This is a genomic window from Flavobacterium flavipigmentatum, from assembly GCF_020911905.1.
GTDB lineage: Bacteria > Bacteroidota > Bacteroidia > Flavobacteriales > Flavobacteriaceae > Flavobacterium > Flavobacterium flavipigmentatum.
Genome location: NZ_CP087133.1, coordinates 173,015 through 288,357, shown reverse-complemented (window position 1 = coordinate 288,357; position 115,343 = coordinate 173,015). Strand labels below are relative to the sequence as shown.

119 protein-coding genes and 2 tRNA genes (2 of these 121 running past the window's edge) are annotated in these 115,343 nt (G+C 34.6%); 59 read left to right on the top strand and 62 right to left on the bottom strand.

The features are described from left to right. The 4 genes from LNP22_RS01420 to recF all read right to left on the bottom strand — a co-directional run. Positions 1-169, bottom strand: partial view of an aldo/keto reductase gene (locus tag LNP22_RS01420; protein WP_229974979.1) — the beginning only. Its footprint begins 872 nt before the window's first position; only the first 169 of its 1,041 coding nucleotides appear in the window; the start codon lies at positions 167-169; its stop codon lies off the left edge, out of view. A gap of 177 nt (positions 170-346) precedes the next feature. Then, complete coding sequence (locus LNP22_RS01415; RefSeq protein WP_229976343.1) at positions 347-1,396, bottom strand: glycosyltransferase; 1,050 nt, start codon at positions 1,394-1,396, stop codon at positions 347-349. 91 nt (positions 1,397-1,487) lie between these two features. Continuing rightward, positions 1,488-2,165: a DUF2461 domain-containing protein gene (locus LNP22_RS01410; RefSeq protein ID WP_229974978.1), complete on the bottom strand. Its 678-nt coding sequence runs from the start codon at positions 2,163-2,165 to the stop codon at positions 1,488-1,490. 72 nt (positions 2,166-2,237) lie between these two features. Further along, a complete protein-coding gene (recF, locus tag LNP22_RS01405) occupies positions 2,238-3,317 on the bottom strand; it encodes a DNA replication/repair protein RecF (RefSeq protein WP_229974977.1) in 1,080 nt (359 codons plus the stop codon). A 243-nt stretch (positions 3,318-3,560) separates the two neighbouring features. On the opposite strand from recF, the gene LNP22_RS01400 reads away from it, so the two are divergent. The 6 genes from LNP22_RS01400 to LNP22_RS01375 all read left to right on the top strand — a co-directional run bounded on the left by LNP22_RS01400 (position 3,561) and on the right by LNP22_RS01375 (position 10,165). After that, positions 3,561-4,343, top strand: a complete 783-nt coding sequence (locus LNP22_RS01400; protein ID WP_210667338.1) for a tetratricopeptide repeat protein — start codon at positions 3,561-3,563, stop codon at positions 4,341-4,343. Between the two features lie 77 nt (positions 4,344-4,420). Beyond that, positions 4,421-4,993, top strand: coding sequence for a 6,7-dimethyl-8-ribityllumazine synthase (gene ribH, locus LNP22_RS01395; protein WP_229974976.1), 573 nt, complete (start codon positions 4,421-4,423; stop codon positions 4,991-4,993). 562 nt (positions 4,994-5,555) lie between these two features. Next, on the top strand, positions 5,556-7,448 hold the full coding sequence (gene mutL / locus LNP22_RS01390) for a DNA mismatch repair endonuclease MutL (RefSeq protein ID WP_229974975.1): 1,893 nt from the start codon (positions 5,556-5,558) through the stop codon (positions 7,446-7,448). Next, the gene (locus LNP22_RS01385) at positions 7,445-8,194 is read left to right on the top strand and encodes a rhomboid family intramembrane serine protease (RefSeq protein ID WP_229974974.1); all 750 of its coding nucleotides are present in this window, start codon (positions 7,445-7,447) and stop codon (positions 8,192-8,194) included. The genes mutL and LNP22_RS01385 overlap by 4 nt, the downstream gene beginning before the upstream one ends. A 43-nt stretch (positions 8,195-8,237) precedes the next feature. Further along, positions 8,238-9,101: a rhomboid family intramembrane serine protease gene (locus LNP22_RS01380; protein ID WP_229974973.1), complete on the top strand. Its 864-nt coding sequence runs from the start codon at positions 8,238-8,240 to the stop codon at positions 9,099-9,101. 17 nt (positions 9,102-9,118) lie between these two features. Continuing rightward, positions 9,119-10,165 (top strand): endonuclease/exonuclease/phosphatase family protein, encoded by a 1,047-nt coding sequence (locus LNP22_RS01375; RefSeq protein ID WP_210667333.1) that lies wholly within the window; start codon positions 9,119-9,121, stop codon positions 10,163-10,165. An 86-nt stretch (positions 10,166-10,251) separates the two neighbouring features. Here the strand turns inward: LNP22_RS01375 and LNP22_RS01370 are convergent, their stop codons facing one another. The 7 genes from LNP22_RS01370 to LNP22_RS01340 form a co-directional block, all read right to left on the bottom strand. After that, the gene (locus LNP22_RS01370; protein ID WP_229974972.1) at positions 10,252-10,872 is read right to left on the bottom strand and encodes a WbqC family protein; all 621 of its coding nucleotides are present in this window, start codon (positions 10,870-10,872) and stop codon (positions 10,252-10,254) included. Positions 10,873-10,958: 86 nt separating this feature from the next. After that, a complete protein-coding gene (gene lepB / locus LNP22_RS01365) occupies positions 10,959-12,536 on the bottom strand; it encodes a signal peptidase I (protein WP_229974971.1) in 1,578 nt (525 codons plus the stop codon). A gap of 74 nt (positions 12,537-12,610) precedes the next feature. Continuing rightward, positions 12,611-13,312 carry a 4-hydroxy-tetrahydrodipicolinate reductase gene (gene dapB / locus LNP22_RS01360; RefSeq protein WP_229974970.1) on the bottom strand — a complete coding sequence of 234 codons (702 nt, stop codon included), beginning with the start codon at positions 13,310-13,312 and terminating at the stop codon, positions 12,611-12,613. A gap of 37 nt (positions 13,313-13,349) precedes the next feature. After that, positions 13,350-13,919 carry a DUF5683 domain-containing protein gene (locus LNP22_RS01355; protein WP_210667329.1) on the bottom strand — a complete coding sequence of 190 codons (570 nt, stop codon included), beginning with the start codon at positions 13,917-13,919 and terminating at the stop codon, positions 13,350-13,352. Beyond that, the gene (locus tag LNP22_RS01350; protein WP_210667328.1) at positions 13,919-14,821 is read right to left on the bottom strand and encodes a ParB/RepB/Spo0J family partition protein; all 903 of its coding nucleotides are present in this window, start codon (positions 14,819-14,821) and stop codon (positions 13,919-13,921) included. The genes LNP22_RS01355 and LNP22_RS01350 overlap by 1 nt, the downstream gene beginning before the upstream one ends. A 5-nt stretch (positions 14,822-14,826) precedes the next feature. Continuing rightward, positions 14,827-15,594, bottom strand: coding sequence for a ParA family protein (locus LNP22_RS01345; protein WP_210667327.1), 768 nt, complete (start codon positions 15,592-15,594; stop codon positions 14,827-14,829). 289 nt (positions 15,595-15,883) lie between these two features. Then, positions 15,884-15,958: transfer RNA gene (locus LNP22_RS01340), tRNA-Pro, on the bottom strand. Between the two features lie 160 nt (positions 15,959-16,118). Here LNP22_RS01340 and trxB (LNP22_RS01335) point away from each other — a divergent pair. Beyond that, positions 16,119-17,066, top strand: a complete 948-nt coding sequence (trxB, locus tag LNP22_RS01335; RefSeq protein WP_210667326.1) for a thioredoxin-disulfide reductase — start codon at positions 16,119-16,121, stop codon at positions 17,064-17,066. Between the two features lie 117 nt (positions 17,067-17,183). On the opposite strand, the gene LNP22_RS01330 is transcribed toward trxB (LNP22_RS01335), so the two are convergent. The 5 genes from LNP22_RS01330 to LNP22_RS01310 all read right to left on the bottom strand — a co-directional run bounded on the left by LNP22_RS01330 (position 17,184) and on the right by LNP22_RS01310 (position 21,574). Further along, positions 17,184-18,020, bottom strand: coding sequence for a GIN domain-containing protein (locus LNP22_RS01330; protein ID WP_229974969.1), 837 nt, complete (start codon positions 18,018-18,020; stop codon positions 17,184-17,186). 86 nt (positions 18,021-18,106) lie between these two features. Next, positions 18,107-18,838 carry a head GIN domain-containing protein gene (locus LNP22_RS01325; protein WP_229974968.1) on the bottom strand — a complete coding sequence of 244 codons (732 nt, stop codon included), beginning with the start codon at positions 18,836-18,838 and terminating at the stop codon, positions 18,107-18,109. 3 nt (positions 18,839-18,841) lie between these two features. Beyond that, entirely contained in the window at positions 18,842-20,563 is a 1,722-nt protein-coding gene (locus LNP22_RS01320) for a PspC domain-containing protein (protein WP_210667323.1), read from the bottom strand. 2 nt (positions 20,564-20,565) lie between these two features. Further along, positions 20,566-20,901, bottom strand: a complete 336-nt coding sequence (locus tag LNP22_RS01315) for a PadR family transcriptional regulator (RefSeq protein ID WP_133507917.1) — start codon at positions 20,899-20,901, stop codon at positions 20,566-20,568. Positions 20,902-21,094: 193 nt separating this feature from the next. Continuing rightward, the gene (locus tag LNP22_RS01310) at positions 21,095-21,574 is read right to left on the bottom strand and encodes a DUF4870 domain-containing protein (protein WP_229974967.1); all 480 of its coding nucleotides are present in this window, start codon (positions 21,572-21,574) and stop codon (positions 21,095-21,097) included. 230 nt (positions 21,575-21,804) lie between these two features. Between LNP22_RS01310 and LNP22_RS01305 the strand changes: the two genes are divergently transcribed. Beyond that, the gene (locus LNP22_RS01305; protein ID WP_229974966.1) at positions 21,805-22,257 is read left to right on the top strand and encodes a DUF4442 domain-containing protein; all 453 of its coding nucleotides are present in this window, start codon (positions 21,805-21,807) and stop codon (positions 22,255-22,257) included. 107 nt (positions 22,258-22,364) lie between these two features. Here the strand turns inward: LNP22_RS01305 and LNP22_RS01300 are convergent, their stop codons facing one another. The 6 genes from LNP22_RS01300 to LNP22_RS01275 form a co-directional block, all read right to left on the bottom strand. Next, positions 22,365-24,197: a family 10 glycosylhydrolase gene (locus LNP22_RS01300; protein WP_229974965.1), complete on the bottom strand. Its 1,833-nt coding sequence runs from the start codon at positions 24,195-24,197 to the stop codon at positions 22,365-22,367. A gap of 303 nt (positions 24,198-24,500) precedes the next feature. After that, complete coding sequence (locus tag LNP22_RS01295) at positions 24,501-26,747, bottom strand: multicopper oxidase family protein (protein ID WP_229974964.1); 2,247 nt, start codon at positions 26,745-26,747, stop codon at positions 24,501-24,503. Between the two features lie 9 nt (positions 26,748-26,756). Beyond that, positions 26,757-29,297 carry a heavy metal translocating P-type ATPase gene (locus LNP22_RS01290; protein WP_229974963.1) on the bottom strand — a complete coding sequence of 847 codons (2,541 nt, stop codon included), beginning with the start codon at positions 29,295-29,297 and terminating at the stop codon, positions 26,757-26,759. Between the two features lie 180 nt (positions 29,298-29,477). Further along, on the bottom strand, positions 29,478-30,038 hold the full coding sequence (locus LNP22_RS01285; RefSeq protein ID WP_229974962.1) for a helix-turn-helix domain-containing protein: 561 nt from the start codon (positions 30,036-30,038) through the stop codon (positions 29,478-29,480). 4 nt (positions 30,039-30,042) lie between these two features. Continuing rightward, on the bottom strand, positions 30,043-30,570 hold the full coding sequence (locus tag LNP22_RS01280; protein WP_229974961.1) for a DUF3347 domain-containing protein: 528 nt from the start codon (positions 30,568-30,570) through the stop codon (positions 30,043-30,045). A 165-nt stretch (positions 30,571-30,735) separates the two neighbouring features. After that, complete coding sequence (locus LNP22_RS01275) at positions 30,736-31,122, bottom strand: hypothetical protein (RefSeq protein WP_229974960.1); 387 nt, start codon at positions 31,120-31,122, stop codon at positions 30,736-30,738. A 710-nt stretch (positions 31,123-31,832) separates the two neighbouring features. Here LNP22_RS01275 and LNP22_RS01270 point away from each other — a divergent pair. The 3 genes from LNP22_RS01270 to LNP22_RS01260 are packed head-to-tail and all read left to right on the top strand — an operon-like array spanning position 31,833 to position 38,464. Then, complete coding sequence (locus LNP22_RS01270; protein WP_229974959.1) at positions 31,833-35,051, top strand: SusC/RagA family TonB-linked outer membrane protein; 3,219 nt, start codon at positions 31,833-31,835, stop codon at positions 35,049-35,051. Between the two features lie 19 nt (positions 35,052-35,070). Further along, entirely contained in the window at positions 35,071-36,852 is a 1,782-nt protein-coding gene (locus LNP22_RS01265) for a RagB/SusD family nutrient uptake outer membrane protein (RefSeq protein ID WP_229974958.1), read from the top strand. Positions 36,853-36,892: 40 nt separating this feature from the next. Continuing rightward, positions 36,893-38,464 carry a DUF4957 domain-containing protein gene (locus tag LNP22_RS01260; RefSeq protein ID WP_229974957.1) on the top strand — a complete coding sequence of 524 codons (1,572 nt, stop codon included), beginning with the start codon at positions 36,893-36,895 and terminating at the stop codon, positions 38,462-38,464. 68 nt (positions 38,465-38,532) lie between these two features. Here LNP22_RS01260 and LNP22_RS01255 read toward each other — a convergent pair whose 3' ends face one another. The 5 genes from LNP22_RS01255 to LNP22_RS01235 form a co-directional block, all read right to left on the bottom strand. Then, positions 38,533-39,096, bottom strand: a complete 564-nt coding sequence (locus LNP22_RS01255) for a DUF6642 family protein (protein ID WP_229974956.1) — start codon at positions 39,094-39,096, stop codon at positions 38,533-38,535. Between the two features lie 239 nt (positions 39,097-39,335). Beyond that, complete coding sequence (locus LNP22_RS01250; RefSeq protein ID WP_229974955.1) at positions 39,336-39,725, bottom strand: hypothetical protein; 390 nt, start codon at positions 39,723-39,725, stop codon at positions 39,336-39,338. 316 nt (positions 39,726-40,041) lie between these two features. Continuing rightward, complete coding sequence (locus tag LNP22_RS01245; RefSeq protein WP_229974954.1) at positions 40,042-40,506, bottom strand: hypothetical protein; 465 nt, start codon at positions 40,504-40,506, stop codon at positions 40,042-40,044. 187 nt (positions 40,507-40,693) lie between these two features. Beyond that, the gene (locus tag LNP22_RS01240; protein WP_229974953.1) at positions 40,694-41,071 is read right to left on the bottom strand and encodes a hypothetical protein; all 378 of its coding nucleotides are present in this window, start codon (positions 41,069-41,071) and stop codon (positions 40,694-40,696) included. A 370-nt stretch (positions 41,072-41,441) separates the two neighbouring features. Then, positions 41,442-41,515: transfer RNA gene (locus LNP22_RS01235), tRNA-Met, on the bottom strand. 153 nt (positions 41,516-41,668) lie between these two features. Here LNP22_RS01235 and LNP22_RS01230 point away from each other — a divergent pair. Together LNP22_RS01230 and LNP22_RS01225 are read left to right on the top strand one after the other, a co-directional pair. After that, the gene (locus LNP22_RS01230; RefSeq protein WP_229974952.1) at positions 41,669-42,061 is read left to right on the top strand and encodes an START-like domain-containing protein; all 393 of its coding nucleotides are present in this window, start codon (positions 41,669-41,671) and stop codon (positions 42,059-42,061) included. Positions 42,062-42,115: 54 nt separating this feature from the next. Then, positions 42,116-42,955, top strand: a complete 840-nt coding sequence (locus tag LNP22_RS01225; RefSeq protein ID WP_229974951.1) for an aminotransferase class IV — start codon at positions 42,116-42,118, stop codon at positions 42,953-42,955. Here LNP22_RS01225 and LNP22_RS01220 read toward each other — a convergent pair. The 5 genes from LNP22_RS01220 to LNP22_RS01200 all read right to left on the bottom strand — a co-directional run bounded on the left by LNP22_RS01220 (position 42,952) and on the right by LNP22_RS01200 (position 47,537). Further along, on the bottom strand, positions 42,952-43,512 hold the full coding sequence (locus LNP22_RS01220) for a YqgE/AlgH family protein (protein ID WP_210667554.1): 561 nt from the start codon (positions 43,510-43,512) through the stop codon (positions 42,952-42,954). The two genes, LNP22_RS01225 and LNP22_RS01220, sit on opposite strands and share 4 nt — an antisense overlap. Before the next feature lie 128 nt (positions 43,513-43,640). Further along, positions 43,641-43,913, bottom strand: a complete 273-nt coding sequence (locus LNP22_RS01215; protein WP_031456994.1) for an HU family DNA-binding protein — start codon at positions 43,911-43,913, stop codon at positions 43,641-43,643. A 181-nt stretch (positions 43,914-44,094) separates the two neighbouring features. Further along, complete coding sequence (gene fmt, locus LNP22_RS01210) at positions 44,095-45,042, bottom strand: methionyl-tRNA formyltransferase (protein ID WP_229974950.1); 948 nt, start codon at positions 45,040-45,042, stop codon at positions 44,095-44,097. Beyond that, entirely contained in the window at positions 45,042-46,937 is a 1,896-nt protein-coding gene (locus LNP22_RS01205; protein ID WP_229974949.1) for a RecQ family ATP-dependent DNA helicase, read from the bottom strand. The genes fmt and LNP22_RS01205 overlap by 1 nt, the downstream gene beginning before the upstream one ends. 66 nt (positions 46,938-47,003) lie before the next feature. Next, positions 47,004-47,537, bottom strand: a complete 534-nt coding sequence (locus LNP22_RS01200; protein WP_229976342.1) for an AAA family ATPase — start codon at positions 47,535-47,537, stop codon at positions 47,004-47,006. A gap of 430 nt (positions 47,538-47,967) precedes the next feature. Here LNP22_RS01200 and LNP22_RS01195 point away from each other — a divergent pair, with 430 nt between their 5' ends. The 15 genes from LNP22_RS01195 to LNP22_RS01125 all read left to right on the top strand — a co-directional run bounded on the left by LNP22_RS01195 (position 47,968) and on the right by LNP22_RS01125 (position 62,580). After that, positions 47,968-48,264, top strand: a complete 297-nt coding sequence (locus LNP22_RS01195) for a DUF493 family protein (RefSeq protein WP_210667558.1) — start codon at positions 47,968-47,970, stop codon at positions 48,262-48,264. 3 nt (positions 48,265-48,267) lie between these two features. After that, positions 48,268-48,990 (top strand): DUF4290 domain-containing protein, encoded by a 723-nt coding sequence (locus LNP22_RS01190; protein ID WP_210667559.1) that lies wholly within the window; start codon positions 48,268-48,270, stop codon positions 48,988-48,990. Positions 48,991-49,098: 108 nt separating this feature from the next. Next, on the top strand, positions 49,099-50,412 hold the full coding sequence (gene murA / locus LNP22_RS01185) for a UDP-N-acetylglucosamine 1-carboxyvinyltransferase (RefSeq protein WP_229974948.1): 1,314 nt from the start codon (positions 49,099-49,101) through the stop codon (positions 50,410-50,412). A gap of 100 nt (positions 50,413-50,512) precedes the next feature. Beyond that, complete coding sequence (locus LNP22_RS01180; protein ID WP_210667561.1) at positions 50,513-51,388, top strand: cation diffusion facilitator family transporter; 876 nt, start codon at positions 50,513-50,515, stop codon at positions 51,386-51,388. Between the two features lie 405 nt (positions 51,389-51,793). Continuing rightward, positions 51,794-53,104 (top strand): site-specific integrase, encoded by a 1,311-nt coding sequence (locus tag LNP22_RS01175; RefSeq protein ID WP_229974947.1) that lies wholly within the window; start codon positions 51,794-51,796, stop codon positions 53,102-53,104. Positions 53,105-53,785: 681 nt separating this feature from the next. Beyond that, complete coding sequence (locus LNP22_RS01170; RefSeq protein WP_229974946.1) at positions 53,786-54,163, top strand: single-stranded DNA-binding protein; 378 nt, start codon at positions 53,786-53,788, stop codon at positions 54,161-54,163. Between the two features lie 41 nt (positions 54,164-54,204). After that, the gene (locus tag LNP22_RS01165; protein ID WP_229974945.1) at positions 54,205-55,278 is read left to right on the top strand and encodes a DUF932 domain-containing protein; all 1,074 of its coding nucleotides are present in this window, start codon (positions 54,205-54,207) and stop codon (positions 55,276-55,278) included. Positions 55,279-55,334: 56 nt separating this feature from the next. Beyond that, entirely contained in the window at positions 55,335-55,517 is a 183-nt protein-coding gene (locus LNP22_RS01160) for a hypothetical protein (RefSeq protein ID WP_229974944.1), read from the top strand. 24 nt (positions 55,518-55,541) lie between these two features. Continuing rightward, positions 55,542-56,150 (top strand): PRTRC system protein E, encoded by a 609-nt coding sequence (locus LNP22_RS01155; RefSeq protein WP_229974943.1) that lies wholly within the window; start codon positions 55,542-55,544, stop codon positions 56,148-56,150. A gap of 21 nt (positions 56,151-56,171) precedes the next feature. After that, the gene (locus LNP22_RS01150; RefSeq protein ID WP_229974942.1) at positions 56,172-56,390 is read left to right on the top strand and encodes a PRTRC system protein C; all 219 of its coding nucleotides are present in this window, start codon (positions 56,172-56,174) and stop codon (positions 56,388-56,390) included. Between the two features lie 16 nt (positions 56,391-56,406). Continuing rightward, positions 56,407-57,561: a hypothetical protein gene (locus LNP22_RS01145; RefSeq protein ID WP_229974941.1), complete on the top strand. Its 1,155-nt coding sequence runs from the start codon at positions 56,407-56,409 to the stop codon at positions 57,559-57,561. Positions 57,562-57,571: 10 nt separating this feature from the next. Then, positions 57,572-58,297 carry a PRTRC system protein B gene (locus LNP22_RS01140; RefSeq protein WP_229974940.1) on the top strand — a complete coding sequence of 242 codons (726 nt, stop codon included), beginning with the start codon at positions 57,572-57,574 and terminating at the stop codon, positions 58,295-58,297. Then, positions 58,297-59,103: a PRTRC system ThiF family protein gene (locus tag LNP22_RS01135; protein ID WP_229974939.1), complete on the top strand. Its 807-nt coding sequence runs from the start codon at positions 58,297-58,299 to the stop codon at positions 59,101-59,103. The genes LNP22_RS01140 and LNP22_RS01135 overlap by 1 nt, the downstream gene beginning before the upstream one ends. A 341-nt stretch (positions 59,104-59,444) precedes the next feature. After that, positions 59,445-60,437 carry a hypothetical protein gene (locus tag LNP22_RS01130; RefSeq protein ID WP_229974938.1) on the top strand — a complete coding sequence of 331 codons (993 nt, stop codon included), beginning with the start codon at positions 59,445-59,447 and terminating at the stop codon, positions 60,435-60,437. A gap of 148 nt (positions 60,438-60,585) precedes the next feature. Further along, complete coding sequence (locus tag LNP22_RS01125) at positions 60,586-62,580, top strand: ATP-binding protein (RefSeq protein WP_319616429.1); 1,995 nt, start codon at positions 60,586-60,588, stop codon at positions 62,578-62,580. A gap of 30 nt (positions 62,581-62,610) precedes the next feature. On the opposite strand, the gene LNP22_RS01120 is transcribed toward LNP22_RS01125, so the two are convergent. The 15 genes from LNP22_RS01120 to LNP22_RS01050 form a co-directional block, all read right to left on the bottom strand. Beyond that, positions 62,611-63,003: a DNA-binding response regulator gene (locus LNP22_RS01120; RefSeq protein ID WP_229974937.1), complete on the bottom strand. Its 393-nt coding sequence runs from the start codon at positions 63,001-63,003 to the stop codon at positions 62,611-62,613. Between the two features lie 272 nt (positions 63,004-63,275). Further along, complete coding sequence (locus LNP22_RS01115) at positions 63,276-63,470, bottom strand: helix-turn-helix domain-containing protein (protein ID WP_487320580.1); 195 nt, start codon at positions 63,468-63,470, stop codon at positions 63,276-63,278. Positions 63,471-63,555: 85 nt separating this feature from the next. Further along, positions 63,556-63,867 (bottom strand): helix-turn-helix domain-containing protein, encoded by a 312-nt coding sequence (locus tag LNP22_RS01110; RefSeq protein WP_229974935.1) that lies wholly within the window; start codon positions 63,865-63,867, stop codon positions 63,556-63,558. Between the two features lie 192 nt (positions 63,868-64,059). Then, entirely contained in the window at positions 64,060-64,323 is a 264-nt protein-coding gene (locus tag LNP22_RS01105) for a molybdenum ABC transporter permease (RefSeq protein WP_229974934.1), read from the bottom strand. A gap of 76 nt (positions 64,324-64,399) precedes the next feature. Further along, positions 64,400-64,849, bottom strand: a complete 450-nt coding sequence (locus tag LNP22_RS01100; protein WP_229974933.1) for a DUF3872 domain-containing protein — start codon at positions 64,847-64,849, stop codon at positions 64,400-64,402. Positions 64,850-64,859: 10 nt separating this feature from the next. Continuing rightward, entirely contained in the window at positions 64,860-65,420 is a 561-nt protein-coding gene (locus LNP22_RS01095) for a conjugal transfer protein TraO (protein ID WP_319616430.1), read from the bottom strand. Positions 65,421-65,445: 25 nt separating this feature from the next. Continuing rightward, entirely contained in the window at positions 65,446-66,339 is an 894-nt protein-coding gene (gene traN, locus LNP22_RS01090; protein ID WP_229974931.1) for a conjugative transposon protein TraN, read from the bottom strand. Positions 66,340-66,364: 25 nt separating this feature from the next. Continuing rightward, complete coding sequence (gene traM / locus LNP22_RS01085) at positions 66,365-67,699, bottom strand: conjugative transposon protein TraM (protein WP_229974930.1); 1,335 nt, start codon at positions 67,697-67,699, stop codon at positions 66,365-66,367. Then, positions 67,686-67,973 (bottom strand): nitrogen regulatory IIA protein, encoded by a 288-nt coding sequence (locus LNP22_RS01080; protein ID WP_229974929.1) that lies wholly within the window; start codon positions 67,971-67,973, stop codon positions 67,686-67,688. The genes traM and LNP22_RS01080 overlap by 14 nt, the downstream gene beginning before the upstream one ends. 10 nt (positions 67,974-67,983) lie before the next feature. Beyond that, entirely contained in the window at positions 67,984-68,607 is a 624-nt protein-coding gene (gene traK, locus LNP22_RS01075; protein ID WP_229974928.1) for a conjugative transposon protein TraK, read from the bottom strand. 20 nt (positions 68,608-68,627) lie between these two features. Continuing rightward, complete coding sequence (gene traJ, locus LNP22_RS01070) at positions 68,628-69,623, bottom strand: conjugative transposon protein TraJ (protein ID WP_229974927.1); 996 nt, start codon at positions 69,621-69,623, stop codon at positions 68,628-68,630. A gap of 3 nt (positions 69,624-69,626) precedes the next feature. Next, positions 69,627-70,259, bottom strand: coding sequence for a DUF4141 domain-containing protein (locus LNP22_RS01065; protein WP_229974926.1), 633 nt, complete (start codon positions 70,257-70,259; stop codon positions 69,627-69,629). A 28-nt stretch (positions 70,260-70,287) separates the two neighbouring features. Further along, the gene (locus LNP22_RS01060) at positions 70,288-72,792 is read right to left on the bottom strand and encodes a TraG family conjugative transposon ATPase (RefSeq protein WP_229974925.1); all 2,505 of its coding nucleotides are present in this window, start codon (positions 72,790-72,792) and stop codon (positions 70,288-70,290) included. Beyond that, the gene (locus tag LNP22_RS01055; RefSeq protein WP_229974924.1) at positions 72,789-73,118 is read right to left on the bottom strand and encodes a DUF4133 domain-containing protein; all 330 of its coding nucleotides are present in this window, start codon (positions 73,116-73,118) and stop codon (positions 72,789-72,791) included. The genes LNP22_RS01060 and LNP22_RS01055 overlap by 4 nt, the downstream gene beginning before the upstream one ends. A gap of 11 nt (positions 73,119-73,129) precedes the next feature. Then, positions 73,130-73,435, bottom strand: coding sequence for a DUF4134 domain-containing protein (locus tag LNP22_RS01050; protein WP_229974923.1), 306 nt, complete (start codon positions 73,433-73,435; stop codon positions 73,130-73,132). A 188-nt stretch (positions 73,436-73,623) separates the two neighbouring features. On the opposite strand from LNP22_RS01050, the gene LNP22_RS01045 reads away from it, so the two are divergent. From LNP22_RS01045 to LNP22_RS01035, 3 genes are read left to right on the top strand one after another with little or no spacing between them, the layout of a single operon-like run. Next, positions 73,624-75,762, top strand: coding sequence for an ATP-dependent nuclease (locus LNP22_RS01045; RefSeq protein ID WP_229974922.1), 2,139 nt, complete (start codon positions 73,624-73,626; stop codon positions 75,760-75,762). Positions 75,763-75,764: 2 nt separating this feature from the next. Further along, a complete protein-coding gene (locus tag LNP22_RS01040) occupies positions 75,765-77,585 on the top strand; it encodes a UvrD-helicase domain-containing protein (protein WP_229974921.1) in 1,821 nt (606 codons plus the stop codon). A 21-nt stretch (positions 77,586-77,606) separates the two neighbouring features. Beyond that, the gene (locus LNP22_RS01035) at positions 77,607-78,260 is read left to right on the top strand and encodes a DUF5710 domain-containing protein (protein ID WP_229974920.1); all 654 of its coding nucleotides are present in this window, start codon (positions 77,607-77,609) and stop codon (positions 78,258-78,260) included. Positions 78,261-78,490: 230 nt separating this feature from the next. Here the strand turns inward: LNP22_RS01035 and qatD are convergent, their stop codons facing one another. The 9 genes from qatD to LNP22_RS00990 all read right to left on the bottom strand — a co-directional run bounded on the left by qatD (position 78,491) and on the right by LNP22_RS00990 (position 86,039). Further along, complete coding sequence (qatD, locus tag LNP22_RS01030) at positions 78,491-79,219, bottom strand: Qat anti-phage system TatD family nuclease QatD (protein WP_229974919.1); 729 nt, start codon at positions 79,217-79,219, stop codon at positions 78,491-78,493. Further along, positions 79,220-80,542, bottom strand: a complete 1,323-nt coding sequence (qatC, locus tag LNP22_RS01025) for a Qat anti-phage system QueC-like protein QatC (RefSeq protein WP_229974918.1) — start codon at positions 80,540-80,542, stop codon at positions 79,220-79,222. Further along, the gene (locus LNP22_RS01020) at positions 80,529-81,401 is read right to left on the bottom strand and encodes a hypothetical protein (protein WP_229974917.1); all 873 of its coding nucleotides are present in this window, start codon (positions 81,399-81,401) and stop codon (positions 80,529-80,531) included. The genes qatC and LNP22_RS01020 overlap by 14 nt, the downstream gene beginning before the upstream one ends. After that, on the bottom strand, positions 81,401-83,281 hold the full coding sequence (locus LNP22_RS01015) for a KAP family P-loop NTPase fold protein (protein ID WP_229974916.1): 1,881 nt from the start codon (positions 83,279-83,281) through the stop codon (positions 81,401-81,403). The genes LNP22_RS01020 and LNP22_RS01015 overlap by 1 nt, the downstream gene beginning before the upstream one ends. A gap of 297 nt (positions 83,282-83,578) precedes the next feature. Continuing rightward, the gene (locus LNP22_RS01010; protein WP_229974915.1) at positions 83,579-84,214 is read right to left on the bottom strand and encodes a conjugal transfer protein TraD; all 636 of its coding nucleotides are present in this window, start codon (positions 84,212-84,214) and stop codon (positions 83,579-83,581) included. Between the two features lie 2 nt (positions 84,215-84,216). Then, positions 84,217-84,489: a DUF3408 domain-containing protein gene (locus LNP22_RS01005; protein WP_229974914.1), complete on the bottom strand. Its 273-nt coding sequence runs from the start codon at positions 84,487-84,489 to the stop codon at positions 84,217-84,219. Between the two features lie 11 nt (positions 84,490-84,500). Further along, a complete protein-coding gene (locus LNP22_RS01000) occupies positions 84,501-84,938 on the bottom strand; it encodes a DUF3408 domain-containing protein (RefSeq protein ID WP_229974913.1) in 438 nt (145 codons plus the stop codon). Positions 84,939-84,942: 4 nt separating this feature from the next. Continuing rightward, positions 84,943-85,710 carry a ParA family protein gene (locus LNP22_RS00995; protein WP_229974912.1) on the bottom strand — a complete coding sequence of 256 codons (768 nt, stop codon included), beginning with the start codon at positions 85,708-85,710 and terminating at the stop codon, positions 84,943-84,945. A 173-nt stretch (positions 85,711-85,883) separates the two neighbouring features. Beyond that, positions 85,884-86,039: a hypothetical protein gene (locus LNP22_RS00990; RefSeq protein ID WP_229974911.1), complete on the bottom strand. Its 156-nt coding sequence runs from the start codon at positions 86,037-86,039 to the stop codon at positions 85,884-85,886. 419 nt (positions 86,040-86,458) lie between these two features. Here LNP22_RS00990 and mobA point away from each other — a divergent pair, with 419 nt between their 5' ends. Further along, positions 86,459-86,896 (top strand): conjugal transfer protein MobA, encoded by a 438-nt coding sequence (gene mobA / locus LNP22_RS00985; protein WP_229974910.1) that lies wholly within the window; start codon positions 86,459-86,461, stop codon positions 86,894-86,896. Between the two features lie 2 nt (positions 86,897-86,898). Then, entirely contained in the window at positions 86,899-88,185 is a 1,287-nt protein-coding gene (gene mobB, locus LNP22_RS00980; protein ID WP_229974909.1) for a conjugal transfer protein MobB, read from the top strand. A gap of 76 nt (positions 88,186-88,261) precedes the next feature. On the opposite strand, the gene LNP22_RS00975 is transcribed toward mobB, so the two are convergent. Beyond that, complete coding sequence (locus LNP22_RS00975) at positions 88,262-88,546, bottom strand: hypothetical protein (protein WP_229974908.1); 285 nt, start codon at positions 88,544-88,546, stop codon at positions 88,262-88,264. Positions 88,547-88,729: 183 nt separating this feature from the next. On the opposite strand from LNP22_RS00975, the gene mobC reads away from it, so the two are divergent. Beyond that, a complete protein-coding gene (gene mobC / locus LNP22_RS00970) occupies positions 88,730-90,727 on the top strand; it encodes a conjugal transfer protein MobC (RefSeq protein ID WP_229974907.1) in 1,998 nt (665 codons plus the stop codon). 554 nt (positions 90,728-91,281) lie between these two features. Here mobC and hmpA read toward each other — a convergent pair. The 3 genes from hmpA to LNP22_RS00955 all read right to left on the bottom strand — a co-directional run bounded on the left by hmpA (position 91,282) and on the right by LNP22_RS00955 (position 93,519). Beyond that, positions 91,282-92,490 carry an NO-inducible flavohemoprotein gene (hmpA, locus tag LNP22_RS00965; RefSeq protein ID WP_229974906.1) on the bottom strand — a complete coding sequence of 403 codons (1,209 nt, stop codon included), beginning with the start codon at positions 92,488-92,490 and terminating at the stop codon, positions 91,282-91,284. A gap of 33 nt (positions 92,491-92,523) precedes the next feature. Further along, positions 92,524-92,811, bottom strand: a complete 288-nt coding sequence (locus LNP22_RS00960) for a hypothetical protein (RefSeq protein WP_229974905.1) — start codon at positions 92,809-92,811, stop codon at positions 92,524-92,526. Between the two features lie 111 nt (positions 92,812-92,922). Next, positions 92,923-93,519 (bottom strand): Crp/Fnr family transcriptional regulator, encoded by a 597-nt coding sequence (locus LNP22_RS00955; protein WP_229974904.1) that lies wholly within the window; start codon positions 93,517-93,519, stop codon positions 92,923-92,925. Positions 93,520-93,876: 357 nt separating this feature from the next. On the opposite strand from LNP22_RS00955, the gene LNP22_RS00950 reads away from it, so the two are divergent. The 16 genes from LNP22_RS00950 (at position 93,877) to LNP22_RS00875 (ending at position 103,530) form a co-directional block, all read left to right on the top strand. Beyond that, positions 93,877-94,110, top strand: a complete 234-nt coding sequence (locus LNP22_RS00950) for a thioredoxin family protein (protein ID WP_229974903.1) — start codon at positions 93,877-93,879, stop codon at positions 94,108-94,110. A gap of 47 nt (positions 94,111-94,157) precedes the next feature. Next, a complete protein-coding gene (locus LNP22_RS00945) occupies positions 94,158-94,892 on the top strand; it encodes a hypothetical protein (protein ID WP_229974902.1) in 735 nt (244 codons plus the stop codon). 68 nt (positions 94,893-94,960) lie between these two features. Further along, entirely contained in the window at positions 94,961-95,656 is a 696-nt protein-coding gene (locus LNP22_RS00940; protein WP_319616431.1) for a hypothetical protein, read from the top strand. 19 nt (positions 95,657-95,675) lie between these two features. Beyond that, the gene (locus LNP22_RS00935) at positions 95,676-95,909 is read left to right on the top strand and encodes a thioredoxin family protein (RefSeq protein WP_229974901.1); all 234 of its coding nucleotides are present in this window, start codon (positions 95,676-95,678) and stop codon (positions 95,907-95,909) included. A 49-nt stretch (positions 95,910-95,958) separates the two neighbouring features. Beyond that, entirely contained in the window at positions 95,959-96,192 is a 234-nt protein-coding gene (locus tag LNP22_RS00930; RefSeq protein ID WP_229974900.1) for a thioredoxin family protein, read from the top strand. 68 nt (positions 96,193-96,260) lie between these two features. Continuing rightward, positions 96,261-96,908, top strand: coding sequence for a protoglobin domain-containing protein (locus LNP22_RS00925; protein WP_229974899.1), 648 nt, complete (start codon positions 96,261-96,263; stop codon positions 96,906-96,908). A gap of 10 nt (positions 96,909-96,918) precedes the next feature. Further along, positions 96,919-97,182: a DUF2024 family protein gene (locus LNP22_RS00920; RefSeq protein WP_229974898.1), complete on the top strand. Its 264-nt coding sequence runs from the start codon at positions 96,919-96,921 to the stop codon at positions 97,180-97,182. Between the two features lie 69 nt (positions 97,183-97,251). Continuing rightward, a complete protein-coding gene (locus LNP22_RS00915) occupies positions 97,252-97,845 on the top strand; it encodes a MarR family winged helix-turn-helix transcriptional regulator (RefSeq protein ID WP_229974897.1) in 594 nt (197 codons plus the stop codon). 11 nt (positions 97,846-97,856) lie between these two features. Next, positions 97,857-98,882: a uroporphyrinogen decarboxylase gene (hemE, locus tag LNP22_RS00910; RefSeq protein ID WP_229974896.1), complete on the top strand. Its 1,026-nt coding sequence runs from the start codon at positions 97,857-97,859 to the stop codon at positions 98,880-98,882. Positions 98,883-98,890: 8 nt separating this feature from the next. Continuing rightward, positions 98,891-99,733, top strand: coding sequence for an isocitrate lyase/PEP mutase family protein (locus LNP22_RS00905; RefSeq protein ID WP_229974895.1), 843 nt, complete (start codon positions 98,891-98,893; stop codon positions 99,731-99,733). Continuing rightward, positions 99,730-100,161, top strand: a complete 432-nt coding sequence (locus LNP22_RS00900) for a carboxymuconolactone decarboxylase family protein (RefSeq protein ID WP_229974894.1) — start codon at positions 99,730-99,732, stop codon at positions 100,159-100,161. The genes LNP22_RS00905 and LNP22_RS00900 overlap by 4 nt, the downstream gene beginning before the upstream one ends. Positions 100,162-100,197: 36 nt before the next feature. After that, positions 100,198-100,434 (top strand): thioredoxin family protein, encoded by a 237-nt coding sequence (locus LNP22_RS00895; protein ID WP_229974893.1) that lies wholly within the window; start codon positions 100,198-100,200, stop codon positions 100,432-100,434. A gap of 148 nt (positions 100,435-100,582) precedes the next feature. Next, complete coding sequence (locus tag LNP22_RS00890; RefSeq protein WP_229974892.1) at positions 100,583-101,074, top strand: hypothetical protein; 492 nt, start codon at positions 100,583-100,585, stop codon at positions 101,072-101,074. A gap of 195 nt (positions 101,075-101,269) precedes the next feature. Then, on the top strand, positions 101,270-102,175 hold the full coding sequence (locus LNP22_RS00885) for an alpha/beta fold hydrolase (RefSeq protein ID WP_229974891.1): 906 nt from the start codon (positions 101,270-101,272) through the stop codon (positions 102,173-102,175). Between the two features lie 45 nt (positions 102,176-102,220). Continuing rightward, positions 102,221-102,658, top strand: coding sequence for a nuclear transport factor 2-like protein (locus LNP22_RS00880; RefSeq protein WP_229974890.1), 438 nt, complete (start codon positions 102,221-102,223; stop codon positions 102,656-102,658). Beyond that, the gene (locus LNP22_RS00875) at positions 102,658-103,530 is read left to right on the top strand and encodes an NmrA family NAD(P)-binding protein (RefSeq protein ID WP_229974889.1); all 873 of its coding nucleotides are present in this window, start codon (positions 102,658-102,660) and stop codon (positions 103,528-103,530) included. The genes LNP22_RS00880 and LNP22_RS00875 overlap by 1 nt, the downstream gene beginning before the upstream one ends. Before the next feature lie 1,020 nt (positions 103,531-104,550). On the opposite strand, the gene LNP22_RS00870 is transcribed toward LNP22_RS00875, so the two are convergent. After that, a complete protein-coding gene (locus LNP22_RS00870) occupies positions 104,551-105,648 on the bottom strand; it encodes an alkene reductase (RefSeq protein ID WP_229974888.1) in 1,098 nt (365 codons plus the stop codon). 125 nt (positions 105,649-105,773) lie between these two features. On the opposite strand from LNP22_RS00870, the gene LNP22_RS00865 reads away from it, so the two are divergent. Continuing rightward, positions 105,774-106,154, top strand: a complete 381-nt coding sequence (locus LNP22_RS00865; protein ID WP_229974887.1) for a winged helix-turn-helix transcriptional regulator — start codon at positions 105,774-105,776, stop codon at positions 106,152-106,154. A 68-nt stretch (positions 106,155-106,222) separates the two neighbouring features. On the opposite strand, the gene pdxR is transcribed toward LNP22_RS00865, so the two are convergent. Beyond that, positions 106,223-107,635 carry a MocR-like pyridoxine biosynthesis transcription factor PdxR gene (gene pdxR, locus LNP22_RS00860; protein ID WP_229974886.1) on the bottom strand — a complete coding sequence of 471 codons (1,413 nt, stop codon included), beginning with the start codon at positions 107,633-107,635 and terminating at the stop codon, positions 106,223-106,225. Positions 107,636-107,731: 96 nt separating this feature from the next. Between pdxR and LNP22_RS00855 the strand changes: the two genes are divergently transcribed. The 8 genes from LNP22_RS00855 to LNP22_RS00820 all read left to right on the top strand — a co-directional run. Beyond that, a complete protein-coding gene (locus LNP22_RS00855; protein ID WP_229974885.1) occupies positions 107,732-108,193 on the top strand; it encodes a cupin domain-containing protein in 462 nt (153 codons plus the stop codon). Positions 108,194-108,208: 15 nt separating this feature from the next. Beyond that, complete coding sequence (locus tag LNP22_RS00850; protein ID WP_229974884.1) at positions 108,209-109,093, top strand: dihydrodipicolinate synthase family protein; 885 nt, start codon at positions 108,209-108,211, stop codon at positions 109,091-109,093. A 99-nt stretch (positions 109,094-109,192) separates the two neighbouring features. Then, positions 109,193-110,647, top strand: coding sequence for a catalase (locus LNP22_RS00845; protein ID WP_229974883.1), 1,455 nt, complete (start codon positions 109,193-109,195; stop codon positions 110,645-110,647). A gap of 210 nt (positions 110,648-110,857) precedes the next feature. Beyond that, entirely contained in the window at positions 110,858-112,438 is a 1,581-nt protein-coding gene (locus tag LNP22_RS00840; protein WP_229974882.1) for an NADP-dependent glyceraldehyde-3-phosphate dehydrogenase, read from the top strand. A gap of 82 nt (positions 112,439-112,520) precedes the next feature. After that, positions 112,521-113,084: a GNAT family N-acetyltransferase gene (locus LNP22_RS00835; protein WP_229974881.1), complete on the top strand. Its 564-nt coding sequence runs from the start codon at positions 112,521-112,523 to the stop codon at positions 113,082-113,084. After that, a complete protein-coding gene (locus LNP22_RS00830; RefSeq protein WP_229974880.1) occupies positions 113,081-113,773 on the top strand; it encodes a type 1 glutamine amidotransferase in 693 nt (230 codons plus the stop codon). Before LNP22_RS00835 ends, LNP22_RS00830 begins: the two co-directional genes overlap by 4 nt. Positions 113,774-113,846: 73 nt before the next feature. After that, on the top strand, positions 113,847-114,791 hold the full coding sequence (gene trxB / locus LNP22_RS00825) for a thioredoxin-disulfide reductase (RefSeq protein ID WP_229974879.1): 945 nt from the start codon (positions 113,847-113,849) through the stop codon (positions 114,789-114,791). A gap of 313 nt (positions 114,792-115,104) precedes the next feature. Then, a protein-coding gene (locus LNP22_RS00820) for a hydrogen peroxide-inducible genes activator (RefSeq protein WP_229974878.1) crosses the window boundary here: on the top strand, positions 115,105-115,343 show its start. The gene runs 733 nt beyond the window's last position; the window shows 239 of its 972 coding nt (coding positions 1-239); it begins with the start codon at positions 115,105-115,107; its stop codon lies off the right edge, out of view.

Here is a 115,343-nt window from a genome sequence, read left to right as displayed (position 1 = left end):
TGTCAATAAAGTTTACGCCAGCTTCTGTTACGGTTTTAATTTGTTCATCAACTGCTTTCTGATCAAGATTGCCCATGTAGCCAAAGAAGCCTTTTCCTCCGTAATTCATTGTGCCCAAACAAAGTGTTGAAACTTTCAATCCTGTATTTCCTAAAATTTTGTACTTCATCTTTTTTACTTTAATTGTGAAGTACAAAAGTCAGCAGTTTATCTAGCCTACAAGTGTTCAAAATGAAGTTGTTTGTGTTCAAAATGAAGTTTGAACACTTGTGCTTTTTATGGATGTTATTATTATTGAAGTTTAAACATGTAAATTAATTTCATCAAATATTGTTTTCAGATGCTATTATTTTTGCAAATCCAACAATGCGTGATATTGCTCAGAAATGATTTTCATGTTAAGATCGTAATTAGCGTTTTCTTCAACAAACTTTCGGTTTTGTAGAATGGCCTGATTTCGGGAAGCGGAATTTTCAAAAGTAAGTACCAATGCTTCTGCCAGTTTTTCGATATTATCAATTTCAATCAATTGTCCGTTTTGGCCGTGTGTAATCCAACTTTGATTTCCAGGAATGTCTGAAACGATGGGGTAGGTACAACACGCCATTGCCTCAAATAAAGAAGCCGAAACCCCTTCTGTAGTGGGCATGCTGATATAAATATTCGATTCTTGTAATAACTTAGGAAGCGTTGTATTGGGGATTCTTCCAGTAAAAATCACCTTGTTGTCAATTTGTAATGCTGTGGCCAAATCTTTCATAAATTGTAAACGACTTCCATCTCCCACAATGGTCAGCGAAAAATCAATTTGTTTCTGATGTAAAATTCCGAAAGCTCTCAAGATAATGTCATGGCGGTATTCGGGCTGTAAAGAGCGGGTGACAATGGCTTCAATTTTGTTTGAAGTATTGATCGAAGGTGTAAAAAGCGACAAGTTAATTCCTTTTGGAAGCACCAAAACTTTACGCATATCAACACCAATGGCTTTCATAGAAATGGTCATGACGGGACCCCAAGCGTGAATTAAATGTGCTTTTTTGAAGGCATGTTTTTGTATTAATTTCTTGAAAGGATATAAAAAAGAACCTTCCGGCCATAAATCGGTGCGGCCTTGTTGGGCAATAGCAATGGTTTTCATACCAGAAATAGCAGCGAGAAAGCCGTAACTGGTGGTGCGCTCGGCAATGATCATGTCTGGTTGTTCTTTTCGGATGGTTTTTCGAATTGAAATAGGTGCAAAGAGGTATTCCAGAATTCGTTTGAATTTTTTGCTGTTTGGAGTTTGCAGTTCCCAGGTGCAAATTTCAAAATCGCCAAATTCTTTCAGACCCTTCATCCAAGTAATGGCGTCTGCTCGGTAAGATTCTCCAAGAAAAAGTATTTTCCTTTTGTTCATCAAGTGATTTGTTTTTTGCCACAGATTAAAAGATTTAAAAGATTTTTTAATCTGTGCGAATCCTTCAAATCAGTGGCGACCTTTTTAAAATTTAAAATTCTTCTGTTTCTAAAGCGCGATTGATGAATTCGTTCAGAGGTTTTAAAGCGATTAATTTCTGACTCATTTTGGTCACAAAATCTTTTTGAGTGACTTCTGAAATATCAAATTTTTGAGCAGCAGTGAAACTTTTTAGTTTTAAGAACTCAATTGCAGGATGGTCTTTTTCGTAACCTCTTGGCGGATTTTTAAGTGCATTACTTTCGTTAATATCCAAACTGCCAAACTCTTTTTTGAAGTTTTTATCGTTCAGAATAGCTTCTAAATCATCGTAAAAAAAAGCAATTTCTTTGCGTACTTTTTTTAGTTCTTCCGCTTCAGGCGAATAAAATCCTCCAGCGATAAAACTCGCCCCTTTTTCTATATGAACGTAATAACCAGAACGATTTTGACCTTTTGCGCCAGACGAGAGCCAAACGCCCAAATGTGCTTTATAAGGTGATTTGTCTTTAGAAAACCGAATGTCACGATTGATTCTGAATGTGCAATTTTTAACTTCTAATAATTCTAAAGAAGGATCTAGCGGTTTCATCGCATCCAGAAAGTCTTGCACCAATTGGTGATAGTCTTTCTTGAAAATCTCGTATCGTTTTTTTTGGTCCTGAAACCAATCTCTATTATTGTTCTTTTTTAAATCGTCTAAAAATTGCAATGATTCTTTCGTTAGCATATTGAGTATTTATTGCAGTTGTTTTTTAAAATTTTGCTTTCGCTAAAGTAATGATTTTTAAAATTTACTAAATCACAAATTGAATATTTTGTAACTCTGATGCGTCGATTTTACAATGGCTTCGGTTCTTTCGGGATGTGTGTCTGAAATGAATAACTGGCCAAAAGTTTCGCTGTTGACCATTTCGACAATTTTAGCAACGCGGCTTTCGTCTAATTTGTCAAAAATATCATCAAAGAGCAAGATCGGTTTTACACCACTTTGTTTTTTCAAAAATTCAAATTGCGCTAATTTTAAAGCAATCAAAAATGACTTTTGCTGACCTTGTGAGCCGAATTTTTTTATGGGATGCGAATCAATTTCAAAAGACAAATCGTCTTTGTGAATGCCTACGCTTGTATAATGCAATGCTCTGTCTTTGTTGATGTTTTCTTGTAAAAGTGTCAGTAAGTCTTTTTCATACAAATGACTTTCGTAAACCAATTGCACCGATTCTTCGGCTCCTGTTATTGCTTGGTGGTGTGCCTTAAATATTGGTATAAATTGTGCGAGGAATTCTTTTCTTTTTTCGAAAATAGATTGTCCGATGCCGTTTAGTTGTTCATTATATATAGATAAGGTATCGTTGTCAAAAGTATGATTGAGCGCAAAATATTTGAGTAAAGCGTTGCGCTGCACAATTATTTTTTGGTATTGAATGAGCTGATGCAAATAAGTCGCATCGAGTTGCGAGATCACGCTGTCCATAAATTTACGTCGCGTTTCGCTTCCTTCTACAATTAAATCACGATCGGCTGGCGAAATAATTACCAGAGGAATAAAACCAATGTGGTCTGAGAATTTATCGTAGGCTTTTCCGTTTCTTTTTAAGATTTTTTTTTGCCCTTTTTTTAAACTGCATACAATTTGCTCGGTTCTTTCATTTTTTTCGAGTTCGGCATCAATTACAAAAAACTCTTCACCGTGTTTGATGTTTTGCACCGCCAACGGATTAAAATAGCTTTTTCCGTATGCCAAATGATAAATTGCATCGAGCACATTTGTCTTTCCGATTCCGTTTTTTCCAACAAAACAATTGATTTTGTGGTCGAATTCGAAACTGGCTTCGGAGAAATTTTTATAATTGAATAAAGAAATTTTGTTTAAATGCATTTTTAAGGGACTGAAATGGTAATGTTTGGCGTTTTAGAGCCGTAGTAATTTGAGGGTGCAAATTATTGAAAATTATCGATATAATGGGCTTTTAGGCTTTTTGAAGATGAATTATTTTACTGTCTAAATGAAACAACTTCTTGATATTCGAATTATTTTTTATAAAATTAGCTATAAAGTTGATTTTTTATACTTCAGTTTCAATAAAAATTTTATTTTTGCCGTTCACTAAATTAATTTTAAATGGCTACTTACAATAAAAGAGGATATAAAACACCAAAAGAAAAGGAAGTTAAAGAAGTTGTTACCGAAGATCAACAAGTAATCATTGATGAGAAAGATAGTACAACTGCCGGTGTTTTTTCAAAATTAGATGAAACAGCTTCTAAAACAGAAGACTGGGTTGCTAAAAATCAAAAAATTATTATTGGATTAGTTGCTGGTATTGCTGTTGCAACTATCGGATATTTGGCTTATCAAAAATTTATTGAAGCTCCTAAACAAGATGAAGCTGCTAACGAAATGTTTGTTGCACAACAAAACTTTCAGAAAGCAACAGAAGGTGTAGCAAGCGATTCATTATACAAATTGGCATTGAATGGTTCTGAAGGAAAATTTGGATTTGTAAAAATTGCTGACGAATATTCTGGTACAGATGCTGGAAATTTGGCTAATTATTATGCGGGTATGGCATACCTAAATACAGGTAAATTTGACGAAGCTATTAAATATTTAGGTGATTTTAAATCGGAAGATTTAATTTTAAGTGCTCTGGCCAAAGGCGGAATTGGAGATGCATATTCTCAAAAAAACAAGCAAAAAGAAGCTTTAGACTATTATGTAAAAGCAGCAGAATCTAACAAAAATGATTTTACAACGCCTCGTTTTTTATTAAAAGCAGGGAAAACGGCTTTGGCTTTAGGTCAGAAAGAAGATGCTTTGAAATATTTTACAGATATTAAAGACAATTATGATGCAACACCAGAAGCAGCTTCTGTAGATGCTTTAATTGGATTAGCGCAATAATATAATTTATGGAGTTCAGATTTTAGATTTTAGATTTGTATTTTTGCAATCTGAAATCTTAATTCTAAAATATACAGATGGCTACCGAAAATAAAAATTTATCAGAATACGATAAAAACACAATCCCAAATGCGAAAGATTTTCGATTTGGGATTGTTGTTTCTGAATGGAACGAAACCATAACCGAAGGACTTTACACAGGCGCTTTTGAAGCATTAATCGATTGTGAAGTTCCTGCTCAGCAAATTATTCGTTGGAATGTTCCAGGGAGTTTTGAACTGATTTACGGCGCAAAAAAAATGTTGCAGACACAAAATGTAGATGCCGTTATTGTTATTGGATGTGTAATTCAGGGGCAGACAAAGCATTTTGATTTTGTTTGCGAAGGTGTTACGCAAGGAATTAAGGACTTGAATGTTCAAACCGATATTCCGGTTATTTTTTGTGTTTTGACAGACAATACTATGCAACAGTCTATTGACAGAAGTGGAGGAATTCACGGAAACAAAGGAACTGAAGCAGCGATTGCGGCTATCAAAATGGCTTACATTCGTCAACAGGCTTCTATGTCACATCCTTTTAATCAGCCGTTGCTATCATCGGGGGCTCTTCAAATCGAAGAAACTCCTATGAAAATAGAAAAAGAATAAAAAAAGATTATGGATGAGTTTTTCTGTAAAACTAGGGTGTTTTGGGCAATTTCTAGAATTTTACTAACAATTTGTGTTTTCTGGAATTCCTTTAATATGTTGGAACATTATCCAGAATCAGCTGACTCTCTGATAAATATGTTTATTTGGGTTTATGCAGTATGTATGTCAGTTGTTGCTATTAATGAATTTAGAGAAACAGATTCAAATTCAGTTTTCTATTTATAGTCGGTATAGGTTCATTTGCATTTGCTCTTTTCCTTGTTTATATGACTCTTGGTCAATTAAAACCTGGATATGCAATATTGCTTTTTGCAATTTTTGTCTGGTTGGTTTTAGTGGCTTTGAAAGATATATTAGGAAATCACTTTTATATTAGGGAATAAATACATTTGCTATGAAAATACTAAGAACCTGTACTTTGTAAAATAGTACAGGTTTTTTGTTTTTTTTATGACAAGACTTATTCTGAAAGCCCATAGAAATTCATTAAATTTGTACACCTTGGTTTAGATTTTAAATCAAAAATCAAAAATCTTTAATCGACAATCAAAAATTTTCAATGTCTAGTATTATTCAATTACTTCCTGATCACGTTGCTAATCAAATTGCCGCTGGAGAAGTGGTTCAAAGACCCGCTTCAGTTGTAAAAGAATTGCTGGAAAATGCTGTTGATGCAAAAGCAACCGACATTAAATTAATCATTAAAGATGCCGGAAAATCACTGGTTCAGGTTATTGATAATGGTATGGGAATGAGTGTTACCGATGCTCGTTTGTGTTTTGAACGTCATGCCACCTCAAAAATTCGTCAGGCCGAAGATTTATTTTCACTACATACAAAAGGGTTTCGAGGTGAGGCATTGGCTTCTATTGCGGCAATTGCCCACATGGAAATGAAAACCAAACAGGATCAGGAAGAGTTAGGAACACATATTGTAATAGAAGGCAGTAAATTTGTGTCGCAAGAAGTTGCCGTTTTGCCAAAAGGAACGTCGTTTGCCGTCAAAAATTTGTTTTTTAATATTCCTGCCAGACGAAATTTCTTAAAGTCTGATACGGTAGAGTTTCGTCACGTTATGGACGAGTTTCAGCGTGTAGCTTTGGCACATCCTAATATTCATTTTACTTTTTATCATAATGGAAGTGAAATGTACAATCTGCCTGCAGCAGGATACCGTCAGCGAATTGTCGGAATCATGTCGGGTAAAACCAATGAAAAATTGGTTCCAGTTAATGAAGATACCGAAATTATAAATGTGCAGGGATTCGTTTGTAAACCTGAATTTGCCAAGAAAAACAGGGGAGAGCAATTCTTTTTTGTTAACGATCGTTTTATTAAAAGTGGTTATTTGCATCATGCTGTGATGGCTGCTTATGACGGATTGCTTAAAGACGGCTCGCAACCTAGCTATTTTTTGTATTTGCAGGTGCCGCCCAACACCATCGATATTAACATTCATCCCACCAAAACAGAGATTAAGTTTGATGATGAGCAGGCTTTGTATGCGATTTTAAGAGCTTCGATAAAGCATAGTTTAGGTCAGTTTAATGTAGCGCCAGTTTTAGATTTTGATCGTGACGCCAATTTAGATACACCTTATCACTATAAAGATGTAGAGGCAGAGACACCCACTATTCAGGTAGATGGTACTTTTAATCCTTTTACAGATGACAAAACCAATCAGCATTATGCTAAAGCCAGTTCTGGATCTGGAGGAAATTTTAGTTCGGTTTCCTATTCAGGATACAATAAAAGAGTAGAGCCAACAGCGAGCTGGGAAAGTTTGTACGTGGGTCTGGAAACAGATAACATAGAAAGTTCTCCTTTTACGTTCGAAAACGAAGAGGTAACTTCGTCATTATTTAATGATGATGAGGTAGAACAGGCTATTCATAAAACATATCAAATACATAAAAAATATATTGTTTCGCCAATAAAGTCGGGAATGGTCATTGTCGATCAAAAGCGGGCGCATGAGCGTATTTTATACGAACAATTTTTGCTGAATATGACGGTTAATCAGGCTTTGAGCCAGCAATTGTTATTTCCTTTAAATTTGTTTTTCTCGTCAAGCGAAATGAAACTAATCGAAGAATTAAAACCTTCACTCGCCACCACAGGTTTTGTTTTTGAGGAAGCCCAAAGTGATCATGTGGTGATTTCCGGAATTCCCGTAAACATCACCGAAAGTGAAGTTTCGCTTGTAATCGAACAGTTGGTGAGTGATCTGCAAGACGGAATTCCAGCGAGCAGTTACAGCCAAAATGATACCATAGCCAAATCTATGGCCAAAAGTTTAGCAGTTAAAACCGGATCTTATTTAACCGAAAAAGAACAGGACAACATTGTAAATGGTTTGTTTGCCTGTAAAGATCCTAATATTTCACCTTTTCAAAAACCAACTTTCATCACCATGCGTGTGGAAGATATTGATAAAAAGTTTGCCTTATGATGAACGTGACTCCCGTAGTAAAACAATTATTGATCATTAATATTATATTTTTTATAGGATCTCAGCTTGTGCCTGTGTCGTATGAATATTTTATGATGTTTTTTCCAGAAAACCCTGGTTTTAAGCTTTGGCAGCCTCTTACGCACATGTTTATGCACGCAGGAATTGGGCATATTGCTTTTAATATGTTTGCTTTGTATTCATTTGGTTCTACTTTAGAACATTTTTGGGGAGGAAAGAAGTTTTTGTTCTTTTACATTTCGTGTGGTTTGGGCGCTGCGCTGATTAATTATGCTGTAAATTATTATTTCTTTCAAGATGGTTTGAATACTTTGGTAAACAGTGGGTTTCCAAAAAGTACTATTTTAAATCTTTTACACGATGGAAAAATCGATACGAGATGGCAAGAGCTTTTGTCTGTTTCTCAATATCAACATTTTATAGGTTCGTATTTGGGGACTGTTTTAGGGGCTTCAGGGGCTGTTTACGGATTGATGGTGGCCTTTGTGTTTATGTTTCCTAATGCTGAGTTAGGACTTTTGTTTATTCCTATTCCGATAAAAGCGAAGTATTTTGTTCCAGGTTATATCCTTTTATATGATGGGTTCTTCGGAATATTTGGAAACTCATTTTTGGGACTTAACGACGGAGTAGCACATTATGCACATATTGGAGGAGCTTTATTTGCCTTTCTGATTATGTGGTATTGGAAAAAAAATCAATTTAATAAAAATCGTTGGAATTAATTTTTAATTTAGATAAAAAATAGAAAACCAAAAGAAAGTCTGTATGAATATTTTAGATGATTTAAAATTACAATATAAATTAGGAGGTATCGCAATGCGTGTTATTTACTGGAACATTGCTTGTTTCCTGATTTCTTTGGTATTCTTCTATGAATATTCGGGAGGTGGTTTTGCGTATCCAAATTGGCTTGCACTATCATCAGATCCAAATGCGTTTATGTTTAAACCATGGACATTTTTAACGTATGCATTTTTTCATGCTACATTTTTTCATTTACTGTTTAATATGATGGTCTTGAATTTTGCCAGCAATTTATTTATGACCTTTTTTACTCAAAAGCAATATTTAGGATTGTACATTTTAAGTGCTATTTTTTCTGGTGTTGTTTTTTCGTTGAGTTTTTATTTTTTAAACGTTGCAGGATCTATTGTTGGAGCCTCCGCTGCAATTATGGCAATTTTAGTTGCCGTAACAACCTATCAGCCATTAATGAATGTAAGTTTGTTACTAATTGGCAATGTTAAACTTTGGCATATTACGGCAGTAATTCTGGTTCTTGATTTAATGCAGTTTCGTTTAGATAATACCGGCGGACATATTTCACATTTAGCTGGAGCTTTTTTTGGATTCATTTTTATTAAATTACTTCAAAACGGAATTGATTTGAGTAAGATAGTCTCCAAAATAATAGATTTTTTCGTAAATTTATTCCGAAAATCCCCTTCGACCCCTTTCAAAAAAGTACATAAAAATTACAAAAAACCTACAGAAAAAACGCCATCAAAAATTGTTACGAAAGATAAAACGCAACAACAGATTGATGAAATTTTAGACAAAATTAGTCAGTCTGGCTATGATTGTTTAACACAAGAAGAAAAAGAATTTCTATTTAAAGCTGGAAAATAATCCATTAGCAAAAAAATATGAAAAACCTTTCGTGGTTTAATAAAATAATGTTCTTTTTGAATATAGTACTGACGGTCTTGACTTTTAGTGTCTATGTCTTGCCATTTCTGGCGCCCAAAAGTTTTCCGTTATTGTCGGTACTCACGCTTTTTATGCCCGCCTTTTTTGTGCTCAACGGTTTGTTCTTCGTTTATTGGGGAATCCAGTTTAAAAAACGCCTTATTTTGTCTGGTTTGGTGTTGTTAACCGGAATTACTTTTATAAGTAAGTTTTACAAATTTTCGGCAAAAGAATATGTCCAGGACGAAAAGGATTTCTCTGTCATGAGCTATAATGTTCGTCTTTTTAATGTGTTTAAATGGCTGCAGCGAGATGATATTCCGTCTAACATAAAAACATTTATAGATGATAAAAATCCGGATATTTTATGCATTCAGGAATATTCAAACTCGGCTCATATTGATCTGAAAGTATATCCGCATCGCTATATTTTTATCGAAGGTGATCAGATAAAAACAGGTCAGGCCATTTTCTCTAAGTTTCCTATTTTGTACGAAGGGAATATTGTTTTTCCAAAATCAAATAATAATGTGATTTATGCCGATATCAAAAGGGGAAAGGATGTTATTCGTGTGTACAATATGCATTTGCAGTCTATTAAAATTTCTCCCGATGTCAATGAGATTTCGGATAATATAGATAATGTAAATCAGCAAAAATCACAACTTATTTTTACCAGAATTAGTAAAGCATTTAGACAGCAGCAGGAGCAGGCAGCAGTTTTTAAGGAAAATATAAAGGAATGCAAATATCCAATTATTATTTGCGGAGACATGAATAATAGTCCGTTTTCGTACGTTTATCGCAATATAAAAGGCAAACTGAAAGACTCTTTTGAAGAAGCTGGAGAAGGCTTTGGAGCTACTTATAAATTTAAATATTATCCAGCTCGTATCGATTATATTTTTGCAGATAGCAAGATGAAAGTGAAGCAATTTGAAAGTTTTTCTGATTTTGAAAATTCTGACCATTATCCTGTAATGGCAAGGCTATCTATGGAATAAAATAACAGAAAAAATTCTAAAAATAGAAATCTCACGAACCAACTACTTATAAAACAAACAAACATACATATAAGAATAGTGATCGCTTATTTTACTGCTATCTTCTGTGATTTTAAGTAATCTAATGCAAATTTACCTTCATTAAAAAGTAAATCTAAAATACTGAGATTGTTGATAAAGCCATGTTTGTCATCAAAAACCTGTGGATATTTTTCGAACAAATTAAGGTCTTTTTTGCCATTTGCCAAAGGTCTGAAATCAACCAAATTATTCACTTCATGAAAATATTCAGTTGTTTTACTAAAATCTAATTTCAGTCTCATACATTTCGTCAAAAGGTCTAAAACTTCCATATTTAAGTCCATCAAGAAGGTGTGTTTTTTTTCGAAAATAGGTCGAATATCATCTTCAAAAAACTCAAAAAACGGTGAACTTCTATATCCTGCTTCTAAAGATTTAAAATGTTGTTTTTGCCAGTCAAATTCATTTTCTATCAGGACATCTTTTGTTTTTTGATGTAGTGTTTTAGAATGTTTTATGGGTATATTCAGAAGCTGAATTCCGTTTGGACTATAAATGTAGGTACGATTTCGATTAGTTTGTTTCTGAAAATTATCTTCCATTTCAAAAGTTAAATTTTCAGATTGCACCATAATCGCAAAATGACTGATAGACGGAAAATAGGTAGGAAGTAGTAGAGAGTTCATTGTAATTTTTGTTTAATTGGTAAATCGTTTAATCGTACTCTTAAAGAAACGATTAAACGATTTACCAGTGCAACGAATAATTTTTTTTATGCTTTATTCTCTTTTCTTTTTCTCCATAAAAACTCACCAACAAAATAAGCAGCAAGCAGAATTAAGAAATATTTGAAGTACGATTGAGGTTGTCCTTCTCCGCTCACAGTAGTAAAAACTCTGTCCCAGCGAATTTTGTTTATTCCTTTTCCGTTGCTATCCCAGCTCATCCAAATAAAAACTGGTTTTCCTACAATGTGGTTTTCAGGTGTGTATCCAAAATAACGTGCATCTAAGGAGTTATGACGGTTGTCTCCCATCATCCAGTAATAATTTTGTTCGAAAGTGTAGCTCGTAGTCGGTTTGTCATCAATAACAATTTGATCGCCGTTAACAACTAATTTATGTCCTTCATAATTGGTAATAATGGCTTTGTACAGCGGAAGATTTTCTTTTGTCAAAGTAATGGTTTTTCCGGCTTGCGGGATGTAAATTGGGCCCATATTATCGCAGCTCCAATTGTTGGTTGTAGAAGGTTTTCCGTCTTGATAATCAGGAAATATACCGTCTTCCGGCCCTTTTTTGATTTCTCTATTTATAGCTGTTACTCCAGGTGTGTTTTTGATTCTTTCTGCACTAGCTTGTGTCAGGGCAGTAAAAATTAAGGTGTCTCTTTTCTGAACATCCGGGAAATAAGCACCATCTGTAATGTCTAATTCTTTGGCCAGAGACTCAAAATCTATAGGTGTTTTGCCGTCTAAAGCAACTGCATACGAATACTGTGGTTTTGCTCTTTCAGGTAAAATAAGTTCTTTGCCATTAATAAAAACAATACCGTCTTTGATCTGCAACTGATCGCCAGGAATCCCTACGCAACGTTTTACATAGTTGGTTTTTTTATCAATAGGTTTGTAATAACTTTTGTCGGGACGAATGTACATATTAAAAGCGGTGTCTGTTGGCCAGTTAAACACTACAATGTCATTGTTCTTTATTTTTTCTAAAGCGGGTAGTCTGAAATAAGGCAATTGCGGTCTGCTTAAATACGATTTGATTTTTACAAACGGAATAGTGTCATGCACCATTGGAAACGCAACTGTTGTCATTGGAGTTCTAGGGCCGTAATTTACTTTGCTTACAAAAAGAAAATCTCCAATAAGTAGGGATTTTTCTAATGATGCTGTTGGAATAGTAAAAGGTTGTACCACGTATGTATGTACCAAAGTTGCCACAATAATCGCAAAAAGTAAAGAGCTTACCGTATCTGCAGTCCTGTTTTCGGGAGTTAATTTTCTGTCGCTATTGTATACTAGTTTTTGTGTATAATTTACATAATAGATATAAAATCCCAAGGTGAAGATTCCTAGAAAAGTGTCTGCAGTTGATTTTTTTCCGAAGGTTTTCAACGTTTCTACCCAAACGACAGGAAACATGATGAGGTTAATAATCGGAATAAAAAGCAATAAAGTCCACCAAGTTGGTCGACTGATGATTTTCATTAAAATAATTGAATTATAAACAGGAACGGCGGCTTCCCAGCTTTTTCTTCCGGCAGCCTGATATAATTTCCAGGTTCCTAAAAAATGGATTACTTGTACTGCTAAGAAAAAAAGAAACCAGTGATTGATTGTCATAATATTTTTTTTAAAGTTTAAAGTTTAAGGCTTTTTAAAAAATTAAAATGATACCTTAAATGTTTAAAATCTGTTTATTTTAAGTTTAATACGTCTTTCATGGTAAAAACACCTTTTTTGCCTGCTAGCCATTCTGCGGCAATAACGGCTCCTAGCGCAAAACCTTCACGATTATGTGCCGTATGTTTGATTTCGATGCTATCAACAGTAGAATTGTATGTTACGGTGTGAGTTCCGGGAACATCACCGATTCTTTTGGCCTCGATAAAGATTTCATCTTTTTTGGCTTCTTCCAAAGTCCATTTCGCGTAAGCGCTATTTTCTATAACTCCTTTTGCAAGGGAAATAGCAGTTCCGCTGGGAGCATCTAGTTTTTGAGTATGATGAATTTCTTCCATCGACACATTGTAAGAGTCAAATTGAGACATGATTTTGGCCAAATATTCATTCAATTCGAAGAAAATATTGACGCCCAAGCTAAAATTTGAACTTGAGATAAAACCGCCTTGTTTTTCGTTACAAAGAGTTACCATTTCGTCATAATGTTCTAACCATCCTGTTGTTCCCGAAACTACTGGAACATTGGCGTTAAAAGAGTTCGAAATATTGTCTACAGCAGCAGTTGGCACACTAAAATCTATGGCGACATCGGCGGTCGAAAGTCCTTCAAAAGAATTGGATTCATCCTTTTTTAAAACAATTTCATGACCTCTTTCTAAAGCAATTCTTTCGATTACTTTACCCATCTTTCCATATCCTAATAATGCAATTTTCATTTTGTATTTTTTTATTAATTTTAGATAGCAGTGCTATTTAGAACTTGTAATTAAAAGTTAGTCCAACGTTTGGTTTAAACGTTACATCGTTGGGGTAAATTTCGGGATGCATGGACAATCTTTCATTTACATTAAATTGAATTAAATGCGCGTCTACATTGGCATCTATAATGTTTAAAGCGTAAAAAGCGACTACAAACAAAGCCGATAAATCTCTGTTTCGCTGATAGAATTTTTGTCCTGCAATCAGTCTGCTTTCGTCCAGATAGTCATATTTACCTCCGGTTCCGATACCATTTCCTTCGAGCCTTCTTTTATATTCGTTGCGATAATCGCGGTATTTTTTATTATTGTCGATATAAAAATATAAACTTGTACCAATTGCTCCGTACACGAGCGGAATTTTCCAGTATTTTTTGTTGTATGCCTGACCTAAACCAGGTAAAATGGCCGAATAAAAGGCAGCTTTGGCTGGTGTAAGCGGGTCTATTTCTTGCAATGCAACAGTGTCTTTAACAATCAAAACCGCATCTTCTTTTGCCTGAGCAAAAAGAGAAACGGTTCCTATAAGAAAGAACAAGAAACTTATGGGGACAATTTTATTCACTATCCGTTTATTAATTTTATGATTCGATTAAAGTCGGCTTCAGAATTAAAAGGAATTGTAATTTTTCCTTTTCCGTTACCAGCGACTTTTATATCAACTTTCGCACCAAAATAATCAGTGATAGCGTTTTTCTTCTCTTCTTCAATGGCAAAAGAAGATTCTGGTTTTGCTTTTCCTTCTACTTTTGGTTTCAGACTTTCATGATAATTTTTAACCAAAGTTTCCGTCTCTCGAACTGATAAATTTTGGCTGACAATTTTTTGATAAATATCGGTTTGAATGTCTAAATCTTCAATATTGATGATGGCTCTACCGTGTCCCATGCTAATAAAACCGTCACGAATACCCGTTTGGATAATTGGGTCTAATTTTAAAAGGCGCAAATAATTGGCAATTGTAGAGCGTTTTTTTCCTACTCGTTCACTCATTTGTTCCTGTGTCAATTGAATTTCATCAATCAAACGTTGGTACGAAAGTGCAATCTCGATAGGGTCTAAATCATGACGCTGAATGTTCTCCACCAATGCCATAACCAAAGATTCGTTATCGTTGGCAATACGAATGTAAGCGGGAACTGTCGTTAAGCCAACCAAAGTAGAAGCACGCAAACGACGCTCTCCAGAAATTAATTGGTATTTGTTGAAGTCTAATTTCCGAACAGTAATAGGTTGAATGACACCAAGTTCCTTGATAGAAGTCGCTAATTCTCGTAAGGACTCTTCATTAAAATTACTTCTAGGCTGAAAAGGATTTATTTCTATAGCACTTATTTCAAGCTCAATAATATTTCCAACAACTTTGTCAGCATTTTTGTCCTCTACTGATGTAATGTCGTTTTCCGGATCTTTTAATAATGCCGATAATCCTCTTCCTAAGGCTTGTTTTTTAATTGCTTTTGTCATAAAAACTATTTGCTGTTTTTCTTTATAATTTCTTGAGCTAAATTGATATAATTAATCGCTCCTTTGCTGGTGGCGTCATAATTGATGATGCTTTCTCCAAAACTTGGAGCTTCGCTTAATTTTACATTTCGCTGAATGACGGTTTCAAAAACCATGTCGTTAAAGTGTTTCTGAACTTCTTCTACAACCTGATTGGATAATCGTAATCTGGAATCGTACATGGTTAGCAATAATCCTTCGATGTCAAGATCGGGGTTGTGAATTTTTTGAATACTTTTTATGGTATTCAATAATTTACCTAATCCTTCTAATGCAAAATATTCGCACTGGATAGGGATTACGACAGAATCTGCAGCTGTCAAAGCATTTAAAGTTAGCAAGCCTAATGATGGAGCACAATCAATGATAATAAAATCATACTCATCTTTAACACTTTCTAATGCTTTTTTTAGCATGTATTCTCTGTTTTCTTTATCGACCAACTCGATTTCAATGGCAACAAGATCAATGTGAGCAGGAATCACATCAACGTTAGGGGCCGAACATTGAATGATGGTTTCTTTGGGTGTGTGGCTGTGTTCAAGTATTTGGTAGGTTCCAATCTCAACAGATTCTACATCAATACCAAGGCCAGACGTGGCATTTGCTTGAGGATCAGCATCTATTAATAATACTTTTTTTTCTAAAACACCCAATGAGGCCGCTAGGTTTACTGATGTAGTAGTCTTTCCAACGCCTCCTTTTTGATTAGCAATCGCAATGATTTTGCCCATTTATTTTCTGAATTTTGAACCGTAAAAATACAATTATTTATGGTTTCTGAAAATCTATTTTGTTAACATTTAATAAACTTTGATGAACCGTTGTTTGATAGGTCTTAGGAAGAATTTATTTTTAACAGAATTGTAATTTTTTTTCAAAATCAACAAATCTAAAATGCTTTTTTTAGTTAAAAAACAACTTCAAATTGAGTATTAAAGAAAGCAAAAGAAGAATAATTGATGTGTGAGGACAATTTTGATCAAAAAAAAAGTCTTTCCAATTTTTTTGAAAAGACTTTTGTCGGGGTGGCAGGATTCGAACCTGCGGCCTCCTGCTCCCAAAGCAGGCGCGATAACCGGGCTACGCTACACCCCGTAAGCGGTTGCAAATATAGCAATAAATTTCTTTTACAAAAGGAAAAAGAGCAAATAAATAAAACTTATTTTCTAATAGTTATTTTGGATTTGTTTTGGCTGGAAATTTTTATAATTAAGTTTACCTTTGTTCCATCAAAAAACATTAATACGATCACACTATGTCAGATACAATCGAAAAAATTAAATGCTTAATTATTGGTTCTGGTCCTGCCGGATATACTGCTGCAATTTATGCTGCCAGAGCAAATATGAATCCAGTTTTATATCAAGGAATGCAGCCAGGTGGTCAATTGACTACGACTAATGAGGTTGAAAACTGGCCTGGTAACCCTGAGGGAATAACTGGTCCGGAAATGATGATTCAGTTGCAAGAGCAAGCCCGACGTTTTGGTACTGATATTCGTGATGGTTGGGCAACTAAAGTTGATTTTTCCGGAGAGATCAAAAAAGTTTGGATAAACGATACAATCGAATTGCACTGTGAAACAGTCATTATTTCTACAGGAGCTTCGGCAAAATATTTAGGATTACCTTCTGAACAACATTATTTGCAAATGGGCGGAGGAGTTTCGGCTTGTGCAGTTTGTGATGGATTTTTCTACCGTAATCAGGAAGTGGTAATCGTTGGGGCAGGAGATTCTGCCTGTGAAGAGGCTCATTATTTGTCTAAACTTTGCAAGAAAGTGACAATGTTGGTAAGAAGCGAAAAATTCAGAGCTTCAAAAATCATGGAAGAACGTGTTCGTAAAACCGAAAATATTGAGATTTTGATGAATCACGATACAGTTGAAGTTTTAGGAGATCAGCAAGTGGTTCACGCTATAAAAGCAATGAATAAAACAACTGGAGAGGTTTTTGAGATTCCTGCAACCGGATTTTTTGTTGCAATTGGTCATAAACCCAATACAGATATTTTTAAAGATTACATTACTCTTGACGAAACGGGTTATATCATTAATACTCCGGGAACATCAAAAACAAATGTTGAAGGTGTTTTTGTAGCCGGTGATGCTGCTGACCATGTGTATCGTCAGGCAATTACCGCTGCGGGTACAGGTTGTATGGCGGCGCTGGATGCGGAACGTTATTTAGCTTCAAAAGAATAAATTTTTAGAGGTTTAAATAATTTCAGGTTTCAAGTTTATTAGAACGTAAAATTTCGAGTAAAAAAAATCCCATTCTATTATCGAATGGGATTTTTTTATAGGTGTAGTAACCTGAAACTATTTACTAATCTTCTTAATCAATTTTGCTTCTTCGCTAAATCGGGTCAGTTCTATTTTAGGATTTCCGTAAAGGGTAACTTCAGATTTGTCTCCTGCAGCTATTGAAATTCCAATTTCTGCAAAAATAGTGGCAGTAGAATAACTCTCTGCAACAAGAGAAGCTTGCTTTATAGAAAGTTTTGTTCCTGTAAAAGTAGTATTATTGTCTAAACGTATGCTTCCTTTTTCAACAAAACCTTCAAGAGTCGCTGTTCCTCGTTGGTACTGATCACACTTAAATTCTTTGGCAGTAATTAATGCTTTTACAACAGCATTTTTACTCAATTGCAAGTTACCATTGTCTGCTTTCAAATTCAATTCGGTTTTTGTTTTGTCGTCTACTACGAGACTAAATTTTTTAGAATTTACATTCAAAAATAATTTAGAATAATCATAGGCATTGATCGTCAAATCGTCTAATGTAAGTTCTTGAATAGCATAAATAATGGCTTCATTTTTGGCAATTGCTTTTTTAAGTGAGCTAGTGTACGTCACGCGAACACTTAGTTTTTTAAAAATAGAAGATTCTTTAGAAGTATATAAACGAAGCGTTTTATCTCTCAAATCCATTCCGATAATATCATGTAAATTGTCATCGGCTTCAATTTTTATTTCGTTTTTTTCTCCTCTTTCCAGATACAATTCGATGTTGTCATCTACCTCAATGGCATCAAAATCACCAACTTCTTTTATCGAAGTCGTTACGATTTTAGATCCTTTTATCTTCTCTCTCTTTTGAGCAAATGATGTAGCGGTTACTACTAACAGTAAAAGTAATATGCTGATTTTTTTCATTTCGTATTTAATTTGATTTTCACAAATATAAAAAAATCATCCACTTTTGATGAATGATTCCTTTATATTTTATAACTATTTTAAGTTTAACCTTTACTGATGCTTCCGCCAGAATGTGAACTTTTTTCAATGATTTTTGGAGTTGTATCATAATTAATGCTTCCTCCGCTTGAAGCTTCTGCTTTAAGTTTTACTATCGGATGAATGTTTACACTCGCTCCGCTTGAGGCTTCAGCTTCGATCTCGTTTGCTAATAATTTTTCTGCATTAATACTAGAACCGCTTGAAGCAGAAGTAACCAGTTTTAATGCTTTTCCTTTGATGCTAACAGAACTTCCGCTACCAGAATCCAGAGAAATTGTATCAGATTCTATCGTCACATCCATCGTGGCGGCACTCGAAGTTTCTAAATCAATATCTTGCCCTTCGATAGTATTTTTACTGCTTACAGCTGCGGCACTCGATGCTTCAATTTGATCAATAATCGGCATTTTTACAAGTACTCTTCTGGTTGCGTTGCTAAAAGATCCGTGTTCGCTGCGAATCACCAATGTACCCTCCTCAACCGAAACCGAAATTTCTTTTTGTACATTATCATCTGCTTCTACAATGATTTCCGTGCTGTCAGATTGTTCTATTACCAATTCGATTGCGTTGCTTACAGACACTTTTTTAAATTCGCCCTGCACTATTCTTTTTTCTTTGGTTACATTGCCGCTTCCTTCGATAGCGTTGACATTAAAATTACAAGAAGCAAATAATAATGCGGTAATCGTTGCAATTAAAAACTTGGTTATGTGTATGATTATTTTTATCATGACTTAATTAATTTTAATTATTACTCCGTTTTTATCAGTGGTTAATTTTCCTGAGCTTTTTTTACCGTTTAAAACTTCTTTACCATTTATTTTTATCGAAACTTCTTTTACTGTGTCATTTTCGATATCATTCTGTTCCTCAACATCATTGTATTCATTCTCGTCTTCAGGGCAGTTTAAACATTTTATATTCGAATTTTGAACTTTATAAATGTAGTTTCCACTAAAATGTAAGTTAAAAAATGAATCATCAGAATTGTCATAATCTTGTACAGACGTGTCTGGTTTAAACAATTGTCCTTCTGGTAAGTACAAATATACATCAACTTCCTGACCTCTGAATTTATTTTTTACATCTGTTAAAAAATAATTATCCAATACCAAATGATTTCCGTTAATCTGAACTTTATAATTTATCTTCTCGGCTCTTTGTTTTGCTGCAATAAGCGAATTTCCTCTGGCACTTTTTTCTATCTGCAAATAAGGCGTTGCTTCATCTGTGTGTAAAACATGCAAGCGCACATCTGTAGAATAAATCAGCTGATTGTTGGCAGAGTCTTGTACAAATTCAAAATCTCCGTGGTGATCAAGATCTTTGGCAAAATAATCATTGTATCTAAATTTTACATACAAGGTATCTTTTGCGGTAATGTTGATTGCTTTTTTCTCAACCGATTTATTATCGTGCGAAATTTCAGTTGCTTGTTTGATTCCGATACTGATTGCAATTGCTACCGAAATGATCCAAACCGCAAGTAAAGTGTATTTTGCAATATTGCCTATTGTTTTAATGTTTGGAGCCAATAGTTTAAAGCCTAAAAGCGTCAAAAAGAAAAACGGAATTCCAACAGCAAAGAACATCAATAAGCCAAATGACCAGATAGGATATTCTGTAAAATTACCAGCTTCTACAAAGTTTTGCCAAGGAAAATCAATAAAAATATTAGTTCCCAAAGTAAAAACTCCAATTAAAAGCAGAATCAAAGTTGTGATTCCGGCCATGATCAAAATAACGCCTAAAAATTTTGCGAAGATTTTAAAAACGGTCATTATAAAGTCTCCAAACGAACTACTTATTCTCTCAGCTCCCGACTTTACCTGGTTTCCCATTTGGTCATAATCAGCATTTTTAAAACGGTCAGATAATGACTCAATTTCTTCACGTACTTTTCTTTCGATATTCGAAATAGTAACCGGCTCGCCAGTCATTTCCAATTTCTCAGAGGTTGTAACTGCTTCAGGAGTTACAATCCAAAGTACAAAATAGGCTAAGATTCCAGTTCCAAAACCAGCAAAAACAAAGATCAGGAAAAGCACTTTTATCCAAACGGCTTCAATTCCAAAATAATGTCCCAACCCAGTTGCTACACCTCCAATCATACCGTTTTCTTTATCTCGGTATAATTTTTTGTTTTTTCTCGTAGCGCTATTATTAAACGATTGATTCGATTTTGTATCGTCTTCAATGATGTAATCTTCTGGTTGTCCCATCACTACAATTACCTCATCAACATCTTTTAAACCCACAACGTGTTTTTCGCTTTTTTGTTTCTCTGTAAGTAATTCAGAAACACGCATTTCGATGTCTTTAATGATCTCGTCTTGTCCGGATGAGTTGTTCAAAGAACGTTTTATGGCGTCAAAATAGCGCGTTAATTTTAAGTATGCATCTTCATCAATGTGAAAAAACATGCCTCCTAAGTTTATATTTACTGTTTTGTTCATGACTATTGGTTTTGTTGATTGGTGATTAGTTTTACAGCATCAGACAATTCTGTCCAGGTACCGCTAAGTTCGTTTAAAAAAGTTTGTCCTATCTCGGTTAATCCATAATATTTTCGCGGTGGCCCTGAAGTCGATTCTTCCCATCGATAATTAAGTAAGCCGTCGTTTTTTAATCTAGTCAGAAGCGGATAAACCGTTCCCTCAACAACTAGTAATTTTGCGTTTTTTAAAGTGTCTAATATTTCTGAGGTGTAGGCATCTTTTTCTTTCAATACAGATAAGATGCAAAACTCAAGAACACCTTTGCGCATCTGTGCTTTTGTGTTTTCAATGTTCATAATTTCATTTTGTTTTTTTTAGATTGAACAATTCGTTTTTTGATTGATGATGATGATTGATGATTGTTTTTTTAGGAGCTGTTTCCTGCTATTCGCTGTATCTTTTTCTGGCTAAAGGAGCCAGAAAAAGGATGCCGCTTCTATCAGGGCTAGTGCTCTTGTATTTCAAAATAACTTTTAATCTTTTTACGGATTACTTTATAAAGGGTATCGTCATTGGATATTTATATAAATCTCCGTTTGAAGTTTTTATAGCAGCATAAATCACTAAGAAAAACTCCACAATTTTTAATAGCCCAAAAAGTAAAACCGCTGTCGCACCAATACTTAATAATCCAATATTTCCTTCAAAATTAAAGTTTCTGATTACGTAGTTTTCATTGTGCATAAATGCTTCAATTGGAATGTTTTTTAACACTACTGCGACAAAAATCGGAATAGCGATCAAAGCCAAAATTAAAGTGTAAAGCAATAAACTTAACTGAAAGTTTAAGGTCTGTTTCCCGTGGTGATTCACAAATTCTGACTTTCCTTTGTAATTTGTCCAGATTAAAATCGGAAAAATATAATTCCCAAACGGAATGAAGTACTGACTTAAAGTGCTTAAGTGTGTGAACGTTGCAATATTCTTTTCTGATGTGTTTTCCATGATGAGTGGTGTTGATGTTTCCATGATTAAAAGTATATAGTAATTTCTTATGCAAATATATATCTAAAAGACAGTACTTTGTTTCGCATAGTACCAAATGTTAACAAAATTTTAACACTTTAAAAATTTTAAATATGCTTTTAGATTGTTGAAAACTATCATAAATCCCCGATTTTATTGGCTTCTTCTGAAAGTAACTGTAATTTGTTGTGCGTGCATAGTTTTTTTGTATTTTTACCTAAAAAAGATAAACAATGGCAATTTCAGTTTCAAAACTTAACAAATTTGTATTATTCAAATTACCATCTGCCTTCATTTGTGGGGTGCGCGTAAAAGCAATTAGCGAAGAAAGCTGTAAAGTAAGTGTAAAGCACCGTTGGATCAACCAAAATCCGTTTAATTCGATGTATTTTGCAGTTCAAGCTATGGCTGCCGAACTCTCAACTGGCGCATTGGTAATTTCACAAATTCAAGAAAGTGGGAGAAAAATTTCTATGCTGGTAGCCAATAACAAGGGAAACTTTACCAAAAAAGCAACCGGAAGAATCACTTTTGTTTGCAATGACGGTCATCTCATAGCCGACGCCATCAAACAAACCATCGCAACAGGCGAGGGGCAAACCTTTTGGATGAAATCTATCGGAACTGACGAAAAAGGCATTCAGGTCTCAGAAATGGATTTTGAATGGAGCGTTCGCCTGAAATAATAATTTCCGAAATCAATTAAGGAGCACATAAAAAGCCCCCAAATAGTCTCTGACTTTTTGGGGGCTATTCAATTTTAGGGGCATTTTTATTGAGTAAAAAGAAGTTGTTATTTTTTAACTATTTTAAAACTTTCGCTGCTTCCATTTTCAAAATTTATCCGAACAAAATAGATGCCGCTCTCAACATTGGTTGGCTGTACAAGAATTTTTGAATCTAATCTGCTTTCAAAATCTTGCTGCCATACTTGTATTCCACTTGGGTCGAAAATAGTTATTCTTGCCTTGTTAAAGGATGCGTTATTCAACTCAATTGTAAAGACATCGCTGAAAGGATTTGGATAAACACTAAACAATTGGTTTTTCTTCAATTCAAAATCATCATTTCCTAAATTAGGGCTGTAAGTACCAGCTTCATTATTGTTTTTGTCTAGAGAAGTAACTACTATAAATTTGGTATCCACTTGGTTTTGCGTTAAAGTGTATTGATTTCCTGCTGTAATCTCAATTATTTTCGAACCATCATCTTTATTGGTAACCGCTTCGGCGGTATTGCTAAAAGCATAAATCACATATTTTGAAGGTAAATCCCCATCAGCGGCAGCAGCTGGAGTATCCCAGCTTAATGTTGTTCCATTAATTTTAATATTAGTTGGTGGGTTCGGGCAAATGGCATCTTTGCCAGTAATTGGGGGAGCAAAAGATTTGTATTTGTATTCTGCAGCAAGAAGATTAGTGTTGATTGATTTAGAATTGTTTTTTATTGAGGTATAGCTGTAAGCGATTTGCCCAAAAGTGGCATTCATAGAGGCCACTCTGTTTTGAATTGTCTGATTTTGTAACTCAGCTGAAAGCCAGTTATTTGAATCGTCCATTTTGTAATAGGCCTGACTTACATATAATTGTTTGTTTTTTGCTTTTACTTGGTCATTCCACCATTGCGAAAGGCTTATATAATCTTGTGCACCAGTAATTTTCCAATACAACTGTGGGGCCAGATAATCAACTTTTCCAGCATTTAACCAGGCAATCGGATCATAAAATAAATCATTATAGGTAGAATTTCCAGATATGCCCGTTGGTGTTCCAGATTTCCAGATTCCTGTTGGGCTTACTCCAAAAACAATGTTTTTGTTCAGGTTGGTATTAATTGCCTGTATGGCGTCGTAAACCATTGTGATCATTTTATTGCCATTCTCTCTCCTCCAATCTCCCAGACTAAGTGCAGCGGGATTATTGTCAATATAAGCTTGATTGTCCTGATTGTTTGGTGCAGCTGTCATTGCACCACTAGGATAAAAATAATCATCAAAATGTATTCCGTCTACATCATATCGTGTTGCAATATCCTGTACAATCGATACGATATAATCTCTTACCTGCGGAATTCCTGGGTTTAGAATCTTTAGATTAGCGTTATTGGAAGCGGTAAATACCCAAGAAGGGTTTTTAATTATCGGGTGATTGGATGCGTTGGCATAAGTACCGTTTTTAGCCCTGTAAGGATTGATCCAAGCATGTAAATCGAGCCCGCGCTTATGTGATTCGTTGATGGCAAATGTCAAAGGATCCCAAACTGGGTTTGGTGCTGTTCCCTCAGTTCCTGTTAAATAATTAGACCAAGGTTCTATCGCAGAAACATAAAGTGCATCACTTGCTGGGCGAACTTGCAAAAAAACAGTATTATAATTATTGGTTTTTAAGTGATCCAAAATAGTAATCAACTCGTTTTGTTGTGCTTGCTGCGTAGCGAGAGTAGTACCTTTGGTAGTTGGCCATGTCAGGTTGAATACGGTGGGAAGAAAAACGCCTCTTAAATCCCTTTTTGGGGTCACTTTGCTAAATTCATTGTCCTGTGGACATTGAGAATTTGCAATGAAGTAGCATAAAATAAGACAGCTAGTAAAAGCAGTCTTTAGTTTTGGTAGCGTAATTTTTTGCATGTTGAATTAATTTAAAATTTGTGGTTTTTTTAGTTTGTTGATTGATTTTCAAGAGATAAACTTAATAAATATTTTTAAAAGCAACAATTTATAATGCATTTTTATTGTTTTTAAAGTATAATAACGCAAAATAACGCAAAAAATAATAACGAAATATTTATTTTACTAGCAGTTACAACATTTGAATTCGTATTATTTTTGATAAGAAGAGAAAATGGAACCATAAAAAAACGCCTCAATTTCTTGAGACGTTTTATCGAATTTGTATCTAAGTTGCATCCAACGGGTTTCTGTAATAATTTTCTAATAATTCAGATTAACCCCAAAACCAACTCCCATATCGCTATCATAATGCGTAGTGACTCCGAAGTTTCTGGCCACGATATATTTTAAACCGGCCATATATTCACGGTCGGTATTCCACATAACATTCATTCGTAAACGTCTCGAAAGCGGAATATCTTTTCTTTCAAACTGAACTCTCAAATTTCCATCTGTATAAACTTCAACCTGAGCTTTTACAAGCATTGGCAGAGTATACTCGATACCCGCACTAAAAACCGAGCGATTGTCTTTGGTGCTGGATTGATTAAAAATATTTTGCTCGTTGTCGCCCATTTCCATTTTACGATAGCGCCAGTCAAAACCTATAAAAGGCATCAGCCATTGCATTTTGCCAATATATCGGCCAATATGTGTTTCTGTTTCGTAACCGTGTTTGTCATTATAACCCAATCTCCATTCGGTGCCAATGCTCCAGCGCGTGTTGCTAAACATTGCTTCTCCATCATTTCCGTTGGAAGCAAAATCATTTTCAGCCATAAAATGGAACATTCGATCATCCATTTTTAGCATTTTATACGCCATTTTCGGATCATGAATCAGCGGATTTGGAGCTGAATTTTCATAACTAAAAATACGCCCCATTCCAGCCATCATGTGGTATAAAATATGGCAGTGAAAAAACCAGTCACCATCTGCATTTGCCTGAAATTCTATGGTATCAGTTTCCATTGGCATAATATCGATCACATTTTTCAGCGGAGAATAATCGCCGTGTTCATTCAAAATTCTAAAATCGTGCCCATGCAAATGCATCGGATGACGCATCATAGAATTATTGTACAACACAATTCGAACATTTTCACCTTTTTTAATCAAAATTTTGTCGGTTTCAGAAACCACTTTATTGTCTAAACTCCAAACGTACCGATTCATGTTTCCGGACAATTCAAAACGCAATTCTTTTACCGGTGCCTCTTTTGGCAACGTAGTTTTGGTTGGAGATTTCAGCATTCCATAATTAAGAGTTGTGATTTCGGCGACAGCTGTTGTATCGCTTTCTTCCGTTGTCATTTTCATGCCTTCCATATTGTGGCCAGAATGATTTTTAACTTTTTCAGATTCATCATCTCCCGAAATTTCAGGATACATTACAGCATTCATGTCCATTTTGTTTAGAGACATTTTCATGCCCATATCGTTCATTTCACCATTCATTTTCATCATGTCATTCATCATTTTCATCCCTTCAAAATATTTTAATTTTGGAAGAGGTGCAACAGGCTGTTTGGTTCCGCTTCCCAAAAATAATGACGCAGATCCCGTTCGATCTTCCGCTGTAGCCAAAAAAGCAAATGATTTTTTTTCTTCAGGAATCGTAACCACAATGTCATAGGTTTCAGAAACGGCGATAATCAGTCGGTCAACTTCTACGGGCTCGACATCGTTGCCGTCGCTGGCAACAACAGTTATTTTTCCGCCTCCGTAAGTCAGCCAGAAATAACTTGAAGCTCCTCCGTTGGCAATTCGTAATCTAACTTTATCACCAGCTTTGAATTGCGGCAACTGATCTTCATTTTTTCCATTAATTAAAAATTTTTCATAATAAACATCACTAACGTCCATGGCATTCATGCGTTTCCATTCGTTGGTGATTTTTGTCGAAAACTGATCTTTTTTGATGGCTTCGGCGTAACTTTGTGTTGTGCCTTTTTTTATTGCAAACCAATCGTTGGCATTGTGCAGCATTCGCTGGACATTTTCAGGTTTTAGATCCGTCCATTCGCTTAAAATAACGGGAACTGTTGGTAAATCATCGATTCCTTTTCTAAAAGTTGAATCGGCTGCTTTTTTGTTGATGATAAAAAGTCCGTACAAACCAATTTGTTCTTGCAAACCCGAATGGCTGTGGTACCAATACGTTCCGTTCTGGATAATTGGGAAAGTATATTTGTGTGTAGTGCCCGGTTTAATGGGCATTTGAGTCAGATACGGAACTCCATCTTCTTTATTGGGCAGGAATAATCCGTGCCAATGCAAGGCCGTATTTTCTTTTTTTAGATCGTTATGCACATAAATTTCTGCAATATCGCCTTCGGTAAAAGTTAATGTCGGCATCGGGATTTGTCCGTTAACACTGATAGCGCGTTTTTCTTTTCCAGAAAAATGTACCAAAGTGTCGCGAACGTGCAAATCATAACGAATCACTTTTTGGGCTTTTACACTAACAGTTATCAAAATAAAAATAATAATAGTATGCAGTTTCATATAATTTTTTTAAAGATTTAGATTTCGCAATCGTAACGCATTTACAATTACCGAAACCGAACTCAGACTCATGGCCAATGCCGCCAACATTGGCGAAAGCAAGATTCCAAATACGGGATAGAGCATTCCTGCTGCAATTGGTACCCCCAAAACATTATATATAAAAGCAAAAAATAGATTTTGCTTGATGTTTTTCATGACTGCATGACTTAGTTTTTTTGCTTTTAAAATTCCGTTTAAATCTCCTTTTACAAGTGTTATTTTAGCGCTTTTTATGGCAACATCGGTTCCGGTTCCCATTGCAATTCCAATATTCGCTTGCGCTAAAGCAGGAGCATCATTGATTCCATCCCCAGCCATGGCTACGATTTTGCCTTCGGCTTGTAAACGTTTGATTTCCTTTAATTTGTCTTCGGGAAGGCAATCGGCTTTAAAAGAGCTCAGATGTAAATCGTCTGCTACTGCTTTTGCGGTATGAATGTTATCACCTGTCATCATAATCACTTCGACACCCTGACCAATTAAATTTTTGATTGCGTTTGCGCTATTTTCTTTAATGGCATCCGTAATGCTTACATAACCCAAAACAACGTTGTCTATCGCGATATAAGAAACTGTTTTGCCTAAATTTTGTTCGGCAATAATTTTATTTTCAATTTCTTGAGAAATGGAAGCACCAACCTGAAGCATTAATTTTTTATTTCCTAATGCTACTTTTAAATTATTGACGGTTCCTATAACGCCTTTTCCGGCAACGGCTTCAAAGTCGGGAACTTCAAGAATAGTCTGATTTTTTCTTTTAGCAAATTCAACAACTGCTTGCGCCAAAGGATGCTCGCTATGTTGATTAAGTGAGGCGATATTTTGCAATAAGAAATCTCCATCATTATTTACAGCATAGATTTTTTCTACAGATGGTTTTCCTTCAGTAATTGTACCTGTTTTATCGACGATCAACACTTCTATTTTGTTCATGTTTTCTAGAGCTTCGGCATTTTTTATCAGGATTCCGTGTTGCGCTCCTTTCCCAACACCTACCATTACCGACATTGGAGTTGCCAATCCTAAAGCACATGGGCAAGCGATAATTAATACGGCAATAGCATTAATTAAACCATAAATATAAGCGGGCTCTGGACCAAATTTTACCCACACAAAAAAGGTTAGTATAGAAATTATAACAACAGTAGGAACAAAATATTTGGCCACTCGATCGGCTAATTTCTGAATCGGAGCTCTTGAGCGGCTTGCATCATTTACCATTTGAATAATTTGCGAAAGCATGGTTTCTGAACCTACTTTTTCTGCGATCATTACAAATGATTTTGTTCCGTTTATCGTTCCTGCAATCACTTTATCGCCAGATTTTTTATCCACAGGAATTGGTTCTCCAGTAATCATGGCTTCATCAATACTGCTTTCTCCGGTCGTGATTTTTCCGTCAACGGGAATTTTTTCTCCTGGTTTTACACGTAGTAAATCTCCTTTTACGATATCGTGAATAGAAATTACTTTATCTGCTCCTTCTGCTACCAAAGTTGCTTGGGTTGGGGCTAATTTTAATAATTCTTTTATAGCTCCGTTAGTTTGTCCGTGGGCTTTGGCTTCTAATAATTGTCCTAATAAGACCAAGGTGATAATAACGGTTGCGGCTTCAAAATAAAGAGGAATGGCTCCGTGATGTGATCTAAATTCAACAGGAAAAATATCTGGTAAAAACATTCCTAAAACACTAAATAAGAAGGCTACGCTGGTTCCAATTCCAATTAGTGTAAACATATTTAAATTCCAAGTAATAATCGATTTGTAAGCACGGACAAAAAACATCCAGCCTGCATAAAAAAGTACCGGAATTGAAAATAAGAATTGTACCCAATTCCATTTTGCAACAGACATTATATGGTAAATAGGGTTATTCGGAATCATTTCTGACATCGAAATAATAAAAATGGGCAGCGTAAATAATGTAGCCACCTTCATTTTCTTTGCTAAATCTTTGTAAGCTGTGTTTTCGTCTGTTTCAGAAGTTTGGATCGCAACCAAGTCCATTCCGCAAATTGGACAATCACCTGGTTCGTTCGAAACAATTTCGGGATGCATCGGGCAGGTATATTGTGCTGCCTTTTGGGTAACTTGCGGAACTAAATCCATTCCGCAAACAGGGCAATCGCCTGCTTTAGTGTACGTTTTGTCGCCTTCGCAATGCATTGGGCAATAATAAACTCCAGCGGTATTGTGATTGTGAATTGCAGTTGTTTCTTTTTTGTGAAGATGTTCAGCGTGATTTTCTTTTTTCTGAGTGGAACAGCAAGATTTAACGGGAGTTTCTGAATTTTTTTTAGAAGAATACATTTCAATAGTGTACTTTCCTACTTCGGTTAAGGCTTCCTGAAATTTTTCGGTTGGAACATGCTTCTCCATTGTGATAGTGGCCAAGGGAGGATTTAAGGTAACCTCTGCCTGAATTCCTTCAATGGTATTCAAAGTTTTTTCGACTTTGGTACGACAGCCATCGCACGACATTCCTGAAATAGTATATTGATGAGTCATTGTCTTATCTTTTAAAGTATTACAATGCAAATTTCCGAAGTAACGATTACTTAGGGTTGTATAATTTTGTGTATGATTTGTAAGATTTATGAAAAATAGATAATTACAGAAAGCTACTACGCTGTTTTATAATCTCGAAAAGTCGCAGATTCGTTTTAGCGACTTTTTGAGATATTGTTTTTACAAATTCTCAATCTGAATCCGTTTTTTGTCTTTCAACTGCTTAAAATGGGTAGGGGTAAAGCCCGTAACTTTCTTAAATTGATTGCTCAAATGTGCTACATTACTATAGTTTAAAATATCGGCAATTTCGCTAAGCGAAAGTTCATTGTAGACCAATAATTCTTTGACCTTCTCTATTTTCTGACTTATAAAATATTTTTCGATAGTGATGTTTTCGAGTTCTGAAAACAAATTACTTAATGTGCTGTAATCCTGGTGAAGGTTTTCGACCAAATAATCAGATAAGTTGATTTTGAGCTCATTATTTTTATGATGAACCAAATCGACAATAAGATTTTTTATTTTCTCGGCCGTTATACTTTTTTTATCATCTATAATATCAAAACCTATAGCTTGCAGATTTTTTAACAATATTTCTTTTTGGCTTTCAGTAATTGCCTCTTTTAGTTCAACTTGGCCCAGTTCAACAGAAATAGTAGGAAGTCCGAGTTGATCAAACTCAGACTTCACCACCATTTTACATCGACCACACACCATGTTTTTGATGTAGAGTATCATATATTTATTTGATCGTTTCTACCACATTTCCACAAGTCAACATCGAAGAACCGTAATACGGATTTTTTACTGCTTTTTCCTTGCTCAACCAGTCTGCATCCGCCATTGGGCAATGTTGTTTGTAAACTACTTCATTTGATTTAGAAACTTTTATCAAATCATAAGTGCTTTTAGTCACTGATTTAAAAGTTTCACGTTGTTTTTTAAGATCAGTACTTGTCGAAATACTTTTGGCATCAGCAGTTAATTTTTTAACCACTTTCACCCAAACGGTATGTTCATCGCTGCTCAGTTTGTCCATTTTTATGGCTGTAATTGCGGTCAGTAAATCTTTCGCTTTCGCGGAGGTTAACTTAGCATCACTTTTAATTAAGGCATCTTTTACAGTAAAATAAGCATCGTAAACAGATTGAAGTTGCGAGTCAGCGACCTCAAAAATAATGGTTTTTGATGTCTTAGTATGAGCCTGAATAGTATTGGCAGATAAAAATAATGTAAGTAGAATTGCTATAGTTGTTATTGAATTTTTCATTTTATATAAATTTTGATAGAGAATTTAAATCATTCTCGAAATTAATAATTTTAGTTTAAAATTGTAATTGAGCGTTATTGTCTCAAAAAGGAATAGATGCCAAAATCTAATGTTTTTTGCTAGCGTTTTGCTTCATAAACACAATTATGGCTGTTACGAATGCAATTATTTTATTTTTGGTAGCAACCAAATAGAAGGAAAACCAGCAGAAATAGAAGCAGTTTTATGGTATGAAACAGATTTTTCTGAAGAAAAATTAAAGAGATTATTTGTGAATTCAAATTTGTTTTCTGCGACCAAACTAAATAGCGTAGCCGTTGTTGTACAGTTTGTATGATCACATTTTCCGTTGCAACCGTGCTGATCTTTGTCAGAATCATGATTTTGTGTGCAACATTCTTTTTTGCCAGCAGTTGTTTTTTCTTCGCTTGAAGTCATTTTCTGCTCACATGATTTTTTTTCAGATTTTTTTTCGCAAGCAAAACTCATATTGGGCATCAAAGAGAAGCCAAGAGCTAAGACAAAAAACAATATGTAAATTCTTTTTAGCAATGAAAATGTTTTGAATGACAAAGTTAGATATTTTTTTTGAGAGCTGCTATCTTTTTAAGATTTCAAATGTTACGTTTTTAACATCAGCAGGTTTTATCTTTTTTATTCTTATCGATATGTAAATCAGAATAGCTTTTTCTTGAATGTAAACCCGTAAACCATTTTTTGATGTAGAATGAATTGTGTAAAATGTCTTTTCGATTAAGTTGTTCTCTAGTTAGAATTGTAATTGTAAATCTTCTCTTAATATTATAATTAAAGTTTATTTAGATAATCATAAAATGATCCATTGTTTAAATTAATAATTGGCAAGAACAAAAACCTGATAATATGATAATATTTTATTGTGTAATCGATTGTTTTTTCACTTTAAATGTAGTAAATGGTGAAATAATAAAAAGATATTTAATATTTATTTGCTATTTAAATTACACATGTCATATAAATAAGCTAATTTATTTCTAATTGTTAAATTATTTTATGAAATTTTTGTGAATTTTTACTTTTCGTATAAAAAAAATATTTATGTTTGTGCAATCGATTACATAAATTGATTTTAAGATAAAATGATACTATTTACTGTTGTTACATGCTTCAGAGAATTAGAAAAAACAATGTTACTATAACGTAATAGCTGTTTTTTAAACAGAAATAGCAAAAAATAAGGAAAATAAAAACCAATAACAGATTAATAACTTAAACAATAAACCATGAATTGTAAAGATTTATTTAATAAAGGAACAAATTGTTGTTTTGCAATTGTTTTCTTGCTTTGCTTACTGGCGAGCAATAAAATGAATGCGCAGAATCTAACCCTAGAAGGTACTGTTAAAGATGCCACAGGTATGAGCTTACCAGGTGTTAATATTTTAGAAAAAGGAACAAATAATGGTGTTTCTACTGATTTTGACGGACGCTATAAATTAAAACTTACCAGTCCAAAAGCAGTGGTGACTTTTTCATTCATAGGTTTTAAAACGAAAGAAGTTGTTGCTGCAGGTAAAACTAAAGCAGATATTGTGCTGCTTGAAGATTCTAATGCATTAAATGAAGTTGTAGTCGTAGGATACAGCAGCGTAAAAAAATCTGATTTAACGGGTTCGGTTGCTACAATTTCTGGAAATGATTTAAGAAAAAATCCAGTTGCAAATTTAGCTGAGGCACTTACAGGCCGTGTTGCAGGTGTACAAGTCACTTCATCTGAGGGATCTCCGGATTCTGATATAAAAATTAGAATTCGTGGAGGTACGTCACTAACTCAAGATAGCGCTCCACTTATTTTAGTAGATGGGTTTCCGGTAAACAGTATGAATGATGTTGCAGCGGCAGATGTAGAATCTCAAACTATTTTAAAAGATGCTTCGGCTACCGCAATCTATGGTTCGAGAGGTGCAAATGGAGTTATTCTTATCACGACTAAAAGAGGTAAAAATGGAGCTTTGTCTGTCAACTATAATATGTTTTATGGCATGAAAAATTTGGCCAATCAAATTGATGTGCTTCCAACTGAAGATTTTGTAAAATGGCAATATGAATATGCTTTACTTGACGGAACTAACGGAGATGTAAGTTCTTATGAAAAATACTTTGGCAAATGGCAAGATAGAGATTTATACAATGGTGTAAAAGGCGATAATTGGCAAAAGCAAATTTATGGACGTACGGGAGAAGTGCAAAGCCGTGATTTAGGAATACGTGGTGGTTCTGATAAATTCAGTTTTAATTTTAATTATGCACATTATGATGAAAAAGCAATTATGGTGGGTTCTGATTTTAACAGAAACAACTTATCATTGGCTTTAAACAGTAAAGCTTCAGACAAAGTAGATCTTGCTTTTACAGTACGTTATTCTGATACCGAAATAAATGGTGGTGGAGTTAACGAACAAAGAGAGGTTTCTTCTGCAGATGCCCGTTTGCGTCACAGTGTTGGTTATTCTCCAATTCCGCTACCAGGTTTAACAACAGATAACACAGACGAAGCGCTTTCCAGCTATCTTGTAAATCCTTTTGTGGCTGTTACAGATACAGATCGTCAGCAGCTTAGAAAAAACTTCAATATGTTAGGAAGTCTTTCTTGGAAAATAATTGATAATCTTCAATTTAAAACAGAATTAGGAGCAGATAATTATAATTATCAGGATTATCGTTTTTACGGACGCAGTACGTATTATGTGAGTAACATACCATCTTCAGAAAATCAAGGAATGCCTGCGCTAACTATTGGGGATCGTAAGGATTACAGATTTAGAAATGCCAATACACTTAGTTATGATTTCAAAAAAGTAATAGGAGAAAATCATCATTTAAAAGTTCTTGGTGGACAAGAGATGATTAATTCGCGTTCAAACGAAGTATTTACTACCATTCATGGTTTTCCAAAACTTTTTGACTTTGATACAGCACAAAAACTGACTACTCAGGGAAAACCAAATTCTGTCGATAATTATTACAGTCCAGACGATAAATTACTTTCGTTTTTTGGTAGTATGAATTATGATTTTAAAGATCGTTATTTATTAACAGCTACTTATCGTGCCGATGGATCTAGCAGATTTTTAGGTGGTAATCGTTGGGGGTATTTTCCAGCAGCAGCTGTAGCTTGGAAACTTTCGGAAGAGAGCTTCTTGAAAAACTCTTCTTGGATTAATTTGTTAAAACTGAGATTGAGTTATGGAGAGGCTGGAAACAATAACATTCCAGTAGGACAAACAGTTCAGAATTTTGATTCTTCAACAACTACTTGGATTAACGGAGTAAATAGTTTCTTGGCTGCTTCTAAAACATTGGCTAATCCAGATTTGAAATGGGAGACAACTGTAACGCAAAATTTAGGTCTTGATTTTGACTTTTTTAAAAGCCGTGTAACAGGATCTTTAGAGGTTTATAAAAATGTAACCAAAGACCTTTTAATTCTCTTTCCAGTAGCTGGAACGGGTTATGATAATCAATACAGAAATATGGGAGAAACTCAAAATAAAGGTTTTGAGGCTACTTTGAATGTTGTGGCTCTGGAAAGACCTAATTATGGGGTGAGTTTTTCTTTTAATATTGGTGTGAATGAAAACAGAATTAACTCTCTTGGAGTGATGAGTGACTTTGGTACAAACACCAACTGGGCATCTACTCAAATTGGCAATGACTATACAGTAAGAGTGGGTTCTCCAATAGGTTTGATGTACGGTTACAAAAATGATGGTCGCTACGAAGTGTCAGACTTTGATTATAATGCAGGAGTTTATACCCTGAGAGCGGGTGTTGCAAATGCTTCAACCGTTGTAGGGAATGTACAGCCAGGTTATATGAAATTGAAAGATATCAACGGAGACGGTTTGGTAAATAATAGTGATCTTACCATCATTGGAAATGCCAATCCAAAAAGTACAGGAGGTTTTGCAATTAATGCCAATGCTTACGGATTTGATCTTTCGGCTGCATTCAACTACAGTATCGGAAATGATATTTATAACGCAAATAAAATTGAATTCACTACTTCTAACGAAAATGGTCAGTACAGAAATTTAAGTTCGGAAATGGCCGATGGTAAAAGATGGACTAATTTAGATACAGAAACGGGTCAATTGGTTACAGATCCTGCAGCTTTAACAGCACTTAATGCCAACACTACTATGTGGTCTCCGTATATGAACCGCTTCGTTTTTAGTGACTGGGCAGTTGAAGATGGTTCTTTTTTAAGACTGAATACACTTACATTAGGATATACTTCGCCAAGTTCTTTGGTTAAAGCTTTGCATGCTACAAAATTACGCGCTTACGTAACAGCAACAAATGTTTTTGTTCTTACCAATTATTCAGGTCCAGACCCAGAGGTTTCTACAAGAAGAAATACTCCACTTACGCCAGGTGTTGATTATTCAGCATATCCACGTAGTAGACAATTTGTTTTTGGTTTAAACCTTAGTTTCTAATTAAAATAATTTTCGAAATATGAAAAATAAAATAATAATAGCGGGATTAATTATAGCAAGTCTTTTTACTTCTTGTCAAGATGATTATCTGGATGCTCCGGCAAAATCAACTCTGGACGAATCAGTCATTTTTTCTACACCAGATTTAGCCGAAGGTGCGATAGATGGAATAAAAGTGCCGTTTGCAGAAACCAACTCTTACAGAGGTCGTTTTCTTCCTCTTTATGGATTAAATACCGATACCGAATGGTACAATACTTCTCAAACTGCCGGTGATGCTGCCGATTTATGTGTTTATGATGCAAAGACTATTAATTCTCAAATGAATACAACTAACAATGCTTGGGCAATGATGTATTCCGGAATCGAACGTGCTAATATCTGTATTCGTGGTTTACGTACTTATGGAGATCCACGACCTGGAACAGAACTTGGTTATTTATTAGGAGAAGCGCTAACGCTAAGAGCAATTTATTATGCTGATTTGATTAAAGCCTGGGGAGATGTTCCTGCACGTTTTGAACCCATTTCTACAGCGACTATTTATTTGCCTAAATCAAGTCGTGATGTAGTTTACAAACAAATTATCGCCGATTTAGGAGAAGCTGCTACCTTGGTTCCTTGGCCAGGCGAAACTGCAGCTACAAGTTCTGTAGAAAGAATTAATAAAGCTTTTGTAAAAGGATTTCGCGCCCGTTTAGCTCTTGCTGCAAGCGGATTTCAACAATATCCTGACGGAATAAGAAGAAGCACCGACCCTGAACTTTCAGTTGGAAACATGTATGGTTTGGCATTAAGCGAAGCCCGATCTGTAATTGCCAGTGGAAAAGCTAGTTTAGAATCTTCATTTGAAAATTTCTGGAGAAAATACAATCAGGAAAATACTACCGCAGGAGGAGAATCTCTTTGGGAACTTCCTTTTGCTGATGGTAGAGGTAGAATGTTATTTAGTTTTGCGGTTCGCCACACAACAAACGACCAATTTCATGCCAATGGTGCAAACCGTGGTGGTACTGCCGGACCACTTCCGCATGTATTTTACGATTATGATCAAACAGATACTCGTAGAGATGTTACTTGTGTTCCTTATAAATATGGTACCGCAGTAAACGGAATTGCAAAACAAGAATTAGGCGCTTTAAATACCTGGTATTTTGGTAAATATCGCTATGAGTGGATGATCCGTTTTGTTACTTCAACGAATGATGATGGTGTTAATAAAATTTACATGCGTTATGCGGAAGTACTTTTAATTGCTGCAGAAGCGGCTAACGAATTAGAAGGTCCAGCAGCAGCAGCTCCTTACTTAAAAGCAATAAGAAGACGTGCTTTTGCTCCAGCCAATCAGGCAGTAAAAGTAGATGCTTACGTAGATGCCTTGACAGATAAACAGTCTATGTTTAATGCTCTTGTAGAAGAAAATAAATTTGAGTTTACTGGTGAAATGGAACGTAAGCAAGCACTTATTCGTTGGAATTTGCTAAAAACAAAATTAGATCAGGCAAAACAAAAAATGGCAGATTTAGCTGCGCACACAGGGGAGTACCAAGATGTACCTGCTACTTTGTATTACAAGTTTAAAGCTGATAATGTAACTCTTGATATTTATGGATTGAATAGAGGAGAAAATACAAATCCGGGTGTGGAGTATACTTCTTTTGCTTGGGATAATTTAAATGCTGCTAAGGTTGCATCACTTTACAAAGCAGGTGTAAATCCGGATAACAGACAATTCTGGCCAATCTGGCAAGTATTTATTGACGGAAGCAACGGTCAATTGACTAATGATTACGGTTATTAGAATTTTAAAAAGAAATAATAAATTATAAGTTATTATGATTATGAAAACAAAATATGTAATAAAAGGAATAATAGCCACAGTATTGCTAACGTTTATTTTCTCTAACACTAGTTGTGAAAGTTATACGGAGGAATTAAATGATGGCATTGGAAATACAAGAGAGTTTTCTCCTATCGGACTTGATGCAAAAATTAGAAATCAAACTTTTGTTGAGTTAAACTGGACTGTAAACGAAGCAGCAGATCATTATGTTGTGCAATTTAGTGCCGACGATCCTGACTTTAAGACTATTTTTAAAACAGTTGAGGTAACAGGTGACAAATTGCCTCTAAGAGTACAATTAGAAGGAGAAACCGTTTATTCGATAAGAGTAAAAGCAATCACTACAGGATTGGAAGATTCTAAATGGTCTGTGACTACTGCCACTACACTATCTGAGCAGCTTTTTATTGCTTCTATAGATGGAGATATTGATGCAAAGCAAGCGACTTTAAGATGGTTGCCAAATAGTAATGTAACAGAAATTGTCTTAAATCCTGGTGCAATAAAACATACGATTACTGCCGAAGAAAAAGTGAGCGGTATTGCAGTTGTTACAGGACTAACAGCAGAGACGTTGTATACAGCAGACTTACTTAACGGAACCAAAAAAAGAGGAACTAAAGATTTTACAACTGGTATTGACATCGGAACTGGTATTCTGGTAAAATCAACAGATGATTTATTGCAAAAAATCGCTCAGGCAGCATCAGGAGCTATCCTAGTTTTGGAACCAGGTGATTATACCCAAGCCAATCAAACTGGAGAAATTACTTTAAATAAATCAATAACATTAAGAGGATTACGTAGTTTTAACAAACCAAAACTTCATGTAAACTTTCTTATGACCACGGGAGCGGGTGACGTAAGTTTAATTGATTTGGATTTAAAAGGAGATAAAATAGTTGGGACAACTCAAGTTTCAGTTGTAAAATACAATAATAACACTGTCACTTATGGTGCTCTTTTATTTAGTGGTTGTAATATACATGATTACGGCGTATCCTTAATTAGCGCAAACTTAAATGCTGCCAAAATTCCTTCTATAATCGTAGAAAATAGTATAATTACAAATGTATTAACAAGTGGTGGAGAGTTTATAGATGTTAGAGGTTCTCATGTAGGACAACTTACTCTTAAAAATAGTACGTTCAATAATTGTGCGACAGCAAGAGCTTTTATTCGTTTGGATGCTGGTTTAACAGGGCTAACGGCTAATATATTGATTGATGCATGCACTATATCTAATCCAAATATGTTAGGTACTGCTGCTTTTTCACTTTTATATGCTCGTTTTGTTTCCAATGTAATAACAGTTAGAAAAACATTGTTTGCAAACACACCAGCACCTTATACAAGAGAGATTGTAACCGCAAACCCAACTTTTACAGGTAATAATTATTTCAATTCACCAAATTTAAATGGTAATCCTAACGCGCTCGCAAATAATAGACCTGACGCTGCTGGAACAGCTTTAGATCCACAATTTGTTAGTGCCGCAACGGGTGATTTTACAGTTAAAAATCAAACTTTAATCGACAATCAAGTTGGAGATCCACGTTGGAGACAATAATATTTTTTGAGAATTAGTAATTTAAAAAGGGGATGCAGCAATGCTCCCCTTTTTGTATTATGACTTTTTTAATAATATAACCTAAAATCGAGTAGTTTACAAAGGGCATAATGCTTTTCATACAAAGCTTCTACGATATCTACAACATCATCATATTCCTGACATAAACTAAAAAATGTTTTGTCGAGAGTGCTGCAACTAGCAATTTTATTGTAGCTGGATCCATAGCCAGAAATAGCATAAGCCCCCGTAATATCTAAGAAATATTGTGATTCTTCCGGATTTAAATCTAATATTTTTGTGTTGGCAAAATGAATGATCTTCCCGCGCATTTTTCCTTCAAATAATTCAGCTATTTCTTCTAAGCTGTAGTAATAATCATGAAGGCAAATGTTGTTTTCCTGTCCTTTCATCACCAAATAAATGATTTCGTAATCCTTAAAATTATGATCGTGATAAAGTAATGCTTGTAAGCTTTCTTCTAATCCTTCGATAGTATCGCAGGTTTTATAAATACTGTTAATACCTTGGTCAAATGCAACTTCTTCCAGGTTTTTCATCACTAGGGTAGTTGTGCTTGTTTCTACGTCTGGAACTCCTTCCAGACAAAAAATAAATTTATCAGAATCCATACAATTGTATTTTTCTATTCGTGAAGAAAAGCATCACGATGATTTGGTTAACACAAAAGTATTTTTTATTGCTATAAAGCCCTACATCGAAATGTTTTTTAACTATTTTTTTATCATAAAATAGTAGAAGAAATACAATAGTGATTAAGGTGCTATCTTAAATTTAAATAATGGAGATAAAGCGATTTATTTGTATGAATAATAAACGGCTACTTAAAAATATAAAGTGCTTAGGAATATTAGCCTGCTCGATTTAGGATTTTTAATTTCTTCCACCATTTTTGTTTAATTTGTGGGGTATTATAGAGTGTCTTCGGTATTTTAATGGGTCTTTTATGACCGCATGCGGCACAAAAAGATGCTTTTGGAGTTCTATAAGGTTTAGAACAATTTTCACATGGTGGGCCGTATTGTTTGATCCTGTGATGCATTATGCTATTGCATTCGGTTGGTCTGACACCGGTTAATTCAAAATAGTAATCTAATACATCTTTAAAACGTTCCTCTCTTGTCATATTGCAGGTTCCTGTTGCAAAACCCGTGCGATAGAGCTTTGTCGCAACCGCAAATTCTTCCTCATTTAGCATAGGAACTTCTGTTTTGCATCTCCAACACCAAAGTTTTTTCATGGTTATATTGTTTGTAGATTTAGTTAAGGAACAATTTTTTATGTTTATGACTTTACGTTACTGCTTTATAATTCAAAATTCTTTTTAGGTTTAATCGCCTGAATACAAAAATCGATTTTATTGCAAACAAATTAGCAGGTAGAAATACGTGTTTTTGAGTTTGCAATAGAAAAAACAAATAAAAAAGGTGTTTTGATATTTTTTAAGTTTTTAAGATTGATTTTCAAACTATTATCAGGTAATAGTAATTTGGAAAAGAACCAGCTAGCAAAATGTGATATAAAAAAAAGAGGCTTTAAAAAAGCCTCTTTTGTATTTAATGTTTTCCGTTTCCTTTACCATGACCTTTATTGCCATGATTATCGTTGCCTTTATGTTCCTTATTATTTCCTTTGCCGGGTTTTTGTCCAATCGTTTTTTGGGGTTTCCCTTTATAACCTTTTGCATATTTTACTTTGTGGGTTTTAAAATTATAGTACGGATCATTTCCTCTATAATCTTTCAGAACTACTTTATATCCATTATAAAGATCATAATTTCGATAAGCAGATGGGAGTGATCGGGTTCTTACCCATTTTCCGTTACGGCTGTATACATAATTAGATGTGTTAACGTCATAATAGGTTTCGAGATCAGGCAAATAATAATAGCGGACATCTGTATACCCTGCAGGGCCCCATGCTGGTGGCGTTCCAATATTGACATTTACAGAGACCTGAGCCTCTACGTTGCTAAAAGAAAGGAATAACATCCCTATCAAAAAAATCTTTATCAGTTTCATAATTTTTAACTTTATTAGTTAATATAACCGTATAAATACAAAAACCAAGCCTAGATTTTTATATTATTGCATAATTTTTTAATTATTCTTATTTTTTATCTAATGTCGGGACAAAAGAAATAATATAACCCTTCTTTTTTTTTGAGTTTTACGAAATTAGAACCTTCAATATCAGTAAATTGATTTTTTATTTGAGATTGATTTTTTTTACTCCTCCAAAATTTGTTTTTAAAAATTCTCGTATTTGAAATTGTGTTTTATTTCGGGTACTATTTTTCCACTCGTTCATATCGTAAATATGAATTTGCTGGGCGTTTGGATTGGTAAGAAATGAAATACGTGCTATAGAATATTTGTATTTCTTTATGCTGTTTGTAACATGCCGATTAGGAACCACAATTAGAATATTTTCCCAGTTAAGGTAATTTTTTGCGATATCTTCTCGCTCTTCCAATCCCAGAGAAGCAAAAAAAGCTATTATTTTTTCATCATTTAATTTGTCAATCTTTTTGTCAATTTCTTTAAAAAGATCCTGTAGCGCATTTTCATCTGTAATACCGTCCATTGCTAAAGATTTTATTTTTTAAATTCTAAATAAAATTACTTTAAATAATCATTAATTATGAAACGATAGTTGTTAGAATGATTCTAAATTTTAGAACAAGGTAGTTTTGATCCTATCTTCAATTCGATTGAGTATGTAAAGGATATCAAGCTTAGTAGATTTTTCAATTTCAGCAGAATTTTTGCCCAATTCTGAAGCTAAAAAAAGAGTTCTAACGAGCGATTTTGATTTAGACGAGTGTTTTTTTGTTGCTTTAAATAATTAAGGTTTTTAGTTAGTACCAAGTATTTTCCTCATTAGAATATTCAAATTAAATGGCAAAACCCAATAAAAAACCCCTAATCAATTGATGACTAGGGGTTTGTTTTTGTAGCGAGGACGGGAGTTGAACCCGTGACCTCAGGGTTATGAATCCTGCGCTCTAACCAACTGAGCTACCTCGCCAAGACTGCATGAGGAATCAATCCCTCATTGCGGGTGCAAATATAAAAATTATATTAAAGCTGACAAGCATAAATCGAAGAAAAAAAAATATTTTTAAAAAAGCTTTTTTTTTGAACATATATTCTTATATTTCAAAAAAATTAAAAGTAGTCCATGGATTCAAAAATACGTTACGAAATCGAGTTCCCGATCAATTCTTCGCCGCAATTATTGTATCAATATATATCAACTCCATCTGGTTTGTCAGAGTGGTTTGCCGATAATGTAAATTCGAGAGGAGAGTTTTTTACTTTTATCTGGAACGACTCACAAGAAAAAGCGCGTTTGGCATCAAAAAAAACAGGAGAAAAGGTAAAATTTAAATGGGTTGATGATAGCAGTAAGGACACAGAATATTTCTTTGAATTGCATATTTTGGTAGATGAGCTAACCAAAGATGTCTCATTGATGGTAGTAGATTTTGCAGAAAAAGAAGAAATTGGTGAGGCCAAACAATTGTGGGAGAATCAAATCTCAGACTTAAAACATCTTATAGGATCTGTTTAGTAAAAGTCTATTTTATAGTTTATATTTGCCCTGAACAAAATTCAGGGTTTTTTTATGATTAATTTTAACGGAAATATAGTAGATCAGAATGATAATATATTAACTCAAAATCGTGCTTTCTTGTATGGTGATGGCGTTTTTGAAACACTAAAAATTATTAACAGCAAAATACTATTTCTTGAAGACCATTATTTTAGATTAATGGCTGCAATGCGCGTAGTTAGAATGGAAATTCCGATGAATTTTACCATGGAATACCTCGAAGAGCAAATTTTGAAATTGGCGCATCAAAATGCTGTTTCCGATTCTGCAAGAGCAAGAATTACTGTTTTTCGCAACGATGGAGGTTTGTATTTGCCTCTTACAAATGAGGTTTCTTTTTTAATACAGGCTTCTTCGCTCGAAAATACTTTGTATCCTGTGCATACAAATGCTTACGAGGTCGATTTGTACAAAGATTTCTATGTTTCAAAACAATTGCTGTCTTCTATAAAATCGACCAATAAAATGATCAATATTACAGGTAGTATTTTTGCACACGAAAATGGTTTAGATAATTGTATTTTGCTTAATGATGCTAAAAACGTTGTAGAAGCGCTACAAGGTAATTTGTTTATGGTTTTGGAGAAAAAACTTATTACACCGCCTGTTTCAGAAGGTTGTCTGAATGGAGTGATGCGTAAACAAATTTTAGCTTTGGCTAAAAAAATAAAAGACTTAGAGGTTGTTGAAGAAGTTATTTCTCCATTTGATCTTCAAAAAGCAGACGAGTTATTTTTGACAAATGTAATCACAGGAATACAGCCGATAACCCAATATCGAAAAAAGGAATTTAAAACTGATTTGGCGCATTTATTATTGCAAAAGCTAAACGAATCCCTATCTGAAAATTAATTCAGATAAGGGTTTTCAGGAGCATTAGACCATATTAGATAATCGCCGCCAAGCTCAATAATCTGTTCTTTCCAGAAATGAGTGGTAGATTTTCCGATAATCTTGTTCTTATAACTATTGTTGGTGATGATCCAAGAGTTGCCTTGCATTTCGTTTTCAAGCTGGTTTTCGTCCCAACCAGTGTATCCTAAGAAAAAGCGGATATTATTTTTACTAATAGATCCGTTATTTATTAAGTCCTTCGTGGATTCAAAGTCACCTCCCCAATAAATGCCATTTGAAATTTCAACACTATTCGGAATCAAATCAGGAATATTGTGAATAAAATACAAATTGTCTTGCTCTACAGGCCCTCCGTTATATATCTTAAAGGTCGCTTCGATTTCAGGAATTAAGTCATTAATGGTATATTTTAATGGCTTATTGATAATGAAACCTATTGATCCTTCTTTGTTATGGTCTGCTAATAAAATTACCGATCTATTAAATGATAAATCTCCAATTATCGAAGGTTCGGCTATAAGCAGGTGTCCTTTTTTTAATTTTTCTGAAATCATACGGCTACAATTTTTATTAAATTTAATAATAAAAATTTTAAAAACCCAAAGAAAACCAATAAACTGCATAAAAAAAAACCTTCCAGAAGGAAGGTTTTGACTATATTAAAAGCGTAATAAACTAATTATTAGTTTACTGCACCTTCTAATTCAGCTCCAGCTTTGAATTTTACAACATTCTTAGCAGCGATTTGAATAGTTTTTCCAGTTTGAGGATTTCTACCGTCTCTAGCAGCTCTAGCAGATACTGACCATGATCCAAAACCTACCAATGATACTCTTCCACCTTTTTTCAAAGTAGTACCTACGTTCCCTAAAAATGACTCTAAAGCTAATTTTGCCGCAGCTTTTGTGATTCCTGCATCAGCAGCGATAGCATCGATTAATTCTGATTTGTTCATAATAATTTAGTTATTAATTGTTGGTTAAAAAAAATTGTTAATACACAAATTTAGGAGGAAATCCGTTCCTTGCAAGTGTTTTCTCTAAATTTAGCAATAATTGTTAATAACTTGCTTTTTTTGTTCATAACACCGTCAGTTTTATCACCAAATACAGGTAGAAACCCCTGTTTTGTTGGTGTTAATAGACTTTTGCAGTTACCTGAAAAATGATTCCGTTTAGCAATTCTGACGCTTTCATTTTCTTTTTGCCTGGTAATTGTAAACTTAAAATTTCAATAAAACCTTCTTTAATGGCAATTTTAATCTCTTTTTTACTGCTAATTAAGCTTCCGATCTCATAAGAATGTTCTTCCAGAATAAGTTTTGCTTCGTATATTTTGATGTTTAATTCTTCTTCTTTGTCTTTAAGAAAACACCAGGCAGCTGGATAAGGACTCAAGCCACGAATCAGATTATTGATTTCCTCGCCCGATTTTGTCCAGTCAATTTTGCAGTTTTCTTTGTTTAGTTTGTACGCTGTTTTTATTTCTGCATCTTCTTCTTGAATGGTTGTGGAGACATTTCCTTTTTCAATTACTTTCAGGGTTTCAATAACAGTTGTACTTCCCAAATTCATCAGGCGGTCGTGCAATTGTCCCGCATTTTCGTCTGGATCAATGCCAATTTCCGAATTTAGGATCATGGCACCGGTGTCTATTTTATCATCAATAAAAAAAGTGGTAACTCCGGTTTTGGTTTCTCCATTTATGATAGCCCAATTGATTGGGGCGGCTCCTCTGTAATTAGGTAATAGCGATGCATGAAGATTAAAAGTCCCTAAAGCCGGCATTTCCCAAACTACTTTAGGTAACATTCTAAAAGCAACTACGATTTGCAAATTAGCATTCAATGCCTTCAATTCAGCAAGGAAATTCTCGTCTTTAAGATTTGTGGGTTGTAACAAAGTCAGATTGTTTGCCAGCGCATATTCTTTTACAGCCGAATATTTTATCTTTTGCCCGCGACCCGCCGGTTTATCAGCAGCGGTAATAACGCCTACGACATCGTAATTGTTTTTGATAATGGTAGCTAGAATTCCGACAGCGAATTCTGGAGTTCCCATAAATATAATTCTCAATTTTTCCATTATAATTTTAAAGTGTATGTATTATTGGGTTGTATGATAATGTAATTGTTTTCTAATAATTCCTGAAGTGCCAGAATAACGTCACCGGCATCCATTTTTATTTTGGTTTGAATTTCTCTCGAAGTCAGGGATGCATTCTTTAGTAAAAGCAAAATTTTATCAGGAACCGAATCGGCATCGCTAATTTTACCTTTTTGCCTAATGCAATAGGAGCAGACACCACAATTTTCGGTAGTTTTTTCTCCAAAATAATCCAAAATCAATCTGTTTTTACAGGTTTTTTGCTCCTTAACATAATAAAGAACCGATAAAAGCTGGTCTTTTTTTAATTGATTTTGTTTTTCCAAATATTTAGAAACTCGGTTGATGGTAAGGTTGTCTTCCCGAACTTCATTAAATAATATCGTGGCATCGTTATTTTTTGCTTTATAATCGATGATGTCTTTTTCTTTTAATTTTTCTAAAACTCCGCTCACTTGTTGCTCGGTATGATTGGATTTTTTCGCAATAAGCGAAAGATTAAAAGGAGTCTTCATTTCGTAAATTCCAGGATAGGTACGAAGAATGGCCAGAATAATTTCTTCGTCATTCGGATTCAGGCTCATGTACCGAATGACTTCTTTAGACTCAATTAAAAACTGCATTGTAATTTTTTCCGAAAATTCCTGAGACATGGTGATAATGCCTTGCTGATTCAGAAATTGTAACGCATTATACGTTTTTAGTGTCGGAAAGTCATATTTTTGGCAAAAATGATTCAGTTTAAAAGAAAAAGAATCGTCTAGACCTTCGCCATAAGCAATCTGAAAATAATTGCAAAGTTTGATATAAATCGCATTTAGGAACTTTTTGTCGGGCAAAATGCTCAAAAACTGCTGCTCAGATTGATTGCTGTCTGAGGGATTTGTCAGTAAAACAGCAAACGCTTTTTCGCCATTACGTCCCGCTCTTCCAGATTCTTGATAATAATTTTCGATGTTTTCCGGAAGTTGGGTATGAATAACGGTTTTTACGTTGTCTTTGTCAATTCCCATCCCGAAGGCATTTGTAGCTACGATTACTTGCACTTGTTCGGACATCCACAGTTGCATATTTTTGTCTTTTTCTTTAGCCGAAAGGCCGCCATGATAATAAGTTGCTTTAAAACCCAAAGACTGTAATTGTGTCGACATGTTCAGGCACGATTTTCTATTTCGTACATATATAATAGAAGGCTGCGGATTTTTCTTCAAAATCTGTTCTGTTCGGTACAGCTTGTCTTCGACTTCAAAAACCATGTAAGCGATATTTTTTCTTTCAAAAGACTGCTGAAAAAGTACAGGTGTTTTCAATCCTAACTCAGTTTTGATATCTTCAATCACTCTGGGAGTCGCGGTAGCGGTCAAAGCCAAAAACGGAATCTTAGGAAAATGTTTTTTAAGTTCTGAAATCTTCAAATAAGCCGGGCGAAAATCGTGTCCCCACTGCGAAACACAATGTGCTTCATCAATGGCAATCAAATTGATAGGAAGGTTTTTAATGCGTTCCAGAATCCAATCTGATTGCAATCGCTCTGGCGAAAGGTATAAAAACTTGTAATTTCCGTATTGACAATTATCTAGCAGGTCAATAATTTCTTCTGTATGAATGCCGCCTGTCAGCGCGATAGCCTTTATTTCACGCTTTTGCAAATTTGCTACCTGATCTTTCATAAGAGCGACCAAAGGCGAAATTACCAGGCAGATTCCGTCTTGCATCATGGCGGGAACCTGAAAACAAATCGATTTTCCGCCGCCGGTGGGCAGCAAAGCAAAAGTGTCCTGACCATCCAAAACAGAGTCGATAATCTCTTCCTGCAGTGGCCTAAAACGGTCGTGTTTCCAGTATTTTAAAAGAATCTCTTGCGCTTTGGACATGGGGTTTTGTTTTAAAGTTTAAAAATTTAGAAATCAGTTTCTAGTTTTACAACTTTAAACACATGCCTAAATTTTATCTAAGATATAAAGAATTCTGTTCTCTACCGTATCTTTAGGCACTTCAATTAAGTCGTAACCGTATTTATTGTATGTGTCAATAAGATGCTTTTGTATCGTCAATGCCTGTTCAAAATTTTCGTAACGCTCAGTATCGCTCTCGTAAATTTCTTCCCAAGGTGGCAAAATAAAAGTCTTAGAATATTTAAAATCCTTGCATGCTTCTATGAAATTTGACGGATAATTATCGCCAATATAATCCATATAAGCCACAACATCAGGAATTCCACGGTCTATAAAAACGACTTTGTGTGGTTCTTCAAGAGCATTTTCAAATTGTTTTATGCGTCCTTCCAGCAACATTTCGCTAAACAACAAAGGCTGTTCCAAAAACAATTGATCGATGCCGCGTTGCTGCGCTTCAAGAGTCACTTGTCTCGAAATTTCAGGATAACAACAGTAGCCACGAGCTACCAATTCGTTGATAAGAGTAGATTTTCCCGTTCCCGGGCCACCAATGAGTACTATGATTTGTTTTTGCACTTTCTTAAAATAAAGCGCAAATTTACCTAAACTTATTCGTATTTGAAAAGAATTTTTTGTCAGAAGCGAATGATTTCGCAATTTTAGTAGATATGAGTTCCTGCTGTCCGCTAAAATCTTTTGCTTTTTAAAGGAAAAAACAAAAGGATTTCCGCTCCCATCAGGGCTAGATAGCAAAAATGGTTTTGTTTTTGGAGGCATCTCAATCGTTATTTTTTCTGAAAGTTTTAGAAAACCTTGCTGGTCTTTCAAGATTTAGTTGATTCTTGAATTTTCTCTAATTATAAGAGTAAATTTTACAGCGAAATAGCGTTGCAAAGTTTTTTTCTCTGCCCCTTTGAGCCTTTGTAACTTTGCCCCTTTTTTCTAAATAAAAAATCTAAAAAGTCTGAAACCAAAACCGTATATTTGCCTTTATTTTTAATTAAGAATGGATAACGATAAAGAAAAAAAAACCGCCGAATTTTACGAAAGATTAAAAGTGGAGTTGGACAATTCAAATACTTGGCCAGCAGAATATTTGTATAAATTTATTATGCCTTCAGTAGGTGATAATGTCGAGAGAGTAGAGAATGCTTTTGACAACATGGGAGCGGTTATCAAAACAACAAAATCTAAAACAGGTAAATTTACCAGCGTTTCTGTAGATGTAACAATGAATAGTGCTGATGAAGTGATTGGCAAATACAAAGAAGTCTCTACAATAGAAGGTATAGTTTCATTATAAATTATGGTCGAAAAATATAAAAAAGAAAACGCGAATGATGTTGTTTTTAATTTAGAATACAACTCTGAAAGACAACATTTACTTATTCCGGAATATGGTCGTCATTTGCAAAAATTGATTGATCAGGCTACTGCTATCGAAGATGATGAGACGCGAAATAAAGCGGCAAAATACATCATCCAAGTAATGGGAAGCCTGAATCCGCATTTGCGTGACGTGCCTGATTTTCAGCATAAATTATGGGATCAGCTTTTTATCATGTCTGATTTTAGACTCAATGTAGATTCGCCATATCCTATTCCGTCTCGTGAAGTTTTACAACTCAAGCCAGACGTTTTGCAATATCCTCAAAATTTTCCAAAATACAGATTTTACGGAAACAATATCAAATATATGATTGATGTTGCGAACAAATGGGAAGACGGCGAAATGAAAAATGCATTAGTATTGGTAATCGCCAATCACATGAAAAAATCGTATTTGAGCTGGAACAAAGACACGGTAAAAGACGATGTGATTTTTGAGCATTTATTTGAATTGTCTGGTGGCAAAATCAACCTGTTGCAAAGCACAGAAGAGCTTCTGAATACAACAGATTTGTTGCGTACTAACAAACGCATTTCAAATAAAATCGCTCCGGCAGGACCACCAAAAATCCAAAGCAATAAAAATAATAAAGGACCGGGAAAGCCAAAGCCTTTTCAGAAAAATAATAATCAGAAATAAAAAAAGCTACTAAGGTGCTAAGTGCCTAAGGTTCTGAGTTTTTTATAACTCAGAACCTTAGAATCTCAGAATCTTAGCAACTTAAAAGAAGAACCTTAAAAAAAGAATATGGGAGTATTTAAAATCGAAGGAGGAATTCCTTTAAAAGGAGAAATCACGCCACAAGGTGCTAAAAACGAGGCATTACAAATTTTATGCGCGGTGCTTTTAACAGGCGAAAAAGTAAAAATTAATAATATTCCCGATATTATTGACATCAATAAATTAATCACTTTGTTGGGTAATTTAGGAGTTAAAATTCAAAAAAATGAACCTGGTTCGATTACATTTCAATCTGATGAGGTAAATGTTGGCTATTTAGAAACCGAAGCTTTCAAAAAAGAAGGTGGAGCACTTCGTGGCTCTATTATGATTGTTGGACCTCTTTTGGCTCGTTTCGGAAAAGGATATATCCCAAAACCGGGTGGTGATAAAATTGGCCGTCGCAGGCTGGATACACACTTTGAAGGTTTTATTAATCTTGGAGCAAAATTTAGATACAATAGAGAAGATCATTTTTATGGTGTAGAATCTCCAAAAGGCGGACTTACAGGAACAGATATGTTGCTTGATGAAGCATCTGTAACAGGAACAGCCAATATTGTAATGGCTGCTGTTTTGGCAAAAGGCACAACAACCGTTTACAACGCTGCTTGCGAACCTTACTTGCAGCAATTGTGTAAAATGTTGAACTCTATGGGTGCTAAAATTACCGGAGTGGGTTCAAATTTACTGACTATCGAAGGTGTTGAAAGCCTTGTTGGATGCGAACATACAATCTTGCCGGATATGATTGAAATTGGTTCTTGGATTGGTCTTGCAGCCATGACAAAAAGCGAAATTACAATCAAAAATGTGAGTTGGGAGAATTTAGGTTTGATTCCAAACACCTTCAGAAAATTAGGTATTACGATCGAAAGACGTGGTGATGATATTTACATTCCCGCTCACAAAAACGGCTACGAAGTAAAAACAGATATAGATGGTTCTATTTTGACCATTGCCGATGCGCCATGGCCGGGATTTACGCCTGATTTATTAAGTATCGTTCTGGTCGTGGCAACACAGGCAAAAGGAGATGTTCTTATTCATCAGAAAATGTTCGAAAGCCGTTTGTTTTTCGTCGATAAACTAATCGATATGGGAGCAAAAATCATGTTATGTGATCCGCACAGAGCGGTGGTTATGGGGCATAATTTTGAGTCTCAACTAAAAGCGACAACCATGTCGTCTCCAGATATCCGTGCGGGTATTTCATTGTTAATCGCTGCACTTTCGGCAAAAGGAACAAGTACAATTCAAAATATAGAGCAAATCGACCGTGGATACGAGCGTATCGACGAGCGTTTAAGAGCTATTGGAGCAAAAATCGTGAGAGCGTAAAATAGCGGCTTCGAATTTCGCAAATCACACTAATTTTTTAAGCTCTAATTTGTGAAATTCGTGGCAAAAGAAAAATAAATTTAGTTCAAAAATAGTCTAAATGACAAACGAACAAAAAGCTATAAAAGCTACCTATTTTAGTATAGCTGGAAACACCTGCTTAGCCATTTTAAAAGGCTTTGCAGGTTTTTTTGGCAATTCTTATGCCCTGATTGCAGACGCCATAGAATCGACTACAGATATATTTTCGTCTTTCCTTGTGTTATTCGGAATCAAATATTCTAATAAACCGGCTGACGAAAATCATCCGTATGGGCACGGTCGCGCAGAACCTCTCATTACTTTTTTGGTTGTAGGTTTTTTAATTACATCGGCAACGATTATTGGCTACGAAAGTATTGCCAACATTCAAACTTCGCATGATTTACCAAAATCGTGGACACTTTATGTTTTGGGCGCTATTATTATCTGGAAAGAGTACTCTTTTAGATTGGTCATGAAACGCAGCAAGCAAACCAATAGCTCTGCTTTGGCCGCAGATGCGTGGCATCATCGCAGTGACGCCATTACTTCTGTAGCAGCGTTTCTCGGAATTTCGATCGCGCTCTTTATGGGAAAAGGATACGAATCTGCCGATGATTGGGCAGCACTTTTTGCTGCTTTTTTTATACTTTACAACAGTTATAAAATTTTCAGACCTGCTCTTGGCGAAATCATGGACGAACATCTAAACGATGATTTAGTAGAAGAAATTCGCGTAAAATCATTAACCGTTGACGGTATTTTGGGTACCGAAAAATGTTTTATACGCAAAGCCGGTATGCGTTATCATGTAGATCTTCACGCTATAGTTTCGGCAAAAATATCAGTAAAAGCGGGGCACGATCTGTCACATCAGTTGCAAGATACTTTAAAAGAAAAAATTCCTCAATTGGGCAATGTGCTCATTCATATCGAGCCAGACGATTATCATTGATAAAAGATTCTAAGGTTGTAAGTCACTAAGATTTTTCTTTAGTAGATTAAAAAGTAAAATCCGTTTATTCTATGATGAGTAAACGGATTTTTTTATGGGGGTTACCTTCGGCCGGGCTATCCGCTATATCTTTTGCTTTTTAAAGAAAAAAGATTAGTGAAAAGCAAAAATAAGCAAAACGAATAAAACCGTTACTATATAGTAGTTTATAAAACGCAGTCTAAAATTGGAGTTCAATGTCCGATAGGTTTTGGGCTTAAAATGACAAGGCTAGGTTACTAAATCATTACTTATTATATTTTGATTAAACAAAATACAAGAGTTTATATTTCAGTAGTTTGCATTGCTTTTCATATTTCCTTGTAATTCAATAAAAGTTAATTTTAAACATTAAATTTTTGAGTTATGGAGAAAACAAAAAGATCCACGTTCAAGTTATTATTCTACCTGAAGAAAAACGAACCAAAGAAGAACGGTAATGTGCCTATTATGGCGCGTATTACCATTGATGGAATCCCGAAAACCTTCGGAACAAAGTTAGAAATTAATCCTGATAATTGGGATTTAAAGCACGGAAGAATTTTAGGCAAGAGTGCTCCAGCATTAAGTGCTAATCTTAAATTAGATAATATACGGGTGCGCATAAACAAGATTTATGATGATATGCTCAAAGACGAGGGTTTTGTCACCGCACAAAAAGTAAAGTTTTCCTTTTTAGGAGTTGGTGTTATAGATGGTGCCGTCCTCAAAGTATTTAAGGAACAGAATGACGATTTTGAAAGAATGGTCAGCAATGGAAAGCGTTCTCAAAATACCTACAATAAATACAAGGCAGTGTATAATCATCTTTGTGAATTTATCAAGGAACGTTATCATAAGGAGGATATGGACTTTCGAGAATTTACTTCCGATTTTATTCGGGAGTTCGATTTCTTTCTCCGAATAGATAAAGATTGTACTCATAATACAGTTTGGGTCTATACAATGCCAATCATTGCTTTGACAGAATTGGCTATAAAAAAAGGTCTGATACGCAAAAAACCTTTTGAAGATTATAAAATCAGCATGGAAGAAACTGATCGTAGCTATCTTTTAAAAGATGGTGTAGAAAAGTTAATGCTTCTAAAGCCTTCTAAACCAAAATACGAACTTGTAAAAGACCTCTTTATTTTTAGTTGTTTTACAGGTCTTTCCTATGTAGATATTCAAAAGCTAAAATGGAGCAACATACAGTCATTTTTTGATGGTCACCAATGGATTATTAGCAGGAGAAAGAAATCAGATGTTGCTTCAAACGTTCGTTTATTGGAAATCCCAATACATATTATCGAAAAGTACAGAGGAGTAACCCGTAATGATTATGTTTTTCCGATACCTTCCAATCCAACCTGTAATACTCACATTAAGAAATTAATAGTGGAAGCGGAAATCATTACTGAACAGAAAGTAACCTTTCATACAGCACGTCACACATTTGCTACGATGTTCCTAACTGAAGGTGTACCACTTGAAAGCCTTAGTAAAATGATGGGGCATAAAAATATTTCCACCACACAGATTTATGCCAAGATTACAAATCAGAAAATAAGCAAGGATATGGATTTGGTATCACATAAATTCTCTGGAATGGAAGCTGCATTTGTTGTTATGGGGTCGGATGTATCAGCACAGGACGAAATTATTTTGAATGGAGAAGAAGTTGAACTTGTTACTTGATTCTTTTCATCACACATCAATATAAGCAGGATTTAACGATCCTGCTTTTTTTATGTCCCTACTTAATCCTCAAAGCACATTTTTTTCCTGTACAAATTCCACTACTCCTAAAAGAGCTTTGAACGGATGTTTCAGTAAAGCGTATTGAAAAATTCAATGCACAATCCACAACAATATTTTTCATTACCCTTTCAGTGGCATCAAGCCATCCTATTTAAAACCCCCATAAACAATAGTTGTTTAGAAATTCTGCTACGATGAGTGCAGGTTTTCTAAATCACATAGACCATTTCCTAAATGCCTCTTCCAATGGCTTCCACATGAGTTTTTATCCAAGAACCGGTATGCTGTTTTGTCCCATTTCAAGAGCAAAGGTATCTCCGTGTTCTTAACGCAGAAACAAGGTCATGCCCTACGGGTTTGCAAAAAAATCTCCACCCATGCGGGTTGTATTTGTTTTGCAAAACCTTGTTCCTGCTAAACACTAACCTTTCTTGCTCGTGAAACGAAACAAAGCATACTCCGGCTCTTTAGACGAATAAAAAAAATGTCAGAAAAGAAAAAATACAGCATTAGAAATGGTAAAAAAGTGAAACAAAACTTCAGCACCTCCTCTCATTGCCGAATAAATCAAAACAAAAGAAATAAGAATAAAATTAATAACGCAAAAAAGATAAAATCATGAACATCACAGGAAGACTGACAAGGGATGCGGAAGTACGCACAACGTCACAGGAAAAACAAGTAGTAAATTTTTCAGTAGCAACCAACGACAGCTACCGTAACAAGCAGGGCGAACGAATTGAGCAAACAACCTATTTCGACTGCTCCTATTGGATAACTCCGAACGTAGCCAAGTTACTCACAAAAGGCACATTGGTAGAATTATCAGGCAGGGTAAGCGCAAGAGCGTGGACAGGTAACGACGGAGAAGCACACGCAGGACTGAATTTCCATACCTCAAACATCAAACTGCATGGCGGTGGCAAAAAATCAGAAACAGCACAGACAACCACAGCAACAACCAATAACAAAAAAGAGGACGACCTCCCATTTTAGTAACGTGTAATCATTTTTTTTAACCTTTTAAATCATTTATTATGGCACATAATATCAATTTCAACGAGAGAACAGGGCATTATTCATTCTTTAGCGTTCAACAAAAAGCGTGGCATGGCTTAGGGCAAATCGTTTCTGATTACCCAACAAGCGAAGAAGCCATAAAACAAGCAGGATTAGACTATGAAGTCGCTAAAAGTCCTTTATATACAAAAGGTTCGGGTATTATCCAAACCGCAAACGATATTGAGATAGGCAACAGCGAATTGGAAGTACCCAATTATTTTGCGAACATCCGTACCGATAACAATGCCGTCTTGGGTGTTGTGGGTAAAGATTACCACATTGTACAAAATCGTGAAGCATTTAATTTCTTTGATGCTATTGTAGGCGGTGGCGATGGCATTTTATACGAAACCGCAGGAGCATTGGGCAATGGAGAACGTATTTTTATCACAGCCAAATTGCCCGATTATATCCGTGTAGGTAATGGCGATGATGTTACAGAAAAGTATATTTTCTTAACCACTTCGCACGATGGTAGCGGAAGTATAACAGCCGCATTTACCCCAATTAGAGTTGTTTGTCAAAACACCTTAAACGCCTCGTTACGCAGTATGACCAATGTAGTGCGCATCAAGCACACTTCGGGAGCAAAAGGGCGTATCGAAAACGCTCACAAGATTATGGGACTTGCCAATACATTGAGTAATCAATTAGAGGGGATTTTCAATGAGTGGACAAAAGTAAAAGTATCAGACCGAGAGGTAAAAAAGCTAATACAGTTGGCACTATGCCCCAACAAAGAAACGCTTGACCTTATCAAAAAAGGTGCGGAAGATGAAATTTCCACCGTGTTCAAAAACACTGTTGAAGATGCTTTTACGTATGCGATGATAAGCGATACACAGCAAATGGACACGACCAAAGGTACATTATTCGGAGCGTATAATGCCGTTACGGGCTACTATCAGAATGTGAGAAATTACAAGAACGATGAAGCCAAGTTGCAAAGCATTGTATTGGGAGGTACTGCCCAACTCAAATCGCAAAAAGCTTTTGAATTATGTACCTCTTTTGCAATAGACGGAGTGGAAATTCTAAATCTTAATTAAACAACTACAGGCTACTGCCTTAAACGGTGGTAGCCTACTAAAGAAATAGATGTGTAATGTATGTAACAGATTTAAACGGTTATCTCATTGAGATAACAGACCTCAAAGAAGCCATTAAGATGGCGCAAGAATACAAAGAATACCGACACGAGGATAAAAATTTCTCCGAGTTTGACAAAAGGCAAAAAGCCTATTGGCAGGATATGTACGAGAAACTAACAGCAATCAAAAAGGATTAGATAATAATTAAAAATTTTAGCACAATGAATACAAATTTTTTCAATCAGATACAGCAGTTAGACTTTACAGGAGTATTGCAACTGAACATTTCAAAGGGAGCAGAAGCCAACCTAATTGTATCGGTAATGCTCAATAATGACGGATGCGGAGATAACGCCAAAAACCGTATTCCCCCATTGATATTTAATGCCACGCCCCAAGAGTTTGACGAGGGATTTTTTGAACAGATAACCATACCAATACAAAAGGTATCAGGTTTAATGGTCGATATGGAAGGTTTTATGAAGCAATTGGAAGAAGCCAAAAAGCATTCGGCAATGGAGAAAGAAAAAGCCGATAAACAGAAAAAAGAACAGGAAGCCAAAGACAAGAAGTTTAAGGACGGTATGGCAAAGGCTGACGAACTGGAGAAAGAAGGCAAATTTCGTGAAGCGTGGATGAAAGTACCCGAAATAGCAGAATTTCCCGAAAAAGCAGACGAGATACGCAAACGCAAAACAACATTGTCTGACAAGTTTGCCACACCGAACCTTTTCGGAGCAATGGAAGAAACAGCACCCGAACCGCCACAAGAGGAAGAAGTTACAGCCGACTATCCCATAGATGAAACGGACGAAGAAGAAAACAAGTAGTAACCCTTAAAAACGAACATTATGTTATTAGCAACCCAATTAGAGCGAGTGTTTATACTCAAAGATAAAGGACAGGAAGTCCGATTGACCGACCCAGAACCACGATGGAGCGTGGAAGCAGTATTGAACTTTTACGCCAATATGTACCCGATTTTGACCACCGCCAAAATTTCTGTACCTGCCATTAAAGATGATGCAGTCGAATACCAATTTGAGAGCGTTATGGGAACGAAAGGTTAAACCTAAAACTAAAGTAATGAACGATGCAACGCAATATCATATCGGGTATAATCAAAACCCCACAGCAGTCCAAACAACAGATTTTGCACAAACAGTTGGGCGAGTTCGCAGACTCGATGCAAAGACCCAAAGATGCAAACGAAATTCGGAAAGACAAACAGAAATCAGTACCCACGGAAATGTTGCCAATGGTTTTCTAAAGACTACTTTTCTGCCTAAACTGCAAGAAAATAATATGGCACAGGCTTGTAAGGAAACAGTAAAAATGGAGAGGGATTTTTATAATTCCCTTTCCAAACTTGCCGAGCATTACAAAATAGTACCAATACAGACCAATCAATTCAAGTATCCCTACAATGTAGCCTTGGCTATATGGGATATGGAGGAAAAGCTAAAAGAGCGTGTTTTAAATTGGGAAGAAATACGTTTGATACAGGACAGCAAGAAAACCTATTTTGTTAGTGAAGAACGCTACAATACAGGATCAACACTATTTTACATTCCTGTTTCGCCATTGTACCGCCTTTTACACGACAAAAACAAAAAAGCTAACGCACATTTATTATTATCCGTTTGTGCCTATCTGTACCACGTAGCCGATATTCCGTATTACAGACAGGAAGCAAGCTATCTCTATTGGATGTACGAAATGATGAACGATTGGGTGGAACAGGACGACTACACGGAAGAAACGCAAGGTTATCTTGCAGAGATAAAAGAAGCCGAGTTTATCGGGGATTTTATCGAGCAACGGCTTTACAACTGTACCAATCTGAACGTATTTGAACAACGGATTGAAAAGTTCAAAGTAAGGAATGATTTTGACAGGGAATGTTTAGCAGTAGCAAAAGAAGCCTTTACCCTATATCAAATATATCCCAATGAAAATGTATTCCGTAATGCAAAACCTAACGGAGAAGCATCTGAAGAAGATATGGAGAACGTTATCGGAATGGAAAAGTACATTTCATTTTATGCAGACCACAAAGGGTGGCTCAATGAAACCTTGATACAATCCGTAAACAGTGATATACAGGAATACGGACAAATGGAAGAACCGATTATACTGAAACAGTTTGACGGCAGGGATATATCTGCCAAGAATCTTTGTTTTGAAAACAAATTATTTCAACTGTTACTCAACTTATGCGATATTTTGAACCAATGCTAAATACTGGAATATGGAAACGATAAACGATATAACACAGGATTTCGGCACTCTATACCACCCAAAATCCGCTTTGGTATTTTATGAAACCAAAGGACGTACGACCGATGTATATGTGGAGTATTTTGATATGGATAAAAACGGAAGTCCCATAAACTCCCATCCTTTGACCGTGAGAGAAGCAAACGTATTGGTAAAGGCACTCCGAACTGAAGAAGACAAGGACAAAGCCTTTTTAAAACCTAGCGGAATTTTGCCGACAAACATTTTACACCTTAATCCGAGTACAGAAAAAGGTACGGTAATATGGTACACCAAAGCACAGCAAAGGCAGTTGTTTTTTGTGGACAGTCTGCAAATACCCAACGGCAATGCTTATGTACCGCCAATGGTCTGGAAAGCGAGCAAAAATAGCCTTACCGTTTATGCCCTTGCGAGTGACAGAAGACCTACAGAGAAAACACCTTTATATTTCACTCCTTTTTTTAATATTTATGAAGATGGCAAAGTATGTATGGGTACTGTTAGTATTGATACTAAAAATTCGGCTTCGGTAGAGAAATTTGTGTGTGCTTGGGAAAACTATTTTTTCAACAGCTATTTCAGTCACTTATTGGGCAGAAACAGCCCGATAAAAGGCAATTGTGTAAACCTTTGGAAAGACCTCGTCAATACAGACAAACCCTTTCCAAAAGAAGTTTTAAAAAAGAATAACAAAACACTTAAAAATCTATTGTGATGAATACAGATAAAACCAAAGTGCATTTTACGGATAACTACCTGCTTAATCCGACAAATCCAATTACCGTAAACGTAATTGGTGCAGGTGGCACCGGCTCAAAACTGATTACCGCCTTGCTTGAAATTAATCATAGTTTAATTGAATTAGGACACGCAGGGTTATTTGTACGTCTTTGGGATGATGATGTTCTAACCAATGCCAATTTAGGCAGACAGCGTTTTGCGGAATGTGAAACAGGATTGCATAAATCGGTTGCTATTATCAACCGTGTAAATCGCTGGGCGGGTACAAACTGGAAAGCCGAAGCAAGAAAATTTGAAAAGGACTGTTTGGGCAGAATACCCCAAGAAGCACAGGCAACCATTTACATTACCTGTGTGGATAAGGTACAGGCGAGGTTTGGGGTTGCTGAGATACTAAAAGAATTAAGCAACCGCAGATACCACAGGGATGCACCTAAATATTGGCTGGATTTTGGCAACAGCCAATATACAGGACAGGTAATACTATCCACTATCGGAGAGATAAAGCAACCCAATTCTGAAAAGTATGAAACGGTGGCAAGTCTGCCATTTGTTACCGATGAATATGGCGATTTGTTGAAGCAGTCCGAGCAAGACGACGACACACCAAGTTGCTCCCTTGCCGAAGCATTGGAAAAACAGGATTTGTACATTAATTCGTCATTGGTACAAATGGGATGCTCTTTATTATGGAGCTTATTTCGCAACGGAATGACACCGTACAGAGGCTTTTTTCATAATCTGAAAGATTTTACGACTCATCCCATAAAAGTCGCCTGATCGCAAAATCGGGTGGCAAAAAGACAGATCCTTCCGATGGTCGGAACTGTCTTTTTGCGTTAAATCGGTACAATCACTTTGCCAAAATGTATCGTTCCATAAATTCCTCTCTTTACATTTTATCAAACAGATTGCTGTATTTTTTCATGGGATATTCAGTATCCCATCTTTCGCATCTGCCAATGACTTCTTTTCTTTTCACACAGCGACTAAAGAAAAGAAGCAAAAGGACGTTGCTTTTTTACGTCTGGTTTTTGATTTAGCATTTTCTAAATGATATTTTTAATTTATTAAATTTGTTGCTATTTCGTCTTCATAAAACCACACTTAAAAGCTCATCAATGATAGAAACGTCGATTGCTATATCTGTAAACCGAAAATCAGATATTGAATTAATACAACAAAAAATTATTGAAAGAAGCTTGCAGTTTCCTGTTTATATCTGTGAATACGAAAACAGTTATCAAATAAACTTTACCAGTGATTATGAAGAATGGGAATTGGATACTACAATACTAAATTGTTTCCCAGATTACGAATATACTACAGACCTTGAAAGAGGTCGCAAAGAAATCAGAATTCAAATTTCAAGATACCAATCAGAACTTTGTACTGATGGCTGGGGAAGACGACTTGAAAATCCTTTAGATGAAACCAAATATCTTATTAAAAAATCCGTTAATAAACCTGAAAATTTCAATCCTAAAATCAAGGTTTTATTTGAAGATAGAGAACAATATTATTATGTGAATATTGTGGATGTTATAAACAAAGTAACTAATGAAAAGGGATTTCTATTATTAGATGATTTCAAAACTGATAATGAAGATGATACAGCTGAAATATTAAAAAATAAACTTTATAAATCCTCTTTAGAAGCTTTTCATTCAGGATATAATAAATTGTCTGAATTGGTAGATAGCGATTTTAGATTGCACCTTGAGTATAAAAAGAAAAAAATTAGAGAAATTGAAAAATTGCCAAGAAAAATTATCAGGGATTTTATAAAGGCTTGTAATAGTTTTGAGGAGGTTGCTATGTTTAAAAACCTTGATAAAGAACTTGTTTATGAAAAGCGATTAAATTGGAGAACTATTTTACAAACGGATGGAATAGCTGAATTTAAAGAATATCTAAATTCATCAGAGCAAAGCTTATGCAGTAAAAATTTAAAAATCAGATCATCTTGGACTTTCAACTTACCGAATGTAAATATTGGTGTAAAATATTTCCCTATTTTAGCCGATATACAGAAACAACCTTTTCAAAAATATGGACAAATTAACTTCACTTTGGAAAACAACATGATTATCTGCATTATTGACGAAAGCTAAATACTTTAGCTTTTTGACAACTGATACAATTGCCATCTAGTTTTTTTATAAATTTACAAAAGTAAAAAGCAATATCTCTTTGTTCAAAAAAAATACTAGAAGCTATCAAAGTGTCTTACAACTAATAAAAACAAACTAACAACCCATAATGAGTAGAATTAATATACAAGGAACTATTGATAACATACGCAGTAAATCAAATATTTACACTCCTATTATTGAAGCCATTGTAAATTCTATACAGTCAATTGTGTTGAAGAAAATTGAAAATGGCAAAATTGAAATAATTCTAAACAGGGAAAAAGTACTCGAAATTGACAATTCCATACCAAGCGTAAAAACAATTGAAATACGAGATAATGGTATTGGCTTTACACAAGAAAACAGAGATAGTTTCGATACATTTTACAGTGAGTATAAAAAATCTATTGGAGGAAAAGGTTTCGGAAGGTTTATGTATGTTAAGTACTTTAACAATGTCTATGTAAACAGTGTTTTTAAAGATAACAACGCAACATTAAATTCTCGTTATTTCCGTTTTGGGAGAGAATATGAGATAATTGTTGATGAAAAAATTGAGTTTAGCAAAGCTATTGATACCTATAGCAGTGTAACACTTGAAAATATTAAATCTGGACAGAACTTTGACAAGCAAATAGAAACAATAGCTCGCAGAATTCTTGATAAAATATTAATTTATTTCATTAATGACACTTTCACTCCCCCAACTATTATTTTAAAGGAAGCAGAGGGAAACCATTCCATTGTTTTGAACGATTTTCTTACCGAAATCAATGAAATAAAACTATGGAAAAGTAAAGATTTTGTTCTCGAAGACGATAAGCAACAGAAATTTGATTTTGTTGCAAAAGTTTTCAAAATTTACTACCCTGGAAACCAAAAAAGCAAAGTTAGTTTAGCTGGTCATAATCGAGAGGTTACCGATACTCCTTTACATAAATATATTCCTGAGTTTGAAGATGAATTTTTTGAAGAAGATGAGAATAAAGTAAAAAGGAATTATATCATCAAGACTTACATTTTAGGAGATTATTTGGATAATAATGTATCGCTGGAGAGAGAAACCTTTGATTTTCCAAAAGACACAAAAGACATGTACTTCCCATTCGGACAAGCAGATTTGGAAAGGAAAGCAAGCGAAATATCGAAAGAAGCATTTGGAGAAGATGTTCAGGTACGTGTTCAGAAAAAAAGTGAACAGATTAGAAATTATGTCAATGAATTAGCTCCTTGGCATAAACCATATCTGAATGAATTAGATATGTCTTCAATTCCTTATCATTTAAAAGATGAAAATATAGAACTTGCTTTGCAAGAGGTTAAATTTAGAAAAGAACAAAAAACCAGAGCTGAACTTAAAATTCTTTTAGCAGATCCTGAAGTTTCTCATAACGGACAAATGGCTGAAGCTATCTCGAAAATTTCAGAAATAGGAAAAAGTGATTTAGCTCATTATGTTTTTAATAGAAAAATTGTTTTAGATGCATTCCGCCAATTATTAAAGCGAAAAGAAGACGGAAAAGGAGAATTGGAAAAAGATATTCATAATCTGATTTTTCCAATGGGTAAAACTTCTGAAAATTGCGATTATCAAGAACACAATTTATGGTTGCTAGATGAGCGATTGATTTTTTCAGAATATGTAGCATCAGACAAAAAAATATCAACAAAAAAAGATGCTTTAGGAGAACCTGATCTGGTTGTTTTTGATAAAAAGCAATCTTTCAGAAGCGGAGATAATAATTATAGTAATCCACTTACCATTTTTGAGTTTAAACGCCCCAAAAGAGATGCTTATAAAACTGATGATGACCCAATCATGCAAATTGGAAAATATGTAAAAGATATTCGTGCTGGAAAATACGAAATGCCTGAAGGACTTGAGAAAATTAAAGTCAACGACTTTACTCCAGTTTATGCTTACGTTATTTGTGATTTGACCTCTAAAATAAGAGAGTTTGCTGAGGAACTACATTCTTTAACCAAAAGCCCCGATGACGAAGGTTATTTTGGCTTTTTAAGAGGTTACAATATGTATATTGAGGTTATAAGTTTCAAAAAAATGATGGATGATGCAACCCTTAGAAATAAAATTTTCTTCAAAAAACTACATCTGGAATAACAGTTTCAAGAAGGTAAACTTATATTTTAATCAGCCATTGTAAACTTTCTCGAAGACTTTTTTAAAATCGTCAGCACTACTACCAACCAGCAAATAACTAGAAAAGCCAAAATACAACAAGCCGTAACCGACTTTCTCATCATCAATATCACTATGAGCAATAAGTTTTATTGTTGGGTATTGAGTCCTCAATTCTTGAAGCTGTGCCAATATAATCGTATCATAAAAATCAAGGTCAATAATACACACTTTGGGAAGCTCTTTTAATGGTGATAATCGAGATAGTCCTTCATCAATGCTTTCCGATCGAAAAAATACTTCAGTTCCTGAAGCAATGAGGTCATTGCAGATAAGATCCAAAATTGGGCTTTTATCATTGATAAAGGCGATAGTAATTTTTTGTTGTGTTGTACCAGTTTTCATATCATCATACTTTTTTGAAGTTGATCTAGTCCTGCACAAAAAATAAGGCGCAGACAACTACACTTACCGCACATTGAGGTACTGGTATACCCGACAACGAATAAGCGAGCGCCCACGCCTATGGCATGAGCGTTCTTTCTTATTGTCCCGTTGTCTAAAAATTACCAGTTTTCAATGTGGGACTTAAAGTAAAAACACTTTAAGATTTCTATATTTTACATAGCAAATATACTAAAGTCGTTCCGATAGAAATAGAGTCTGTGCAAAAATATTTACAAGCATTGCCTGTCGTTAGTCACATAGTTCTGTTCCAAGAGAGTCAGGATATCACTTTCCTTGTAGATGATTTTTCCACCTATCTGTATAAACGGCAATATATTGTCATCACGATATTGCTGTAAAGTACGTTTGCTGATATGTAACAGCTTGCACAAATCTTCGCCAGATAGATAGATCTCACCGTTCATTATAGGCCGGTAGTTTTTCAATATTTCTTCAATACGGTATCTCAACTGCTTTAACATTTCCTGATGGGTTATAATCTCTATCGTATCATTCGTCAGTAAGTCCATTTTCGTTAGCTTTATACGGTTGACCAACTTTAAGTAAAGCCTGCACATCCGATAATTTATAATAGTTCTTTCGGTTCAAACTGGAAAAAGACAACAAGCCTTTATCTTTATAAGTCTGTAAAGTCCGTTTGGTTATGTTCATTATCAAACAGACTTCTTGGTTGTCAAGCCATTTCTCCTGTTTAAAAATTGTAGAATATTTTTGTGTAGCACTTTCTGTCATTTCCAAAAGTTCCTTCAGCTCGTTTTCCAATCCATCGAAAGTGGATTTCTGTATTGCGATTACTTCCATAATTTACTCATTTTTTCTGTGGAAGTCAAATTTATCAATGCTTTTCAAGAGGCTGAATAATACTGTAGCTATTGGCATTGAAAGGTACTGTTTGGCTGTTTACTAACCTTAAAAACAAAAATCGGATAACCTTTTTGGCTATCCGATTTGTAGTAAATGTTATTGAAATAATGAGTATCAGAGTTTGATATATTATTCAGCTTTTATCTCCTGTTTTTCTGTATCTTTTTTCTCACGGGAATAAACCCATAAAGACAATAGACCGAAGATAATCAATGCATAAGCTATCCATTTACCAGCCCGTTCAATAAATTTAATGGCAACTGACTTTTCATAAGAAGAAAAGCCTTCCGCTCCCATAGGGCTTCGCCTATAAAACTTTCGGCGGTTAATCCAGTAACGAAGTCCTAAGCCTAAAACCAAAAATATTATCCCTATAACTAATGATGCAACCATAATAAAACTACTTTCGTTCAGCATTTAAATTTACAACAAAAAGAAGCCCTGCTACATAAAAACAGGACTTCTTTTTTTAATCACTACTGTTAAACTGAAAGGTTAACTGCTTTTCATTCCCGAGGTTATCCGAAATCCATACGTCAAAGGATTGGGAAACGGCGGACTGTGAAGTATAATACAACCTGAACTGCTCCGTTGGCAACGAATACAGATCGTTCGGCAGATAAGGCGGTTCATCATAATATCTAAGCGCTCCCTGTCCGCCAAATTGAAAGTAACGGATAAAGTATTGCGTGTTGCTGTAATTACCGCTTCGCTGTATTGTTATCCTTATTTCTACTGTTTGTCCATTGGCGACATCTTTAGGTACAGGCATTATTTTTACATCAAAAGGAAAATCGTTCTGTATCTCAAGTTCATCGTCTTTGCTACAAGATACCAAAGAAACCGAAGCTGTAAGGATTGCCAGCAATACATACATCGGCAGTAATCCTATTTTGAATTTATTGAATATTGCTATCATTGTTTTCACTTTAAAAATTAAACCTTAATCCTACACCTGCAGATGGACGGAATTGCTTAAAGTTCGTACCCCAAAGAACTTTTGTACGTCCTTGCAGGACTAATACAAAACGGTCTGATAGGTACGTTTCAAATGTGAGTCGTCCGCCGGTTCCATAAATGAAATTGTCTTCACTTAATATTTTCGCTCCGTCATACAGCATTGCTTCGCCACGGTTAATGCTTTCATAACCTACTAAGCCAGTTATTGCGGTATTCAACGTAATGTTCTTACGGACGTCGCCCAGTAAAAAAAAGCTGTAACCACCTTCTGCAATGTAGGTTTCCTGTGGAATGCGCAGGTCTTTGTAGTTGTGATATTGGTACGTATATTCTAACGCCCAAATCTGGTAGTTGCCGTTTTTTCCGTTTACAGTCAAACCGATGTTGAGATAATAATCATTACCGATTTTATCATCAGATAATACTCCTGCACTTACTTCCAATCCTTTCTGTTTTGGCAACATTCGTTGTGCTTGGCTGGTAGTGATCCCTATCAGAATAAGCATCACGATATAGATATACTTTTTCATATTATATTTCTGTTTTGAATGATTATTAAAATTTCAGATGCATATCATTAATCAGTCGGGCTCTTATCAAATCTGAATTTTCTATCTGAAGCATTTGGTGTCTGCCACCATTCTTCTCGAAAATCTCAATCTGTAATACCTTATCATCCGTAATGGTAAACTGTTCCAGCAGGAACACATTCTGTTCGACTGTTTTTCCGTCAATTATATCCAGCGGCTTGTAAATACGAAGTGGAGTGATTGATCTTTGCTGCACTACGGTACGCTTGACCAACTTTTTGTCCACTACTTTGAAATTCATAAAATCTATCTGAAAAGGAACGTTGGTGCGATTAACAAGTTCTGTATGAAAATAGTATTGTCCCTTATGGATGTAAATGCCTTTGAGGATAAACTGTATGCCGAAACTTTTAGCACCGATATGATTAATAATACGCTTGTTCTTTTTGTAGATGGTTTCCAGTAACAGGCCTGCCAGAGATGGCGGATTGTTTCCCAGTTCTTCAAAAAGGACATCGTTCCCATTGGATTTATCGATGGCTTTTTGCATCGCCTGCAGGTCATAGCTTAACGTCTCAGGACAGGGATTGTAATGTACATTGAAGCTGTAAAATCGTCCATCATTGGTAATTACTGAAAAATTGGTTTCGGGTTCAAACTCCTTTACCGATGCTTTAATTCGCAGTACATTTTCTGCATCATCAGCCTTTCCTGCAATCAGGTATTCGCTTCCAAGATCCACATAACGGATAGCGGTCGGGAAAATCAGATGGGAAGTCTTGTCATACGTCACTTCCATTTGATAGGGCTCTATACTGCCTGAAGCAAGTGGCGATTTTTCATTATCCTGTGCCTTGACAGACACAACAGACATAATCATTAGGGTAAAAGCCCAAAAGCTTTTAAATTGTTTTTTCATTGTTAAATTGATTTTAAGATTACTATTATTTTTTAGAGACCAGGAACAACTGATACCCTGCTTTCAGGGTGACTTTGGGTGTTCTTACTTTTTTGGCGAAGTAACCCGAGATTCCTTGAACGACTCCTTTGCTCATCTCTGCCGCTATTTGCTGTCCTGCCGATTGAGTCAGAATCAAGCTTGTTCCTGATTGCTGGCTCATATTGCCTGCCATTTCGGTAAGGGCATTCATTTCAGGAGAATACGGTACGTTTAAACCCTGCTGTCCATCGAGGTCATAAATGGTAATATCCACCGGAATGATATTGCCCTCCACTTCAATAGAAGTAACTTTCAGCTGTAAACGACCTCCCTGAAATTTGCTGGCTGCCGTTAACAGGGTTCCCTTGTCAAGGATATGGTCGGGTGTTTTAGCGGGCTCCAATAAACGCAATTGTACCATACTTTCTCCAATGATGATCTGTGTTTCCTGTATGCAGGCTTTGATGCTGTTCCTGGGCAGTATCACTTGAGGCACAGAACCTGCTGTATGAAAGCTAGTTTTTTTGGTTTCGCTCCAATCAGCCAAAAAAGTACTGTCGCTGGGTTCACGATACAAGGTTGATACAACACTTTTCCTTACTGGTGTAAATGAGGTAAAATAGGCTGTCTTTGTAGCCACAGGAGTAACAGTACTGGTACTGTTACTAGATGGAGCCTGATTGGTATTGGTTCCTGATGGAAGATACTTGGCAGCCATCTGATAGGATTTTTCCATAAGTGCCAATTGGTCATTTGCTGTTATGCCGGCAGGGACTTCCTTTTCAGCCAACTGTTCTTTGAGTTCGTCCAATTGTTTGCGGAGCTCCTTTGTTTGGTTGTTATCGTCCTGATAGAAAGAACCCAATGTACTTTGTGCATTGCGATAGCTGTTTAGGACAGGATTGCCAGATTTCCTAGAACTACTGCCAGTTCCATTCCCTGAATCTTCTTCATCAGTGCCAGTCAGAGTTGCTTCATCCGATGAACCGTCTTCATTCCAATAGTCAGAGAGTGTGGTAAGAGCACTACGTTTTTTTTGTTCTTCCTGTTCCAGCATCTCTTGTTCATAGGCTTTTTGTTTGTCTTCCTGCATTCCGGCATCACTAGCCTGAGGAACAGAATCGTTGAGTCCAAGTCCAATGTTTTCGATTCCTTTTTTATCAGGAGATGGTTTAAATATCAGGTACATACAGCCTAAAAACACAATACCCATTAAAACGAATATCAGCGGTTTTTTAAACCGTTCCTTCTTGCTTTTTCCATCATCAGGAAGATTGGATGTTTTGTTTTGGTCACCTTCTCCAACAAGAAGACTGACCTTTTTTTCATTTTCCTTCATAAATCTTATTTTTTAAAATTGTTATTAAAGAGTCCTGTAGTGCTGTTGGACTTTCTTTCTTTTTTAAACCAGGGTTTTTGATAGGTTCAATTACTATGTCATTATCGGATCTTGCTATATCAAATCCAACTTTAAAAATCACCCCTATGGTCAGCAGCAGATAGCCTGCAAAAAAATACAGGGTATATTGATGCTGTTTCGCTATTGTCAAAGCCCGCCAGCGCTGGTCTTGTTTATCAAACCATTCGCTTATGTTTGTTCTTACCTTTTTCATACAGCATTTTTTAGCGTTCGATGACTTCAATATCCTTATTCTCCATTACGGCGAACTTCTCCATATTAAAGCCCTGCGGGTTATTGTCTGAGCGAACTGAATTGACCAGAAAACAGGATGTAACCAAATTCCGTTTTGTTTCGTTACTCGAACGAATGATGAACTCTTTGGCGTAGGTGCGTACCGCATAGGGATAGGTATCAAAGTTGCAGGACACACTGTCTATTTCGATACGCTGCTGTACATTTCCCGATATGATGCGGTTGTAATAGCCTTTTTCCGAAAGGTCTTTGTAATAATCAAAGGCACTTTTATCTGCAAGATTGAATGCCCGTTTCATGTTGCTTTCGATGGCATTCTTGTCGGGAGCGAGTGTAAAGAAGAGTTCGTGAAACCGTCTTACGTGTTCTCGTGCTTCCACTGGGCGGTTGATGGAGGCATCCTGTGCGAGTGCCAGCATCAAGGATTTGCCATTGTCCAGCACATAGATTTTCTGACGTTGCTGTTCTGCAAAGCGGTAGGAATGCCATACGGCATATCCTGTAACTCCTGTGCAAAGCACCGCAAATACAAGTGCGTACAGCCTAATCTGCCTGAAACTGTTTTCTATATTTCTTAGCGTTTTAAATTCCATTTTTTTAAGGATTAATTATTTTACTTGTTCATTAGCTGACCACCAATATTTCCGACTGTTGAACCAGCCCCGGCTCCTGCAAGGTTTCCGGCTTTCATCGCTGTTTGGTTGACATTACGGGTAAAGTTGCCTGCACCGCCAGCCTGAATAATCCAGCCTGTTACCGTTGGGATAGTAAAGTATCCGATAATGCCGATAATCATAAAAATGATATACACAGTGTTACTGGTATCGGGGATATAGGCAGGATCGGTCAGCATTGTTATATCTTTTTCCAATATGAGCGATTGTATTCTTGCCAGCATAGAACTGAACAGATCTGAAACAGGAAGCCAGAGGTAAACACTTACATATCTGGTAATCCATTGCGTGAGTGTGGACTGAAAACCATCCCATACAGAAATAGCAAAGGCTATCGGACCTAGTATGGACAGGACTATCAGGAAAAAGGTTCGGATGGTATCAATAACCAATGCTGCTGCCTGAAAAAGGATTTCCAGCAAATTGCGAAACCAATCCTTTATGGCTTTTTCTATCTTGTAGGCTTGCCTGTCCATATACATTCCCGCCATAGTTCCGATGTCGGACGGTGATAAACCCAATTCATCCAGCTTTTTATCAAACTCTTCGTCTGATGCCATATAGGCGGTTTCGGGATTTCTTACCATTGCTTCATATTCCAACTGGTCTTTCTGCTGTTGTAGTTTGTTAAGGTCAAGCACTTGGTCTTCGAGGATAGAATGAGTTCCTGTTACCACCGGACTTAATACTGCATTGATGGTTCCCAGCACCATAGTCGGAAAAAACATAATGCAAAGCCCTAGAGCAAACGGACGTAAAAGTGGGTACATATCTATCGGTTCAGCACGGCTTAAAGCCTGCCAAACCTTAGTGGCGACATAGAACAAAGCTCCCAAACCCGCCAGACCTTTGGCCACTGCCGCCATATCACCAGCAAGCGGCATCACATCATCATACAGCGAACGCAGGACTTCGTGAAGATTATTCCATTCCATAACTTACCAGTATTTTTGGTTAGAAGTCCCATAGAGGTCAAGCACTCTCTTGGAATCGTTTTTTCTTTTCGCTCTTAGATAGCTAACCGATATATTCTTATTGGTATAATAGCGTACAAGACTGTGATAGTCTTTTACCTCTTTATATACACGGTCAATAATATCCATACGCTCTTTGTCGTTCAGTGAAAGGCTGGAAGAGGATACTATCTGCTTCAATTCTTTCAGCAGTTCGGTACTCTCATTGAGCAATGCTGCATATCCATTGCCAATAGCCGTCAATTCCTGTGGTGTGAAATTGGGATCGTTCAACATCTTACCAAAATTGGTAACGTACATTTCGGACACATTGCCCACCAGCAAAACAGTCTGCTGTACTTTGCGGGCATCTTTCACAAGGTTATTGACAGCTTGTAATTTGTCGTAGTATTCTTTTCCCTGTTTGTACACTTTTTCCACTTCCTTGAAATTTTTAATCACATTGGATACCGTGGAGGAAGTCTGTACAATTTCATTGGCACTGTTGAGAATACCCGATGCCAGATTGGTAGGGTCGGTTACTACCCATTGGGCTTTTGCGGACGATGCTGCGGCAAGCATTAGTGCCGTACACACCAGATACATGATCTTTTTCATTTTTTTCTGATTTTTAAATTATTAATGATTATTGATTTATTTTATCACGTCGCCTCATGGCGATGTGCTTGATGGCGAGTTCTACATTGCCGTCGAGTTCTGCAGCAAGCTGCATCACTTCCATTTTTTCGGTTTCTTCGGTGGTGTATGCGAGATATTCCTCGCTGGAAACTTCTGTAGCATACACTGCCGAGTGCGTACCGCCCAAGCCTATCCATACTTCCTTGTACAGTCGTGAGGTATCGTTGTTCATGTTGATGGAAAGAACCTGTGCCTTTTCCTTGTCAGTAAGTCCTAACATTGCCTGTATATCATCAAACTTGTTCATATACTTGCGCTGGTCTAAGAGGATTTTACAGTCGGAATTGTTGATGATGCTTTCCTTTACAATGGGCGACTGTATGATGTCATCTACTTCTTGCGTGACCACGATGGCTTCTCCAAAAAACTTCCTCACGGTTTTAAACAAATATTTAATGTATTCTGCCATTCCCTCTTTGGCAATTGCTTTCCATGCTTCTTCAATCAGGATAAGTTTACGAATCCCTTTAAGTCTTCGCATCTTGTTGATGAACACTTCCATAATGATGATGGTCACAATTGGGAAAAGGATTTTGTGGTCTTTGATGGCATCAATCTCAAACACGATAAAACGTTTGGATAACAGGTCTAACTGCTTATCAGAGTTGAGTAAGTAGTCATATTCGCCTCCCTTGTAATAGGGTTCGAGTACGTTCAGGAAATTGGCAATATCAAAGTCTTTTTCCCGTACCTGTTTTTGCTCCAGTACCTTGCGGTAATCTCCTTTTACATATTCGTAAAAACTATTAAATGAGGGATACACATCATCCGTTTTGATACGCTCGATATAACCACTTACGGCATTGGAAAGTGCGACTTCTTCCGAGCGGGTTGGCGGTTCATCATCACGTTTCCAAAGGGTCAGAATCAAAGTTTTGACACTTTCTCTCTTTTCAATGTCAAACACGCCATCATCTGTATAGAATGGGTTAAAGGCAATCGGGTTATCTTCAGTGTAAGTAAAATACACTCCGTCTTCCCCTTTGGTCTTGCCTTTAATGAGTTCGCACAATCCCTGATAGGAATTCCCTGTATCTACGAGCAGCACATGTGCACCCTGCTCATAATACTGCCTTACCATGTGGTTGGTAAAGAAGGATTTACCGCTTCCCGAAGGTCCCAATATAAACTTGTTCCGGTTCGTGATGATACCACGCTTCATAGGCAGGTCTGAAATATCCAGATGGATGGGTTTGCCTGTGAGCCTGTCCGCCATCTTGATCCCAAACGGGGATGGGGAATTGTGATAGTTGGTTTCTTCGGTGAAGAAACACAAGGAAGGTTCAATAAAGGTATAAAAGCTTTCTTCACTTGGAAAATCAGCTGCATTGCCAGGCATTCCCGCCCAATACAGCGTAGCTGTATCGGTGGTATTATGTCTCGGTTTGCATTCCATAAGTGCCAAAGCACTACCGCAATCGTTCTTCAACTGTTTCAATTCTGCAGGGTCATCCGACCAAGCCATAATGTTGAAGTGCGCACGGATAGAAGATAGCCCAAAACTGTGGGCTTCGTTCAGGTAACGTTCAATCCATTCTTTGTTGATCTGGTTTGCCCGACTGTAACGAGCCAGCGAGTGCATATTTCTTGCGGACTTCTCAAACTTTTGGAGGTTGGCTTCACTGTTATCCAAGAATAAATACTGGTTGTAGATATGATTGCAGCTTAACAATAATCCTACAGGAGCAGCAAAAGATAAACGACAGTCGCTTCGGTCAGTAGATAGTTTTTCGTAACGGGTATCGGCAGATACCGTTCCAGGCAGGTCGTCTGTATCGGACAATGTATGCAGGCATAACCTTTTGTTACCGATACGCACACCTTCGTCTCCCAATGCGATGTCCTGCATTGGTGTACCAGGTTCTCTTGACAATGTTAGGTATTGTTCTAATAAGCCCTGCGTCCCGTCAGTACCAATTATATCCTCTTCACTCAGGCGCTGTAGTTTGACAAATCCACAGTCGTTGATAATACGCTCAAACTGGGCAACTGCTTCCATAAAGCGATGAATCGCTTCTTTATCTCGGATTTCCTTAGGGATAAGCGAACCTTTGCATAGCGAAGAGAAATTACTCTGCATCCGCATTCTTTCCTTGGAGGTTTTGGTCAAGAATAGATAACAGTAATGGTTCAGGAACGGACGCTCGTTAAAATGGCGTTGATAAGACTTTGCCAAAAAGCTCTGGTCTTCTTTTGCCAAATCAGGTGCATAGCTTTCTTTAATGTACCAATCCTGTTTGTGAACAACTGTAAAATCCGGCAGGGTCTTGATGGCTTTATGCCAAGCGGAATGTATGGCTTCGTATTCGGCTGAAGCTATCGTGAACAGTTCCGGTAAATGAACCTGAAAGCAGGCGGTAATGTCCGCATCCTTTGACAGAATACAATTGTTCTCTACTGCAAGTAGTGGAAACTTGCTTTCGAGTGTTGTGATTTTTGCTGCATTTCTCATACGATACTGGATTTAGGTGTAAACTTCAGGTAGCGGTAGACAGATTTGCGACAGATGATGTGTTGAGGATGTCTTTTTCGTGCTCCAACTTTCATAAGTCCGTGTTCTCCGTACTTCTTGTTTAAGGAGAAGGTCTGCCATACAATCAGCGAAGCTCCTCCTGCTCCTAGAAACAAGCAGATATAGGAATTGACGCCAGCCATGTAAAGAATCATTACCAGAATAAGGGTTACGAGTAATCCACCAGCGAAGATGAACAGGTATTGCGCTTTCAGCCCCTTAAACTCCACGGTTCTTCCAATACCTTTGTTGATGTTGTAATTCATAAGGTAAAAGATTAAAGGAAGAATGAACGCAGAACAGTTGCCGCAACGATCAAGAAGATACACGCACCGAACCACGATGCCGCAGTCTTACTTGTATCAGGGTCGCCGGAACTGAATTTGTTGTACACTTTAACCCCTCCGATTAACCCGACCACCGCACCGATGGCGTAAATCAATTGGGTTGCGGGGTCAAAATAAGAGGTTACCATTTGTGTAGCCTCGTTGATACCTGCCGTACCGTTTCCTTGTGCGAACGCACCGTAGCCTGCCAGCATTGCCATTGTTACTAATAGAACTTTTTTTCTTTGTTTTTCCATGATTGAAACACATTAAATTGTTACTGTTTTCCCGCACCATGCGGGTTTTAGGGACAAAGATGTTTCGGAAATCAGGGCGCTATAACAAAGTGGCAGTGAGAGGAATTGTTTGGCTGTGAGTGGCAGTCAAAAAGAAGAAATGTAGTATATTAGTACTTTTTAAAGTTCAATTTTATAAACCTTTTTTAATGTATATATCTAAAGTTAGCCTCATCAATTACAGAAATTTTGCAAATGCAAATTTCCATTTTAAGAAAGGAATTAATACCATTATAGGCGAGAATGGATCTGGAAAAACAAATGTTTTTAAAGCTATAAGATTGCTATTGGAAGATGCTTCTTTGCAGTATGCTTACAAGCTTACTGAAGGAGATTTTAATAGAACTTTGGATAAGAATAAATGGAAAGGTCATTGGATTATAATCAGTATTGAGTTTGATGAACTTAACGATGAAGAAGCTATTCAATCCTTGTTTATTCACGGAGCTGGAATTGCAGAAGAAGATTATGTAAAAAAAGCTACCTACAACCTTTTCTTTCGTCCTAAAGCGGATATAAGACAAAAACTATCTGAATTAGCCGAAGGAGATACTGCTGGATTGCAAACCTTACTTGATGATATTACTATTCAGGATAACTACGAAACTTTTTTTACAGGAAAAAGCATCGCTGATTTTAATAATCCAGCAGTATATAAAGAGTTGGTGGGTGATTTTGAAAATGTTATTTTCCCTCCCACAATAGATACCTCAAAATTTGGATCTAAAATTCCACATCAAATGTCCGTTGCTAAAGAAATTTCTTTTACATTCATTCAAGCCTTGCGAGATGTTGTAAGTGATTTTCATAATAATAGAACTAATCCATTATTTACACTTTTGAAAAATAAAAGTGGTGAAATTAAAGAAGCGGATTATAAGCCAATTAGTGATTTGGTAAAGGATTTAAATGAAAGCATTGAAGCACTTCCCGATGTACAAAATATTAGGGATGATATTAAATCTACAATTCAAGATGCTGTTGGACTTACTTATTCTCCGTCATCTTTGTCTATTAAATCCAGTGTTCCAAACGAAGCAGAAAAATTGCTTCAATCTTTAAAGCTATTTATTGGCGAACCTGGAGAAGAATATGAAGGTGGTATTCACGAATTGAGTTTAGGTGGAGCAAATCTAATTTTCTTAACCCTAAAGCTGTTAGAGTTTAAATATCAAAAGTCCAAAGATACTTTTGCTAATTTTTTAATTATTGAAGAACCCGAAGCCCATATTCACAATCATATTCAAAAGGCTTTATTTGATAAGCTGGATTATGGAGATACGCAGATTATATACTCAACACATTCTACACAAATATCAGAAGTAAGCAATGTTGAGAACATTAATATTTTGGCTAAAAAATTAAATTATGCTGAAGTATATCAGCCTTCTACGGGATTAGCACCTGAAAACATAAATCAGATACAACGCTATTTGGATGCTGTGAGAACCAATTTGCTTTTTGCTAAAGGGATAATTTTAGTAGAAGGAGATGCTGAAGAAATTCTAATTCCTATAATGGTTAAAAAAGTTTTTGGAGTAAGTCTGGATGAACTTGGCATTAGTCTGATAAATATTAGAAGTACCGGTTTTGAAAACGTAGCTCAACTTTTTCATAATGACCGAATACAAAGAAAGTGTGCTATACTGACAGATTTAGATGATGCTATCTGTGACACTACAGAAATTGTGGGTGATAGTGATTCTTTGAAAAAATATAAAAAGAAAGTTGCCGGTTCCAAACAAAAAGGTTTAGCTAGAAAGGTAAAATTAGATGCATTTGAAGCTGGTAATGTTTGGATTAAAGCTTTTTATGCAAAACATACTTTTGAAGTAGATTTTATTACTGAAGGAAATGGATGGGAAGTTAAAAAAATAATTAAACAAGTTTATGTAGATCAAGATACACGTGATACTGCAAAAGCAGATATTGAAGATGCTGATATTTCTATCTATGGTAAACGTGTTCTCACGATGGCAAAACAAGAAGGAAAAGGTTGGTTTGCTATAATGTTAGGAAAGCATATTTCGTACAAGACTATACTTCCCAGTTATATAATTGATGCCATTTTTTTTGCTAAAGAAACGTCCCCAAATATCATTGCAGATATAATTGATTATCGAATTAAGAAAAATTTCGAGGATAATAATGCATTAGATTTTACAAGTTGCAGAGCGGAAATATTAAAATATCGAAAAGGAGAAATTGAATTGAAAGACTTAACTTTTGATTTCGACCTTGTCATCCCTGACGATCAAGTTTTAACCCTAATTGATAAACTGAAATAGTTATGTTTGTTTGGGAAAAAGATAGTATCAATAAAGAACAGGAAGATGCAATTATTGAAAACAACAGCGTACTTCTTATTGCTTGTCCCGGTAGTGGTAAAACAAGGACTTTGACATTTAAAATTGCTTATGAGTTAAGCAGATTGAAGTCAGACAAGGAGTTCGTGATTGCTATAACCTATACCAATAGAGCCTCTGATGAAATCAAGGAACGAGTTGAATTATTAGGTGTTGATACAACGCAATTATGGATAGGTACTATCCATTCCTTTTGTATGGAATGGATTTTAAAGCCATATCATTTGTATTCTGAAAGATTGAAGAACGGCTTTAAGGTTATCAATTCTTTTGATAGTGAAATGATATTGACCGAATTATGCAAACCCTATAAAGGAGAAAAAATAACCTATTATGATTGTGGTATCCTTGCCAAAACAGATAATTTCTATTTGACTTGCCTAGACACAAAAAAACATAATTCGTTACAAAAAATTCTTGGGGAATATTTTGCAATCCTTGAAAAAAATCAACAAATCGACTTTGAGCAAATTTTATTCTATGCTTACGAAATACTTAAATCAAAACCAGTAATAGCTAATATTCTATCCAAACTATTTCCGTTTATTTTAATTGACGAGTACCAAGATACCAAAGAAATACAGTATCACATTATATCTAAAATATTAAGCGTAAACAAAGGCACTTCAAAAACATTGATTGTAGGCGACCCAAACCAATCTATTTACGACTCGCTGGGAGGCTACCCAATGCCTAAAGATGAATTAGAAAAATTATTAGGATTTGAACTGACCCCATTAAGCTTAGATAAAAACTATAGGTCATCGTCGACTATTATTAACTATTTTGATTATTATAAAACTTTCGAAACTCCAATTGTTGCATTCGGTAATGGAAAAGATTACCCAAGTACAATTACATTCAATTCAGTTGTCTCAGTAGATGATTTAATTGAAGAATTAGCTCAGTTAATTTTGTACAATGTAGAAACAGCCGGAATTAACCCAAACGAAATATGCATCACTGCTCCACAATGGGTACATATCGCAAGCATTACAAGAAAACTTATCATCAGACTTCCTGATTTTAGTTTTGACGGACCAGGAATGGCTCCTTTTTCTCGGGATATTGATAATTTTTGGTTCAAGGTTTCAAGAGTTGCATTGACGGAACCTTCTCCATTTATGTATGTAAGAAGGTTAAGGTGGAGTAAAGAAATATTAAATGAATTGGATAGTGCAGGAGTTGATGTTTCAAATGTAAGTAGTAAAAAATTTTTAAGAATTTGTAATTCTTTTGAGATAAACGAGACAGATGGTTTAACTTATTTAAAAATTTTCTTTAATCAGATTTGTGAAAAGTTAAAAATTGTACTGCCCAATTTTCCCTTGTTAGATGAACATTTCAATTCATTTTTTGCAAGTTCTGAAAATAGAATTCAGAGACTGATTGATGAAGGAAATCCATATATTGGGGATATTGAAAATTTCAGAAAAGTATTCAGACAGCGAGATGGAATTACTGTTTCAACAATACACGGAACTAAAGGTGAAGAATACGATGCAGTTATTGGCTTTGGCTTATTGGACGGTTATGTTCCTCATTTTAATGATAATAATGGTATTGAAAATTCAAAGAAACTCTTGTATGTTTTAGCTTCAAGAGCAAGAAAGAATTTACATCTTATTTCTGAAAAATATAGAAATGTTCACTGGTACCACGCACCTGAAGGAAAACCACCAACCTCACATTTGCTTGAATATGCTTATGATTATTCTTTCCAAAAATTTGAGGATATGGATTGATCCAATAAAAATTAAATTACTATGCCATTAAAATTAAATGTACCCTATAGCGATAAAGATGTTGCGAAATTAAAAGGCGCTTTTTGGGATTTGGAACAAAAAACGTGGTTTATTCCTGACCATAAGGATATTAATGATTTCCAACAATGGATAGACAAATCAAAAGTATCGGTTATTATAAAATCGCCCGTATCAATTGCTTTAAATAGTAGTGATTGTTATAAATGTGCAAACAAAACTGCTGTCATCTCCATAGCTTCAAATAATTTTTATCATTTGGGTGCAGACGAAAATGAGGATGAAAAATGGTTTCGGGCGGATGGGTTGTCTTTCTTTAGTATGCCGGTATTTATTGAAAATGAACTTGCAGACAAAATCAATAGATTATTTCCAAATTATAAAATTGCGTATTCTAAAACGGCGGAAAGTAGTTATTGGGCAAACCATTGTGATCATTGTGGTGCCTTACAAGGCGATTTTTTTCTGCATTCAGAACCTGGTGGTGCTTTCTTTCCTTTAGAAATAGAAGAATATGAACAATTAACTTTCATTACTTTTCCGTCAAAATTTGATGTAGGAATAGATGCTAATTATTCTTGGTTGAGCAATGCTGATGACATTCCTAACTATGCTAAATCAATAACTCTTGAAGAGTTTTTAGACCAAAGAGAATAAAAAGGAAGTTTGTATGAGCTGACTCCCAAATATCAAAATCACTAGATTCACTTTTCTGTAAATATGGAAGATAGCTTGGTAATGTAAATCAAACTGTGTCAAAGGATAATCATTTATATTCAATTATCTAAAAACGAATATCAAGAATGAAAAGACCTTTACAAAAGACAAGATTGTCATGTGTTTTTACAGTTTTTTTTCACAGTCGCAGCGATACTCCCTTATATAAATTACTTCAAATTACTTATTAATCTTCTGAAATTCAAATTAATAATTTTCTGAACTTCGTAAATAGTGATATCCCAAATTTTTGATAAATACTCAATTACTTCTTCAACTTCACCAGGTAATAAAGGCTCATTACCTTTATTAATAAAAGGTCCGTCAGTTTCTGTCAATACATTTTCCTTTGGTATTTTAGATATTATTTTTTGACCAGATATAGACTTTACCATCGCAGGATTGATAGAGAAATAATAACCTGCATCTGATATATTGCTAATTAAATTAAGCCCTCCTGAATACCAATGAAAAATTGCATTTTGAATTTTATATTTTATTAGTAATTCTAAAACTTCCTTTTCTGCCTTTCTCGAATGTATACTAAGTATTTTCTTTTTATCAAAAACCAACTTTAAAATTCGATTAAATGAAACTAGTTGGATCTCTTTTGTTTCAATACCCACTTTAGAAAAGTCTAATCCAATTTCACCTATATATGAAGTTTTAGAAAGACATAATTCAAATTTTGAAAATTCATTTTCATGAAGAGCAGCATAGAGAGGGTGCATCCCTAGTGCTATTCTTATATGTTTTTTAGATTGAAAAAATGGAAACCCCATCTCAAAGTGACTAGGTAAATTTGTCATCGAAAAAATGGTAATACCTTTATTTTCGCATACATCTAATATGACTTTAGGATTTTTATATAAGTCTATATGACAATGAGTATCTAACATTTATAAACCAGATTTTGTTTTTATCAATGAATTACCATTTTTGCTAATCCATCTAGATAATTCAATTCTTGTTCGCGATACTACATCAACATATTTATTCAATTTATTAATATTCTTTATCCCGTTAACTATTAATTCTATTTTAATATCATTTTGGGTAATATTTTTTTTGAGAAAATCTAGACATATACCTACATCCTGTGATTTTTTTGTATTAAAAGGAATTAGAGAATTAATAGTATTTCCATAGTTAGTAGAGTCTTTTTGGTTAATTAATGATGCTTGTCTGTAAATACAGGGCATACAAACACCACAATGACTTGCAGTCAAATTTTGCCAGTGAGCTCTATGTCCTCTTTTTCCACATGAATTTGAAAATCCAATTATCTGTTTTAAAAATTTTAAGTCTTTACAATTATCTACCATTTCACCTTTTGTCATAAATTCATAAGGGTTAGAAATGTTACTTATAATATTTAGTTTCTTTAAAACCAAATTGGTTTTGTCTAATACAAATGAATGGGTGGTTCTAGTACTACAAGAAGTTCGCCTTGAAGGACTCAAAGGATAATTTAGAGATACCGAACCATTTTCAGGTACAATAATTTCATTAACTTCTTTGCCTTGGGAAACTAAAAGAGCAATACCAATAAATAAAATTGAACGGCTTCTGAAGGTCGTTTCTCGTTTTGTGGTTGTCTGAGATAAAGTTACTTTAATAGAAGGCACATGTTCAAAGAGGCCTGTATATTTATCTTTTAATTTTTCTAACAAAACATTTTGGTCACTTAAAGGACCTTTCATTTGAGGGTCATAGTGCGATGCTAAAAGGATTTTATCTTTAGGGTGTGTGCTTAAAAAATCAACTGCTCCTATCAAAGAATCTAAGCCTCCAGAAAAAAGATTTAATTGCTTATATTTTTCATCAAAATCCAGCGATAATGGAAACTCCGGATTTGTAAAATCAGATTTATAAAAATCAATATTCCAATAATCCCCTGTCAAAAAAGAAAAAAGTTCTTCCAAATCATTCTTGACATTATTCCAAACCTTAATTTCTGAAACAGGAAATGATATATTTAGCTCTCTTGACCAACCATCAACTGAATGTTGTTTTCGATTTACAAACCGATCAATCCCATAAACTGAGCACGTTATAAAGAAGAAATCTCTAATTTCTGAATTCACAGAAATGGCAAATGGCAATAATGTTTTATAATCAACACTAACAGTAGAAGAGTCTCCTTTATCTTCTGTAAGTTTTATATTTAGAATTCCACTTTTCAAATCATACTTAGGAATTTCAACATTAATTTTTTTCATTGCAGATGATTTTAATTATGGAATCAAATATTTTCTCAATTTCTTTTTTCCCTTCAGCTTTATTCCAATCTATTTTTGATACAGCTCTTTGTGTATTTAAAACTTTTACACGACCTAATATGTCATCTTTTATAATTTTAAAAGTTTCTTTGCTGACTTCCTCTCCTTTTTGCTGTTGTATTTTTTCTTCAAAACGTTGTGATAAATGTTCGAAAATGTAAAGTCCCCAAAATTTGCATAACGTGTCCGCTAACCCTTGACCATCAACTAATTCCTTTATTAAATCCTGGTATTTTTTAACATCGTTATCCGATTGAGCTGCAATTTCTTTCATGATTTCACATGAAGCTTTATTAGCTGCAGTCTCATCCATTCCTTGGTTGGAGTCTGAACAATAAATTAATAAATAGTCAATTACATCATTAAACGATTTACCTTGAAGCGAACCAAAACCAATTTCGGTTAAGGCTTTATCAAGACCATTGTTTGCTACACTTGTAAAAAATCCAGTAAGTTTGCCCGCAGATTTTAATCCCGCCTTACCGATAGAAGACGATTTACCAGATGCTATAGCTTTGCGACCACCACCTGTTTTTACCAGATTTTTAAATACCGATCTAACATGTTCAGTTCTCCTATCTAATATTTTTTTATACTGTTTAGAGTTATCACTGACTACGGTTTTTTTGCTATCATCCTTTTCATCCTCGTTTTTATCCTTTTCATTATCTTTAACTCCTTCATCATCAAGTTTTTTTTCCTGTTCTAAAGTTTTAGCTATTTGAGTAATTGAATTTGATAAATCCCCCCAATTGGGTTGATTAGTTACTCCTGGATTAATTCTTTGTGTAGTACCCATTATTTATCATTATTTATTGCTTTATAAATCTGACTTTCCTTTGTGAAAATCTTATATAATGTTTTAATCTCAGGATTTCTTGATTCGACTAGCTTATAGTCATTGTGTAAATTAAACGGAATCTTATTATTATCAACCTTTTTGATAGTTCTTTTGTAAGCTTCAATAATGTTAGGACAATTTCCAGCAATCAACTCAATAAAGGCTTGATGTATTTCTGTTTTTTCAGGTGCTTTGGTAAGTTCTTTTTCGAGTAACGATATCAGTGTCTCATAATCTCCTTCACTTAATTTGTCCTTAATTTCATTAGTAACAGTTCTTGTTAAAGCAGTACCAGAAACTGGTTCAATTAGTTTTTTGATTAATGACCTAATATGTGGTGATATTAATGAGCTGCCACTAATCGAGGTTGTTAATTGATCTCTGGTTATCCAATAGTAATCACGTAAATCTACATTTGTTAGTTTCGGTTCTGAATTTAACCATCTTAAAACTTTATCCGTACCCCATGCAGAAGTATATTTATCTTTAATTTCTTTTACTTTATTCTCACTTACTAAAAGTTCTAAATCAATAATTTCTGCTGGTTCTCCTTTTTGAGATGACTGCCATTCATAAATTTGCCTAAATAAACTTTGTGATGAATATTCGAGTACCATTAACTTAGCTAAAATATCCATTTTAAAATCTGATATTTTAGCAACTCTGACAAGCCTATCCCTTAATGAATAGGTGTTTAAAAATCTTTTAATTTGTCGAGGATTTCCCTTTAAGCCTTCAGTTATAATAGGTGCTAAGGAAGCTATAATTGATACACTCTTTGTCAGTTTATCCTTTTCATTAGATTCTAAAATTGATTCCATATCTCCTAAACCAAATACGCCGTATCTATTATTCTCTCTTGATAAATAAAAAGCATCTAAGACTTTATTGAAATCGCTACCAAGCTCTTTTTGACAGAACAATAATGATAAATAGGTTTCCACTTCATTATCAGTTAATTTAGGCAGATAGTAAGGAACCTGTATTAATTTCTCTAAATAATCACTAACAATCCTCTCATTTCGGCTTTCTATATCGGGAGAGTTTTCAATACCATCTGTTTTGTAACGTAGCTCTATTGCATGTCTTACAATTCTTGGGTCAGCTCCAATAACGAAAGCAGTCTTATCAACATTTAAAAAGAGTTTAATAGCTTCTAGGTTTTCTATTAATCTATCAGGAGTACAACGGTCTAAATCATCAATAATCACAACAAGCTTTTCTATCTTGGATTTATCAAGCATTTTTTTGAAATCGTCTCTGAACTCACGAACCATGGTAATTTCATCATCTTCATTTTTTTTGATGATACTGCTCAAAAAATTTTCTGCTTCATCGCCTTTTAACTTATTAGCTAATTCTGTAGGCTCTATTTTTGAAAACTCATTTAATAAATATGGTATTAATGAAACTCCTCCTGTAAGATATGCTGTTGCAGCAGGGACCGCAATTTTTTTAAAACCTAAACCCATTAAACGCATCCATTTAACAGACTTTAAAAGTTTTATGGTTTCATCCTTAACTTTTGAGCCTAATTTTTTATGTTTCGCAAATTTTTCAATAATTGATTCTAATAAAGCAGCTTTTGCATCATCATAACCTTCGAAAACCCAACCATTAAAATACAAAACTAGAGTACCGTCATTAAAACCATCTTCACCATCTCCGATTAGTTCCTTTTCTACTATTTTTAGTATGCTAGATTTTCCACTTCCCCAATCTCCGAAAACGCCAATCGTTACAGGTAGTACATCATTATCATTGATTACATCTACAATTAAATCTGCATGAACTTTAAAACCGAGTAAATCATCAGAGGTTTCATTATCTGCCCACATATATTAAAGAATATTAGTTGTTAAAAAATAATTCTAATCGCTTTTAGTTTTGAAACAAATTCGGTCAACTTAACAGAAAAACAATTAAAATTTTATGGAATAGTAAATGTATGAATTTTAACTCTTTTTCATATTATTTTGATTTAGGATAATTTAAGTAAGTTTTTTTGGGATTTTAGCAAATAAACTAAGCATATCTAAAAACTTATTTTTTGATATTTATTGGGAAGTTGAAATTATTCGAACGAAGAAAATAATCAAAAAAAAATTTGCTCTAAAAGTGAGACAATCCCTTTTTTAAACAAACTCCCCAATATCAAACCCCTCCAAATCATTATTCCGAAAAGTGGAAGAACTGGCTTCTGTTTCAGATGAAAGTGTGCTATCCAAAAGCTCGGCAATTTTTTGGGAAGCACCCTCGATGGAATTTTCCAGCAGGCTGAATAATTCAGTACCCTGTAATCTTTGAACTATCGCAATCGCCGTTTCCTTTTGGGCTTGCTCCAAACTTTCTTTTTGGAGTAACACTCCCACGGAGCTTAGTTCGTCATAGGTAACCCCTTGGGCAAGACTGTCATCGCTACCAGATATTCCGTACCTGTTCCATTCTTCTTCCTCTTCCTCTAAATCAGGCATATTTCTGAAAACATCGTCTAGTTCTTCCTGCGGAACTTGAATACCTACGTTTTCATTTTTGTCGTATTCAATGTCTAAATTATCAGGGTTTATCTCAGGTTCCTGAATTTGGCGTTCAATGGCACTGTTTGGCACTGAAAGGTTTCGTACAGGCTTGGGCTGACCCATAATATCAGGCAAGTTTGGATTAATTTTTTCCTGCGTTGGCTTTTGCTTTGGCCTTTTTTTAATGATGATCTTATCTTGCACAAGCAGGATAATAATTATCAGCAGGCATATCACAATTACTGTTTCCATAATCAAATAATAGGTTTTTGTTTTTCATTATGCAACGTTTTTATATCCTCTCCAAAATCCTGAAAATGTTGCTTCAGCACATTGTACAGGTAATCAGAAATTGTGATTTTTCCATCTCCGAGCATAAAAACAATACGGGATATATTTTGATGGAACTCCTCATTGTTATAGACTGACTTTCCGTTTTTAGCCAAAAATCCTGTTGGCTGTAAAAAAATGTACTTGTATTGCCCAATAAAATCGGGCTGTTTCTTTTTCTTAAATAAATTTTCCATAATCAAATATTTTAAAAAATGGGTTTAAATTTTTCATTAAAATCTTCTGTAATTGCTTTCTCGAATAGTTCAAAATGATGTTCCAGTATATTGTCAAGATAGGCATATAGCGGTATTTCATCTCTTCCGATAACCTGTATGATACGTGAGAGTCTTTCGTGATATTCCTGTCGGATATAGATGCTTTTATCTCCACGCTTCGTCATTGAGTGGGTTTTCAAAAAATGGGCGCCATAACTTCCGTCAAGGCTTTTCTTTGTTCGGTTCTTTTCCCTTTGTAGAGGTATGCTTCGTAGTAATTCTTCCTGCTTGTTATCTACTTTTTCCGGCTCTTCGATTGCTTCAGGCGGGAGATGTATTCCTTCTTTTTTAATGCCATCAACCATCAGGTTCATCATCATTTCTTCGTTAATGTCCGGAGTGACTTTTCTTTTATTATCTTTCTCCATAAGGCTATAATTGAATAATTTTCAGTAATTCTTCTATAAACAGGTCTAACTGACAGGCTTTCATCAAGCGTTCATCGGGAGGCATTACGGTAGAACGGAAAACGGTTCTGCTGTCCATTTCACTTTCTTTGCGAAAACGTGTGCTGTTCTTGACTTGGCTTTGCATCAGGCTTAACCCTAATTGTTCAATCAGCTGATTATACACTCCATATAAAGGTGTGCTTTCCCTGCCATCTACCTGATTCCAGAAAAGGTTAATGGTTTCTATGGAAGTTTCCCCCTTTTTCATAATCACATCCTGCAAAAGCTGTGTGAAGATGAGCGTACTTTCCATTACTAGACGGTCTGCCGTGATGGGCGTAAAAATGTGATTCATTCCAGCTAATGCTTTCAGAATGCCTGGCGTGTTCACGGTTCCGGGCAGGTCAAAGAATACAACATCAAGAGGAACTGAAGAAGCATTTACAAATTCGTGAGCCGATTGCAATACGCTATCCGCTTTGTATTGCATAATCGGATAGGCTTTTTTATTGATAGTGGTAAATTGTTTGTACGCCAGCTTTTTCAAAGCCTCATTTTCCATTACCATTGCCAAATCCCTTGTCTTCATTTTCATAAGACTGTGCTGTGGAAAATCAGCATCAAATACGGCTACATTATAGCCCAAACGATAATGCATTGTACTGGCAACAAGCGTTGTAAATGTACTTTTGCCAACACCGCCTTTTTGAGATGAAAATGCAATAAACTGAGGTTTCTTTTTTGTGTTCATATTTTTAAAATTTAAAGTTTATATATTCCTGCTTAAGTCTTGAAGACTATCAGGCAGGCTATACTGATTTCCTTCTATCTTTCTTGCAGGATAGCCATCAAATTTGCCTGCCAGAATTTCTGATTGCCTGCATTTTTGCAATACAGCAGTACTGTATTCATTCCCGTATCTTATCAATCAGGATTGCCGTCTTTCTTATGTTCCGTCAATCTAGAGAGCACGATATTTTGATAGCAAGCTGTCACGCTTTCTGACATTCCTGAATTCTTGCATTCCTGCATTCCTGCAATCAGGAAAGCCGAATTATCTGCTATCTTGAATGTACTCAATCCGTTCGTCCTGAAGTACGGGCTGACTGTCTTCCTGCCGACATTCAAAGGCAAAGAACTAATCATTTTCATTCGATTGTATAGGTGTGGCAGTATTTGGCATTCAAAGGCAGTGTTTGTCTCGGTATTGTATTGCAATACTCTTACAGGCAGGGCTTTACTTTGTAAAGTGATTTTTATTAACGGATTTATGCAAAAGCCTCTTGGCAAAATGGACTCTAAGCAGAACGGCATCGAGCCGTTTTCCCTGTTACATTTAATCCGTCCCGCAGGGCGGATTTTTGTGTTCAACAGAACACGGCAAGTTGTGTTTTGAGGCACTCGAAACCGAGTTAGTGCCTCAAAACAACTTGCCCTGCTGGGAGCTGAAAAAACCACTCCGAAGTCGATGTTTTGTGTGAATTAAAAATGGATTAGTGATGAACGAGAATAGTAACAAAAAACAGAATAAGGGCGGACGGACACCAAAAACCGACCCGAGCATCCACCGCCACGTTTTCCGTCTTACAGACGAGGAAAATGCAAAACTTTTATCGCTTTTTGAAGCATCGGGAATGCCCAATAAAGCAAAGTTTATCATTTCCCTGTTGTTCAGTAAGGAAATGAAATCGGTTAAAATTGATAAAGGAACGGTTGATTTTTATATGCGATTGACCTCGTTTCACAGTCAATTTCGCTCCATAGGCGTGAATTATAATCAGATTGTAAAGCTATTGTACCGTCATTTTTCCGAGAAAAAAGCCGTAGCGTTTCTCTACAAATTGGAAAAACAGACAGCAGAAATGGTGGTATTATGCCAAAAAATCATTCAGATAACCGAAGAATTTGAAGCAAAACATCTGAAAAAACAGCCTTAAAAATGATAGCAAAAATCGGCAGAAGCGGAAATTTATACGGAGCATTGGCATACAATCAACTCAAAGTGGAGAATGAAAACGGAAAAATTTTGTTTGCTAATAAAATGATTGAAACCGCTAATGATCATTATTCTGTTGCACAATTAGCCCAATCTTTTGCCCCTTATCTGATAGCCAATCGCAATACCGAGAAACATACCTTGCATATTTCGCTCAACCCCGACCCGAAAGATAAGGTTAGCGATGATAAATTCCGTGAAATGGTGGAAGAATACATGCGGGAAATGGGTTACGGCGAACAGCCTTTTGTGGTATTCAAACATACCGATATTGACCGTAGCCATATTCATATTGTATCGGTTTGCGTGAACGAAGAAGGCAAAAAGATTTCGGACAAGTTTGAAAAAATGCGGTCGATGAATGTATGCCGAGAACTTGAAAGGAAACACGAATTAATAACCGCAGTGGATAAACAACATAAGCCAAGCTACAAAATTTTCCGTCCGATAGATTATAGGGTAGGCGATGTGAAAAATCAGATAGCTTCAGTAGTCCGACACCTGCCGAACTATTATCAATATCAAACTTTGGGGGAATACAACGCTTTGCTTTCGCTGTTCAATATTACTACCGAAAAAGTGGAGGGCGAATTGCAGGGAAAGATGCAACGAGGTTTATTGTACATTCCCTTGAATGAAAAAGGAGAAAGAGCGGGACATCCGTTCAAGGCTTCTTTGTTCGGAAAAAGTGCTGGAATTCCTGCTTTGGAATTGCATTTTGAGAAAAGTAGAACTGCTTTGAAAAATCATCCAAGCCAAAAAATGTTGCAATCAGCCGTTATCATTTCGTTGCAATCTACAAGTGATGAATTGCGTTTTAAGAAACAGTTAACCGAACAAGGTATTAATGTAGTGGTTCGTAGAAATGAAACAGGACGTATTTACGGAATAACTTTTATAGACCATAATTCTAAAGTGGTTTGGAACGGTTCACGTTTGGACAAGGAGCTTTCTGCCAATACCTTTAATGATTATTGGAACAATAATATCAAACCCGAGATTAAAGAGCCAGTTGAACTACAATCGAAAATATCCACATCAAATGATGCAGATCTTCCTGCGGAAGAACCTCATCATTTGTTCGACTTCCTGAATACTACTGAAAAACACGAAGAAGGTTTGATTGAGGCATTAGGAGGTTTATTGCCCGAAACACAGAGTGAAGATTACGAGGAACAGGATTTTTCTAATAAGATGAAGAAGAAAAGAAAAAGAAGAACAGGTCATTAAAGATAAAATCGTAACTATCCGAAAAGGATTAACTTTGTCGGATAGTTCGGACTTTAATAAAGAGTTACTCCTGCAACTATTTATTCCAATTTTTAGCAACAAACTCATTTAGTTTGTCTCGCATCACAATGCTACTGGCTTCAGTCATCCTGATTATCTTTTCAACCTTTTGAAAACTTGCTTTTGTTTTAGGTACTTGATAGTTTTTTACAAAAGCATTACAAAAGTAGACAACTTCATAACGTTCTTTTTTATTTACACGTTCCCGATCACGAATAGCCGTGTAATCAGGATTATCGCCTTTGGTGGTTGTGTTTTCATAATCTTGATTGACCAAGTCATTCTCATCAAATTCTACCATAACTATAATTTTAAATTTCGTTAAAACTATAGGTTTTAAAATTGCATCCGTTACGGTTTTCCGTAAGAACATAATTTATTTAGAATAAGCCAAACCCTGCCACTTACCGCCAATGACTGCCATATTCTTATATTCAGCCTTTACAGTCTTTAAATTCACGCCCGAACATTAAAAAATTAAATAATGCAGGGAGAAGACGATTTAAGAGGACTTGCCAAGATTATGGCTTTTATGCGGGCAGTAAGTATCCTTTTGGTACTGATGCACCTTTATTGGTTTTGTTATGGTTTCTTTATGGAACGTGGCTGGACTTTAGAAGTAATCAACAAAATATTAGGCAACTTTCAGCGTACCGCTGGACTGTTTTCGCATACCTTATATACCAAGCTGTTTGCTTTGGTATTATTGACATTAAGCTGTTTAGGCACAAAAGGCGTAAAGAATGAAAAAATAACCTGGTCTAAAATCTATGTGGCTTTAGTGATTGGCTTTGTGTTGTTTTTTCTGAACACACCTTTGTTAAAGTTGGCTCCAGTAATAGGAACATTTTTGTATATACTAACTATCTCGTTAGGTTATATAGCCTTACTGATGGCGGGCGTATGGATGAGCCGTTTACTTCGTACCAATCTGATGGACGATGTTTTCAACAACGAGAATGAGAGCTTTCAGCAGGAAACCAAACTGATGGAAAACGAATATTCTGTCAATCTTCCCACAAAATTTTATTACAAAGGCAAATGGAACAACGGCTGGATAAACATCGTCAATCCTTTCCGCGCAACGATTGTTTTGGGAACTCCAGGTTCAGGAAAATCGTATGCTATCGTAAATAACTACATCAAGCAACAAATTGAAAAGGGATTTTCGATGTACATCTACGATTTCAAGTTTGACGATCTTTCTACCATTGCTTACAATCATCTATTGAAGCATCGGGATAAGTACAAAGTTCAGCCAAAATTTTACGTTATCAACTTTGACGATCCACGCAAGAGTCACCGTTGCAATCCACTTAATCCCGACTTTATGACGGACATTTCAGATGCTTACGAAGCAGCCTATACTATAATGCTTAACCTCAACCGTAGCTGGATACAGAAGCAGGGCGATTTCTTTGTAGAAAGCCCAATTATCCTGTTGGCTGCCATAATCTGGTATCTGAAAATCTATGAGGACGGTAAATATTGTACATTTCCACATGCCATCGAATTGCTGAACAAAAAGTATTCTGATGTATTTACTATACTTACCTTATATCCCGATTTGGAAAATTATCTATCGCCTTTTATGGATGCGTGGCAAAGCGGAGCGCAAGACCAATTACAAGGGCAAATAGCATCGGCAAAAATTCCTTTGTCGAGAATGATTAGCCCGCAGTTGTATTGGGTTATGACAGGAGATGATTTCTCGCTGGATATCAACAATCCCAAAGAGCCGAAGATATTATGTGTAGGGAACAATCCCGATCGTCAAAATATCTATTCTGCAGCACTGGGGTTATATAATTCTAGAATAGTAAAACTCATTAATAAGAAAGGACAATTAAAAAGCTCTATAATCATTGATGAGCTGCCAACCATTTATTTTCGAGGACTGGATAATCTTATAGCCACTGCCCGTAGTAATAAGGTGGCGGTATGTTTAGGATTTCAGGATTATTCGCAATTGACAAGAGATTATGGTGACAAAGAGAGTAAGGTTATTCAGAATACTGTGGGTAATATATTTTCTGGTCAGGTTGTTGGTGAAACGGCAAAAAGTCTTTCAGAACGTTTTGGGAAAGTATTGCAGAAAAGGCAGAGTATGAGCATCAACCGCAACGACACATCAACTTCAATATCTACACAATTGGACAGTCTTATACCAGCTTCCAAAATATCCACATTGACACAAGGTTTTTTTGTTGGTTCTGTATCGGACAATTTTGATGAACGCATAGAACAGAAAATCTTTCATGCTGAAATTGTTGTTGACAATGATAAGGTAGCTACCGACACCAAAGCTTATCAAAAAATTCCTGATATTCTATCCTTCATTAATGATCAAGGCGAGGACAAAATGAAACAGGAAATAGAAAATAACTACCGCCAAATAAAACAAGACATTGCACAAATTATTGGGGCGGAATTGGAACGAATTAAGAATGATCTTAGTTTACAGCATTTAGTTAAAGAATAATGATATTTTTCTCTAGTATACTTCTTTTGACATACAATCATTTACTAATAATGTTCTAATAGTGAGTATTGTTAAAATGTAGTGCCATAAAATTTTTAAAAAAACATAGTATTATTAAAAGTTACAGATAAAAAGTTAAACAAAATACAAATAAAACTAACACCAAAAAAATTAAATTTTGAATCCAATTTAATGAGGTGTTCTATAAAAATCAAACTCTAAATAGAAATAACCAACTAGCTTTGTTAAACTATTAACCATTACTTGACAATTATTCTTTTTTTTAATAAAATTATTTCAACTATTTTTTTTGTATTTATTCTTGAAAAGAATAATTGAAAAAAAATTCGAGATTATGCAAGCAATTATCCAAGAACGCATCCAAATTAAAAAGAAGTAATTATAGTTTGAAGAATTCACATATGTTAATGTAAGGGTTATAAACAGAGTTGTTAAACAATTTTTTACAATAGTATTTTTTTTTGTACTCATGTGCTCTTTTTGTGAAATAAAAAAACTGCTATAGAATCCTAAAGATAATATAGCAGTTAATTCTAATTTAAATTTATTAATCCTGGACTAAACTCTTCATAAAAGATATTTTCTTTATCAACATTTAAATTAAGTAAAGAATTATATTGAGCTTTTATAAATAATTCCGGGCCACATATGTAGTATCTTGCTTTGTCCAATAATATTGAATCCTTACAAATTTCTAAATCAATCCTTCCTTTAATTACATTTTCTCTAAGTTCACTTTCTTCAATATCCTCATAAAAAACGAATGTTCTTAGCCAATCTGCATCTTTGTCGATTGTTTCTACATCATTATTAAATGCCTGAACAGATTGATTTCTACAACTATGAATCCAAACTGTCTTACTTTTTTCCACTTTAATTTTATTGGTTTCCAAAATGCTTAACATTGGGGTAATTCCAATTCCACCGCTTATTAATACAATCGGTTCATTCGATTCCTTATTATGAAAAAAGATACCTGCAGGCGAGGAAAGCATAACTGAATCTCCTTCAAGTTTAGAATGCAAAGTATTTGAAACAATTCCCGCTGGATTATCATTAATTGATGATTCTTTTTTAACCGAAATTCTGTAATGATCACTATTGTGTGCGCTTGATAAACTGTATTGACGTGGCTGTAGTAAATCAAGTTCAGGAACATAAACCTGAACACTAACGAATTGTCCAGGGTTGTAATCTGCAACACTTTTACCATCTTCTGGATACAGATAAAATGACTTAATTTCTGTGGATTCTTCTACTATTTTTTTTATGATAAACTTTCTCCAACCAATCCAGCCACCACTTTTCTGTTTGTTTTCTTGATAAATGTTTTCTTCTAAATTAATCATTATAGCAGCAAGCTGGTTGTATGCAATGGTCCACGCCTCGAGTATCTCGCTAGTTGCAAGATGTCCAATTACTTCCTCGATTGAGGCAATAAGATGTGTTCCTACAATTTTATAGTGCTCAGGCTTAATGTTTAAACTTGTATGTTTTGAACCAATTCCTTTTAAAACATTTATTAATACTTCAGGATTTTCAATGTTTTCAGCATAGGCAAGAACAGCATTGGCTAAAGCCATTTTTTGCTTTCCGTTTGCTTGATTTCCCATATTAAACACTTCCTTCAATTCTGGACTATGTCTAAACATTCTATCATAAAAGTGAGCAGTTAAGGCTTCTCCTCCAGTTCTCAAAATTGGTATTGTTGCTTTTATTAATTCTTTTTGTGCAGTATTCAAAATATTTGATTTTATAATTATACAATTTGATTTTTACAAGGATAACGTGTTTATAAGAGTCATTAATAAGTTAAAACTAACACTTATCAATAAGGTATTGAATATTACTTTTGGACTTTGTTGTGATAAAACCATCACATTAAAACCCATACTTAGTATTATTACAAAAAAGAGTTCTACCATCTGTACTGGTCTAGTTCCATTCATCAAAATTGTCATAGCAGCTATTGAACCCAGGCAACTTTGAGCTAAAATCCCAAGGGTATTGAATCCCAAAAGACCTCTTGTATACGCTTCTAAATATGATTTGTAAGTTTCCATAATTAAATTAATTTAAAATTTATGGTACAAATTTATTTAGCTTTCTGGTTAACAATTTATGACCTCAATCATAATTGAAAATATTTTTTTAATGAAACTTAATGGAATAATTTATCTAAAAACCTTGCCCTTATTTATATAAAGTAGTTTCTTTTTTTCTAAAGATTTTATGGCGCGAATAACTGTTTCAACGCGCAAACCAGTGAAATCAGCAATTTGTTGTCTTGTTAAATCAACTTGATATTTTTCATCAACTGTAGTTTTATTGATAGTTTCTTTAAAATAGTCTATCAATTTTATGATGCGATGCTCAGGTTCTTGTGAGGATATCTCGGAAGCCATTATCGATTTAAAATATAATCGTTGGGCTAGTGCAGTTGTGATTTGTAAATTGACCTCTGGATTTAATTGTAATAGTTTAATAAATGAATCCCTTTTTAGAGCATAAACCTCCGAATCTATAATAGCTGTTGCATTAGCTGGATATTTTTTATTTATCAACAGCGGTGGTTCTCCAAAACTATCACCGGTAGTAAAAATACCTTGAATAAATTCCTTTCCATCGTCATTAAAATTATGCATTTTAATTTCTCCAGAATACATCTGGTAAAAGTTTTTAGCTTTATCAGATTCGTTGAATAAAATTTCGGTCTTTTTTATACTAATCCTTATTGCTCCATATTGAATCAACAAACTTTCACTAATCATATTTCAATAATTTACTATAAACAAAAAACTTATGATTAAAGAATTATAAATTTTTATCCTGCAAAAGTAATTATAATAAATTTGAAATCAGGTTTCACTGTATAACCTTGGTTTACCTTCTTTAATGGTTTATTAATAACACTGATGACAAGCGCAATATTATAATTTATTCTATATCAGCAATATAATATTAAAAAATCACTAAATATTTTGATTATTGTAATCGAAAAAGAACAATAAAAATCCAGAAAACTTCAAATATTGTAAAAACTGGACTATATATATAGTTAGTATTGCTAACTACTTTTGTCCTGTAATTACAAATACAACAAAATTTAACACTTAAAAAATAATCTTATGAGCAAATCAATTTTTTATCACGCAGGTTGTCCAGTTTGCATTAGTGCAGAACACGATGTAATTGACCTAATCGGACATTCAAAAGTTCAAATTATTCATCTTGGAAATGACAAATCTAGAATAGACGAAGCTATGAAAGCAGGAGTAAAATCTGTTCCAGCTTTAGTAACTCCTAATGGAAACGTATTACATATCAATTTCGGTGCCTCAATGGAGGAAGTTATCGGATAAGAAATAATTTATTCTGTTAAGAATAAAATTTAATTTAAAATAGTCAAATGAAAAATATATTATTTTCAGTGTTTATACTTCTTACAAGTATAGCAGTATTTGGTCAAGGCAATAATGCTAATCCGTCATTTACAAATTCTTTAGATTTACAAATTCAAAGTACAACAGCTACTTTTTCTAAAGATTTGCAACAAATAGTTTTCAAAATTCAGGTACAAGGTACTGCAGGACTCAGCAAACCAACTGCTTATGGACAATTAAATGGTGCTCCGGTTTTAGGATACGTATTTCCCACGACTTTATCTCCAACAGATGTTGGTTTTAATCAAACTTCGGGAATTGTAGCTCTTGCACTTACCTCACATCCTGATTTTGATGATACACCATTATGGGATGAAAATTTTGATAACAATTTCGAAAACGATGGATTAGTATGGCACGCCCATTGGGTTATTTTAGAAAATAACACTGCAGTAGCTGGTGGATTATCTGTTAAAGAGTTTGTACAAGGCGACACAACGGTAAAACTTCCACCAACGAATCCTGGTATGCCAATGTATATGGATTCTCCAGGATATTCTGTAGTAACAAAAACTAATACAATTAAAGTAATTGTACCTGCTTATAGAATAAATAACAAGACAAATTTCAATTTTGATGCGGTAGCAGCTTATATGGAAGTCAATACTTCAAATCCTGCATATCCTATGCTTGGTGTATACGCTGTTTACAGTGTTGCCTCTGGAAATTTATCATTACCCTATACAGTAACAATTAATTAGTAATCAATATGAAAACAAATAATATTTTTAAAAATAGATTTTTAAGTTCTATTTACTTAGCAATTTTATTGATAGCCACATCTTGTTCTAATGATGACGAAGCACAGGAGCCGGAAACAGTAAATCAGGATTTTAGAATTGAACAAGTAGCCGCTAAATACGACAATGTTCTAGATCAAATTATTATGACTATGACCGTTAAAGGTATGGCTGGTAACACACGTCCAACCGCTATTGGCAGCGAAAATGGCGCACCTGTATTGGGATATGTTTTTCCTACATCGCTAAGCTCCTCTGACGTTGGTTTTGGAACCACTACTGGTATTGTTGCAATGGCTTTGACTTCACACCCTGATTTTGATGACACTCCTTTATGGGATGAGAATAATGATAAAAATTATTTAAATGATGGTATAGTTTGGCACGCACACTGGGTTATTCTAAAAGAAGATTTAAGAGTGAATGGTAAACTATCTGTAAAAGAATTTAACGCTGGCGATCAAACTGTTGTACTTCCAAAAACAAATCCAGGGATGCCAATGTATATGGATTCCCCAGGTTTTCAGGTTGTAACAAATAATAAAACTATTAAAGTTATTTTTCCTATTACTGCTGTTAAAAACAAAACAAATTTCAATTTCGATGGAGTAACAGCATTTATGAAAGTAAATACAACTAATAGCGCCTTGCCTTTGCTCGGAGTTTATGAAGTGTATAATGTTGCCTCTGGAAATCTATCATTACCGTATACGGTTCAACAATAATAATAATCAGTTTATAATTATGAGCAAATCAATTTTTTATCACGCAGGTTGTCCAGTTTGCGTTAGTGCGGAACATGATGTTATCGACCTGATCGGACATTCAAAAGTTCAAATTATTCATCTTGGAAATGACAAGTCTAGAATAGACGAAGCTGTGAAAGCAGGAGTAAAATCCGTTCCAGCTTTAGTAACTCCAAATAGAAACGTATTACATATCAATTTCGGTGCCTCAATGGAGGAAGTTATTGGATAGTAGTCTTAATAAATTCAACAAGTAATCACTAATTTTTAAATTTAATTTTATGAGCAAATCAATTTTTTATCACGCAGGTTGTACAGTATGTATCAGCGCAGAGCACGATGTTATCGAGTTAATCGGTAAAGACAATGTAGAAATCGTTCATTTTGGCGATGACAAATCTCGAATTGACGAAGCAGTTAAGGCAGGTGTTAAATCTGTACCTGCTTTAGTTACTCCAAAAGGAAATGTATTGCACATCAATTTCGGAGCATCAATGGCTGATGTTATTGGTTAATTAATGTTGGTTTACCCAGTTGGGATTCACCCAGCTGGGTTTTTTAAAAATCTTTAAATTCAAAAAAAATGAAAAATTCAATTATCGTATTAGTAGCAATCCTTTCATTATCGATTGCACAAGCACAAACACAAAAGCCATCAGGATATACTTATGGTACAAAAGAAGTTGCAAAATCTCCTTTCACATTAGAAGAATTAAAATTATTGCAACAATCAATGCTTTTTACTGATGAGGATGTAAAGTACTTAAAAATGAGTAAAGACATCCTTAAAGATCAAACTAATGCAATACTTGATGTATGGTACGGTTTTGTAGGTGGTACTCCACAGTTAGTTTATTTTTTCGGTAATAAAACTACAGGAAAACCCGAAGGAGAATATTTGGCGAAAGTTAGAGGTCGATTTGAAGCTTGGATTTTGAATACCGCTGATGCTAATTATAATCAAGATTGGTTAAATTATCAATATGAAATCGGTTTACGTCATTACACCACTAAGAAAAACAAAACCGATAATGCTAAATCTGTTCCAGTTATCAATTACAGATATATCCCTGCATTAACTATACCGGTTACAACTACGTTAAAACCTTTCCTTGCAAAAAAAGGAGCTAGTGCTGAAGATGTTGAAAAAATGTACAATGCTTGGGTAAAGTCAGTTTTAATGCAATCTATACTTTGGGGACAACCTTACATGAAAAAAGGAGAATTTTAATATTGAATATATGAAAGTAGCAGTATGGGATACTTATGTAACCCGAAAAGATGGTAAGGTTATGCATTTTGATATTCTTGTAGATGAAAATCAAAAAGATCAAAACATAATTTTTGAATATGGAAAAAAGTATTTAAAAAACGTAATGCAAGAAGGACAACCTTTAACTTCAAAAGAATGTAATTTTTGTCATATAGACAAAGCACCAGAAAATGTTGAAAAGGAAATTTTAAATAGAGGGTATTCTATTATCGAAATGGAAAACTGCTATTAGTTTTAATCAGGAACATTATTTTTGTAAACCGAAGGTTAAACATGCCTTCGGTTTATTAATTATAACATTATGGAGAGTATATACAATCTAGATTATCAGAATTCAAGCCTTGAAAACAAAATAGTTATTGGTTTTGACCGAATTTCTCAAGTATTCAAAACGTTACTAATTGAGGAATCAAAGCACTACAATTTAAGTCCAATTCAAATACAGTTACTTATTTTTATAAATTATCATTCAGAGAATAAATCAACAATTAGTTATCTATCAAAAGAATTCAATTTATCAAAACCTACTGTTAGCGAAACTATTAAAACGCTTGAGAAAAAAAAATACATAACAAAAATTTCAGACAAATTTGATACAAGAAGCTATTTTATTCAGATAACTGATTTAGGAAAAAGTATAGTTCAACAAACAGAACAATATGTAAACCCATTGGTAAATATTATATCAAATATTAGTGAAGCCAACAAGGTTATGTTGTGGCAAAGCATAACCAATATTATTAACGAGTTAAATAATATTCAATTAATAAACTCGCATAGAACCTGCACCAATTGTCAGTTTTATTCACAAAATAATAACATTCCATATTGTGCACTACTTAACCAAGTACTGAAAATTGAAGATATACGAATAGATTGTCCAGAGTTCAAATAATTACAAATAAAATGATTAAAAACGATTTATTTCTTCGAGCCTTAAGCAACCAGCCGGTCGAGCGTCCGCCAGTATGGATGATGCGACAAGCGGGCAGATATCTGCCCGAATTTAGAGACATCCGCGATAAATATGATTTTTTTACTCGTTGCGAAACACCCGAATTAGCTGCAGAAATTACAATGCAACCAATCCGAATAATTAAACCAGATGCTGCTATTTTGTTTTCTGATATTTTGGTTGTGCCTCGTGCAATGGGAATTTATGTGGAACTAAAAGATAATTTAGGACCAATAATTCCTAATCCAATTCGATCACTCGAAGATGTTAATAAAACTATTATTCCTGATGTAAATCAAACTTTGGGTTATGTTTTTGAAGCCATAAAAATAACCAAAGAAATGTTGAATAATGAAGTACCTCTAATTGGATTTGCAGGTTCGCCTTGGACAATATTGTGTTATGTTGTTGAAGGGAAAGGATCCAAAACATTTGATACTGCTAAAGGATTTTGCTTTTCAAATCCAATCGCAGCACATACTTTATTACAAAAAATTACCGACACAACTATTTTATATTTAAAAGGGAAAATAAAAGCGGGATGTGATGTTATTCAAGTTTTTGATTCTTGGGGCGGTATGTTATCGCCAGTCGATTATCAAGAGTTTTCTTGGAGATACATTAATCAAATAATTGAGGCAATAGCAGATGATACAAAGGTTATTGTTTTTGCGAAAGGTTGCTGGTTCGCTTTACCAGCGATGTCAAATTCAAAAGCAGCTGCTTTAGGAATTGATTGGACTTGTTCCGCTGAAAACGCAAGATATTTAACTGGAGGTCAAATTACATTACAAGGAAATTTTGACCCAAGCAGGTTGTTGTCACCTATTCCAAAAATAAAGAAGATGGTTCATCAGATGATTAATGAGTTTGGTACAGATAACTACATTGTAAATCTTGGGCACGGCATATTACCCAATATTCCTGTTGATAATGCTAAAGCTTTTATTGATGCTGTAAAAGAATATAATCCATAGTTAAATTTATGATCTACACTCAGAAGGAAAAAGCACAGCAATTCCATAAACTTCATAATACGGGAGAGTTATTTGTATTACCTAATATTTGGGATCCTTTGGGTGCTGCTTTATTAGAAAATTTAGAATATCCAGCCATTGCTACCGCTAGTGCATCTGTGGCATACAGTAACGGATTAAGTGATGGTGAAAAAATTACTTTTGATGAAGTTCTCAATAATTTAGGCAAAATTACAAATAGTGTAAATATCCCTGTAACTGCCGATATTGAAAGTGGTTATGCAACCAATAATAAAGAGCTTGAAAACAACATAAAACGGTTGATTGAAAAAGGAATCGTTGGTATTAATATTGAAGATACCAATAGGTCAACTAACAACCTGTATACAATAAAAGCGCAATGTGATCGAATCAAGTTGATTAAAAAGGTAAGTATTGAAATGGATATACCACTTTTTATAAATGCACGTACAGATGTTTTTCTTCACGAAGATAGTTACACAACTGAAGAATCAAAATTTGAGGAAATACTTAATAGAGGTTTAGCATACAAAGATGCAGGAGCGAACTGCTTTTTCCCAATCGCTATAACTTCTCAAGAGAATATTCAACAATTGTTTGCTCAATTAAAGATGCCAATAAATATCTTAACAATACCCGGAATTCCGGATTTAATTACACTTCACAATCTTGGTGTAGTTAGAGTTAGTTTAGGACCGTCATTATTAAAAATTGCAATAAAAGCAATGAAACACATTGCACTACAATTTAAGGAGAACCAAGGATTGTCGACAATAATAGAAAACGAAATAACATCTGACTATTTAAAAATGTTAATAAAGAAAAAATGAGCCAACGAATTTCTATAAAAAATTCTGATAGAAAGACCTATGATTTGATGCTAGAATTAGAAGCACAAGCAAAGTTTATTCAAGTTAATCCTAAACTTTTAGAACTTATAAAGATTAGAGCATCACAAATAAATGGTTGCACCTATTGTATCAAAATGCACACAGAATTAGCTATAAAATTAGGCGAAGACCCAAATAAAATCTCTGCATTATCAACTTGGGATAAATTAAGTCTTTTTTTAGAAGAAGAGAAAGCAGTTCTACAATTAACCGAAGAGATAACCAATATCAATTTGGTTGGTGTTACAAAAAGTACATACAATAGTGTGGTTAATATTTTTGGTAATAAAATAACAGCACAATTAATAATGCAAGTTGTCTTAATAAATTCTTGGAATAGAATTGCTATGGCAACCGAAATGAATTAAAAACAATTAAAATTACTAATCTAAAAAATTTAAGTTATGAAAGCTACATTGTATCACGATGGTTGTAAAATTTGTTCAGAAGTAGGACAAGACATTGTTAATCTAATAGGATTGACAAATTTAGACATTACTCACGTGGGGTTACATCCAGAAAAAGAAGAAGAAGCGAAATTAAAAGGAGTTAAAGTGTTTCCAGCATTAGTACTAAGTAATGGCAACGTACTCCACTTTAATGTATTGGAACACGAGGGTAATATCGAGTGTTTGTTGTAAATAACCTATCTTATCAATGTCAAAATTTCATCTCAATACTCAAAAATTAATTCAAGGAGAATTCAAAATACAAAAAGTAAATCTTGCATTTGTTTTTCAGGTAAATTGTCCGGGTTGCTTTATATATGGTATCCCAATAGTCAATAATTTGTTTAAATTACTCAATGATAAAGTTGGATTTATTGGAGTAGCTACAGCTTTTGAGGATTTTGAATTTAACAACGAGGAAAACCTAAAATTACTTTTAAAAAGTGGTACACTAATCGGAGAAACTAAAAAGTATTACAATACAAATTTTGGACTTTCTAATTATTTCGAGAAACTTAATTTTCCTGTAGCATTTGATAGTATTGCACCTAGTAGTCAATTTATAAATTCAAATAAAATTAAATTAGTTTGTGAAGCAATACCAAATTTTAAAAATTTTTCTGAAAAAGATAAGGAAATTTTAATGATAAAAATAAAGGCATATTACAGTCAAGTCCCATTAATTGCTGAAACATTTACAATAAATCAATTGCAAGGCACTCCATCATTTATCATTTTTGACTACAATAAAAATATTTTATATTCTTATTTTGGTCATTTGGAAGAAACTATTTTGAACTCAAAATTGAAAGAATTGCTATTATTAAGATGACCTTGATTTATAAACAAATGGTTTATAAATGTATTGGTTCATTTTTATAATTTACAAAGTAAAATATTAGTGCATTTATTTGTGCCAAAGATTAAATACCCATTAAATAAATGTGTTCACGTAATTAATCACCCTATAAAATTAGTGAATAGAAGTAGCTGCATTGAAGTATAAGTTTAATAAAATAAATTAACAATGGAAGAAGTACATACTAAATACTCGAACGAAGAACTCTTGAAATCCCTTCCAAACTTTACAAGTAATTATGCGGAGGTTAATAATACTAAATTACATTATGTAAAAGGCGGAAAAGGAGAGCCATTAATTTTAATTCCTGGTTATCCGGAGACATGGTGGTCTTACCATAAAATAATGCCAACACTTGCAGAGAAATACTGTATAATAGTTGTGGAGATGAGAGGAATGGGAAGTTCTGACAAACCGTTATTTGGTTATGACAAAAAAAATATGGCAAAAGATATTTACGAACTAATATTGCAGTTGGGATATGAAAAGGTTTATATTGCTGGTCACGATATTGGAGCACATATTGCTTTTAGCTTTGCTTCAAATTTCACACAGGCAACTTCCAAATTAATACTTCTTGATACACCTCATCCAGATACAGGAATGTACCAACTTCCTATGCTTCCTATTCTAGGCGCAAGTTATATTTATCCTTGGTGGCTTGCTTTTAATCAGGTTGAAGATATACCGGAACAACTTCTTGAAGGGCGAATGGAAATTTTAATAGAATGGCTATATAAAAAATTATTAATTAATTATAACAGTGTCAGTGACTTTGATAAGGCAGTATATGCATACGCATATAATAGCAAAGACGCAATTAGAGCTTCCAATGCTTGGTATCAAGCATTTCCAATAGATATTGAAGATTCCAAAAATTACAAAAAAATTGCAATGCCTGTTTTGGGAATTGGCGGAAGTGGTTATGAAATGCTAAAAATTTCGTTAGAGTCTACAACAACCGATTATAAGTTACATAAAATATATGAATGCGGGCATTTTATATTAGCAGAAAAACCACAGCAAACAGTAAACATTATAATGCAATTTTTGGGAGAAACAAAAAATCAGTAAAGTGATTATCATAAGATGTTAATAATTAACATAAAAACAATTTGAATGTATAATAGTAAACAAATAGCTTTAAATTTTATAAAATCTTTTGAAAATAGTTATGAGCAAGTTTTAAGTTTTTTATTAGACGAATGTATAATTGAATATCCGTATGCAGATAGTTTAAATACGTCATCAAAATTAAACAAATACGATTACTCGATTTACCTTAAAAATGCACTGAAGGCTATGAATGATTTTAAAGTTTCAGACATAGAAATATATTCTGTAAGTGAGAATCTTGTTTGGGCTGAATTTTGTGGAGAATCATTTCAGTTAGGAATAAAACTGGGTTTAGGTAAAAAATATTCACAAAAGTATGTAGTACGCATAAAATTTAAAAAGGGTCTAATTATCAATTATAAAGAATATTGGAATCCATTAGCATTAACACCAAATACTTCAAATACACAAATTAAAGAAATCTTTAAAAAAGAAAATTAATGAAAATAGCAATTGGAACTGCAACTGGAAATATTGGTAGCTTTATCGCAAAAGAACTATCAAATACTGATAATGATTTGATATTATTAGGACGAAACTTTTCTAAACTTAAAAATTTAGAAGTTACTAATGCAAAACTAATACAATTAGACAGTTTAAATGCTAACGATGTTATAAACGCTACCAGAAACTGTGATGCACTTTTTTGGATTATCCCTCCAATATTAACATTAGAAAGTATTGAGGAAAGTTATAATAAGATGATACATTCAGGTGCAACAGCAGTTCAACAAAATGATATTAAAAGAGTAGTTTTGGTTTCATCATTAGGCTCAAATTTTCCAGGAAATCTAAGTACAATCAGTTATGTGAATAAACTAGAGAATACCTTTGCAGCAATTTGTAAAAATGTTGCGGTAATAAGACCAGGATATTTTATGGAAAATTTGTTAAACCAAAAGGATGCTATTTTGAAAAATAATAGGGTTGAATGTCCATTTGATGAAAATCACAAAATTCCTTTTATAAGCACAGATGATATTGGAATTATTGCTGCAAATTATTTACAAGATAAAAATTGGCAAGGAATTATTATAAAAGAACTTATGGGACCTGAACACCTTTCAATGCTGGACGTGGTGAAAATGTTTAGTAAAATGCTAAATAAAAATATTAAATACAAACAGATTACGTACGAAGAGATAAAAATCCAGACAGCGAAAATGGGCTTAAATAATGCAATTCAGATCGAATTATTTAATTTATACAAGGCATTGGGTGATCCAAAAGGAATATATTCTTTACCAAGAACTAAAGAAGCTTTTACTCCAATAACATTAAAAAATATGATTAATAAAAAATTTTTAAGTTAATGGAATAAGACAAATTTTTGTAGTTGATTCAAATTTTCCAATATATTTAATCAGCTGCAAAGCAGTCCAAAATAATTTTAAGTTAAATGGAAAAATATTACTTACAAATTTTATCTTCTAAAATTTAACATTTTAAATTTAATTTTTCTAATATTTTAATAATTTCTTTTGCGTCAAATTTATCTCTTTCAATCCTGATAATTTTATGTCCACAAGGATAACCCATTATTGGTTCATTGAAATCGTAGTCAACTTACAAATTACTTTGTTACTTTTTTTATATTAATAATAATATTTTGAGCTTGTTCTTTACGTTTTATATCTGTGGTAAATACTTAACCATTTTAAAATTTTTCCTCTACTAATTTCCCATTTACTACTGCTCCTGTAACGTTGTTGGTCAATACATTGGAGCTCATATAGCTTTTAGATTTGCTTCAAATTTCACACAGGCAACTTCCAAATTAATACTTCTTGATACAACTCATCCAGATACAGTAATGTACAAACTTCCTATTCTGGGCGCAAATTATATTTATCCTTGGTGGCTTGCTTTTAATCAGCTTGAAGATATACCGGAACAACTTCTTGAAGAGCGAATTGAAATTTTAATAGAATGTCTATATAAAAAATACTACTAAATTATAACGGTGTCAGTGACTTTGATAAGCCAGTATATACATATGCATATGATAGCAAAGATGCAAATAGAGTTTCTAATGCTTGATATCAAATATTTCCAGTAGATATTGAAGATTCCAAAAATTACAAAAAAATTACAATCCCTGTTTTGGGAATTGGCGGAAGTGGTTATGAAATGCTGAAAATTTCGTTAGAGACTACAACAACCGATTATAAGTTATATAAAATAGAAAAATCTGGGCATTTTATAGTAGCAGAAAAACCTAAAGAAACAGCAAACGTTATAATTCGTTTTTTAGAATAAATCTAAAAACACCCATCAATAACGCTGAAATTATTAAAATTGTAGGCGATAGTATATTAAATATTTATCTCAACCTAATCTGTTGTATAGCTTGGATAATCAATATAACCACTAGCACCTCCTGTATAAAATGTATTTGAATCTGGATCATTCAGTATCCAATTATTACTAATTCTTTCAACCAAATCAGGGTTAGAAATATAGTATTTACCAAATGATATTAAATCTGCATCACCATCTTCTATAGCACTTTCTGCTGTTACTGGATTATAGCCTCCATTGGATATAATCACACCTTTAAATAGTGGTCTGAAGTGCTTAGTTACACGGCTAATACCGTATGGATGATTATCAACTGATATAAAAGGCTCAGCTAAATGTAAATATGCTAAATCGTATTCGTTCAATTTTTTAACAATGTATTCGTGAACATCGATACTGCTTTCATCTAGCATCATACCCAGTATATCATTTTGAGATGGGTTAAGCCGTATTGCAATACGATTAATAGGTACTGCACCTTTGAGAGAGTCCAATAATTCAAATAAAATTCGGGCTCTATTCTCAATACTACCGCCATATTCATCAATTCTGTTGTTTGAATATAAATTAAAAAACTGATGCAATAAATATCCATTTCCGGCTTGTAATTCTATACCATCAAATCCAGCTTCAAAAGCATTAATAGCTGCCTGTTTAAAATCCTTAATGGTTTGTTTTATGTCCTGTACTGTCATTTCGCGAGGTATAACGGTATCTGTAAATCCAGTCGGAATATAAACTTGAGTATTTGGGTTTAAGGGTGAAGGAGCTAATGGAGCAAGTCCATTATGATAAAAAGGATGTGACATTCTCCCAGTATGCCACAATTGTATAAAAATTGATCCATTTTGATTATGTACAGCATCAGTTACTAATCGCCAAGAATCAATTTGCTCTTGGTTGTAAATTGCTGGTAGATTAATGCCTCCTTGAGCATCTCTACTAACTAAAACTCCTTCTGTAATTATTAATCCCGCAGATGCTCTTTGTTTGTAATAAGTAACTTGAAGCTCATCAACAGTATTTGTATTATTATCCGCTCTTGAGCGACCCATAGGAGCCATAATGATTCTATTTCTAAGTAATAAACCATTCATTTCGAATGGCATTGATAGCATCTTTGTTTTCATCTGTAGTGTATTAAAATTTATTATAGTTACTTTTGGAGTGTAAAGCTATAATAAAGATTATACATAAAAAATAACTTACTTTACAGTAACACAGTTACCTTGAAGTAATTAATATTGATTATCAAATGGATACAGCAACAAAAAAAATTAAACAATTAACTAATGATATAAATCGTTGCCCTGTTAGAGATGTTTTAAATCACGTAGCAGACAAATGGTCTATTACAATTATACATATATTGGGCGAGTATGAGACTTTACGATTTAATGAAATTAGTTACATCGTCAATGGCATCTCACAAAAAATGTTAACTGTAACACTCAAAAAACTATTGCAAGATGGCATAATTACAAGAAAGCAATACCCTGTAATGCCTCCTAAAGTAGAGTATTCCTTAACGGAGCTTGGCAAAAATTTACTACCTATACTATCTCAATTAGTAGAATGGGCAACAGTTAATTTACCAAAAATAAAAGAAAATCAAGAAAAATATAATAAAAAATAACGTTTATATTGTTTTTAGTTTAAAGAATTTAGAAGCAATTTCTAAAAAAAAATTGTAAGTCATTCACTTTATAAAAACCGTGATAGTGCTAAAATACCATCTTTAATTTGGTTTTCGGTCAAAGAAGCGTACCCAAGTCTAAATCCTACTATTGGTTCATCAAAACTAAAACTTTGTGGTAACATAATTTTTATACCTTGTTTAAGTAATTTTTCAGCAACTACATTAGTATTTACGTTATTATTCGGTACAATCCAAAAAGCCAAGCCACCTTCAGGCTTATTATAAGTAGCCTTATCTTTTAGGTAATGATCACAAATACTTTCAAAATAATCACGCTTAGCTTTATAAATTAAACTAGTCCGTTTTAAATGACGCTTAATATCACCATCATTAATCAACTGCAATATTGCCTCTTCCATAATATTATCACCCTGTACATCAATCATTTTGCGGTGTTTTCCAACTTTTTGAATAATTTCAACATTACTTACTAAATAGCCAATTCGTAAAGCAGGAGCTACAATTTTACTTAGTGTACCAATATAAATATAATTGTGTGCAGTTTCAAAACTACTTAAAGGCAAAATAGGTCTCTGACCAAAATGGAATTCATTATCATAATCATCTTCTATAATATAAAAGCCATATCGATTTGATAAATCAATCAACTGCAATCGTCTCTTTAAACTTAGCGTTACAGTTGTTGGAAACTGATGATGAGGTGTTACATATATGGCTTTAATAGCAGCATTCTTTTTTAAATACGCTTCAACCTCATCAACTATTAATCCATTCTTATCAACATTTACAGGAAGTAACTTTGCGCCGGCATTTTGAAACGTTTCCCAAGCAGGTTTATAACCGGGGTTTTCTATCATAACACAATCACCAGAAGAAAAAATAGAATGTGACGCTAAATACATTGCCATTTGACTACCTCTAGTAATGCATATTTCATTAATAGTAACGTTCATTCCTCTTTTAAAATTAAGCATTTGAACAATAGCTTTTCTAAATTCAATATCACCAAATTCATTGCTATAACCCATTATTTGCCAACGCGACTTTCTATTAAAAATTTGTCTGTATGCTCTAGCCAATTCATTCATTGGTGCAAGCCGGCTATCAGGCAATCCATCATCAAAATGTAAACTTGGTTTACTAACTTCTTCTTCTTTATTAATGGGTTGTTTATCATCCTTTAAATTTAGCTTTTCTGGTAAAATTTCAGAGATAAAAGTACCTTTCCTTTCAACAGCAATAAGCCAACCCTCAGCAAGTAATACATCTATAGCTTCAATTACTGTATTCCTATTCACACTCAATAAACTAGCTAATTGCCTGCTTCCTGGCAAAGCGTTACCGCTAATCAGTTTTCCTGATTTTATAGCATCAATTATAGCATCAGCAATTTGCAAATAAATTGCTTTTTCTGAACTACTATTTAAAACAATTTCTAATTTCCACGGTCGCAACATCTGGTCTAGCTATTAATGATAAAACTGTACTATTTAAACAGTCCAAAGATACAGTAATTTTGTAATGCAATAATGCACAATCTAAATTTTATTATAATGGAAACTAAAGAAAAACAATTTACGTCAAAAGATTTTCATCAAACATTTGCAAGACCAACATTTGTGATGCCTGAAAAACTAATTCACAAAAATGTTGAACAAGCTGGTGAACACAATCAATTTTCTACAGAAAGAAAACATCCTGTTTTTTTTATTGATTTACCAAGCAAGAATGTAAGTATGACAGTTGGTGGTTTACTGCCAGATCAATTGACTAATCGTCACAGACATACTTATGAAACAATGCTTTATGTTATTGAAGGACACGGTTACACAGAAATTGAAGATACAAAAGTAGAATGGAAAGCTGGTGATGCTGTTTACATTCCAAGTTGGGCTTGGCACAGACATAAAAATTTAAGCAATACTGAAAATGCTAAATATTTAGCTTGTGAAAATGCACCTCAGCTACAAAACTTAGGAGTAGCATTAAGAGAAGAAGAAGGAAGAGACATTTAATACCAAAAAAACAAAATGAAAAACGTACCATTCAAAGGCATTATCGCCTACCCTATAACTCCATTTGATGCAAATGAGAACGTAGATATTAATTTATACAAAACACTTTTAGAAAAGTTGATTGTAAACGGAGCTCACGGAGTTGCGCCATTAGGTAGTACAGGTGTTATGCCTTACTTGACTGATAGTGAAAAAGAAGCAATTACTGAAGCAACTATCCAACAAACAAATGGTCGAGTTCCAGTTTTAGTAGGTGTATCAAATCTAACGACTGAGAGAACTATTTATCACGCAAAATTTGCGGAAAAAGCTGGAGCAACGGCAGCTATGATAATACCTATGAGTTATTGGAAACTTACTGATGATGAAATAGTAAAACACTATGATGCTGTAGCAAGTAAAATTTCTATTCCAATTATGGCATACAACAATCCCGCAACTGGTGGTGTAGATATGTCTCCAGCTTTACTTAAAAGATTACTAGAAATTCCTAATGTTACTATGATTAAGGAAAGTACGGGCGATGTGCAGAGAATGCACTTTTTAAGAAAAGAACTTGGCGAGGATGTTGCTTTCTACAATGGTTCTAACCCTTTAGCATTAGCTGCTTTTGCTGCTGGTGCTGCTGGTTGGTGTACTGCCGCTCCTAATTTAATACCTAAATTAAATGTCGATTTGTACAATGCTATTCAAAATAATGATTTAAAAGCTGCTCAAGATATATTCTACAAACAAGTAAATCTTTTAAAATTCATTGTAAACAAAGGATTACCTAGAGCTATAAAATCAGGACTTGAAATTCAAGGACAAAATGGTGGTCATTTAAGAAGTCCACTACAACCTCTTAGCGAAAGTGAAGTTGCCGAATTAAAACAAGTATTGAATGGAATTCAAGTTTAGTTATGCACAAATTGTATTAAAAGAACATAAATTTCCTTTCACACTATTCAAATGTGAAAGGAAATTCTTGGTATCAAGTAATAAATTAAAAAACGTAAAATGAATTTAAAAAAATTAACATCGGTTTCAGGAAGACCCATCGCAGAGAATCAGAACGTAAAAACAGCAGGAAAAAGAGGTCCTTTATTGATAGAAGATTTTTGGTTTCTTGAAAAATTAGCACATTTTGACAGAGAAGTCATCCCCGAGAGAAGAATGCATGCCAAAGGCTCTGGTGCATTTGGTACATTTACGGTAACAAATGATATTACCAAATATACAAAGGCTAAAATTTTCTCTGGTATCAATAAAAAAACAGAGCTTTTTGTCCGTTTTTCTACAGTAGCAGGAGAAAGAGGTGCCGCGGATGCTGAGAGAGATATAAGAGGATTTGCTGTTAAGTTTTACACTGAAGAAGGGAATTGGGATTTAGTTGGTAACAACACACCAGTATTTTTCCTTAAAGATCCTTATAAGTTTCCAGATTTAAACAAAGCTGTAAAAAGAGATCCAAAAACAAACTTGCGTACAGCAAATCACAATTGGGATTTTTGGACACTTTTACCCGAAGCTCTTCATCAAATAACAATTGTAATGAGCGAAAGGGGAATTCCAAAATCATACCGACAAATGCACGGATTTGGTAGTCACACTTTCAGTCTGATCAATGCACAAAATGAAAGATTTTGGGTAAAGTTTCATATAAAATCAGAACAAGGTATTCAAAACCTTACTAATGAAGAAGCAGAAAATTTGATTGGTAAAGACCGAGAAAGCCACCAAAGAGATCTATTTGAAGCAATTGAACAAGGAGATTTCCCAAAATGGAAATTAAAAATCCAGGTTATGCCAGAAGCCGATGCTAAAACATATCGATTTGATCCTTTTGATTTAACTAAAGTTTGGCCCCACGGTGATTATCCTCTAATAGAAGTTGGAGTTTTAGAACTCAACAGAAACCCTGAAAATTATTTTGCTGATGTAGAACAAGCCGCTTTTAATCCAGCCAACGTTGTTCCAGGAATAGGTTTTTCTCCAGACAAAATGTTGCAAGGTCGCTTGTTTTCCTATGGCGATGCACAACGATATAGACTTGGTGTAAATCATTATCAAATTCCTGTAAACACACCCAAATGCCCTTTTAACAATTTCCATAGAGATGGTGCGATGCGTGTTGATGGAAACGAAGGAGCAACCATTCACTATGAGCCAAATAGTTACGGACAATGGTCAGAAAGTAAAGAATATACTGAACCATCTTTAGAATTAGAGGGTGCTGCATTTCATTACGATCATCGGGAAGATGAAGATTACTTTACGCAACCTGGTAATTTATTTAGGTTAATGACAACTGAGCAACAACAAACTTTATTTAATAATACAGCAGCTGCAATTCAAGGTGCGGAAAAATTCATTCAAGAGCGACACATCATCAATTGTTATCAAGCCGATCCTAACTATGGTGTAGGAATTGCTAAGGCATTAAATATTGATATAACAGAAGTAATATTATAAAAAATAACCAGATGATTATAATACAGTTCAAAGCTCTTGTTGCAAATATAATCATCTGGATAATTTCTAATTTTTAAAATTCAAATTACTAAGGATATAAACTTATAAATTTGACTATGTACGTATTTTAAATCAATACTTACTAAGTAAAAATTAAAAATCAAATTAATAATTAGAATATTAGAGTAGTAATAAAATTAGAAAAAAAATATGAAAGCTATACCTCAAGAGTATCAAATAAAAAAATTACTACATCAGGATACTTATCTAGTAAATGGTGAATTAAAAAAATGGAATGGTGGAACAACACCAGTTTTTTCAACTATTTCTACAACCACTGATTACCAGCCTACTTTATTGGGTTCTATACCATCTATGGGAATTATCGAAGCTAATGAAGCAGTTGCAGCAGCCACAGAAGCTTACAATAATGGGCAAGGATTATGGCCCACTATGAAGGTAGCAGATCGTATTAAATGTATGGAAAATTTCGTAACTCTGATGAAAACACATCGATCCGAAACAGTAAAACTTTTAATGTGGGAAATTGGGAAAAGCCTAACTGACTCTCAGAAAGAGTTTGACAGGACTGTTGAATACATTTACGATACCATCAATAGTCTTAAAGAACTAAACAGAAGTAACGCTCGTTTTACAAAAGTACAAGGTATCAACGCTATGGTACGTCGTGGTCCGTTAGGCGTAGTTTTGTGTTTAGGTCCTTACAACTATCCGTTAAACGAAACCTTTTCTTTGCTTATTCCCGCACTGATAATGGGAAATCCAGTAATCTTCAAACCTGCTAAGCATGGAGTTCTATTACTATCCCCATTACTACAAGCTTTTAAAGAGAGTTTTCCAAAAGGAGCAATAAATATAATTTATGGAAGAGGTCGAGATGTAGCATCTCCAATTATGAAATCAGGAAAAGTAGATATTCTTGCCTTAATTGGAAACAGCAAGTCAGCAATAGCATTACAAGACCAGCATCCTAATAAAAATCGTTTACGATTGATACTCGGTTTAGAAGCCAAAAATCCAGCGATAATCCTTCCGGATGCCGATTTAGATTTGGCTATACAAGAATGTATCAATGGTTCTTTGTCATTTAATGGACAACGTTGTACTGCACTAAAACTTCTATATGTTCACGAATCAATTGCAGATGAGTTTAATATACGCTTTGCCAACAAAGTTGATGAATTGATTTATGGTAATCCTTGGGAAGAAAATGTATTTCTTACACCTTTGCCTGAACCTAATAAAACAGATTACATTAAATCACTAATAGATGATGCCATTTCAAAAGGAGCTAAAGTAATTAACCCTAAAGGTGGAATACAAACTGAAAACTTTATATTTCCTGCTGTATTACATCCGGTAAATAAGGATATGCGAGTATATCACGAAGAACAATTTGGTCCCGTAGTACCCATAATCACATTCAAAGATATTCAAGAACCATTGCAAGATATGGCAGAATCAAACTATGGTCAACAAGTGAGTTTATTTGGTACAGATATTAAAACTTTAGCTCCTCTGATTGACGGGTTAGTTAATCTGGTTTGTCGAGTTAATTTAAACAGTTCTTGTCAGCGAGGTCCCGATGTTTTTCCGTTTACAGGACGAAAAGATTCTGCGGTAGGTACATTAAGTACCCACGATGCACTTCGTTCTTTCTCAATAAGAACATTTGTTGCTTCAAAAGATAATGCAGACAACAACACCATTTTACAAGAGCTATTAAACAGCAAACAATCAAACTTTATTAATACAGATTATATTTTGTAAATCTTAAATTGTTCAAAAAGTATAAATAAATGGACAATTATATGTGATAATAAATAAAATAGTAGACTAACATCAATCAATTATGGTTTTAGAAAAAAACAATATCCGCTTAGTTCCCATAGTTTCAGAGGACATCAATGAGCTGAAAAAATTTGCTTTTGACGATAAGCTATGGGAATTCGGATTAAACAAATTATCAAATACAGCGGAACTTAAGGCATATATTAACGATGCACTAGTAAAAGTAGAAAGTTCATCCGCAATTGTTTGGGTTATTCACAATGCAAATGAAACTATTGGTACCACAAGAATAGCAAACATTGACTGCAATACTAAAACAGCCCAATTAGGTTGGACTTGGATAAACCCAAAATTTCAAGGAACAAAAGTGAATAAAATTTCAAAGTATTTGATATTACAATATGTTTTTGAAGAATTGAACTTAGAAAAAATCATAATACAGATTGACAAACAAAACATTGTTTCAAACAAAGCTGCACAATCAATAGGTGCCAAATTACAAGAAATAATTACAAACCATCTTAAAACTTGGAGGGGCAATTACAGAGACACAAACGTTTATACAATTGAAAAAAATGATTGGCAAAATATCAAAATACAATTACTAAATAAAATTGATTTATGAGAATTCATTATCTACAGCACGTACCTTTTGAAGATCTCGGTTTCATTGAAAATTGGATTCTTGAAAACAACCATACAGTAACCCATACCAAGTTTTTTGAAAGTCAGTTTTTACCTAATCAAGAGAGTTTTGATTGGCTAATTATCTTAGGTGGTTCAATGAATATCTATGATGAATATAAGTTTAACTGGTTGGAAAACGAAAAAAAATTTATTAAAAAGACAATTCAAAACAGTAAAATTGTTCTAGGTATTTGTCTAGGAGCACAATTAATTGCAAATTGTTTGGGCGCAAAAATAATTCCTAATAAAGAAAAAGAAATTGGATGGTTTTCTATAAAGCAGATTAATAATCAAAGTCCAGTTTTCAACTTAATCCCAAACAATCATATTACTTTTCATTGGCATGGTGACACGTTTGATTTACCAAACGAAAGCATTCACTTATTATCCAGCGACGGATGCAGAAACCAAGCATTTCTTCACAACACAAATGTACTTGGATTACAATTTCATCTTGAAGTTTCTAAGAAATCAATTACTAGTATGGTTGAAAATTGCCGAAGAGACATCACTACAGGAAAGTATGTTCAATCAATAAACGATATTTTAGCAAATGATAATTTAATTGAAAATAATAAAAACATTCTATTTAAAGTTCTCGATTTTTTAGAAAATACCAATAAATAAAATACAATAAAAATAAAATGACTTATTGTCAAGTTATTACAAAAGATAAAAAAACAAATTTAAAAAATTTAAGATGATACAAGAAATAGAAAAAGTAAAATGTTTAATTATTGGTTCTGGTCCAGCGGGTTATACTGCAGCGATTTATGCAGCTCGCGCTAATATGTTTCCGGTTTTATATCAAGGTTCACAACCTGGTGGACAACTTACAACAACAAATGAAGTGGAGAATTGGCCAGGAAACCCCGAGAGTATTACTGGGCCAGAAATGATGATTAACATTATGGAACAAGCTAAACGATTTGATGCTGACATTCGAGATGGTTGGGCAACTAGAGTCGATTTTTCTTTTCAACCTCTAAAGGTTTGGATTAATGAAACCAAAGAAATACATTGCGAAACAGTAATAATTTCTACAGGTGCAAGCGCAAAATACTTGGGACTTCCATCCGAGCAGCACTATCTACAATCTGGCGGTGGAGTTTCGGCTTGCGCCATCTGTGATGGTTTTTTTTATAAAAACCAAGAAGTGGTTATTGTCGGAGCTGGTGATTCAGCTTGTGAAGAAGCACATTACTTGTCTAAACTTTGCAAAAAAGTAACTATGTTGGTGAGATCAGAAAAATTCAAAGCATCAAAAATAATGGAACAGAGAGTTCGCAAAACAGAAAACATTACAATTTTGATGAACCACGATACCCTTGAAGTTGTTGGTGATGGTCAAGTGGTGACTAGTGTAAAGGCAATAAATAAAAATAACAATACTTCAATTGATATTCTCGCAACAGGTTTTTTTGTAGCCATTGGTCACAAACCTAACACCGATATTTTCAAAGATTACATAACCTTGGACGAAACAGGTTACGTAGTCAACAAACCAGGAACATCTAAAACAAATATAGATGGCGTATTCGTAGCAGGTGATGCTGCTGATCATAATTATAGGCAAGCAATTACCGCAGCAGGAACAGGATGTATGGCTGCTTTAGATGCTGAAAGATATTTGGCGAGCAAATAATAAACGTATCATATACTGAATGCAAAAAAAATAATTCTAATTTTGGTAGATGTAGTGTAATATCGCAATGCATAAAATAAAAGAGGATACTACAGAAAACGGCCAGTTAAAAAAGGTTATTTTTACTGAAGATAAAATTGACAGAGTAATATAGATGTTCCTGTTTCAGTAACTCATTTTCTTTAAAAGAAAAGAGGTTATTGAATGTTCAGTATTCAAGAGTATTGTTGAGTACTCTATTATAAATTCTTTTCATCAAATCCTCAAATTATAAATTCTACAACCTTACTAACATTATATATTATTAATAATTATGACCATTCAACAATTAAAATATGTTTTAGCATTAGATCAAGAGCGTCATTTTGCAAAAGCTGCTGAAGTATGTATGGTTACTCAACCTGGACTTACAATACAGCTTAAAAATTTAGAAGAAGAAATAGGGATTAAAATTTTTGACAGAAATAAAGTACCATTAACACCCACAAAACTTGGAATAGAAATTATTAATCGTGCAAAAAAAATACTTCGAGAAGCAGATGAGATTCGCGA

Bases quoted from the DNA above. Each gene is read 5' to 3' on its own strand.
- LNP22_RS00840 (WP_229974882.1), top strand. From the start codon at position 110,858: ATGAAAGCTATACCTCAAGAGTATCAAATAAAAAAATTACTACATCAG.
- LNP22_RS01410 (WP_229974978.1), bottom strand. From the start codon at position 2,165: ATGCTAACGAAAGAATCATTGCAATTTTTAGACGATTTAAAAAAGAAC.
- LNP22_RS00920 (WP_229974898.1), top strand. From the start codon at position 96,919: ATGAAAGTAGCAGTATGGGATACTTATGTAACCCGAAAAGATGGTAAG.
- LNP22_RS00925 (WP_229974899.1), top strand. From the start codon at position 96,261: ATGAAAAATTCAATTATCGTATTAGTAGCAATCCTTTCATTATCGATT.
- LNP22_RS01375 (WP_210667333.1), top strand. From the start codon at position 9,119: ATGAAAAACCTTTCGTGGTTTAATAAAATAATGTTCTTTTTGAATATA.
- LNP22_RS01215 (WP_031456994.1), bottom strand. From the start codon at position 43,913: ATGAACAAATCAGAATTAATCGATGCTATCGCTGCTGATGCAGGAATC.
- LNP22_RS01035 (WP_229974920.1), top strand. From the start codon at position 77,607: ATGCCATTAAAATTAAATGTACCCTATAGCGATAAAGATGTTGCGAAA.
- LNP22_RS00960 (WP_229974905.1), bottom strand. From the start codon at position 92,811: ATGGAAACTTACAAATCATATTTAGAAGCGTATACAAGAGGTCTTTTG.
- LNP22_RS01370 (WP_229974972.1), bottom strand. From the start codon at position 10,872: ATGAACTCTCTACTACTTCCTACCTATTTTCCGTCTATCAGTCATTTT.
- LNP22_RS01145 (WP_229974941.1), top strand. From the start codon at position 56,407: ATGAACGATGCAACGCAATATCATATCGGGTATAATCAAAACCCCACA.
- LNP22_RS01270 (WP_229974959.1), top strand. From the start codon at position 31,833: ATGAATTGTAAAGATTTATTTAATAAAGGAACAAATTGTTGTTTTGCA.
- LNP22_RS01290 (WP_229974963.1), bottom strand. From the start codon at position 29,297: ATGACTCATCAATATACTATTTCAGGAATGTCGTGCGATGGCTGTCGT.
- LNP22_RS01310 (WP_229974967.1), bottom strand. From the start codon at position 21,574: ATGGAAACATCAACACCACTCATCATGGAAAACACATCAGAAAAGAAT.
- LNP22_RS01180 (WP_210667561.1), top strand. From the start codon at position 50,513: ATGACAAACGAACAAAAAGCTATAAAAGCTACCTATTTTAGTATAGCT.
- LNP22_RS01080 (WP_229974929.1), bottom strand. From the start codon at position 67,973: ATGAAAAAGGTAAGAACAAACATAAGCGAATGGTTTGATAAACAAGAC.
- LNP22_RS01225 (WP_229974951.1), top strand. From the start codon at position 42,116: ATGATTAATTTTAACGGAAATATAGTAGATCAGAATGATAATATATTA.
- LNP22_RS01020 (WP_229974917.1), bottom strand. From the start codon at position 81,401: ATGGGTACTACACAAAGAATTAATCCAGGAGTAACTAATCAACCCAAT.
- LNP22_RS01245 (WP_229974954.1), bottom strand. From the start codon at position 40,506: ATGAAACTGATAAAGATTTTTTTGATAGGGATGTTATTCCTTTCTTTT.
- LNP22_RS00930 (WP_229974900.1), top strand. From the start codon at position 95,959: ATGAGCAAATCAATTTTTTATCACGCAGGTTGTACAGTATGTATCAGC.
- traN (WP_229974931.1), bottom strand. From the start codon at position 66,339: ATGAAAAAACAATTTAAAAGCTTTTGGGCTTTTACCCTAATGATTATG.
- LNP22_RS01195 (WP_210667558.1), top strand. From the start codon at position 47,968: ATGGATAACGATAAAGAAAAAAAAACCGCCGAATTTTACGAAAGATTA.
- LNP22_RS00845 (WP_229974883.1), top strand. From the start codon at position 109,193: ATGAATTTAAAAAAATTAACATCGGTTTCAGGAAGACCCATCGCAGAG.
- LNP22_RS01040 (WP_229974921.1), top strand. From the start codon at position 75,765: ATGTTTGTTTGGGAAAAAGATAGTATCAATAAAGAACAGGAAGATGCA.
- LNP22_RS01120 (WP_229974937.1), bottom strand. From the start codon at position 63,003: ATGAAAACTGGTACAACACAACAAAAAATTACTATCGCCTTTATCAAT.
- LNP22_RS01105 (WP_229974934.1), bottom strand. From the start codon at position 64,323: ATGGTTGCATCATTAGTTATAGGGATAATATTTTTGGTTTTAGGCTTA.
- murA (WP_229974948.1), top strand. From the start codon at position 49,099: ATGGGAGTATTTAAAATCGAAGGAGGAATTCCTTTAAAAGGAGAAATC.
- LNP22_RS01140 (WP_229974940.1), top strand. From the start codon at position 57,572: ATGGAAACGATAAACGATATAACACAGGATTTCGGCACTCTATACCAC.
- LNP22_RS01155 (WP_229974943.1), top strand. From the start codon at position 55,542: ATGAATACAAATTTTTTCAATCAGATACAGCAGTTAGACTTTACAGGA.
- LNP22_RS00915 (WP_229974897.1), top strand. From the start codon at position 97,252: ATGGAGAGTATATACAATCTAGATTATCAGAATTCAAGCCTTGAAAAC.
- LNP22_RS01135 (WP_229974939.1), top strand. From the start codon at position 58,297: ATGAATACAGATAAAACCAAAGTGCATTTTACGGATAACTACCTGCTT.
- trxB (WP_210667326.1), top strand. From the start codon at position 16,119: ATGTCAGATACAATCGAAAAAATTAAATGCTTAATTATTGGTTCTGGT.
- LNP22_RS01285 (WP_229974962.1), bottom strand. From the start codon at position 30,038: ATGATACTCTACATCAAAAACATGGTGTGTGGTCGATGTAAAATGGTG.
- LNP22_RS01320 (WP_210667323.1), bottom strand. From the start codon at position 20,563: ATGAACAAAACAGTAAATATAAACTTAGGAGGCATGTTTTTTCACATT.
- mutL (WP_229974975.1), top strand. From the start codon at position 5,556: ATGTCTAGTATTATTCAATTACTTCCTGATCACGTTGCTAATCAAATT.
- LNP22_RS01065 (WP_229974926.1), bottom strand. From the start codon at position 70,259: ATGAAAAAGATCATGTATCTGGTGTGTACGGCACTAATGCTTGCCGCA.
- LNP22_RS00850 (WP_229974884.1), top strand. From the start codon at position 108,209: ATGAAAAACGTACCATTCAAAGGCATTATCGCCTACCCTATAACTCCA.
- LNP22_RS01265 (WP_229974958.1), top strand. From the start codon at position 35,071: ATGAAAAATAAAATAATAATAGCGGGATTAATTATAGCAAGTCTTTTT.
- lepB (WP_229974971.1), bottom strand. From the start codon at position 12,536: ATGACAATCAATCACTGGTTTCTTTTTTTCTTAGCAGTACAAGTAATC.
- ribH (WP_229974976.1), top strand. From the start codon at position 4,421: ATGGCTACCGAAAATAAAAATTTATCAGAATACGATAAAAACACAATC.
- qatC (WP_229974918.1), bottom strand. From the start codon at position 80,542: ATGAAAAAAATTAATGTTGAAATTCCTAAGTATGATTTGAAAAGTGGA.
- recF (WP_229974977.1), bottom strand. From the start codon at position 3,317: ATGCATTTAAACAAAATTTCTTTATTCAATTATAAAAATTTCTCCGAA.
- LNP22_RS00885 (WP_229974891.1), top strand. From the start codon at position 101,270: ATGGAAGAAGTACATACTAAATACTCGAACGAAGAACTCTTGAAATCC.
- LNP22_RS01385 (WP_229974974.1), top strand. From the start codon at position 7,445: ATGATGAACGTGACTCCCGTAGTAAAACAATTATTGATCATTAATATT.
- LNP22_RS01015 (WP_229974916.1), bottom strand. From the start codon at position 83,281: ATGTGGGCAGATAATGAAACCTCTGATGATTTACTCGGTTTTAAAGTT.
- LNP22_RS01115 (WP_487320580.1), bottom strand. From the start codon at position 63,470: ATGAACGGTGAGATCTATCTATCTGGCGAAGATTTGTGCAAGCTGTTA.
- LNP22_RS00895 (WP_229974893.1), top strand. From the start codon at position 100,198: ATGAAAGCTACATTGTATCACGATGGTTGTAAAATTTGTTCAGAAGTA.
- LNP22_RS00935 (WP_229974901.1), top strand. From the start codon at position 95,676: ATGAGCAAATCAATTTTTTATCACGCAGGTTGTCCAGTTTGCGTTAGT.
- mobC (WP_229974907.1), top strand. From the start codon at position 88,730: ATGCAGGGAGAAGACGATTTAAGAGGACTTGCCAAGATTATGGCTTTT.
- LNP22_RS01280 (WP_229974961.1), bottom strand. From the start codon at position 30,570: ATGAAAAATTCAATAACAACTATAGCAATTCTACTTACATTATTTTTA.
- LNP22_RS01110 (WP_229974935.1), bottom strand. From the start codon at position 63,867: ATGGAAGTAATCGCAATACAGAAATCCACTTTCGATGGATTGGAAAAC.
- LNP22_RS01050 (WP_229974923.1), bottom strand. From the start codon at position 73,435: ATGGAAAAACAAAGAAAAAAAGTTCTATTAGTAACAATGGCAATGCTG.
- LNP22_RS01350 (WP_210667328.1), bottom strand. From the start codon at position 14,821: ATGACAAAAGCAATTAAAAAACAAGCCTTAGGAAGAGGATTATCGGCA.
- LNP22_RS01060 (WP_229974925.1), bottom strand. From the start codon at position 72,792: ATGAGAAATGCAGCAAAAATCACAACACTCGAAAGCAAGTTTCCACTA.
- LNP22_RS01095 (WP_319616430.1), bottom strand. From the start codon at position 65,420: ATGAAAAAGTATATCTATATCGTGATGCTTATTCTGATAGGGATCACT.
- LNP22_RS01250 (WP_229974955.1), bottom strand. From the start codon at position 39,725: ATGAAAAAACTTTGGTGTTGGAGATGCAAAACAGAAGTTCCTATGCTA.
- LNP22_RS01010 (WP_229974915.1), bottom strand. From the start codon at position 84,214: ATGGAAACAGTAATTGTGATATGCCTGCTGATAATTATTATCCTGCTT.
- mobB (WP_229974909.1), top strand. From the start codon at position 86,899: ATGATAGCAAAAATCGGCAGAAGCGGAAATTTATACGGAGCATTGGCA.
- LNP22_RS00855 (WP_229974885.1), top strand. From the start codon at position 107,732: ATGGAAACTAAAGAAAAACAATTTACGTCAAAAGATTTTCATCAAACA.
- LNP22_RS01295 (WP_229974964.1), bottom strand. From the start codon at position 26,747: ATGAAACTGCATACTATTATTATTTTTATTTTGATAACTGTTAGTGTA.
- LNP22_RS00875 (WP_229974889.1), top strand. From the start codon at position 102,658: ATGAAAATAGCAATTGGAACTGCAACTGGAAATATTGGTAGCTTTATC.
- LNP22_RS01415 (WP_229976343.1), bottom strand. From the start codon at position 1,396: ATGAACAAAAGGAAAATACTTTTTCTTGGAGAATCTTACCGAGCAGAC.
- LNP22_RS01165 (WP_229974945.1), top strand. From the start codon at position 54,205: ATGGCACATAATATCAATTTCAACGAGAGAACAGGGCATTATTCATTC.
- LNP22_RS00950 (WP_229974903.1), top strand. From the start codon at position 93,877: ATGAGCAAATCAATTTTTTATCACGCAGGTTGTCCAGTTTGCATTAGT.
- LNP22_RS00995 (WP_229974912.1), bottom strand. From the start codon at position 85,710: ATGAACACAAAAAAGAAACCTCAGTTTATTGCATTTTCATCTCAAAAA.
- LNP22_RS01160 (WP_229974944.1), top strand. From the start codon at position 55,335: ATGTATGTAACAGATTTAAACGGTTATCTCATTGAGATAACAGACCTC.
- LNP22_RS00945 (WP_229974902.1), top strand. From the start codon at position 94,158: ATGAAAAATATATTATTTTCAGTGTTTATACTTCTTACAAGTATAGCA.
- LNP22_RS00830 (WP_229974880.1), top strand. From the start codon at position 113,081: ATGAGAATTCATTATCTACAGCACGTACCTTTTGAAGATCTCGGTTTC.
- LNP22_RS00870 (WP_229974888.1), bottom strand. From the start codon at position 105,648: ATGAAAACAAAGATGCTATCAATGCCATTCGAAATGAATGGTTTATTA.
- LNP22_RS01315 (WP_133507917.1), bottom strand. From the start codon at position 20,901: ATGAACATTGAAAACACAAAAGCACAGATGCGCAAAGGTGTTCTTGAG.
- LNP22_RS01175 (WP_229974947.1), top strand. From the start codon at position 51,794: ATGGAGAAAACAAAAAGATCCACGTTCAAGTTATTATTCTACCTGAAG.
- LNP22_RS01190 (WP_210667559.1), top strand. From the start codon at position 48,268: ATGGTCGAAAAATATAAAAAAGAAAACGCGAATGATGTTGTTTTTAAT.
- LNP22_RS00975 (WP_229974908.1), bottom strand. From the start codon at position 88,546: ATGGTAGAATTTGATGAGAATGACTTGGTCAATCAAGATTATGAAAAC.
- LNP22_RS01045 (WP_229974922.1), top strand. From the start codon at position 73,624: ATGTATATATCTAAAGTTAGCCTCATCAATTACAGAAATTTTGCAAAT.
- LNP22_RS01150 (WP_229974942.1), top strand. From the start codon at position 56,172: ATGTTATTAGCAACCCAATTAGAGCGAGTGTTTATACTCAAAGATAAA.
- LNP22_RS01125 (WP_319616429.1), top strand. From the start codon at position 60,586: ATGAGTAGAATTAATATACAAGGAACTATTGATAACATACGCAGTAAA.
- LNP22_RS01400 (WP_210667338.1), top strand. From the start codon at position 3,561: ATGGCTACTTACAATAAAAGAGGATATAAAACACCAAAAGAAAAGGAA.
- LNP22_RS01205 (WP_229974949.1), bottom strand. From the start codon at position 46,937: ATGTCCAAAGCGCAAGAGATTCTTTTAAAATACTGGAAACACGACCGT.
- qatD (WP_229974919.1), bottom strand. From the start codon at position 79,219: ATGTTAGATACTCATTGTCATATAGACTTATATAAAAATCCTAAAGTC.
- LNP22_RS01100 (WP_229974933.1), bottom strand. From the start codon at position 64,849: ATGATAGCAATATTCAATAAATTCAAAATAGGATTACTGCCGATGTAT.
- fmt (WP_229974950.1), bottom strand. From the start codon at position 45,042: ATGGAAAAATTGAGAATTATATTTATGGGAACTCCAGAATTCGCTGTC.
- LNP22_RS01260 (WP_229974957.1), top strand. From the start codon at position 36,893: ATGAAAACAAAATATGTAATAAAAGGAATAATAGCCACAGTATTGCTA.
- traK (WP_229974928.1), bottom strand. From the start codon at position 68,607: ATGGAATTTAAAACGCTAAGAAATATAGAAAACAGTTTCAGGCAGATT.
- LNP22_RS01130 (WP_229974938.1), top strand. From the start codon at position 59,445: ATGATAGAAACGTCGATTGCTATATCTGTAAACCGAAAATCAGATATT.
- LNP22_RS00865 (WP_229974887.1), top strand. From the start codon at position 105,774: ATGGATACAGCAACAAAAAAAATTAAACAATTAACTAATGATATAAAT.
- LNP22_RS01380 (WP_229974973.1), top strand. From the start codon at position 8,238: ATGAATATTTTAGATGATTTAAAATTACAATATAAATTAGGAGGTATC.
- LNP22_RS01000 (WP_229974913.1), bottom strand. From the start codon at position 84,938: ATGGAGAAAGATAATAAAAGAAAAGTCACTCCGGACATTAACGAAGAA.
- LNP22_RS01170 (WP_229974946.1), top strand. From the start codon at position 53,786: ATGAACATCACAGGAAGACTGACAAGGGATGCGGAAGTACGCACAACG.
- LNP22_RS00835 (WP_229974881.1), top strand. From the start codon at position 112,521: ATGGTTTTAGAAAAAAACAATATCCGCTTAGTTCCCATAGTTTCAGAG.
- traM (WP_229974930.1), bottom strand. From the start codon at position 67,699: ATGAAGGAAAATGAAAAAAAGGTCAGTCTTCTTGTTGGAGAAGGTGAC.
- LNP22_RS00905 (WP_229974895.1), top strand. From the start codon at position 98,891: ATGATCTACACTCAGAAGGAAAAAGCACAGCAATTCCATAAACTTCAT.
- LNP22_RS01255 (WP_229974956.1), bottom strand. From the start codon at position 39,096: ATGGATTCTGATAAATTTATTTTTTGTCTGGAAGGAGTTCCAGACGTA.
- LNP22_RS01220 (WP_210667554.1), bottom strand. From the start codon at position 43,512: ATGATTTCAGAAAAATTAAAAAAAGGACACCTGCTTATAGCCGAACCT.
- mobA (WP_229974910.1), top strand. From the start codon at position 86,459: ATGAACGAGAATAGTAACAAAAAACAGAATAAGGGCGGACGGACACCA.
- LNP22_RS01345 (WP_210667327.1), bottom strand. From the start codon at position 15,594: ATGGGCAAAATCATTGCGATTGCTAATCAAAAAGGAGGCGTTGGAAAG.
- LNP22_RS01330 (WP_229974969.1), bottom strand. From the start codon at position 18,020: ATGAAAAAAATCAGCATATTACTTTTACTGTTAGTAGTAACCGCTACA.
- LNP22_RS01240 (WP_229974953.1), bottom strand. From the start codon at position 41,071: ATGGACGGTATTACAGATGAAAATGCGCTACAGGATCTTTTTAAAGAA.
- hemE (WP_229974896.1), top strand. From the start codon at position 97,857: ATGATTAAAAACGATTTATTTCTTCGAGCCTTAAGCAACCAGCCGGTC.
- trxB (WP_229974879.1), top strand. From the start codon at position 113,847: ATGATACAAGAAATAGAAAAAGTAAAATGTTTAATTATTGGTTCTGGT.
- LNP22_RS00900 (WP_229974894.1), top strand. From the start codon at position 99,730: ATGAGCCAACGAATTTCTATAAAAAATTCTGATAGAAAGACCTATGAT.
- LNP22_RS01005 (WP_229974914.1), bottom strand. From the start codon at position 84,489: ATGGAAAATTTATTTAAGAAAAAGAAACAGCCCGATTTTATTGGGCAA.
- LNP22_RS01300 (WP_229974965.1), bottom strand. From the start codon at position 24,197: ATGCAAAAAATTACGCTACCAAAACTAAAGACTGCTTTTACTAGCTGT.
- LNP22_RS01325 (WP_229974968.1), bottom strand. From the start codon at position 18,838: ATGATAAAAATAATCATACACATAACCAAGTTTTTAATTGCAACGATT.
- LNP22_RS00880 (WP_229974890.1), top strand. From the start codon at position 102,221: ATGTATAATAGTAAACAAATAGCTTTAAATTTTATAAAATCTTTTGAA.
- LNP22_RS00955 (WP_229974904.1), bottom strand. From the start codon at position 93,519: ATGATTAGTGAAAGTTTGTTGATTCAATATGGAGCAATAAGGATTAGT.
- LNP22_RS01305 (WP_229974966.1), top strand. From the start codon at position 21,805: ATGGCAATTTCAGTTTCAAAACTTAACAAATTTGTATTATTCAAATTA.
- dapB (WP_229974970.1), bottom strand. From the start codon at position 13,312: ATGAAAATTGCATTATTAGGATATGGAAAGATGGGTAAAGTAATCGAA.
- LNP22_RS01055 (WP_229974924.1), bottom strand. From the start codon at position 73,118: ATGAATTACAACATCAACAAAGGTATTGGAAGAACCGTGGAGTTTAAG.
- pdxR (WP_229974886.1), bottom strand. From the start codon at position 107,635: ATGTTGCGACCGTGGAAATTAGAAATTGTTTTAAATAGTAGTTCAGAA.
- LNP22_RS01230 (WP_229974952.1), top strand. From the start codon at position 41,669: ATGGATTCAAAAATACGTTACGAAATCGAGTTCCCGATCAATTCTTCG.
- traJ (WP_229974927.1), bottom strand. From the start codon at position 69,623: ATGGAATGGAATAATCTTCACGAAGTCCTGCGTTCGCTGTATGATGAT.